Origin of the sequence: Microcoleus sp. D2_18a_D3, assembly GCF_036702455.1 — a bacterium.
Taxonomy (GTDB): Bacteria; Cyanobacteriota; Cyanobacteriia; order Cyanobacteriales; family Microcoleaceae; genus Microcoleus.
This window is the reverse complement of record NZ_JAUBTK010000001.1, coordinates 19,981-134,839: the sequence shown is the minus strand read 5'-3', so window position 1 is coordinate 134,839 and position 114,859 is coordinate 19,981. Positions and strand designations below refer to the sequence as shown.

The window sequence follows — 114,859 nt, the reverse complement described above, 5'->3', positions numbered from 1 at the left end:
GCTAGCTGATTTATAATTTTGTTGACTCATAGTTTTGTATCCTCCCTGTTTGTAGTAAAGACTTTAGTCCGGTAAATCTCAATTGAAAGCCGATTTAATCTTGTAATCGACTGTCATTATATTGCGTATAGTTAGTTTGGTGAGACCATTGGTATTGTGCCTTTACCGCAAGCAGTTTTACCATTGTCATAGGTGGGTTCCGCTGGTTGAATGCTACCGGGAAAATCAGCTTCGCAGAATATGAGTGTTGTAGTTATTTCCTCTTTAGTAGCATTGGGAACAAAGTTTTTTGGCGGAACAATAAAAACACCGCCGACATAACTTTTTAATTCATTTTCCTTTGCTACTGCATAATTAAATGCTGCTTTCTTAGTGGCGCGAATTGAATAATTAAAAACTTTTGTCTCTGTTTTAATGCCAATTCCCAAAGCCTTAACAGAACTGGAAAAAGCATTTTTTTCGGCAAAATAGGCTTGCTGACCTCGGCTCATTGATCTAACATACTGTATCCCTTCCATTTTCTTATATTTACATCCCTTGCAACCACCCAGAAATGATGGCATAGCGATCGCACCAATTGCTCCAATGCCCATTAAAAGCAATAAGCATCCGCAACCATTAGGTGAAAGGCTAGCTGATTTAGAATCTTGTTGACTCATAGTTTTGTATCCTCCCTCTTTGTAGTAAAGAGTTTACTCCGGTAAATCTCAATTGAAGGCCGATTTAATATTGGTAATCGACTGTCATTATCTTGCGTATAGTTAGATTATCTGGTCACTTGTCTTGTGCCTTGCCCACAATCAATTTTACCCTTTTCATATGTGGGTTCCGCTGGTTTAATTGTACCGGGAGAATCAGCTTGGCACAATATGGATATTGTTGTTATTCCATCTTTAGCAGCATTTGGCTCAACTTCTTTAACAGGAACTAGAAAGACACCCCCGACATAACTCTTAAGTTGTGGTTGCTTGGAGACTCCATAATTAAAAGCAGTTTGCTTTGTGACGCGAACTGAATACTTGTAATTTGTTGTCTCCGTTTTTATCCCAAGTCTCAAAGCATTAACGGAACGCGAAAAAACACTTTTTTCGGCAAAATCTGCTTGCTGAGCTTTGTTCATTGAGCTAACATACTGTTTTGCTTCCGACTGCTTGCTTCTATTGGTATGATTTAGATAAAATGGCAGAGCTATCCCATTCATTACTCCAATACCGGCTATAAGTAATAAGCATCCGCAACCGCGACAAGCTGCATTGCTCAAACTTGATTCTTGATTGTTAGTCATGGTGTTGTCTCCTTAAATGGTATATACAATGCGAATTAAAGTCGGCGATGCAGAGCCTCTGGATCTGCGTTACCAGGAAGAGCCTGGTAACGAGGAAAACGATGGAATACTAATCTCTAAGCTCGCAGCTTTTGTACTTCTTTCCGGTCAATGGAGGTGGGCTGAATCACTTTACTGCCGATCGCAAAATCGCGCAATTCCACTCTCGTAAACTTCACACCCCAAGGATCTGTCGTTGTATCCAACTCTTCCACTAAAGCATTATTAATCTCATGTCGAGCCGTGTAGAGTTCCTCAACAGATAATTTAGCAAGGTGAGTCCGAATTGAAAGAATCAGCATATTTAACATCGCTTCCTTGAGATTCTGCACTTTGTAGGAAGCTTTTTCTAAGTCAATGATTCGCCAGTACACAATAAAATCAACGGTGATGGCCACCCGATCGCGCGTTGTGCATTGTTGCGGTGGCAGGTTTAAAATTTGCTCGCGCAGAGTTTGCTTATAAGCCACTGTTTCGACGAAGGGAATCAAAAAAGTCAAACCAGGTTCGAGTTTCTTGCGATCGTACTTTCCGAAAATTTCCACTAACGCCTCATCTCCTTGACGGACGATTTTTACGCTGCTGGCTAAGGATACTCCGGTGATTGCAAACAACACCATCAAAAAATACTGATACATAGTGAATCTCCTGGTAAATAGTTGACAGTTGACAGTTGACAGTTGACAGTTGACAGTTGACAGTTGACAGTTGACAGTTGACAGTTGACAGTTGATAGTGATTTCTTAGTCCGCGAAGGCGGACTTTGTTTGTGTAGAAGCGATTTCAATCGCCGAGTCATAAAAGAGCTAACTGAGATTTAGCTGTTGATGTGAATTAATCTGTCAGGTACAACAACCAGCGTGTTTCCTTCGCGGCGCAAAACATAAACTTTTTGTCTGGGTGCGATCGCCCCTTGGGAATCTTCATTACGGGCTTTCCACGAAGCCCCTTCATAAATCACCATTCCGGTTTCTCCGGGAAAAATTTCGGAGATTGTTGTCGCTTCTGTGGCTTCGGGAATCACAAACTTTTTGCGAACAATAAAAATCGGTCTAATCCAGATGCTCAGCGCGAGGGCTATCCCCATCCAGTAGAAGATTTGCCAGTCAAAATCTTCATACATTATGTTCGCCCAACTAAACTGAAATGCTACAGATCCTCTCCACAAAATAAAGGATTCAATTAAAGCCGAAGCTCCCATCATTAGCACGTAAAACCTGTATTTTTGGGGCTGAGTTTTGATGATTAATAGCTCGATCGCACTCAGCACAACTCCCAGCAGCAGCCAGAATAGGGGCGGGGTGAAGGCGAAACCTGGTTGATTAGTGGCTGAGGCCAGCGACCAAATTAGGATAGAATACACAATGCTTTTACCTCGTTGCGATGGGATTCAACCTTGTTATTTCTAATCTAATCAGGTGGCTATTTGAGTTGGCGACTGAGTTATTTGAAAAATCATCGACTTTTCATCGACTTTTCATCGACTTAAGGGGCGGTTCCCATTTATCAAGAAATTGGGTTTAAAACCCCGTCCTTCTAGGACGGCTTTAATTTTAAAAATTAATTCGCAAATCACCGAAAATTTCCAGCAACCGTGGTATACTGCAATAGTCAAGGTCAAACTCCTTTGCCATCGTGAAACGGGACATGAGACACACTTTTAGGCACAAACCGGGGGACAAAGAGCGGCGAAAACTCTTTAAACAGCTAGAGGCTAAAAAACTAAACCTCAAACCAGTAAAACAAACTATTTCAGTATTGTTAAGTAGGGTAGGGCATACCCGAACTCTAGGTCACTATCCTAGTACGCTTTTGGAGATAGACCCTCTGGGGTGGCTGCGAATCAGGCTCGTTAATTGGTAGAATTCTACGGTTAAAAGGTTTGAGTATTGCCGAAAGGACGTAACACTTAATGGTCAGTCGCTGAATTAAGAATCCCCTCGCCTTTAGGCAGGGGAGTGTCAAGATGGTTTCAGTGTTTTGATTGTGATAAGCAATGCCACGATCGCTAAGGGTGCGCGAAGAGTGCATTCGCGCAGTTAAATCCTGTCTCCTGAGAAATGGCTTTCCCAGTCAGAAAATTCTGGCTGAGGATTTAGGGATGGCGCAATCTACTGTCAGCCATTTTCTGAATGGCAAACCTGTGGATTATGCCAATTTCATCGAAATTTGTCGCGGATTGGGGCAGGAATGGCGCGATATAGCCGATTTTGACGCGAATTCAGATCCAGAGGAGGTAGTGCTGGTGAGGGCCAAAGTGGCGATCGTCTTCGAGGACTCCGCCAAGACTCGATCGACCTCAAACACCACCCTTTCTCAGCAGTTACACCAAGCTTTGAGTGCGGGAGGGCACGAAGTCTTTTTTATTAACAACAGCAGCGACTCAGCCTCATATTTAAAGCGTTGCGATTATTTGCTGTTGCTGATTTCCCAAGAATCGGCCGCGAGCGAAATGATATTGGAACAAGTGCAGCTAGCAAAAGAATTGCACAATTCAACTGCTCATAAACCCGCAATTTTACCGATTTTACTTGAATTAAATACACCGCTTTCTTTTGATTTACTGAGCTATTTAGCAGGAATTCAGCCCTGGCTGTGGCGCGGTGTTGGCGACTCATTTAAGTTATTATCACAAATTTTAACCATTATCAAAGAAGGTCGCACATCGTTAACTGCCGACCATGAATTAGCTGTAGAATGGAACGCAATTACTAGCACCAAACAGTCAATAATTCAACCCCTGCCAGCAGCGCCGCCAGAATTGCCGGGAGGACAAGTTGAAATAGCTTCTCGTTTTTATATCGATCGCCCTCCGATCGAATCCCGCTGTTACGAGACGATCGCCCAGCCGGGAGCCCTCATCCGCATAAAAGCACCCAGACAAATGGGCAAAACTTCCTTGATGGCGAGGATTTTGCATCATGCAGAACAGCAAGGTTCTCGCACGGTAGCGCTGAGTTTTCAGCTAGCCAATAGGAAAATATTCGCTAATTCAGATACATTTTTGCAGTGGTTTTGTGCTAGCATCGGTCAAGAGTTAGGAATGCTGGAGCAGTTGCCCAAGTGTTGGGAATTGGCCGATTTGATTGGCAGCAATCAGTGCTGCAAGGCTTATTTTGAACAGTATTTGCTGTCTGAATCCTCAAAACCTCTGACGTTAGGCTTGGATGAGAGCGATCGCCTGTTTGAATCGCCGGAAATTGCCGACGACTTTTTTGGGTTATTGCGCGCTTTACACGAAGAAGCAAAACGGCGAGATATTTGGAAAAAATTGCGTTTGATTGTGGTGCATTCTACGGAAGTATATATCCCGCTGGATGTGAATAAATCGCCGTTTAATGTCGGGTTGCCCATTGATTTGCCTGAGTTTAATTCGCAGCAAGTGCAAGACTTAGCAGCGCGACACGGAATCAATTGGAGTGAGACAGAAGTTGCAGAAATGATGGCGCTAGTGGGAGGAAATCCCTATTTAGTGCGACTAGGAATGTATCATATTTCGCGTCAAGATGTGACTTTAGATCGGTTAGTGAAAGAATCTGCAACTGAAGCGGGAATTTACAGCGATCATTTGCGGCGACATTTATGGAATTTAGAGAAATATTCGGAATTAATGGAGGCGATGAGAGAGGTTGTGAGTGTTTCCCAGCCAGTTAGATTGAGGTCAGAATTGGGGTTTAAGTTAAATAGTATGGGGTTGGTGAAATTGGATGGAAATCATTGCATTCCGAGATGTCGGTTGTATCAGGAGTATTTTGGCGATCGGCTTGACTGCAAATAATCCCTATTTACCCGATCGCCAAATCCACACTAACTACAAATTCGGGAAAAGCCAGCGGCGAAACTTCGTCGCCACGCCAAAACCTCAGCATTAAACTGTAACCGTTAACCGTTGGCTGGCGGTAAACTTCCAAGCAGTTTTCCTGTAAATTTACTATCCAGACTTCCTGAATTTGCGATCGGGCGTAAATAGGAAGTTTCACGTCTCTGTCATAATCTATTGAAGTGTCAGCTACTTCTATTAACAGTAAAACTTCCGATGGTAGGGGATGGGCGGTTGAATAGTAATCGGCGCGAGGTTGCAGCAATACTAAATCGGGTTGCGGTTCCGTTCGCTGGCTGACTTGAATGGGGTTTTGTACAGTCACAATCGCCCTTTCTTCTGGAAGCCGGCACAAGAGTCGGGTAATGCGGTTAACACAACCTGCGTGACGAGTTCCAATTGCGGCCATTTGCACAAGTTCTCCTTCTATCAATTCTACGCGATCGCCCTCTGAAAGAATCCCAGCTTTACCCATCAGATGGTATTCTTCTACGGTGAAAAGTCTTTTGAGCAACTGCACTGCCATAACTTACCCTTCCTCTAATTATTTCTTCGATTATAGTCACACGCCCTATTAAATGCCAGTGATGTCTAAAGTCGATGAGAAGTCGATGAAAAGTCAGTCGAGTTCTCAAATAGCCTGGTGATTTAATAGAGATAGAGTAGAAGCAAGGCACAATATGCGAGGTTTGCATACCCCGCCGCACTCAGTGATATATTCAGTTTAACCTCAATGAGGCATTTACCTGAAACCTGAATATTGTCGCGCCTCTCCTCCAATCATTACTCGCTGGACAACTAATCGGCTAACACATTTGAAGAACAACCATGCAGCTTAAGACAAACCCTCAACTCGATGCACTCGATAAAAAAGCGGAATCTTCAGAAAAAAACATTCTCCCTGACAAAAAAAGTAAATCTTGGGTAGGAATCTTACTGAGGATCACTTTTATTTACTTTCCTCTGGGCAGCATAATAGTTGGTGCGATCGCCCTCCCTTCTTTTGTCGGTTGTGGTGGCAAGGCGAAGCAATCTGAAGGTAAACAATATGTTAGCTCAATGAACAAAGGTCAACAAGCAATATACGCCGAGGAGGGCGCATTTTCCAATTCCGTTAATGCCCTAGGCCTCGGCATTAAAACTCAGACAACCAACTATAACTATTCAACCATATCTACCAAAAATTCTGCGTTTAGTTATGCTGTAGCCCGCAGCAATAATCTTCGTAGCTATGTCGGGGCTGTATTTTTAGTACCTGTTTCCAAAGCAGCTAACAAAGAGAAGACTACTGTATCCATTCTGTGTGGAGCAAATTCTCCTGGAAATACCCAACCGCCTGCTCCTATCCTTCAGAATGGTAATCCTGTCTGCGCTGCTGGTACAGAATCATTGACGAAGTAAAAATCGACATTAATCAGAATCTCATGTTACCTGAAATTGTCAAAGGCTTCATCATCTTAGCTTGCATCTTCATTCCCCTCGAAAGAATCTTTTCCTTGCACAAGCAAAAGATATTTCGTTTCGGATGGGAAACCGATGCCACATATTTTTTTATCGGTCACTTTATTGGTAGATTAGGCGCTATTGTTGTGACCGTAATTTTGTCGCTAATGACTAATTTACTCAACCAGGAATTGCAAAGCAAAGTAGCCTCTCAACCTGTCGGGTTGCAGTTGGCAGAAGCAGTTATCGTTTCAGATATGGCATATTATATCGCTCACAGACTACTGCATGAAGTACCCTGGCTTTGGCAATTTCATGCAGTCCATCACAGCATTGAACACATGGATTGGTTAGCAGCAGTGCGGGTGCATCCCTGCGAGCAACTCTTTACTCAGATTTGCAAAATTATGCCTCTTTACTGGTTGGGATTTACCAAGGAGAGTTTGGTGGCTTATGCTCTTTATTCGGCGGCGATCGCTTTCTTAATTCATTCTAATATTAAATTAAAATTTGGCATCCTAAAATGGTTCATAGCCACCCCACAATTTCATCACTGGCATCACAGTAAAATTCCCGGAGTAAAAAACAAAAACTTTGCTGTTCAGTTGCCACTGTTAGATTTGCTATTTGGCACTATCTATATGCCAGCAAAAAAAATGCCTCATCAATATGGAATCTCTGATTCTCTACCTGCTGGATATGTCGGACAAATTTTCTATCCATTTTCAAGGATGATGAAAAATGCTAGATGAAAATGCAAAACCAGGTATTAATCGCTATTCTCGCTTTTTGCTGGCAATTATGGGTTTTGGCTTGACGAGTGTTGCTTCTGTGGGTGCAGTTGCCCTATTTCATCACATGGATATCCTAACTTTTATCGCCAGTTTAAATACGAAACAAGTAACTGTTGCCGAATTGCAGCAGGGTGAGTTGAAATCAGTGATGTTGATTGATGTACGATCGCCCGAAGAATACGCGGAAGATCGCATCGGTGAAAGTCCCCTTGTTCCCATAACTGATATTGAGATGGGGTTCGGTGTCAAGCAGATTCAATCCCTTGTAAAAGCTAGGGTTAAATCCGCTCGACCTCAGCCAGTAATTGTACTTTATTGTGCCAGAGGAGGGCGATCGGTTAAAGCATACAAACAGTTGGAAAAAGTCGCTCGGTATTCCCAAGAATCGGGAGGAAATGAGACTAATAAGATTAAGGATACTAGCCTGAATGTTGTTGTCCTTTCAGGCGGTATCAAAGCGTGGCGGCAAGCAGTGCCGGCTGCAAAAGATGCCCAGATATTAGCCCCAATTACTTTGCACAGCTTCATAAAGTCTCCCTCAGTCACCATGCTTTCGGAATGAATCTGGGCAGTTGTGAGCAAATTGATTTCTGTCAAATCTCTATCAATAGAAAGGTGTATCGTGCTGACAGATTAGCTATCTTCAAGAAAAGTAGCCATTATCCTCAGCAATCTGCAACGGTTGGCTGTTTTGGCAGGCAGCACAATAATTAGAGTTAGCATAACTTGATTCCATGCAAAACACGATAGACATACTTTCTTCTTCCGACTCGCGGACTGTTTCCAAAAAGCAATCCGTACTCCCCAATTATGAAGCAGCCGATCGGCAATTTGTCAATTTGCTAGAAGTCGAGGATTTAGACAAGACGGTGGCGGCAAAACCGTTACTTGTCAGCGATTTTGAAAGCGCGATCGCCTATGCAATTCAAGCAGCTTACCAACAGGAACCGGGCGATGAGGCCGCTCACCGCTTCTTGCAGCGCGTACTTTACCGCATCAACCGCCTCAACTTGTTTTGGTACGACGATTTGCGCCGCTACAATAACGAACGATCGCACTATTTGCGTTCCGTGCGCGATCGCATTGAAGAACCTTGGCAGCAGTGGGAAATCGCCCAAATCGACGTTGCAGCGCTGCAAAAATTGCCGGATGTCAAGCAAGCGCTGCGCGATCGCGCGGCCGCCGATGTCGATCCTCCTTTGAACGAGAGCGATCGCTATTTGCGCGAACACATGACTGAAGAGGGATACAAACACCTGCTGGCGATCGCCTCCTTCGACGGTTTAGTGGAAGCCAGCCGTGTTTCTCGCATCATCGGCGGTGCCGGCAACGAAATTCAGTGCACCCTGACGCGAGTGCTGATCGAAGAATACGGCGGTGGTCGCCTCCCCCGCAAGCATTCGACCTTTTTTGCTCAAATGCTGGCTGAATTCGGGATGAGTACGGAACCCGAAGCGTACTTCGATTTAGTGCCTTGGCAAGTGCTCGCAAGCATTAATCACAACTTTCTGCTGACGGAACGCAAGCGCCATTTTCTGCGCTACAACGGTGGACTCACTTATTTTGAGGTGGCGGGGCCCGTGGCTTACCGCAATTATCTAGCCGCCGCCCAGCGTCTGGGCCTCTCGCAAGCTGCGATGGGTTATTGGGAACTGCACATCAAAGAAGATGAGCGTCACGGCCGCTGGATGTTGGATGAAGTGGCGATCCCGCTGGTTGATAGATACCCGCAGGAGGCTTGGGAACTGGTGTTGGGCTACGATCAGGAGAAGTCGATCGGCGATCGGGCTGGCGCTGCTGTGGTGCGATCGATCCAAGCCACAGAACACAATTAACAGCTATATCGTAGGGTGGGTCAGAGACTGATGCACCCTAGATCTTGCACCGTTCTCAATAAGCTTTTGAGGAACAGGCAAGATGCCTGTTCCACAAAGAGTTTATTTCTTGTGGAACAGGCATCTTGCCTGTTGCTGACAATGGTGCAACATCTCAGAGGCACGCTACCAGCGCTGTATTTTAAAATGCTGTCATTAACTGAATTAGCTCGATCGACAAATCTCTTTGCGACTTTTGGTGCTTCTTAAACAAAACTCCAGCCAACAGATAGATGTTTTCCGAATAAAAAGCCATTCCCTGTTCTCTGAGAGTGGCGATCGCGCTTTTCACCTTGGGTTCCGAGCTATAATAGCCAAAATTTAAAGGTGCAATTTCAAAATTCGCAACCGAGTAGCCTCGATCCAAGGCATAATCGATCAAACCCACAGGATTAGAATAGCTAGAAACCATCAGCAAAACTTCGTCGCTGCCCAAAGACAAAAGTTTCTTAGCAATTGTCGAACCATCACTCCCGCCGTGCAACAGCGGCTGGTAAATCTTATCATCCACCGCCGGCAAGTAAGGCGGATTTGAGATGACACAATCCGCCGACTCGTATAAAGGCGAATCAAAAAAAGAGCAATTGTTGACTGTGTATCGTTCGCTCAGTTCATATTGCTTAATTTGAGACTGAGCAATTTTCCAAGCTACATTATTTAGCTCAAATCCCTGTATTGTCCCATCAAAATCACTTCTCAGCAAAGACTTAATAACAGGACTTCCCTCTCCTGAACCAAACTCTACGATAAGTCGAGAATTGTCACTAGCATTTAACACTAAACTTTCCAAGCAGTGCGCGTAAAAATCCGATTCTTCCGGGCAGTGGAATACCTGTTTCAGAGGATGGGATGAAGTGAGCATAAATTCTGTAACAAAGTTGACTATTTTTAAAGTATCGAATAAGTAATATTCCAGCCATCTGTCCCAAGAGCTATTTTATCAACTTGTACAATCTATCTATTCCTGTTTTACCTGGTGCGAGCGAATAACTATTACTGCCGACAGATTATCCAATTAACTAGATTAATCCGATTGACAGATTGCAATTAGAGCGATTGCTGGTGAGATAGTACCTAAGCAAATAATTGTAAATCTTAATAGTATCAGATATGACCTTTTTTAATTATTCAGTTCCCCCTCTGCGCCGGAAACAGCTTAACATCGAGCTTCAGGATTTAGAAGGGCTTTGGCAGGTTCAGTTTCCCCTTGGCAAAGATCGATTTTATTCACAATTTTATACTTGTCTCGATCGAACTTGCTTGCTGTGGAGCTTGCTGTTAATAGCCATGTTCGGCACAGCACAATTTTTTTCTGTGAGTTGGATGCTGCAAGCAGGTTTGTGGTCAGCGCTTAGCCTCGTAGGTACAGCAGCAATGGTAAGCATGACATACTCTTGGGTCAAAATAGAACGCCTGATTTGGGTGCTTTACGGTTGGGTAATACTAATGTTATTAGGATTGGTGCTGACCGATTTAGCAATTTTTCTCACTTGGGGAAAAGTGTTGGCGAATCTCTGTCCCCTGTGGTTGGGAATGAGCGGAATTGGGTATTTGGGGACTGGATTTGCTGTGCGATCGCGCGCGCTTTTAGCGGCAAGTTTATTTCACCTGTTGGGAATATTAATTTTACCTTACACGGGGGGTTGGCTTTTCCTATTTACGGGAGCCATAATGGTATTTAGCTTGCTCGTTTTAGCCGAATTGCAATGGGATATGCGCCAGCCTCTTAACAGCCTGGATTAACTTCTGTACCACCGCGATTCCAACAGCTATCAACGTCAAGCATTAACCACAAGTGATGAGTAGATTGCTAATGACTGATGCTCTCATGCCCGCTAGAATAACGTCACTGTAATTGGTGGGTAGTGAGGATGCTTCGTTCTCATCAAAAGTTGAGGAATGAAGCCCTCACTACACAGCGAATAGGGGTTATGTTAGCGGACACGATATTACTAATGGCTGATAACTAATTGCCACCAGACTGTACTGATTTGCGGGTTTGGTTAGTATCGTCGCCCTTGTGATGCCACGTGCCACCTTCTTGAACATATTCAGATTTTACACTGTTCCAAGCAACGCTAGTAGCACCATCTGCGCTCATTCCATCTTCGCTAGCGCTCTTAAAAGCAGCCTGAAAAATTTGTTTAGCTCCTTGGGGGAGTTCTTGTGCTTCCGCAGGTAATGTGTCAAATTGTTGTTCTGGCATAATGACCTCTAATTATTAAACATAAATGTAATCTTATATACGAGAAGCAACTACTTTCCTCTCTCTAAAAGCAAGTTTTAAACCGCATTTTTCTCACTCTGAGGACAGATGTAATATTAAATTTATTCTGCTCCGAGAAGGCAATGGGCTTGCGGTTGCTGGTTGGGCAGGATTTGGGTAATTTCCTTGCTCAAACATCGATTAATCTGATTTCCGCTTTTTAACTTGCGAACTTAGAAAAAGCAATTAACATTAGATAGCGAATTCTGGCAATAATTCGATACAGCATACTTGATGTCTGCTTGTGGAAGTGTTAGAGAACAAGCGCTCTATGGCATAGTTTTCGCTTGACTATATCAGAGTTTAGCCGATCGCACTCACAAGCAATCCTCACGAGTGCGCCGCCGCTGGTTAATTTAATCTCGCGCGGGTTCGACTCGGATAGCCCTCAGTTCGCCTTCCTGTTTGAGGCAACTCAAATCCCAGTCAAAAGCCTTGCTGGTAGGGGGTTGCAGGTGTTCTGGCGACTCCGATCGGTCGATCGGGCGTTTTGAGAGAATTTAGTTTCCTGAGAAAGTTTGATCTGTATGCTACCAGGGGCCAAATTGCCAGCAGCAAGTTAAGGAAAAATAGCGCTCAAAAAATTTTTAAACTAACTCATCTGGCGGAGTGCTAAGCCAAAATGGACGGTGAAAAAATCAATAATTTCTGGCTCAAAGCACCTGCATCCGGGGAAAATTCATAGGAAGAAGCGGCCGCTTGTCTGAGAAACCCGGTTGATTCGTATATGTCTCGTTACTCAACCCAAAATTTTTCATATCAACCCGCTTTTTATCCCCCGTACACAAATTTTGATTGAGCTAGTCGGCCGCTCAATCAAATTTCATCCACCACCTGAAATAAAAAGCCATTTTGTCAAATATTCCTAAAGATGAATGGCGAACTAGAAGCATACGTAATAGCTTATAAACTGTTAACGCGGCGGTGTAATTACTCAGGGAAAAATCATCGAGGGAACGGGACTAAATTTGCTCCCTTACCTTCATTATTCCGCAGCGAAGATTAGAAAATTTGCACGTTACGCTGTCAATTTGACCCTCCGGTGTTGGCATCACAAGCGATCGCAGCACTCTATGCAAAAGCAAGCATTACCATGAAATCTTCTAAATTGTTGAAAGTTGTTTTAGCAAGCGCTTGTACTTTAGGTTTAGCAACGGTTTCCTTAGCAGTGCCTGCTTCAGCCCAGTCGGGCGGTGCTGGCGGTAGCGCCGGCGGCGGTGCTGGCGGTAGCGCCGGCACAGGCACAAGCGGTACAAGCGGTACAAGCGGTACCGGTACAAGCGGTACAACGGGTACAAGCGGTACGACAGGCACAAGCGGTACAACGGGTACAAGCGGTACGACAGGCACAAGCGGTACAACGGGTACGACTGGCACGGATACAACGGGTACAAGCGGTACGAGTGGCACCGGTACAAGCGGTACAACGGGTACGAGTGGCACCGGTACAAGCGGTACAACGGGTACGACTGGCACGGATACAAGCGGTACAACGGGTACAAGCGGCACGGGTACAACGGGTACAACGGGTACAACCGGTACGAGTGGCACCGGTACAACGGGTACAACGGGTACAACGGGTACGACTGGCACGGATACAACCGGTACAAGCGGTACGAGTGGCACGGGTACAAGCGGTACAAGCGGTACCGATACAACCGGTACAAGCGGTACAACGGGTACGACTGGCACGGGTACAAGCGGTACAACCGATACCACTGGCACCGGCACAAGCGGTACAAGCGGTACAAGCGGTACGAGTGGCACCGGTACAACGGGTACAAGCGGTACAACTGGTACGACTGGTACAACTGGTACAACCGATACGACTGGCACGGGTACAACTGGTACGACTGGCACGGGTACAACTGGTACGACTGGTACAACTGGTACAACCGATACGACAGGCACCGGCACAACTGGTACAACTGGTACGACAGGCACCGGCACAACTGGTACAACCGGTACAACCGATACCACATCGACGCCGGCTGATACTAATTCTGGAGTTTTGAGTGCTCGGCGCGATAGCCCCAACAATTTCGGGTGGCTGGGTGCCTTGGGCGCCTTTGGTTTGATCAACTTGTTTCGGAAAGGCAGTACACCATCCCATCGGTAGTTTCGGGCGATTCCCTACGGGATAGTTTCGCACGCGCGGACTTTTGAAAACAACTTAGAGGCTTAGAAATTCATGACTTCACTCAATCGCAAAAATTTGTTCAAAAAATTGGTAACAGTTGCCGGAATTGCCGGCGTTAGTTCCTTGATAGCTGTGCCGGGATTCGCAGAATTAAACCGCCAGACTAACGGCTTCAACCAGTCGGGCGATCGGGTTTTTGAGCTTGCTGATAGCGACTTAAAGGATCCTAATTCTCCGGGACCTTCTGTTACAGATCCTAACAACAACAATCCTGGCGATTCTCCCAACACTCCAAATACCCCCGCCAACAACACTCCCGGCGGTTCTCCCAACACTCCAAATACCCCCACCAACAACACTCCCGGCCGTTCTCCAAATAGCCCCATCAACAACACTCCCAGCCGTTCTCCCAACACTCCAACAGGTGGCGAAACTTCGCCTAATTCTCTCAGCAGCCAAGACAGAAACTTTGTCATGCAAGCAGGTCAACTTGGTATGCTGGAAGTGCAGCTCGGCAGATTGGCAGTGCAGCGCGGTTCTAGTGCTAGTGTGAAACAATACGGGCAAGAAATGGTTGAGGAACACACCCAGGCTAATCAAGAACTGATGCAGGTAGCAATGCAAAAAGGCGTAAAACTGCCAACCGAAATGAGCAGCCAGAACAAAGCTTTGATGGATCGACTTTCGGGACTCTCTGGTACAAGTTTTGACAGGGCTTACAAGCAGGCTATGATCGACAGCCACAATCAGGCTATTGCTTTGTTTCAGGCTCAATCTCAACAGGGACAAGATCCCGAATTGAAGGCTTGGGCCACCCAGAAGTTGCCGAACCTTCAGGCGCACTTGCAAATGGTTAACCAAATGTTGGCAGATACCAGCCAGCCCAAATAGGAGGTAGAGGAGGTAGAGTGCGATCGCCTAAAACTCGATCGGACTCTACCTCTTGTGCTCGGAGAGGGAACACTAATAAATTCTTTTAAACCCTATAATTTTTGAGAACAATGGAAGATTTTCTCCGCAGTTTGTTGGGCAGCAATATTACAGCGACGTGGCTGTTATTAATCGTAGGGTTTTGCTGGATTGCTTACATACCCGGTCGCCTGAACCATTAAAAATTATCCATTAAAACTTCAAAATTAATTAGGTAGGCGCAAATAAACCTTACCGCTGAACAGACTAAGTTATAGCGTGCCTCAGATCCTCAGATTTTCTACGATATTTCATGCCATATCTCCGGGGCACCTTACAACTTAGTCTAAATTAATAATTTTTTAACAGACAGGCGTTCGATCGCCCGATCGCGGAAACAAGCAAGTGCGATCGGGCGATTTATTCAAACAACACCAAATTAATTAGTCCTCAGTGTCCACAAAAACACTCACAGCCGCCACAGCGATTAGCATTTCATCATTTTTATCATTCAGAGAGGCGATCGCCCTTCCTGGGACAATCATGCCTCCTTGCTCCACAATCAGAGTTTTGCTGCCAAAAGGCAGCACCGCCAACACCTCCTGTTCCCGCACTTGTTCCGGGTAAGGAACAGCCACCTTAACCTCAACAATCATCTGATTCGGGTCAGTCAAACCCGCCACTTCCCAGACGCCTAGGAGAGCATTATGGGCGATCGCATTTCGTACAGCCCTTGCACAGGCTACAGTCGGTTCCTGCCCGTGCTGGTCTATACCCATCCCCATTTCAATGATGAAACATTTACGTGCCATAGTTGCCCCTTGGTTGATTTTTATTTTTAGTCGATCGCAGCTTTTCCCAAAACAATTATCAACCAAAATGACCGCACTTTATATTATTTTATCGCTTCCTCGAATAACACAATAATCATCTCATTTAATCAAAAAAAGGTAACTTTTTACCAGCTCCAAACTGATATCAAATCAGTCCTTGTAAATCTAAAATCTAAAATCTAAAATCTAAAATGGTATAACTTATGGTAATATAACCAAATTCAGCTTTCCTCGCGGACTGCAAAACTCATCGCCAGCTTGAATCATGGATAGTTTTCTACCAATTGCCTACTTTCAAAACCAATTTCTCCCATTTACCGACGCCAAAATTTCCATAGCCACCCACGCACTGCACTATGGAACCGGAGTCTTAGGCGGGTTGCGGGGAATTCCCGACCCCCAAAATGCCGATCGAATATTGCTATTTAGATTAGACCGCCACTGTCAAAGATTAAGTCAAAGTGCCAGCTTCCTCCACTGCGATTTACCAGCCAGCAAAATCCAACAAATAATTATTGATTTTGTCCAGAAAAACCAACCAACAAAATCATTTTATATCCGCCCTTTTATCTACACATCCAGTTTAGGAATTGCCCCGCGACTGCACAACGTAGAAACCGACTTTTTTGTCTACGGATTAGAACTATCAGACTATTTGCCAAAAGAAGGAGTCAACTGTAGAATTAGCTCTTGGTACCGTCAAGAAGACCGCAGTTTGCCCTTAAGAGGTAAAATTAGCGGTGCTTACATCACCTCAGCTTTAGCCAAAACAGAAGCAGTAGAATCCGGCTTCGACGAAGCTATTATGATGAATACTCAGGGAAAAGTCAGCGAAGCTTCAGGAATGAACATATTTGTCGCCAGAAACGGTAAATTAGTTACTCCAGGTTTCGAGCAAGATATTCTCGAAGGAATTACCAGAGACAGCGTTATAACTATCGCTAGAGACTTAGGAATTGAAATCACAGAAAGACCAGTTGATAAATCAGAACTGTTGATTGCAGACGAGATTTTCCTCTGCGGAACCGCAGCCAAAATTACGCCAATTAAGCGAGTAGAAAACTATCACTTGCCCAAAAACCGACCCATCACCGAAAAGATTTTGGACAAACTAACCGGGATTATCGAAAATCGCGACAGCAAGTATCAAGACTGGGTATTTCCGATTAATCTTAATTAACCGAAAATACCTTTGCTCCTAGAAGCTAGTTCACTCGTTACCAGGCAGAGCCTAAGAACCAGTTGTTGTGGAGCAGGCATCTTGCCTGCTTCCTGCTAGGAACTACCCGCACAAAACAGCCGCGTGATGCCGAATGTGATCCTCCATAAAACTAGCTATAAAATAATAGCTATGATCGTAACCTTCCTGCATCCTTAAAGTTAACGGTTGTCCCGCTTTTGCACAAGCCTCCGCGAACACTTCCGGCAACAACTGCCCGTCAGCCAAATACGAATCAGCCGTGCCGCAGTCAATCAGAATCGGACGGTTGTATTGCGCCTCAAGCACCAATTCGCTAGCATCCCAAGCCCTCCCAATCTGTTGGTCGCTGCCGAGGTAGTTTGCAAAAGCTTTTTGTCCCCAAGGGCAGCGCATTGGCGCGGAAATAGGCGCAAAAGCGGAAACTGAAAGATAGCGAGATCCATTTTTCAAAGCGCAAATTAACGCCCCGTGTCCGCCCATCGAATGACCGAAAATTCCCTGTTTTTCGGGTATAGCTGGAAAATTTTCGGCGATTAAATTCGGCAATTCATCAACCACATAACTGTACATCCGATAGTGAGAATTCCAAGGTGCGGCTGTCGCATCAACATAAAAACCCGCACCACTTCCTAAATCCCAATCGTCATCTTCGCCGGGGATGCCCGTATTGCGCGGGCTAGTGTCGGGCGCAACCAACATTAACCCGTATTTTGCCGCAAATTGCTGCGCCCCCGCTTTTGCCATAAAGTTCTCTTCTGTGCAGGTTAAACCTGATAGAAAATACAAAACTGGTACGGCTTGAGATAAAGTTTGTGGTGGCTGGTAAACAGCGAATTTCATCTCGCTGTTGCAAGCAGAGGATTGATGGCTATAAAAGCCGAGTTTGCCACCGAAACTTTTCTGTTGTTTGTGCAGTTTTAGGGATTCTGATATCATGTTAATTCTATTTCATTTTTGAATTAGATTTTTTTTTACCGCAGAGGGCGCAGAGGAAGAGAGAAGAGAGAAGAGAGAAATATTTTTGTTCAAAATGTCAAAACTGTGCGAATTACTTCGCCTTTGTGCATCAAATCAAAGGCTTCATTGATTTTGTCGATCGGCATTACCTGAGTTACCAGACTGTCAATATCAATTTTACCGTCCATGTACCAATCAACAATCTTAGGAACATCAGTTCGGCCTTTTGCGCCGCCAAAAGCCGTGCCTTTCCAAACCCTGCCAGTTACTAGCTGAAACGGGCGGGTGCTAATTTCTTGACCGGCTCCCGCTACCCCGACAATTACGCTCACGCCCCAACCTTTGTGGCAGCATTCTAAAGCTTGGCGCATCACATTAATGTTGCCGATACATTCAAAACTGTAATCAGCTCCACCTTTGGTTAAATCTACTAAATAAGGCACTAAATCGCCTTCGACTTCGCGGGGATTGACAAAGTGAGTCATGCCGAATTTTTCCGCCATCTCTCGTTTGTCGGGATTCAAGTCTACGCCGACAATCATGTTAGCTCCCACCATGCGAGCTGCTTGAATTACATTCAAACCCACGCCGCCCAAACCAAAAACTACCACATTAGAACCAGGCTCTACTTTCGCAGTATTTATGACAGCGCCGATGCCAGTTGTTACGCCGCAGCCGATTAAACAAACTTTATCAAAAGGAGCATCTTCGCGAATTTTTGCAACTGCAATTTCCGGCAATACTGTATAATTAGCGAAGGTAGAAGTTCCCATGTAATGGTACAGTTTCTGCCCGTCTATGGAAAACCTGCTCGTGCCGTCGGGCATTACTCCCTGGCCTTGAGTCACGCGAATTGCTTGACAGAGATTGGTTTTGCGGCTCAAACAATATTCGCAGTTGCGGCATTCGGGAATGTAGAGAGGAATTACCCGATCGCCCACTTTGACACTCGTTACTCCCGGCCCAACTTCTGCTACAATCCCGGCTCCCTCGTGGCCTAAGATAGCCGGAAACAAGCCTTCAGGATCGGCACCGGAAAGAGTGTAAGCGTCAGTGTGACAAACACCCGTGGCTTTAATTTCCACCAGCACCTCTCCAGCCCGCGGCCCATCCAGATCCACCGTTTCAATGCTCAAAGGTTGGCCTGCACTGCGAGCAACTGCTGCTTTTACTTTCATGCTTTCTCCTGCGATCGATTTGTCAATTCACCAGTCAATATGTATTGTATTACTTAATGTCAAAATTCAGCAAATAAATGACAAAATTAATTGTAATAACCGGAGTCAGTCGCGGTCTAGGTCTTGCCATGACCGAAAAGTTTATGGAATTGGGACATACAGTTTTGGGATGCGCCCGTTCTTCGGAAGCGGTGGAAAAACTCAACCAAAAATATAGTGCGCCGCACCATTTTACTTGTTTGGATGTCACCAACGACGAGCAAGTAAAAGCTTGGGCAACAGAAATACTCGCCAAAAATGAGCCGCCAGATTTGCTAATTAATAATGCAGGTGTAGCTAATCATCTCGCGCCTCTTTGGAATGTCAGCAACGAAGAATTTTCCCAGGTAATTGATGTTAATATCAAAGGTACGGCTAATGTAATTCGTCATTTTGTCCCGGCAATGATTGCTCGAAAAAGCGGCATAATTGTCAACTTTAGTTCTGGTTGGGGAAGGTCAACTTCGCCGGAAGTTGCGCCCTATTGCGCTTCCAAGTGGGCAATAGAAGGACTTACGCGATCGCTCGCTCAAGAATTGCCCGCAGGTATGGCAGCAGTTCCTTTGAATCCGGGGATAATTCACACAGATATGCTGGACATTTGTTTCGGAGAAGATGCGGCAAATTACCCGTCTGTCAAAGCATGGGTGCAAAAAGCAGTTCCTTTTTTACTAAAATTGAAACCTTCAGATAACGGAATGCCGCTGACTGTTCCTGGATAATACAGCAACCCTTACAGCATTTGCGAACCTCTCTCCTTTCTTCTCCTCTGCGCCCTCTGCGCTCTCTGCGGTTCATAAAAAAATATCAAAAATGAAATAAAATTGCTATATTCCCAAATCACAACTCTTTCCCCAAATAGCAACCGTGAACTTGCCGCTAACCTCCCCCTCGCAAACCGAAACCCGCAAAGCAGACCACCTGCGGATTTGCCTCGAAGAAGACGTACAATTTCGCGAAACTACCAGCGGCCTCGAACGCTACCGTTTTGAACACTGCTGTTTGCCAGAACTCGATCGCACCGAAATCGATTTAACCTCCACATTCCTCGGCAAAAAACTAGCCGTTCCCCTGCTAATTTCCTCGATGACGGGCGGCACAGAATTAGCCCAGACAATCAATTATCGCCTCGCCGATGTCGCTCAAGAATACAAACTAGCAATGGGAGTCGGTTCCCAGCGAATCGTCGTAGAAAATCCTCAACTCGCTCCTACATTTGCCGTCCGTCGCCGCGCTCCAGATATTCTGCTATTTGCCAATATCGGAGCGGTTCAATTAAACTATAATTACGGTTTGGAAGAATGCAAAAAAATTGTTGATATTCTCGAAGCAGACGCACTAATTTTGCACCTCAATCCGCTGCAAGAGTGCGTTCAAACCGAAGGCGATACTAACTTTAAAGGACTGCTAGATAAAATTGCCAAATTGTGCGATAAATTACCAGTACCAGTTATTGCTAAAGAAGTCGGCAACGGTATTTCAGGAAAGATGGCAAAGAAATTGCTCGCCGCTGGGGTAGGTGCGATCGACATTGCCGGGGCCGGAGGCACTTCTTGGGCGAAAATAGAAGGAGAGCGAGCTAAAGATGGCAAGCAGCGCAGGTTGGGCGCAACCTTTGCCGACTGGGGAATACCAACAGCCGAGTGCATTGTCAGCACCCGCGCCGTAGCGCCGGATGTTCCCCTGATTGCCTCTGGAGGCTTGCAAAACGGGTTGGATGCAGCCAAGGCGATCGCCCTTGGCGCCGATATTGCGGGACTGGCGCGGCCGTTTCTACAAGCTGCAGCGGAATCGGAATCAGCCGCAGCCCTCCTAGCTGAGGTGTTAATTGCAGAAATCGCTACCGTGATGTTCTGTACGGGCTGCGCTAACTTGGATGAGTTAAAACATTCTGGGGTTTTGGAAAGGTTAAGATAAAAGTGAGTCAGCAGTCAAAAGTCATTAGTCAGCAGTTATTAGTCAGCAGTCATTAGTCAGCAGTCATTAGTCAGCAGTCATTAGTCAGCAGTCATTAGCTAATAACTAACGACAGCGGATAATTGCTACATCCTACTTGCAGGAATGACCAATAAAATCGTTTCCGGTGGCATCGGAATAATATTTTTCCGAGTGCAGTGCGAGCGGGACACTTGCACACTCGGTATCATTCCGTTCTAACCGGATGTGATATAACTAATGACTAATGACTAATGACTAATGACTAATGACTAATGACTACTGACTACTGACTACTGACTAATAACTAATTACCAATTATCTAATGAAAGATTTCCTAAAATATACCTGTGCAAGTTTACTGGGAACCTTCCTAGGACTGCTGCTGCTGGGCAGCATCGGATTGGGAGGACTGGTACTGCTAATTGCTATGGCGGCATCATCGTCTAAAGATTCAGGCCCGCAAGTTAAAGATAAGTCTGTATTGGTATTAGACCTTTCTTTAAATATCACCGACAGCAAACCGAGCCGTAGCACTGGTGCGGCGATTGAAGAAGTGCTTTCGGAAGATTCCGGCGATACAGTGACGCTGCGGACTGTTTTAGACACGATCGAATATGCGAAAAAAGACCCGAAAATCGTTGGCATTTATCTCGAAGGCAGCTCGGATTCCAGCAGCAGCGGCTTTGCCAATCTCAAAGAAGTTCGATCGGCCTTGCAGCGTTTCCGAGATGCCAAAAAACCCATTTTTGCTTACCAGATGGACTGGAACGAGCGAGATTATTACCTCGGTTCCGTTGCTAATACAATAGCAGTCAATCCTTACGGCGCTTTGGAACTCAACGGTTTTAGCAGTCAGGCAATGTTTTTCACCGGCGCTTTGGAGAAATACGGCGTGGGAGTGCAAGTAACTCGCGTCGGCAAATACAAGTCAGCCGTTGAGCCGTTTTTGCTCACAAAAATGAGTCCCGAAAATCGCCAGCAAACTCAAAAGTTGCTCGGAGATATCTGGGGAGAATACCTGCAAACAGTCGCCCCGAGCCGTAAAGTGACCGTTGGGCAACTGCAAGCGCTTGCAGATAAGGGCGGAACTTTGATGGCTGACGAAGCTCTAAAAAGCAAGTTAGTTGATAAAGTTGTATACTTTGACGAAATATCGACTGAACTTAAAAAACTCACAGGAACCGATGGCGAAAACAAATCTTTCAAGCAAATTAGCTTGAAAAACTACGCCAAAGTTGCTGAGGATAAAAACTCAACTCGCGCTAACAAGAAAAACCAAATTGCTATACTTTACGCCGAGGGAGAGATTGTAGACGGCGAAGGGGGCCCGACGGAAGTAGGAGGCGATCGCATCGCTAAAGAAATGCGGAAAATCCGAGAAGATGACGACGTAAAAGCAGTGGTTTTGCGCGTCAACAGTCCCGGAGGTAGCGCGACGGCGGCCGAAGTCATTGGACGCGAAGTTATGCTGACGGGAAAAAAGAAACCAGTTATCGTTTCGATGGGCAATTTAGCAGCATCCGGCGGCTATTGGATTTCGATGGGTTCCAACCGCATTTTTGCCGAACCCAATACGATTACCGGTTCGATCGGCGTTTTTGGAATGCTGTTTAACGCCGAAAAGTTGGCTGCTAACAACGGCCTAACTTGGGACGTGGTGAAAACCGCCCGCTTTGCGGATACTAACACGGTTTCCCGTCCGAAAAATCCTCAAGAATTGGCGAATATTCAGAGGGTAGTCGATCGCATTTACGATCGATTTATTACTAAAGTCGCCACCTCCCGCAAACTGCCGAAAAACAAGGTACAAGAAATTGCTCAAGGCAGGGTGTGGTCTGGTACGGCCGCGAAACAGTTGGGTTTAGTCGATGAAATTGGCGGGCTTGAAGATGCTGTCAGAGAGGCGGCGAAGCAAGCTAAACTCGGCGACGATTGGAAGTTAGAAGAATATCCCAAACGCCGCACTTTGGAGGAGCGAATTTTGGAAAGAATTTCAGGCGTTCACGTTTTGAAACCAGCCGCCAAACTCGACCCGCTAACGGCCGAATTTAAGAAATTGCAAGATGAATTGGCTGTGATCAAGTCGATGAACGACCCGCAGGGGATTTACGTTCGCTTGCCTTTCAATTTGCGGATTGATTAATTAATATCAAGTCCGGGATTTTTACCCCTTTATTCTTCAGTCCCCTTCTGTTCGGACGAAAGTTTTGCTCTTGAAGCGTTGCCAGCGCTGAGTCTGATAGGGGTTTTTAACGCGGATTTGGTGGTAAAAGTAGGCTGAGGCACCCTACTAACAACTGAAAAACCCGGTTTCTAGAAGAAACCGGGTTTATGAATACCCTAAAAGTCGATCGACTGGGAATTGGCAATATTTATTATGCTGCACGCTGAGTTAACAATCCCCAGACGAAAAGTAGAACGAGCGCACCTATGACTGCAAAAGCTATGCTGGGAATACTCAATGCTCCGACAGAAGCTCCGCCGCTCCCCCCCAAAAACATGTTACCTAGATAACCTCCCACTAGGGCGCCCAAAATTCCTAAACCTGTTGTTGCCAGAAAACCGCCACCTTGAGTTCCCGGATAAATGGCTTTGGCGATCGCACCGGCAATCAGTCCTAAAACGATCCAAGCAATAATATTGCCCATGTCTCTTTCTCCTGAATACTTAAACTTTTCTCGTCCCTTGTCTTATGTTCTTAGAATAACAACCGCTATCGAGCCTTTACCTCTACCGTAGGGAGGAACCGAAAGTGGTAGGATTTCTCATCAATCGTCCCAGTTTGAGGCTTTTTAATATCTCAAAAGAGTTAACCCACTTTTTCTACGGAATAAAGGTACTTATGCTCAAACCAAAAGGGAAATATGAGAATTTTTTCTGGGACTGTTTGTGTTTTACTGGTAAAAAAATTACAATAATTTTGTGAAACGAGGAAAGTTTGCGCCCGATGGATCTGACTCTGTGCATGATTGTGAAGAATGAAGAGGCAACACTGTCGCGGACTTTGGACAGCGTTAAGGGTATTGTTGACGAAATGGTGGTGGTGGATACGGGATCGGGCGATCGCACCCGTGAAATTGCCAGAGAATCCGGGGCGAGGGTTTATGACTTTGAATGGTGCGACGACTTCGCAGTGGCGCGCAATGAGTGTCTGAAGCACGCCCAAGGCGACTGGATTTTGGTATTAGATGCCGATGAGGTTTTGGTACCGGAGATTGTACCTCAAATTAAGCAGGCAATTGCGAGCGATGGGCTGCTGCTAATCAATCTCATCCGCCAAGAAATCGGTGCCTCTCAATCTCCCTATTCCCTAGTGTCGCGCTTGTTTCGCAATCGCCTCGATATCCGCTTTTCTCGCCCTTACCACGCAATGGTAGACGACAGCGTGGCTGAGATTTTGCAGAGGGAACCACAATGGAAAATAGCTTCTCTCCCCGATGTGGCGATTTGGCACTCTGGTTATCAAAAAGATGCGATCGCAGCAAAAGGTAAATTCCAAAAAGCTCAAGCAGCAATGGAACGCTATCTCGCTTATTATCCCAACGATGCTTATGCTTGTAGCAAATTAGGCGCTTTGTATGTAGAAACCGGGCAAATTGGGCGGGGAATTAATTTATTAACCAAAGGCTTGACTGCGGAGGCCATTAATGATTCTATTCTTTACGAACTCAACTATCATTTGGGAATTGCATATCGCCAGCAGCAGCAGTTTGCTAAAGCAAAAGAACACTATCAAGCGGCAATTAATACAGATGTGTTCCCGCCGCTCAAGTTGGGCGCTTACAATAATTTGGGCAATTTGCTCAAAGATGAAGGAGATTTGAAATCTGCTGAAAAAGCTTACAAAGCAGCTTTAAAAATTGACCCTAATTTTGGAGTAGGTCACTACAATTTGGGACTGACGCTGAAGGCAGCCGGAAATTTAGCAGATGCGATCGCCTATTACCGACAAGCGATTAAAATCGATCCAGAACACGCCGAAGCTCATCAAAACTTGGCAGTAGCCTTGCTCAAAATTGGCAAAATGCCAGAAAGTTTAGCAGAATTCAAAAGAGCGATCGCCCTTCACGAACAGCGCCGGCCATTTGAAGCAGAACGCCTGCGTCGGGGACTGCAAGAAATGGGTTTACTTTAAACTTGTTACCAAATAATTTGTAGGGGCAATCCCCCCGTGGTTGCCCCTCGAACCGGACGGGGTAAGCACGGGGGCATTACCCCTACAAACTGTAAAAATTACCAGCAAAATCAAGCAATTATCTCTACTTTGCCGCTATCCAAATCGTAGCGGCCCCCAACAACTTTAAGCTTGCCCGCTTTGACTGCTTCATCTAAAATAGGCGACGCTAATTTTAACTTATTTACATTCATTTTCACATTAGCTCTGACTGCGTTATCCCAGGCATCGCCTTTTTGACCTTTGGTCGAATCAACTGCCGGTTTAATCGCCGCCACCAAAGTGCTAATGTGACCAGGCACAGCTTTGCCATCTAAAGCTGCTTTGACAGCACCGCAGCGTTCGTGACCCAGAATTACTAATAGTGGCACGCCTAATTCTAAGGCGGCATATTCTATATTACCGAGAACCACATCGTCTAGAAAATTGCCAGCTACTCGGATATCAAATAAATCCCCCAATCCTTGGTCGAAAATAATTTCGGGAGTAACGCGCGAGTCAGAACAAGCCAGGATGGTTGCAAACGGATGTTGACTCTTTGCTACTTCTATAACTCGCGATCGAGCTTGGTCGGGAAATGTCCGTTTTTGCTGAAGGTAGCGTTGATTACCCGCCATCAATTTCTTAAGAGCACTGTTAGGAGTAATGTCAGTAGGAGTAATGTCAGAGATTGCCTCTGCCTTTGCTGCTTCGGCTTGTAAAAACGCTGGTGCAATGCTGGCCGCCAGCATCCCTGCACCAGCCCTCAGCATTAAATTCCGTCGCGAAATCATACCTGTTCTTTCGCTTTTAGTCATTGCTTGCAACTCGGTTCAATTGTTTGTATTTGTTAGCATAATATATACCACAAGCTCAGTCAGACTTCTTTGATTTTTCTTTACAAGCTGCTCCGGCATAATGTAAACTTCAAAAAAGTGGCCTATTCTTATTTCATTTCTATTTTATTTAGTAAAGTCAACGGCAGTCATCCTTCTGCGGACAGGGATGCTAGAATGTATCTAAAACGACTATTTTTTATCAATGGCTCGAAATGTCCTACGTCGCCAGCATTCATATCTATCCGGTCAAGTCCCTTGACGGCATAGCAGTCAGTCAAGCAACTATTCTAGCCAGCGGAGCTCTAGAAGGCGATCGCTCTTTTGCAATCTGCGATGCAGCAGGAGAATTGGTTAGCACTAAGCACAACAGCGGAGTCCGTTTTCTACGGTTATCCTTTGACATCAAAAAGAGAATTGCCGGCCTGAAAATTCAAGGCACCGAACAAGAAATATTTTTTCATGTAGATAGAGAACGCTTGGCAATAGAATCTTGGTTGAGCAACTACTTCGGTTTCCCTGTCAAGTTAATTGAAAACTTGCTGACAGGTTTTCCCGACAATACCGCTGCACCAGGGCCAAGCATTATCAGTACCGAAACAATTGCCGAAGTTGCATCTTGGTTTCCGAGAGTTTGCGTTAACGAGATGCGCCATCGCTTGCGAGCTAATATTGAAATAGGAGATGTCCCGGCTTTTTGGGAAGATCAACTTTTACCACAAGCCGATGAAATTGTTAGGTTGAAAATAGGGACTGTAATATTTGAAACTATTAATCCCGGTCAGCCATGTATCCTATCTACGCGAAATTATGCGACGCAAGCAAGCGATCTAAATTTTAAAAATATACTAACAGCCAAGCAGAAGGAAATCATGCCTGACTTGGTAAAAAAAGGGCATTTAAATCACTTTAGTCGGCTGATAGTTAACACGCGACTCGCACCTCAAGCACCAGAAAAAACATTACACATAGGAGACGAAGTTCACATTCTCCGCGTCAGCAACTCTCTATTGAATACCCTTTCTGATTAGTTGTATGGTACGAATCGGATCAAGCCGGCGGCAACTCCAAAGTAAGTTGACCTAAAACACCAGTTCTAAAATCGTTTAACATCTGCCGCGCCGTTCGTTCGACATCTCCTTTATACCTGTCTTTTGCTACCTCGTGCAGATAATCTTCACCATTACTAGAGGCTGCATCTAATTTATACCTGGATTTGAAACCAGATAGTGATATCAACGTGTCATCAGTGGCCTCCAGCCCTTGGAGCAAATCTACCATCGCTGCTGCTACTACCTGATTGTCGTAAGCTGCTTCGCCAATATCTTCGCAAATAGCTAATTTTATGGCATTTTCTTGATTGTTAATTCGGGTTGGGATCACTCCGGGGGCGTCTAATAATTCAATTTCGTCAGAAATGCGAATCCATCGGAGCGATTTAGTTACTCCAGCTCGGCGGGCACTGTCCACCACTCTCCGCCCTAACAGCCGATTAATTAAAGCAGATTTTCCGACATTGGGAAACCCCATCACCACAGCACGGACTGGACGGGGCAGCATACCTCGATCGAACCTTCTTTTATTTAGCTGCACTCCAGCATTCTGCACCGCATCCGCCACAGCGTCTACTCCGTGACCGTGTTCGGCATTAGTAAAATACGCAGTTTCCCCCTGGGCCTCAAACCATGTTTCCCACGCCTCGCGCGATCGAGGCGTAATCATATCCATGCGGTTGATGACCAATACTCGCGGCTTGCCGCCCACCCAACTCGGCATTTGGGGGTGATAAGTAGCCAATGGAATGCGGGCATCTCGGACTTCGAGCACCACATCTACCCGCTTTAGCTGTTCTTTTAATGCCCGTTCAGCTTTGGCAATGTGACCGGGATACCAGTGAATTTTCATTAGTTAGTTGACTGTTGACTGTTGACTGTTGACTGTTGACTGTTGACTATTGACTATTGACTATTGTTATTGGTTAGTTGTTATGGGTTAGTTGTTATGGGTTAGTGGTCAGTTGTTAGTTGTTAGTGGTCAGTTGTCAGTTGTCAGTTGTTAATAGTCAGTGATTTAATGACAACGGTCAACTGCCAACGGTCAACGGTCAACAGTCAACTGTCAACTGTCAACTGCCAACCGTCAACTGCCAACAGTCAACTGTCAACTGACAACTGACTAAGGCACAATCAAAACTGCACAAGGAGACAGATTGATCACCCGATTGGTAACGCTGTCAGACGCCCCATCATCGGTTAAACCCATCCCCCGACAGCCCATCACAATCAAATCGGCCCCAATTTCGTCAGCCACATCGCAAATCGTGAAAGCAGGTTTGCCTTCCCGTTCGATGATTTCAGCTTCAATTCCCTGCTGGGAAAACATCGATTGGGCCTCAGAAAGAAGTTTGGCGACTGCTTCGGGGGAAGTCATCACCTCTCGCGCGGGGGCGTCGGCCTCCTCGGCTGGGGGCTCGACTACCGACAGAATAACTAAGCGAGAACCGTAGGTTTTTACGATATTGACCACCTTTTCGGCAGCTTCGCGGGCTTCTCGGCTTTGATCGACAGGAAATAAGACTGTCTTGAACATACTGCACATCTCCGGGACACGGACTCCGATAAAATGTTTAGGTTAAGCCAATCAGTGCCGTTTGTTCCATCTTCCGTTTTTTGTACGGGCGCGGTTGAATGCGTCCGAGGCCGGGGTGCAAGTTACCAGTGCCGCCATTTCAACGGAATTCGACAAAAACACACATATTAGGAGGTTAATCCTGTGACAAAAAAAACTGTAGCAAATTTATCGGCATCGGACTTATCGGGCAAACGGGTATTGGTGCGGGCGGACTTTAACGTGCCGCTCGACAACGGCAATATCACCGATGATACTCGCATCCGGGCGGCTCTGCCGACAATTCAAGATTTAGCGTCCAAGGGCGCTAAGGTGATTTTGTGCAGCCACTTCGGCCGTCCCAAGGGTGTGACGGAGAAGTTGCGCTTGACGCCGGTTGCTGTGCGCCTGTCGGAATTGTTGGGTAAAGAAGTCAAAAAGACTGACGACTGCATCGGTGATGAAGTCGCTGCTACAGTCGCCGCGATGCAAGATGGCGATGTGCTGTTGTTGGAAAATGTCCGCTTCTACCCAGAGGAGGAGGCAAACGACCCGGAATTTGCTAAGAAGTTAGCTTCTGTGGCCGATTTGTATGTCAATGATGCTTTTGGTACGGCTCACCGGGCTCACGCTTCTACTGAAGGCGTTACTAAGTATCTGAGTCCTTCTGTGGCTGGGTTTTTGATGGAGAAGGAACTGCAATATCTCGGCAGTGCGATCGACAATCCTCAGCGTCCTTTAGCTGCTATAATCGGCGGTTCAAAGGTTTCCAGCAAGATTGGAGTCATTGAAAAACTGCTCGAAAAGTGCGACAAACTGCTGTTGGGCGGTGGCATGGTTTTCACCTTCTACAAAGCTCGCGGCTTGAACGTTGGCAAGTCTTTGGTGGAAGAGGACAAGCTGGAATTGGCTAAGTCTTTGGAAGCTAAGGCGAAGGAACGGGGAGTTACTTTTCTGTTACCTACTGATGTGGTAGTTGCTGATAAGTTTGATGCGGCGGCTAACACTCAAACTGTTTCTGTAGAAAGCATCCCCGACGGTTGGATGGGTTTGGATATCGGCCCGGATTCAGTAAAAACTTTCCAAGATGCTTTGGCCGATTGCAAAACTGTCATCTGGAACGGGCCGATGGGCGTGTTTGAGATGGAGAAGTTTGCTGTAGGAACTGAAGGTATCGCTCATTCTTTGGCTGGACTTACTAAAACTGGTACTACCACAATTATCGGTGGTGGTGACTCGGTGGCGGCTGTGGAACAGTTGAATTTAGGTGAACAAATGAGCCACATTTCCACTGGTGGCGGTGCTAGTTTGGAGTTGCTAGAAGGTAAGGAATTGCCTGGTGTTGCTGCTTTAGATGAAGCTTAATTAAGTTAAGTAGGGCGGGCTTTGCCCGCCTTGCTGGAAGCAGGTCTAAATCCTTGGCTGCGAATCATTTTTTTGAATATTTACCGCAGAGGGCGCAGAGAACGCAGAGCAAGAGGAAAGAGAGAGGGATATGGGTTTAAAGTCTATAGTTTGCTAGTATAATTTGTTTGAAGTAGCAGTGAGGTTTGTTTGTGAAACTTAAACTCTTGGCAACTGTAACGGCAAGTTTAGCTTTGTTTGGGCTGGCAGCTCCCGTTAAGGCTCAAAATCCAGATCATGTTAGGCAATTGCTGGAAAGTAATGAGTGCGAGGGCTGTGACTTGAGAAATGCTGATTTGTTTAAGGCTAGCTTGTACAGAGCTAATTTAAGAGGAGCGGATTTAAGCGGAGCAAATCTCTATGAAGCTAATTTGCTAGAAGCGGATTTAAGTGATGCTAATTTGGCAAATGCTAACTTAGTTAATGCCGAGATGTATGGTGCTGAATTGAATGGTGCTAATCTGCGAAATGCGGATTTGTCTAATGCTTTTTTGGGGCGAGCGAATCTGACGAGTGCGGATTTGCGCGGTGCTAAACTTTTTAATGCGAATCTGGGCGAAGCTTATCTGTTGCAAGCTAATTTGTCTAATGCAGATTTGAGACGTTCGCTGCTGTTTAGAGTTAATTTGAATCGTGCGAATTTAAGCGGAGCGGATATGTCTTTCGCGGATGTGCGCGATACTAATTTGCAGAATGCTATTTTGTCAAATACTAGGCTTCCTGGGGCTCAATTGGCGGGGACAAATATTGATGCGGCGAATAACGTGCGGCAGGCTGATTTGGAACGTGCCAACTTGCGAGGTACGAATTTGGGGCCGGGGGTTTGCGTGATAACGAATTTTCCTTATTGTGTTTTGAATGTGGAAGAAAAATTTTAGACTCTAGTTCCCAGATTCATCTGTGGAGTAAATCTAAAATCTAAAATCTAAAATCTAAAATCCCCTGGCTGGCGCACCCTAGGTTGAACTCGGAGCTAAGTTTGAGGTGGTTTGTATCCTCTTTCTAGGGCAAATCTCACAAGCTGGGCCCGATTTTCTAACTGTAATTTGCTGAAAATGCTGCCTAAATGAGCTTGCACAGTCCGGGGGCTAATAAACAGTCGATCGCTAATTTGTTTGTTAGTATAACCCTGGATAACCTCCCAAAAAACTCTTTCCTCGGCTGGTGTTAAAGGCAAAGGTGCAGGTGCTGGCAATACTGGCACAAATTGTGGTTCCACCGCCCTACCGCTAGAAGTTTGAAGCAGTCGGACAATCTCGGCGTGAATGCGGTGAGAGCGCTCTAACTGCGCCTTTACCTTAGCTAAGATTTCTTCAGACTGAAAAGGTTTTACCAGATAATCGTCACCGCCGATCGCATGACCTTCAACTTTTGACTCCAACTCGCCTTGACCCGATAAAAATATAAAGGGGACTAACTGTCCCAAACGGGTAGTTCGCAAACGGCGACAAAACTCAAACCCGTCCATTTCCGGCATCATGACATCTGAAATTACCAAATCTGGGGGGGCATTTTCAAAAATCGAGAGCGCCTCAACCCCTGAATTAGCGCATTCCACCCGATATCCTTGACTTTCCAAGTACATTGCTAAGACTGTTTGACAGTCTGCTTCGTCGTCAACCACTAATATTCTTTCCATGACAGGCTTGCACCAATTCCAGTTGGACAGTTCTTGAAACTGCCAGTCCCAAAGTAGGAACTTAATTGAGTTTACCTCCTGCCACTTGATAAAGGTTCGCAATTTCAAGACGGCACACTTTCTCAAATATTCCTATTAGGGGCGCCTAGCGCATAAAAGGGGAAGCAGTAGAGCAATAGGGGGAACAATACTTTCTTTGATTCGCCTATCATCAAAAGCTACAACTTTTTAGGAGGTAGCGTCAACTTTTATGCAGAAAATAGAACGTAAAAGAAAGAATTTTTTTCTATTATACAGAAATATTGGTGACACTTACACTATTCCTAGACGCGACATTGAAAGGTTTTTAGATTTTTCTGGTTCGGACACAGGTACAAAAGGAACAACGCGACTAGGTGCTGCTGGGGGCGGCGCGAACAAACTCGGGTCGGCAACCAACATACTTTCAATTATCGCTGCTGGTTCGGGGCGACTGAACAGATACCCCTGTATGATATCGCACTGATGTTGTTTCAAAAATTCTAGTTCTGCTTCTGTTTCCACTCCCTCAGCAATTACGGTCATATTCAAACTGTGACCCAGTAAAATTACTGCTGTAGTAATAGCAGCATTTTGAGTATCTTCGTTGGCATTACGGACGAAAATTCGATCGATCTTTAAACTGTCAAAAGCAAATTGCTTGAGATATCCTAAAGTAGCGTAACCGGTGCCGAAGTCGTCAATCGCAATCCGAATTCCTAGAGCTTTAAGTTGGTTTAAAGTAGCGCCTGCTACTGTCGCATTTTCCACCAAAGCGCTTTCGGTCATTTCTAATTCTAAATTCGCAGGCTCTAAACCTGTAGTTTCCAATATTTGGACGATTCGCGCCTTGAGTTCCGGGTCGGACAACTGCCGGGCCGACAAGTTTACTGATATTGTAAAGGGCGAAAACCCCGCCGCCAGCCAACTAGCGGCTTGAGCGCAAGCTGAAAGCAGTACCCACTCGCCAATCTGAATAATTAAACCTGTTTCTTCTGCTAAGGGAATAAATTCGCAGGGAGAAATTATACCTCGATCGGGATTTTGCCAGCGCACTAAAGCTTCCGCGCCGATAACTTGGCCGGTAGCAATATTCACCTGCGGCTGATAGTATACCTGAAACTCACCTTGTTCCAAAGCGTGGCGCAGCAAAGCTTCGAGAGCAAACTTTTCAGGAGAGAGGGTTGTAACCTTGGTGGAGTCGTTAACTAAATCTTTGAGTCTGGCTTCTGCTTGGTGAAGCGCGACTGTCAGCGGTTGAGTAATAGTTTGCCGCTTCAAGACGCGAGAAGCAATGGCTCCCAGCAATTCAGCCTTGGTAAACGGCTTTGTCAGGTAATCGTCGGCCCCCAATTCCATCCCCCGACGAAAATCGGTTTTGTCACTTTGAGCCGTGAGGAAAATAAATGGAATTGTTGCAGCTAGCGAGTTTTGCCGCAGCGTCCGCAACACGTCATAACCGTCGAGTTCCGGCATCTGCACGTCGCACAAAATTAAATCCGGTATCTCCGAAAGTGCCATCTGCACCCCAGCTCGACCGTTTTCGGCCGCAATGACCCGGTAGCTGTGAGATTCCAGGAGTTGCAGAAGAGTTTCCCGGATTAATTCGTCGTCCTCAATTACCAAAATTTTGAGCATGATACTTAGATAACAGATGCCACTTTATATCTGAACCTGACTAACTCTAGCATACTCAAACTAGCAAATTAATAATTCAGCTAATTAGCCAATAAACCATTAGCCAAATGGCGGAATACTTCCCCTCGGTTCTTAAGTCACAATCAAAGAACTGCCCAAATTGGGAAGATTTCGATCTCTTTCAAGAGCAGAAGACTGCTGCGCCCGACTCGTTTGATAAACTTTTATTACAAAATACCCAATATTTCTCATAAAAAAAAATAGCCAAGAGTTTCAATGCGCCGAGTGCGGAAATTACTCAGGCTATCACTTATATAATGTCCGGTTAATTGTTCATAATTAGTCCGTGTTTGTACTGACAACTAGAGTTTTCGCTCAATGGATGAATCAGGACGCTGCGTTCTGATTCATCCAAAAAAGGATACTTGCTTTCAGACAACAGTCGTGGAGAAAGAAAAATTTGAGATTAAGGTTCAACCTGCCAGATTCATCTGTGAAGTAAATCTAACATCTAAAATCGACTAACGGAGAACTTAATTATGGTTCTCTAACCCGAAATCCTATTATCCACGGCCTTAATTCACAGGCTTAGTGGAATTCGCGCAAAATTTTTCATCTACAATTGCAGAAGTGATACGGACATGGTGCATGGATGATGACGGAATTATCTGGTCTTGCGGAACTACCACGGTCTTTTTACAAACCAGCTCGCTACTGCCTACAGAGGCAAAGTTCCAAGCATAAAATTCGGGAGTGCTGACTGTCGCATTGGCCGGATGTAAACCTAGTGCAGTCACTAATACTAATCCAAAAGTCACTAAAGCTACGATCGCGAATCTCAGCATATTCTTTGTTTGAACAGGATAACTTACCCGATCGGTATTACCTTATTATTGCCTGGGTGGATAGAGAGCGTCAATCGATTTTAGATTTTAGATTTTAGATTTTAGATTTTAGAGGCGACCCCACGGATAAATTCGGGGGTTCCTTTATCGGATACAGGTTTTTTATTTCTGGACGGATGAATGCGGGGGCTTGTATCCTGGATGCTTGATTGTCAATAGCAGTTATTCTGCCGTCACATTCAACTGGTAAGCGATCGGCTCAGATGCCTGAGAAACTACCACAAATTCATAATAACCAGCATCATCAAGCAATCCAGACCAACTCAGCCCCTCTGCATCTTCCAGCAAAGCTCGCGCGCCTTTTGTCCGCCCTGGAGAATAAATTGACAGCAGAGTTGATTTGCGCGGGGCTTGCAAATTCACGCGCAAAGTTTGATTTTGAGCGAACCTGGCAATGTAAGCTTTCCCTTCTCCGGGTTTGAGATTGCCTGTGAGGCGTTTGCTGTTCGATAGGCGGTCAAATTCAACGCTTTCGACAGTTGCTCCAGCTTGTAAGGCTTCGAGTTCGTCGGCGGTAATTGCTTGCCAAATTTGTCCGATCGGCAAACCAATGATATTGCGATCGCGCGGCTGTTGTGGAAACCAATAAAAAAACCTAGCATCAGCCAAATCGTACAAAGCCCGACTGCTCAAATTCAGCTTGTTAACCTCAGTTTTCCAGCGATCGATATCAGTGGTGTCGTAAGTGCCCAACCGCGCTCTAGCGTCGCTGCTGAGATTTTCCAGCTTGTCGAGCAACTCGTCGCCGATTTTCTGCCACCTTTCGCGCCATTGGCGATCGTCATCGCCTTCTTTTAACAATCGTCCCCCCAATTCCGGGTACTTGGCATAGAAAGTCTCGTCCACAAGGTTGACGTAACCGTTATAAAATCGATCGTCAATTTTGAGCTTTACAAAGCGATCTTGCAAAGCATCTTCTTGCTGCTGCTTCGGGCTTGAAGGCTGGGGAACTTTCTGCACTTTTGATTGCAGATTTAACAAAGAATTGCCCGCAAACCAGCCAACTCCCCCCATACTTGAGAGCACCGCCACCACGAACAAAACCATTTTCCAAGCAGGCATCTTTTGCTGATGGCCAATAGCAGCAACTCGCACCGGAGTTCCCGGCAGTTTTGGCGTGGGGGCGGGTACGGGTATAGGCGAGAGATCCGGCGGCTGCGTGGGCGCAAAATACCCTGGCTGCGGGGCTGGCGGCAAAGGCTGTAAAGGCGGATTGCCGGAGAGAGCGAGCATTACCTCGCGAGCCGAGGAGTAACGCTGGCTCGGCTGTTGAGCAAGCATTTTATCCAGCACCAGGGACAAATTCGGAGACAGAGAACATTCCGCCCGCCAGTTCCAATTCAGCGTCTGGCTGTCGAGCAACTGATGGGGTTCCTTCCCCGTCAGCAACACCAAAACCGTGGCCGCCAGAGCGTACAAATCGCTGTGGGGAGAGACGATGCCCATCTGCATCTGTTCGACGGGGGCGTAGCCGAGCTTGCCGATGCGAGTCGCGGGGGCGAGAGTGCCGTTAGCCTCAGCGAAAAGAGACTCTACGGTGGCGGCGACTTGTTTTACTCCGCCAAAGTCGATCAGCACCGGCATCCCGTCAGAACTCCGCAGAATCAGGTTGTCCGGGGAGATGTCGCGGTGAATCACTCCCAAAGAGTGAATGTATTCGAGCAGGGGCAAAATCTGCAGCAGCAATTGATTGATTTCTGCTTCTATGAACCGCAAACCCTGACGCTTGCGGGCGTCGAGCAGAAAGCGGTAGGTTTGGCCGGGCACGTAGTCTTGGACGAGAAATAGGTAGCCTCGATCGCTGATACTGACGCGGAAAAGTTCGCGGAAGCGCGGGATTTGATTGTGTTGCAGCTTGTAGAGCACTCCCGCTTCCCGCTCGAACAGTTCCTCGGATTTTTGTAAAGCGTAACTTCCGTGTACTTGGGGCGCAAATTCTTTTAAAACGCAGGGTTCGTTAAATCGGTGGGCATCTTCAGCGAGGTAGGTGCGCCCGAAGCCTCCGTGTCCCAATTCGCGGACGATGCGGTAGTGGTTGTTGAGAGTTATGCCGGGGTAGATGGGATTGTTCATGGGAACTTGCTGCGTCGGATTTTCACGCTTGACTGAGACTGGGAGTTTTGGGCGATCGCTGAATTAATCTTGCCATAGTGTGTCAGTGTTTATTAGTCGATCGCCAGCTTGGCTATCCCGTGTGGTTATTGTGAAAACAGCGGTTTCGTGCTATGGAAGTTTATCTACTGCGCCATATTTTCGATCGACCTCAACTAGACAGCAGGAGTCCCGCGCTCTACCGCAGGGCGTGAGCGTCGGGAGGAATGCGCGTGAGTGAAGAGATCCACCCCTGACCAAAACCGACAATCTTTAGATGTTGTACGGGAAGGGGTGGTCGAAGAACAAACAGATTCCCGATCCTGCCCCTTGTTTTTACTATCTTCACGAAATACAATAATACCAAAGTTCGTGAAAATAATGTCCCAAGTAATCACCGCCAAGCTAAAACTAAAACTGACTGCCGAGCAAAAAGCTTTGGTGTCTCAGACTGCTTTAGCCTACCGAGATGCCTTGAATTACACTTCACAAGTTGCTTTTGATGCAGGCAAAACCAGCAATGGTGCTAAGTTACAGAAAGCGGTCTACAACGAATTGCGGGTTCGATTTGGGCTGGGAGCGCAAATGGCTTGCAATGTACCCAGACAAGTGTCTGGAACCTATAAGACTCTGTGGACTAAGGTAAAACAATCTAACGATGCTATTGCTAAAGGCTACACTAAGAGACGGTATAAAGGGCTAGACAAAGCCCCCAAATATATATCTCGAACTTGTACCCTAAATTATCAACGTGACTACTCTTTTAAAGCCGAGAGGCAAGTGAGTATCATCACTCTCCAAGGTCGAATAGTGGTCTCGTATGATGGTTACAATAAGCATTTAGATTTAATTGCTAATGGTGCAAGGATTGGAGCGGCTAAAATTGTCTATCAGCGTTCCTCCAAAATCTACTATCTGATGGTAAGTATCGAAGTAGAAACGCCTAAGATTGACCCACTGAAAATAACTAGAGTCTCTGGTGTTGACGTGGGTATGCGCTACTTAGCGGTGGAAATAGACTTGCAAAATAAGGCTAAATTCTACTCAGGGAAGAATGCTAGACATAAAGCTAACCGCTACCATAAAGCACGGATGACTCTTCAGCGTAAAGACACTCGTTCAGGGAAGCGAAGACTAATCGCTTTGTCTGGGAAAGAAAGACGGTTTATCGCTGATGTAAACCACCGGATCAGTAAGGATATTGCCAAACCTAACACCCTAATTGGACTAGAAAACCTCACCGGAATACGGGACAGGACTAGGACGAAATCGGGCAAGAAGGCAAGCAAAAAGAGGCGTAGAGCTAATCGAAATAAAGCTAAATGGTCTTATGCCGAATTGCACGGGTATATCGACTACAAAGCCAATCTAAATGGTTCGTTAGCAACTAAAGTTCCGGCTCATTACACATCGAAAAGTTGTCCTAAATGTGGACATACTTCGGATGCTAATAGACCAAACAAAGGACTATTGTTTCGATGCGAATGTTGTAGTCATGAGTTACACGCTGATTTGGTTGGTGCGCGAAATATTGCAATGAGAGCGTTGCTTGTCCGGCAAGACTGGATGAGCACGGGGAGCTTGTCAGCATCCCCTGATGTATCGAGCGGTGAAACCAAAGCCCAAATCCTGCAAAGGTTTTCGGAATTGCGGTGGAGTTCAGATACAAGCCCCCATCATAGCGGTACTCCGCTTGATGCTGGGTAGTTGACATTTTTAGTGTCCAGCCCGATGTGCTATCCGGTCGCGTCGCGCTACTAATTGACTCGCTTAGCGATCGGGGTGCAAAATACCCATTTTAAGGAGCAAATCATGCAGCCAGAACAGCGTCAGCGAGCAATTGGGGCGTTTGAAGAGTTTTTGAGGGCGCCGCTTGAGGAACGATTGCAACACCAGCAGAATCGAGTTGCCGAATCCGGGGCGATCGCGCTTTTTCAAAAAGTCGCGGCCACAGTACCAGCTTACCAGACTTTCCTAGCTGGACTCAGCATCAATCCCGCCTCAATTCAAACCTTTGAAGACTTCCAAAAGTTGCCCCTAATTACCAAAGAGAATTATTTACGCTGTCACCCGCTACCTCAGTTGTGCTACGAGGGGAAATTAGAAAGTTGCGATTTCATTGCTGTTTCATCTGGTTCGACAGGAAACCCGACATTTTGGCCGCGTTTTATCAGCGACGAGTTGCAAATTGCCGCTCGTTTTGAACAAATATTTCACGACAGTTTTTACGCCGACAATCGCTCAACTTTAGCTGTCATTTGCTTTGCGTTGGGAACTTGGGTAGGCGGAATGTACACGGCCAATTGCTGCCGCTATCTAGCGAGTAAGGGTTATCCCGTTACAGTTGTGACGCCTGGGAATAATAAGACTGAAATATTTCGAGTTGTGCAGGAACTTGGGGAGCATTTTGAGCAAGTAGTTTTGTTGGGATATCCGCCATTTATCAAGGATGTGATTGATAGCGGAATTGCTGGGGGTGTGGAGTGGCAAAAATACCGAATTAAGATGGTGTTTGCGGGAGAAGTGTTTAGCGAAGAATGGCGGAGTTTGGTGAGCGATCGCACTAATTCTGACAATCTATATTACAACTCTGCGAGCCTTTACGGTACTGCGGATGCCGGCGTTTTGGGCAACGAGACACCGCTGAGTATTTGCATCCGTCGCTTTTTAGCAAACAATCCCGAAGCAGCACGCAATTTATTCGGGGAATCGCGGTTGCCAACGCTGGTGCAGTACGATCCGAAAAGTCGCTTTTTTGAAGCGAATAATGACGGCACGCTATTATTTTCTGGCGACAATGGCATCCCGCTAATACGGTATCACATCTCCGATAACGGCGGTTTAATTTGTTACGAAGCAATGCTCAATTTTTTGGCAGAATGGGGATTTAACCCTGTGGCACGTTTGCAGCAAGAAGCAGGTATGAAAGTTTCTGATTTCCCCAGAGGCATTCGCTGCTTGCCATTTGTCTATGTATTTGGGCGATCGCACTTTACCGTTTCCTACTTCGGTGCCAACATTTACCCGGAAAATGTCACCGTAGGTTTAGAAGTTCCCACCATTCGGGAATGGGTGACTGGAAAATTTGTGCTGCAAGTCAAGGAAAATGCGGATCAAAATCGGTTTTTATCGGTGGTTGTGGAATTAGCAGCGGGGGTGGAGGGCGACGAGGAGATGCAGCAGGCGATCGCATCTTCTATTCTCGCGCAATTGCGGCGGCTAAACAGCGAATTTGCTAATTACGTTCCGCCAGAATATCAGTTACCTGTGGTGACATTAACTGCGATGGGCGATGCCGAGTATTTTCCGATAGGGGTGAAGCACCGATACAGGCGGCAGTAAACCGTGTTTTTGTGAGTAGGGGCTGGACTAAACCGTATCGGGATCAATATTTAATTCTCGCAGTTTCGCGGCCAAGCGATCGGCTCGTTGAGCTTCTTGTCCGGCTCGTTGAGCCTCTTCGTCGGCTCGTTGAGTCTCCGTTTCTGCAACCTCTTCAGGAGTAGGGACAAGCTCTCCTTCTGCTGTAAAAAAACGCAATTTTCCGCCACAAATTCCGAGACTCAAATCGAGCTGCTGACTCCGCAGATGCCCGGATTCATTCGGTGCGATTGGTTCATATTCCCCGTCAAGTAAATGAAACCCAGCTAATTCTAAAGTTTCGGGGTCAAACCAAAAGTAATCATGAGTACGAAAAGTATCTTGATAGAGTTGTTTTTTAAAGTTTTTGTCTATATCCGCTGTTTTGGGAGACAGGATTTCAACGATAATATTGGGGTACTTTCCCTCTTCATCCCAAACTACCCAACTTTTCCGAGTTTTTCGTTCTGTTCCGAGTACCACAAAAAAGTCTGGGCCTCGGAAGTCTTTCGATTTGAGTTGCTTGGGACTGTAATAAATGGTGAGGTTTCCAGCAGCATAGAAATCATTTCTATCTCGCCACAGCCATTCTAGACAGTTTAGGAGTAGGATTATTTGTCGGAGATGCAGTTCTGTTTCCACGGGAGGTTCGTCACTGTATAAATCGCCTGAAGGAAAGATAACATTTTCTGGTATCTCTTGTTCTGGTATTTCTTGGGTAGTAGCTAATTCTGCGGTTGCGGACATGGCTGCTTGGTGAGGAGTAAGAGGTTGTGTGTCTATTTTAGCAAGCTTTTCATATCTCTGCCCAGGACTATTCGGCTCTCCTGAGTTTGTGGTGATAAACAAACCGCATATCCTTACTCCAAGGGCATCACAGAATCGCGAAAAGTTGTGTCTTATAGCGTATCCACCATAAACCCAGGAGAGCCGACTATTCTGAAAGCCCGATCGCGCTTTTTGCCGAAACACGCGATCGAGCACCCAATAATTAGTTTTTAACTATTAGCAATTAGCGTTTTATTGACCGTCAGTTTGTCTGAGAGCCTCCAGAATTTCCGGTCGCTTCATGCGCGCGTAACCCCGCACTTTCCTGTCTTTGCCGATCGCCTTCAACCGCCTCAGCGAAAGACTTTCGTAGTCTTCTTCTGGGGACGGGGACGGAAACGGCAACTCCAACTGCAACTGCGGTAACTGAGGTTTCGGCTGTGCTTTCGACTGCTTCTTCGGCTGCGTTTTTGACTGCTTCTTCGGCTGTGCCTCTGGCTGTCTCTCTGAGTTAGTCGCTGCGGCTCCCAGTTGGCGTCGGAGCGTTTCAATTTGATTTTTCAGGTCATTTTCTACGTCTTCAATGGCGTCGGCAACAAACTGATTAATTGTTTGGACTGTGCGTTCTAATTTGATTGACAGTAGTTTTTCCAGTTCATCCAACTGTCTCAAAGCACCTTCAAGATTTACCTCAGAAATAACAGCCGATGTGGGCGGACGGTTGCTGCTCGATTGTTCTATTTTTTTAGCCATTTTATCTACCTTTTCATTAAATGCTTTTTCCACTTGTTCGAGCAAATGCTTAATCTGTTCTATTTGGTTACGCTCAAAGTTCTGCTCACTTATAGCTTTTACGTGTTTTTTTAGCAGGTCTTCATTTTTTTTTACAGATTGTTCTATTTGTTTTGTTAGACTATCTACCTTTTTTTGAAATGATAGCTCAAATTGTTGCAGTAGAGTCTCAATTTGTGCTGTTTTAGGAGTCGGTTGCGGAGCTAAATATTCCATTTCTGCTTGAGCAACAGCTACCTCCTCGTCGGTCATTTCAAATACCCACGCCCACATTTGCTCGGTGCCAAGTTCTTTAGCAACAATACACCAATCTGAGCCGCAGACCACTTCATATTCTTCTTCGTTGCTGTAAGCTTCGGTAGGGCGTACAATTAAAGGAATTAAGTTGCTGCCTTGCTCGATCAGACTTCTCCTGAGAGCTTCGCGGCGTTCGCGAGGAATTTCGCCCCGATGAGGCTCTGGTATGGCAATTTGGGAAGTGTAAATCTGAGTGTGACTAATTGGCTTAATCCGCAAATATTCAACTATTTGGTTTTGATCGGACGATCGATCCATCTTGTTACAAGTCCCCTTTTGTCATGAAAATCTGATGTGTAGGTATTTATGTATGTTTGCACTTTACAGCCGGCGTTTTAAGGGATGCAGGACTAACCCAAGAACTCAAATTGTAAGGTGCGAGACAAACACCTTACCCAGACCGTGGTAACTTAAAGGGTTTCTTGGGCTGAGTCTTCCAAGTCTGCGATCGAACTCAGTTATCTGGAGGAGATATGGCGTTGCTGCTGTACCTGTGCGAGGGGCTGTGCAGTGACAGCCCGGGCGATGGCGTCCCGCCCCGCAAGCTACGGCAAAAGTTACTGCAATTCCTAAAAAAGCGACTGTGATGAGTTTAACTGCCTGCGGGACACCAAGCATACACTGCTTTACTCATCTTTACTTTTTTTGGCTTAGAGACTCACTAGACCAAAGTTGCTAGTGGCGGCAGTAGTTGCGAGTTATGAGTGTTTTTGCCACTTGTCAATTATTTTAATCATTGTTTTGTCGGTTAACCCATCAATACGTTTGACCGCACTTGTAAATGACACAAACGGCTGCACCTCTCGTTCTTTGATTATTCTTTTGATTACTGGAGACTTCAAGCCCGCATCTTGAAAATTCGCCAACATTTTAAATTCATCTAGGGTATTGAGTGCTTCCAACGCCGACATTGATTCGGAAGCTACGTTTTCAAATTGTGGTATCCTCTCTACCACCACTGGTTTTTCGGGTGGCAACTCAGATTTCAACTCATTAATTCTGTTTTCTAACCCAGCTTCAACTAACAGAGGTACTTGTTGTAAGATTCGGTTTTCAAGTTCTTGTATACTCTGGGCGAAAACTTTTTGTTCACGGGCGTACTCGGCTTTTAAGTCATTAATTTGACGGGCAAACTCAGCTTCAATATTTGTTAGTCGCTGTTCTAAACTAGATGACTCTTGGGGACTTTCATTTTCACCTAAATTAGGGACTTCGACCAAAGAAACCGGGTTTTTTATTGAATCTGCAGGCTGCGACGAAGTATTTTCGTACAAAACCCCGGTTTCTGGGTTCTCAACTAAATTCTCAGTTTTGGCGGATTTCCTCAACGCTTGAACTTGCTCTAAAAGCAGTCCTTCATTTTCTGGTTCAAGAATAAATGCTCCGATTGTCTCGCCTTTCATAGGGTTGATTTCCCTGGCTCTCACCGCCGCGTAGTATTCAAAGTCTCCGTCTACTATCTCGTAGGAATCCATACCGTTGCGGCGGAGAATTATGGGGTTAATCAATCCTCCTAATTCTAAAATCAGTTGCGCCAGTTTCTCCAAATCGCGCTCGGCAAAATTGGAACGGGGAACTGTGGATGTAATCTTTTTAACTAGAACCAACGACACCAATAATTTTTTCATTATTTACCACCTATCTTTTCCAAGACTTCCATTGCTAATACTTCAAATTCTTGAGATGCGGTAGAATCTGGATTAAAGTCTAGCACGGAAATCGGATCGGCAATTTCCATATCTCCCACCATCTGAGTGTGTTCTGCACACTTAGCCAAATCATCTCTTTCGTAAATGGCGCTTTCCATGATTTCCAGTCCGTAGCGTTTGGGAATTGCATCCCTCCGCTTGGGCAAACTGTACTGTATAAATTTACTGTTAGTTGATATTTTACAAGGAAGTACGCCTAAAATTTCGAGAGGATTTATGCCCATTAGTTTCTTGAATCCATTGATTTTTCCGATAAAATCTTTGACATGAATTAATCCTTGATTGGCAAAAGGTTTTAAGTCAGAAGGAATAATTAAATAATCAGCAGCAATCAAAGCAACTCTAGCATATAAATTCAAAGATGGCGGCGTATCAATCAGTACAATATCGTAGTTTTCTTGTACTTCTGCTAGTTTTTGAATCAGAATTATTTTACTGTAATCCAGTGAGTTTAGTTCATTTTCATATTGCATTAAATCAATATGAGAAGGAATCACATCTATTGCTGGAGTGCAAAAATTAGACGTTCTCGCGACTTGTGATATTGAGTAAAAATCTGCTGACCGCAAAACGTGAAGAATATTGTTGTTTTTCAAATCATCTTGTTCTTCATCCTCAAATTTTACTAAACCTGTCGCAAATGTTGTATTAGCCTGACTGTCTAAGTCTATCACCAAGACTCTCTTACCTTTCTTGCTCAACGCAGCAGCTAAATTGACTACAGTTGTAGTTTTGCCAACGCCACCTTTGTTATGGTAAACTGCAATAATTTTCATACTATTTTGGATTTTTGGGGGAACGGTTACATCGGATTTAACTTGAGGCTTAACTGAATAATTTTCAGGTATTTGTTCCGGTTCTGAGATTTGACTTGGCTCAGGTTCTGCGGTGGCGGGATTTTTGGGCTGTACTGGGACTTCGCTAATTAACTCAGGACTAACCAAATTAATTTTACTATCTTCCAGTTCGAGATTATCGGGATTTTTTATAAATTTTAAACTATCTCTGCCAATTAAAGCGATAATTTCATCAATTCTATTTTCAATGTCTTTTCCAGCACACTTAAAGACTAGCTGAATATCATCGGCGACTCTTTGATAAATTCTAATTTCTTTACCGTTAGTTATGAGGCCGTAGCGGATGCTCAAACTTGTTAAATAGCGATGGAGTTTTCGCAGGTGGCGGTCTAAATTTTCCTTCGGATGTTTAGCCTCCATAACTACACTCATCGGCGAGTCTGCATCGACAACTATTGGGATAACTTGGGTTGCAAATGAGAGGAAGTCTAGACGAATATTCCCAAATGCGATTTCTTGGTGCCAAGTGTCGGGCGTATAACCTAACTTTGGTAGCAGATAGCTGACAATGAGTTTGCTTTCTACTTCGCTTTCGTTGCGGCAGTTATTGGGATTGAAAGTCATTCGATTTTAGATTTTAGATTTTAGATGGGGAATGACTGATTTAATAATGGTACGGATTGTGATATTGACAGTAGGGGGCGCATTCCGCCCCTTACAAAGGCTATGGATTGTAATATCGAAAAACCCGGTTGTGTTTGACAAACCGGGTTTTTTGGGGATTAATCACGCTTCAAAACTACTTTGTTTGAGCGTTAAATTCCTGCAATGTCTGATAGCCGCCAGCCGGATCGTATAGGTGACAGTTGTCGGCAATCCGCTTCATTAAAGACCAAGAAAATTCTGTTTCGTACAGATGATCTTGCCAATTTTCCTTTAAGCTGCTGTGGGCGAGGCGCAAATTGTACCAGGGAATAGCAGTTGAAAGGTGGTGGGGAACGTGGACGTTAATGTCGTGGCACAGAAACTCTACCCAGCGGGGATAATCGCAGTGAACAGTTCCCGATAGTTGCGCTTGGGCTTCGTTCCATTCTTCGGGTTCTTTAAATGAAATGTCTGGTGCTGTGTGGTGGACGATCGTAAAAGTGCTCATCCAGAAATGGTAAACCAGCCAGGGCATCAACCAAAATTTGACAAATCCCCAAATGCCTGTGGTTGCAATTAAAATCGGAAATCCGATCGCAGCACCGATTAAAACTACAAAAACTGAAAACCGCACTTGTTCTTGTTTCTGTTGTCCTTTGAACCGCCACCACATAAAGTGCACTTTTGCCCAGTGGGCGATCGAGCCGATCCACCACATCCGACCGAAAATTAAACTATAAGCTATTTGTAAAGCCTTGGGAGCAGCAGCGTAGTCTTCTGCTGTCATCGGTTGCCAAGCATTATCTTCGCCAATTTTATTGGTGTGCTTGTGGTGATAATTGTGTCCGTGCCGCCATGCGTGAAACGGATAAATTAACGGCAGAAATGCGATATGTCCGACTAAATCGTTTACCCAGCGGCGGTTAGCAAATGACCGATGACCGCAGTCGTGACCGATCACAAAAAAACCGGTTAATCCGGTTCCTGTGAAAATCCACATTAGGGGTAGTAGAAACCAAGGAGAGACTGCTATGCCCCAGTAACCGACAGCAACTAAAAGAACGTTGACGATTACTTTTGTCCAAGCTTTGCGGGGGTTTTTGGCGAATACTTCCCGCGGCAGGGTTTTGAGAATATCTTTCAGGCGCAGGTTGGAAGTGTCACTTGCGGATGTCAAATTTAGTGGTTTTTCGATCGATGCTGTCATAAACTGATTTCGATTCTCCGTATGCCATGAGGATGGCTTAACAAATTAGCGCAATAAAAAAGCGCCGTAAAATATCAGCTCGTTGCCAGCAAGCAGCAGACGAGTTGAGCTGTAGGCAAGCGCGTTTTAGCAAAAGCTAGCGATCGCTATCCGCAGTTAGGAATTTCTAGCACTTTTGGCAAAAAACACTGCGGGTAGCAAAACATTCGTTTTTATAACACAGGGCCAGGACAATTAGCATTAGCGACTGTTGTCTGCTAATTGCTGTTCCTGCCAGAAATGGGGTCGATCTCCCGCAAGCCAGCGATCGAGCGCTGTTTGAGGCTTTGCACTTCCAGCAGCAAGGATTCGATTTCCGCTTGCAAGTGCAGGAACTTAACTTGCTGATCGGCTTGGTAGGGGCACTTCACTGAATTTACTTTGCGGGCAAAACTGGTCGATAGCGTAGAAGAACTAGCCATGTCGGGATTGCTCGCGGTAACTTGAGGCCGGGAAAGAGTCGATGAATTATTTGACATTAGTAATTGGGTAGACATATCTACACATTCACACCATTAAGTTACTTTAACCTGAACCGATCGTATTAAACATCAAATTAACCGATCGAGCTAAAATTAGTGTAAATTCTTCGGCCATTGCCTAAAACCATTGACACCGTGACCCTGATTCTACCTGCTACTGACTCTGCTGCTAACTCTGCTGCCCGCGCCGCCGAGCCGAAACGCTACGGCTGGCCCGGCTTGATCGAAGCTTATCGCCCCTACCTGCCGGTGACGGAAACCACGCCGGTAGTGACCCTCCAAGAAGGCAATACTCCCCTGATTCCAGCACCTGCGATCGCCTCTCTCATTGGTCGAGACGTGCGCGTCCTGGTGAAATACGACGGACTCAACCCCACTGGTAGTTTCAAAGACCGGGGGATGACAATGGCGATTTCCAAGGCAAAGGAAGCTGGTGCCAAAGCAGTAATTTGCGCCAGTACCGGTAATACTTCGGCCGCCGCCGCCGCCTACGCCCGACGCGGGGGGATGCGAGCTTTCGTGTTGATTCCCGAGGGTTACGTGGCTTTGGGCAAGCTGGCGCAAGCTTTGCTTTACGGTGCGGAAGTCATTTCGATTGGCGGAAATTTCGATCGAGCCTTAGAAATTGTCCGCGAAATGGCTGTTAACTACCCCGTGACTTTGGTAAATTCGGTGAATCCTTACCGCTTGGAAGGTCAGAAAACCGGGGCTTTTGAAGTGGTGGACGCTTTAGGCGACGCCCCAGACTGGCTGTGCATTCCCGTCGGAAATGCGGGAAATATCACAGCATACTGGATGGGTTTTTGTCAATACCACCAAGCCAAAAAATGTTCGCGCTTGCCGCAGATGATGGGATTTCAAGCCGCCGGGGCTGCACCGTTGGTGACGGGAGAACCGGTGGCGCACCCGGACACCTTGGCGACGGCAATTCGGATTGGAAATCCGGCTAGCTGGAAACAGGCGATCGCAGCTTCCGAAGCCAGCCGCGGCAGTTTTGCCGCAGTCACCGACGCCGAAATTCTCGACGCTTACCGTTTGTTGGCATCGCAGGAAGGGATTTTCTGCGAACCGGCGAGTGCAGCTTCTGTGGCCGGTTTGCTGAAGGTGAAAGACCAAGTTCCGACTGGGGCGACGGTAGTTTGCGTGTTGACTGGTAACGGTTTGAAAGACCCGGATACGGCAATTAATCACAGCAACAATCTGTTTAAAAGCGGCATTGCTCCGACTTTGGATGCAGTAGCTGGAGCGATGGGATTTTAAAAGAAGGAAGAGGGAACAGGGAAGAAGGAAGATAGAGACAGGCAAGATGCCTGTTCCACTCTTAGTTAAAATCTCTTGTGGGGTGGGCATCTTGCCCGCCCCTAAGCCCATAGAAACACGCAAGATGCCTGTTCCACTCTCAGTTAAGATCCATTGTGGGGTGGGCATCTTGCCCGCCCCTAATCGTATCCATAAACCCCTGTGAGATCGCTTTTTTCTCGATCGACTCAGCGAGACAATTTTGTCATTATATTATGACTAGCCCTACTGCAACCCTGTTAATTGCCTGTCCCGATCGCAAAGGGCTTGTCGCCTTACTTGCCAATTTTATCGCCTCCCACAACGGCAATATCATCCACGCGGATCACCATACAGATTTTACCGCCGGATTATTTCTGAGCAGGCTAGAATGGCAATTAGATGATTTTGACTTAACCACCGAACAAATAACACCTGCTTTTACTGAAATTGCCAAGGACTTACAAGCCAATTGGCAATTGCATTTCTCTCATAAAATTCGACGCATCGCAATCTGGGTAAGCCGTCAAGATCACTGTTTATTAGACTTGATTTGGCGACAGCGAGCGCAAGAAATCCGAGGTGAAATTCCGCTGATAATCAGCAACCATGAAAATTTAAAGCCCATTGCCGCACAATACGGTATCGAGTTTGAGTATATTCCCCTTACTAAAGATAATAAAGCTATTCAAGAAGCACAACAGTTAGAACTTCTTAAAAAATATAAGATTGATTTAGTAGTTTTGGCTAAATATATGCAAATTTTGAGTCAAGACTTTATCAGGAAATTTCCCAATGTGATTAATATTCACCATTCATTTTTACCCGCGTTTGTGGGTGCAAATCCCTACGAAAGGGCTTATGAAAGAGGGGTAAAAATTATCGGTGCAACAGCCCACTATGTTACACCAGATTTAGATGCGGGCCCGATTATCGAACAAGATGTTGTGCGCGTGAGTCACCGCGATGAAGTGTCTGATTTGGTTCGCAAAGGTAAAGATTTAGAAAGAGTTGTGTTAGCAAGGGCGGTGCGATATCATTTACAAAATCGTGTTTTAGTGTACGGCAATCGGACTGTGGTTTTTGCTTGAAAATTAGGCATCATATCAATTCGGGTTTGTTAGTGCTTTGAGCAATCGGCGAGTGATATCAATTCCGGTTGCAGTCGCTACGTACAGCGAATCCCAAAGTTTTCTCAACTTGATATTTTTCATGGCTTGTGATGGGGTTAAGATTTTCCGTTGCCGTCTTGTTGCGATCGCCCTTGGGTAAATTTTCGCAAAGAGCGGCCCATACGACGAGGTTTCGGAACTTTACTTTTACCAGCGGGCCATCCTTCGCGCTGCTGGGAGCGATCGCCATCGGTTTCTTCGGTTTGGTCGTGAAACAAAATTTGTCGCGTGGGATAAGGCAAATCGATGCCGTTTTCCACAAGCTTTTTTTTAATAGCACAAATTACCTTGTCGCGCGATCGCATATCGTCAATGCGGCGCGGCGGAGCAATCCACCACCGAACGCGGATTTTGACGGTACTTTCTGCTAGCTCAAGCACCAGCACATCGGGTGCAGGATCTTTCAACACCTCCTTTACGCTGTACAATGCTTCCAGCATTAACTGCTTGGCACAATCAATATCGTCGCCGTAACCAATACTAAAATCGTATTCCGTGCGGCGTTTATCGAAAGCGGTATTCACTGTCACCGAATTCGTAAACAATTCGGCATTGGGAATGACAATCCGCCGACCATCATAGGTTAGGATTGTTGTAGCGCGGGTCTCAATATTTTCTACCGTTCCCTCAAAGTTTTTAAACACAATCTGGTCATCGATTCGGAACGGTTCAGTCAACAGAATTAGAATACCGGCTAAGAAGTTTTGCAAGATATCGCGAAAGGCAAAACCAATCGCCACCCCGCTAATTCCCAGCAGTTGCACCAAATCGCCAGCTTTCAATGTGGGAATTACAATCGAAAGAGAAATAAATAGACCAACTAGAACGATCGCACTCTGGGCTAACCGTCCTAACACCAGCCCCAAATTTCGAGCTTGGTGGTGGTGGCGGGTAACTCGCCTGACCACTCTCTTAATTTGCCTACCCACAAAGTAAAAAATTGCAAAGACAATTAACGCCAGCACAATATTAGGCAGCATGATCATAAAGCCGTCGATCATGCTCTGAATCTTTTTCCAGACTATTGATATCTCTGCCTTCATCAAGTTTCCTCGCGCATCAGTCGTTGTCGATAGTAGTAAAATTTAGCTCGATTAAGTTCTATCTAAAGACTGTAGGTGAGTACGACGCGAGGAAGATTTTTTGGCAGTCCTCAAAATTTTGAATGCGGATTATATCAATTCCGGTTGCACTCCTTATGATGTTGACTGTTGACTGTTGACTGTTGACTGTGACTCGAACAACTGAAAATTGCGCCGAGATACCGGGCGACTTGTAAAAATAATTCAGGAATTGCCATCTAATTTATCACCTGACGATGCAGCCGGAAACGATATTATAGGTTGGGATATAGTACAGTTACATCGATTAGTAGATTATCCGTAGATGGGGAATAATAAAGAAGCTGATAAATTAATGCCGCTTAATTTCAGGAAAAGCAAAAACAACGCATCGCTGACTAAATCCCACCTGCTAAGGGGACTCGCCATGCCGAAAATTCCTGAATTTTTAACTTCTAATTCCCAAAGGGCGGTAAATCGAGTAACTGATTTTTAGAAGGTGGAAGTTGGGCGGGATTTTTGCCTGGGGCAGAAGTTTGACGTATTTCCAGAGCAGTTTCGCCAGGATTTGCAGTGCGAGTAGGTACTATTTCTAAAGAATATACTGTCTCCGTTTTTGCAGGGGCAGGATTTTGGGCTTTCGTGAGCAAGTCAACGGCATCTCCGAGGGCGCTAGTTAAATTTTTGCTAGTTTCGGCGTGACGGGCTTCTTCTTGTTTGAGGGCTTGAGTGAGTTGTTTAACTTGTTCGATCGCCCGATCGCGCTCTTCGAGAACTTCTGCTAACTTAGCTTTAAGTTCGCCTACTGTTTGCAGTTGTTCCACTTCCTGCTGGCGAGCAACTCCAGCATCAGATCCTTCGGGCACAAGGGGAGAAAAATTTTGTAATTGCTCTATTTGTGCTTCCAGAGAAGCGATGGTTTGCTGAGTTAATTTGGCATCATTCCGCCGCTGTTCGGCTTCGGTATTGTAAAGTTGGCGCCACTGAGCCGCACTTTCACCGGCCTCATCGCGATCGCGCGAAACTTCTGTTAACTGCTGTTGCAGCCGCTTGATTTCATCTAACCACTGTCTGACATCCTGAGCCATAATATTGATTTTAGATTTTAGATTTTAGATTTTAGATTGGGGAATTGGGAATTGGCAATTGCGAGTTGATAATGGCTTAATTAATTAACGACTTGTGTACCTCATCTTTCGCCCCGTTGCCTGTGCGCTATGAACATTTTTTACTGGTTGCGCTACCTGATTTTAGCTTTGTTTAAGGCATTTTTGAGGCTGCTTCGAGCTCTCAAACGGAAATTTTGGGGTTTTTGGCTGTTTTGTCGGTGTTTGACTTGGGGCACGCTCAAGGAAGTCGGGGCGAAGGCGGGAGAGCAGCGTTTGCCGGGGCTATCTGCGGAAATGGCCTACAATTCTATGCTGGCGCTGTTTCCGGGGCTGTTGGCTATCTTATCTGCGATCGCTCTGTTTGAACCTTTGCAGTCAACACTTTATCAAATCGCCCGTCTTTTGGGCGAAGTTATACCCGATGACGTGCGGAAGTTGATTGGTGGCTTAATCAAAGAAATTCTGCTAACTCGCAGTAAAGGGCTGTTTTCGGTGAGCTTTCTTGGGGCGATTTGGGCATTTTCTGGAGTAATGAGCGCGGCGATGGCTGCACTCGATCGCATCCATGAAATCCCTAGCGATCGAGCTAGACCATTTTGGAAAGCAAAACTTATTTCTCTGGCGCTGAGTGTCGGCACAATTATACTATTGATTCTGGCATCGGGAGTAGTATTTGTCAGCGACTTAATTGTACAAGCTATTGCCCGCCAGAGTTGCCTGATCGAGTCCGTCGCCAATTGCGATTTAAAAGATGTTCAAAATTGCTTGATCCTCGCCGGCAATTGCCCTTTGGAGTCGCAACTGTTAGGTGTTTGGCGGCTGTGGCGGTGGCCGATTTCTTTGGGAATTATATCACTGGCTTTTGCTTTTGTTTACCGCTACGGGCCTAGCCGCCGCCTACCAGATATTCCTATTTTTTCGGGAGCTGTTTTTGCTGCTATTTTGTGGGCGCTATTTTCAGCTTTATTTCGGTTTTATGTTTTGCATTTGGGCAATTACACGTGGACTTACGGCACAATCGGAAGTTTTATTGTGTTGCTGCTGTGGCTGGATATTTCTTCTTTGGTGATGCTGATCGGCGCTCAGTTGAATGTGACAGTGGGAAAGGCTATGAAACAATCAAAATTAAAATAATTTGTTAATTTTGAATTGTTAATTGCTATTTGCCGGATGCTGGCTTACCTACGGAGTAAAGTGCTGAGTATGCCCGCAACAAAAGACAGAAAAATTAGTATCCAAATGACACCGCCGGGAATGAATGTCAAGAGGCCAACACCTCTGAGAATCCAAACTAGGAGGGTGAGGCCCAGGATAGTCAAAAAGATGCGGGTAGATAGTCGCATTTGAAATCTAGGAGAATTAGTCATGTTGAATGTTAAAGTTTTGTCTGGATCAATGATAGCTGTTTTATTGGCGATCGGCAGTTACCTGACTTTAATTTCGGTTCCGGGTTCCGCTGTTGCGCCTGGGGGTGCAAATAAGCTGGGGGAAGCGGCAAAAACTGCTCAAAAAACACCTGCTGCAAGTTTAACAATTTCCGATCGCACAATTGGAGCGGCGAAGGTGGGGATGACTTTTGGACAATTGAAAAAGGCTCTGGGTTCGACGGCGCAGTTTAAGGTAGAGTCTCCTTTTATGGTAGACTTTGATTCTGTGGCAGTTAGTCGATCGGGAAAAGTGCAATATCGGATTATCTACGCTGCTGGTACAAAGCTCAAAGATACCGATGTTATTGAACTTTTGATGACTGACAATCCTAATTATAAAACAGTTCAGGGCGTCGGGCCAGGAATGACTCTGAAACAAGCTGAGGCAATTTACGGCCAAGCTACTTTATCTTATAACGTCGATAATGAAATGAGAGAAGGGGTTGTATTTGCCAAGCAACCCACTAGAAACATTATGTTTGTTCCCAAGGCTGAAGGGAAACAATTTGCGGGAGTTTATGGCGCTGGGGAAGGGGGATTTTATCAGACTAATAAGTATCAAACCAATGCTGTAATTCGCTCTGTCATGGTGCGGAATTGAATTAGCAGTAGTTACGCAGGCACGCTACATATAGCGTGCCTGCGTAACTGCCGTAGTAGCGGTTTAAACCGCCGATCGAGAGGTAACAAACCCGAATTTGCTGTAAATCCCCAGAGATAAATACAACTGACCGAAGTGGATTTTGTCATCACCTTTACCTCTAAATATCGCGCGTAAAAACCGAGAATAAACTAAAAAAAAACATCACTTTTGTTTAATCACCACCAAAGTAATATCATCAAAAACCTTCTGAGCACCAATATACTGCCGCACATCATCAATCACAGCTTCCCGAATTTCTTGGACCGAGCGCTGACGATTTTCAACCACCACTTGCCACAACCTTTCTAATCCGTACAGCGCATTATTAATATCTAAAGCTTCAGGAATTCCATCAGTATAAAGCACCACCACATCTCCGGGGTTTAACAGCACTTCTTCTTGAGCAATAAAGTCGCCAATCTCTTCTACTAAGCCAATGGGAAAGCCTAAATCCATCGTGTCTATGCACTCCAATTTTCCATCAGCGCGCACCACAATCATTTCCTCATGTTGTCCGCTTAATTTCAGGACACCTCCGGCATAGTCTAATATAGCTAGAGACATATTTCTAGAGGAGTCCATGCGCTGGAGATTGTCATAAAGAGTCTGGTTGAGGACATCCAAAAACTTCACTGGATCTGTTTCTTTCATTTTCTGAAGCGTCCTGACAGCCGTTTGTGCCATAATCATCAACACGCCGCTTTCTAAACCGTGTCCCGTGACATCGCCAATGCTAATCTTGACTTGACCATCCTGTTGCAATACCTCGTAGTAATCGCCGCCAACTTCATCGGCTGGTTCCATAAATCCAGCTATTTCTAAGCCTTCAATTGCCTCTAATTCTGACTGTTTTGGCAACACCATTTGTTGCAGTTGTTTGACAATATCGAGTTCCGCACTCATTCGCAGATTGTCTTTTTTGAGGAGTTCATTGAGAGTGCTAATTTCTTGATTAGCTTGACCTAGTTGAGCTGTGCGTTCTTGAACTTTATCTTCTAAAGTGCGATAGAGCAGCGCATTTTCAATAGAAATCGCAGCTTGAGAAGAGAGGACTTTAAGAATTTCTAGGCGATCGCGTGTAAAAGCTCCCGTAGTCAGATTATTTTCTAGATACAGAATGCCGAGCAATTTGCCTTGATTGATAATAGGAGCACATAAAACCGACTTAGGCTGATTTTTCACAACATAAGGTTCGCTAATAAATACACCTTCTTTCGTAGCCTCTGATAGCACTATATCTTCCAGAGTTCTTGCGACATATTTAAACATCCCCACTGGCATATCCTCCCCGGCTTCAACAGCAATAGATTGCAAAACTTCCACCTTGGGTGGGTCGAATTGACCAGTTGCTTCAATAGTTAACTTGCCATTATTTGATAAAATCAGTAGACCTGTTTGTGCGCCTCCATTCTCCAGCAAAATATTCATTAATTTGGCTAATAATTGGTCAAGGACAATTGCACCAGCAAGGACTTGGGAAGCTTTGATAACTGTGAACAAGTCTATATTGGAACTTCCTCCAGTTGTTGAAGAAGCTATGCCAATAGCAGTAGTCTGCAAATCAGTTTGTTTCTGGGCAGATACCTTGGGTAGCAACTGCGGATATTTCTCCTCCAAATCCTCTACTTTACGCTTAGCCCCCCAAAGTTGGTAGCCATAATGCGCTTTTTTCATATAAAGTTGGGCAATTTCCTCTTTGCCTTTACCTAGCCAGAACTTAGCTGCCAGTTCATTGCCTAAAGCTTCATTCTGAATATACTCATTTTCATGGGCTGAAGCAATGGCGCGATCGTACAATTCCCATATTAATTCTATTTCTTTACCAGTAATGCGAGCAATTTCCGCTTCTACCAATAGATATTTGTGCAGGAAGTTTTCAGGACAGTTATCTGCCCAATTTTTCATCTTCTGTTGATTGACTTTTAAAATTTCCTCATATTCCTGCTGTTGCGAGTTGGTAGCAGTTGGGTAAAGAGCCGTTAAAATTAAAGAATAGTACATATAATGGTCGGCTTGACTGGGTATACCTGTAATAAAAACGAGAATTTCATCGCTTTTTTTGGCGGTTGTCAGAGCATTTTTATAATCTCCATATAGGAAGAAAATTTGTGTTTTAAATAGGTTATACGGCACTATTCCCGTCATAAAATTTTTTTCTTCCCACATTTGGAGGCACTGATATTCATCAAAATTCTCATCGCTAAAAGAAAATTTGTCCAGGGTTAATCCCTGTAAATTTAAGATAAAATACTGATATAATTGCTGACTCCCAACCAAAGCAGAATTTTTGATTTGCTTGTTAAACTCAAGATATTTGTTAGACTCATCAAGAATACTGTCAAAGTTTTCCCCAGCTATAATTCTTTGAATAACCAAATGGTAAGAAGTATAAGCCGCCCAAATATCTCCAATTTCTGCACCTATTTGGTAGCCCTTTCTAAGAATAGGAATACCTTTTTTAAGATGGCTTCGCCAGGGATTAATATGAGCACCGAACATCTCGATAACTTTGCAAGATAAACTAGCATTATTAAACTGCTCGGCCAGCTTCATGCCTAATTGACCAAATTCATAACCAACCTTATAATCAACTAATCTTGGATCTCCCATAAGTCCCCAGTAAGCATATCCATGAGCCGAGTGCTCGGAGTTGCCGTGTGCAATAGAAAGATTGACCATTTTGAGTGAGCCCAAAGCACACAAGTCTTGGTTAGTAAAATAAGTAGGTCCACTAAGATTTTCTAAAAGCTTCATACAGGCTATTATTTCTGAGTTAATCATCTTGGGTGCATCAATTAGCTCGGCTATCTTGATTCTTTCGAGACTAGCTCTGTATAACTGTAACTCTAATTCCAATTCTGACCAAATTTCTGCTTTATTAGCGATCGGCAAACTGACTCCCAAAGTTTTTAAGGTGTCCGAAGCTATTTGTATAGCTTCTAAATATTTGCCTTTATTATCATAAAAAATTACGCGCATATTCTGAATTTCTGCTCGTTCTAAATTAGAGTGAGCCTGAGTTAATATCAAATCAAATAACTCTTCTGCCTTTTCAAAGTTACCGCATAAATATTCACATTCAGACCGTTGTCGATATAAACTAAAGGTCAAATCATAATGCTCTTGCCAAGCATCTCCCGGCAACATCTCTATTCCCGTAGTAAAATATTGCTCTAAAGCAGTGGCATAAGCCGTTGAAGCTTTGGCTTTTCTCCCCGCTTCCAAGTTCAATCGTGCTAATTCCACCCGTTCCGATTCATCAGTTATCAATTCCCAAGCTAAGTTTAAATGATCGACTATTTCAAATGTTTTTTCCGGTAGTTGCTCAGCAGATACATTCGCTAGCAACAGCCGCCCAATTAGAAGATGAACCGCTTTTTTCTGATTGTCATCAATCAGAGCATAAGCCGCTTGTTGTACCCGGTCATGCAGAAATTTATAATCTTGAATTAATAGGTTTTCATCTAACTCTGATGTGGGCAAGATGAATCCGGTCTGAACTGCCACAACTAAGTCAGAAAAAATTACCTCTTTCGGTTTTTCACTAACGATCGCAAGAGTGTTTAAGTAAAAAGAAGCACCTATACAAGATGCTAAACGTAAAACCTGCTGTGTGAGCGCCGGCAGTTTCTTTAACTTGCCTATCATCAATTCTACAACATTATCGGTAATATTTTGTGCCTCAATTTGGTCAATATTCCACTGCCAACTATGCTCCGGGAAATCAAAAATTATCAGGTTTTCCGCGTACAGGGTTTGGAGAAACTGATTGACAAAGAATGGATTACCACCTGTTTTCCTCATCACCAATTCTGCCAAGGGTTTTACCGCATCAGTGTCGCTATATAAGGTATCGGCAATCAGTTGGCTAATATTTTCTAGTTCTAAAGGTGCTAAGGTAATATAATTGATAGTGGCTCCATCTTTGAGCAATCCATCCAGCGTCATCATCAAGGGGTGCGTTGGGCTAACTTCATTATCCCGATAGGCTCCAATTAAAAACAGATATTGCATATCTGCATCGGTCATCATCAGTTCAATTAACTTGAGTGTCGCGGAGTCGGCCCACTGTAAATCATCGAGAAATATGACTAAGGGATGCTCTTTTGTGCAAAAGGCTCGGATGAAGTTACTGAAGACAATATTAAACCGATTTTGCGAATCGCTTGCCCCTAATTCTGGCACTGGTGGCTGTTCGCCGACAATCAGTTCTACTTCGGGAATTACATCAATAATCACTTGACCATTGACACCAAAAGAACCTCTAAGTTTTTCTCGCCATTGTTCAAGCTGTATTTCACTTTCAGTTAATAGTTGCCGCACTAATCCCTTAAAGGCGCTAACTACAGCGGAGTAAGGAATACTCTTTTGAAATTGGTCAAATTTGCCTGCGGTGAAATAGCCGCGCCGTCGGGTATTGGGTTTGTGAATTTCGGCTATTAGAGATGATTTGCCAATACCAGAATAACCCGCCACCAACATCATTTCTATTTGGGATTGGGAATTGTCCGCTACTCGCTCAAATGCTTTTAGTAGTGCTTCTACTTCGGCTTCGCGTCCGTAGAGTTTTTGGGGAATTTGAAACAGGGCGGAAATGTCTTGATCCCCTAAAGAGAAATCAGATATATTTCCTGTGGTTTGTAACTGATGCAAACATTCTGCTAAATCATTTTTGATTCCGAAACCACTTTGGTATCGCTCCTCAGCGGTTTTTGCCATGAGTTTCATTACAATATCTGACAGGGCCTGGGGAATTTCTGGATTAATTTGATGAGGAGAAATTGGCACTTTAGCAATATGACAATGCACTAACTCCAGGGCATCATTTGTTTCAAAAGGAAGTTGTCGTGTCAGCAACTCATAAAAAGTGGCACCGAGAGAGTAAAAGTCGGTGCGGTAATCTAGAGAACGATTCATTCTTCCTGTTTGTTCAGGTGAAATATAAGCTAAAGTACCTTCTAAGACGTTAGGATTTTTTACGGTAGGATTTTCGCTGGTGAATTGACTAGAAATACCAAAGTCTATAATTTTGAGTTGCCCGGTTTCTGGGTTGAAAATAATATTCGTGGGGTTAATATCTTTATGGACAATATTTTCGGCATGAATACTGCCTAAAATATCAGCCGTTTTAATAGCAATGCTAAGAAATTCCAGTATGGGGAATGCCGGGGTGCCTGCTTCCCTACGCTCATTCATCAACTGTTTTAAAGATGACGCGCCCAAATCCTCAAGGATAATGACTAAAGTCCGCTGATAGGGTTTTAATCCATAAGCCTTAATCACCCCATCGAGATTCAAATTGCGAGTAATTTCATACTCTTGTTTATAGCGGGTTAGTTCCGAAGGTGTAGGATAGTCTTCTTTGAGGAATTTGAGGATAACGGGTTGGTTATCGAGTTGTCGCAAAGCCCGATAAACCGTGGAGTTGATACTGTCGTAAATTTGAGTGAGAATCTGGTAGCCGTCAATGTTAATCATTTTTGATTTCTTTTGAGTAATGTGTAAGGGGAGTATTTCCAAACTGCTAAGATGGAAATACTCCCAAACTCTTGCCTTAAAAAGTTTAATGGGGAACTATCGCAGGCAAGATACTGCCCTATATCTGAATACTTTTCCCCTGCGGCATCGATTTTACTCTATCTTCTTTGCCTAATCTCCCTCCGCGATCGCGAAGTTAAGCGATTGATGTTTAGGCCAAGCATCATTCTCGCCAATAATTTGCTGGCGATGATATTCCTGGCTGCACTGCTGTTGCAGAATTGCCCTGGCCTTGCATTCCTGCCATCGTAGTCGCTTCGATACACCCAGAATTGAAACTATTATCGATCCAATCGCCTGTTAGGTAGAGGTTATTGAACCCGCGAGGGCGATTATCCCACCTGGAGCCATCGGCGCGAAGACGAAACTGGTAACTTTGGGGAACCGACAATACATAACGCTCTGATGGAGTAATGTTAATACGGCAATACTGAGAGTAAAAGCGTTGTTCTCCTTGCTCATCTTGGTGTTTGACCCCAAAGCAGTAAATACAATGTAACCTTTTTGGGGGCAGCCCGCTCAGGAGTGCGATCGACCTATTTACGCCATCCTACCAGTTGGCGATCGGCAATAAACCTAGTTTATTGGTAATTATTCTTACCGTTGACGGTGAACTTGCGGCAGTGTTGGTGCCGATTCGAGATGCTGATATGGAAACAGTCAGCCTCAACTTGAATCCTAATTTTATCGCTATGTTACAAGAATCGAGGGCAAGACTGAAAACAGAAGGTGGAATTTCGATCGAGCAACTCAAACAAGAATTGTCAGAATTGCTATGACCAGAATTAGGAGCGATCGCACTTACTAAAAAAAGAGCGATCGCCCGCTTTAACTCACAGAAGCTACCGAAAAGATTGAAGTTTATCCCACGCTGCTGAGGGAATTAGAAGAGCGATCGCGCAATGCCTCCAAACGATTACTTTCCCCCTTTAAATCGAACACAACCTCAAACTTAACGTGGGGTATAGTTTGACGCAAAAACTGAAAATGCCCGTCTGCGTCAGAACGACTGCGGAAGCGGGCAACAATTATCCATTGCTCAGAGGGTAACAAACGGGCGATCGCCCAACAACACAAGCGTTCTTTGTACGTCATAATAGAATCCGTCTCCAGTGAATTGTTGGAGCCAGAGCCAGCCCGGAACCTTCCACAGTAAGGGGCTGGCTTTTGACTGTTTACAGGTCGCATTATAACACACAATGACGTACAATGATTTAAAATAACTTAAAATGAAATATTTTTATCGGTCTTAACTCAAAACAGCGTAAGATGGACTGTATTGAGATTTTTTGTAGTGCAACGAATGGCTTCACGGGGAAGAGTTACCGCATACCTACCAGAGGAAATTCAAAAAGCTCTGGAAGAATGGGCAGAAGAAGAAAGCAGATCCGTTAGCAGTTTGACAACTTACCTGCTGACGAAATCAGTTAGAGAGCGCCAAGAGCAGAAAAAGGACGAATCGCGGAGCGATCGCCCGAGTTGAATGTCGGCGATACTGAAAGGTGTTGGAGTGTAAGATTGAAGACAATTGAAGTAAAACCATGCCAGCCCATGCCTTCACGAATGCGAGTCACAGTTACACTTCCAGAAGACGTTCATCAAGCCTTGTCCGAATGGGCCGAAGAGGAAGATAGAACGCTCGCAAACCTGCTTTCCCATGTGGCAGCTAAAGCAGTCAGAGAACGCCAAGAACAGAAAAAAGATAAATCAGAAAGCGATCGCCCTTAAGCGATGACCACAGCCTATATCTTTAACAACCGAGGAGACAACACTGCCAGAAGACTACACAGAAGCAGAACTTTTCAGCAATCCTGAAGGCATTGCCCGAACGCGAGCGAGATCCTTACAGCAAGCTCTATCACCACCCGCGCAATCTAGAGTAACAATGGGTGCTGGGGTTGTTGAAGACGCCCAAAAAAACCGCAGAGTAGTTATAGGAACCAGCGAACCCAATGGTTACTTGCGACCGGGAGTAAAGTCTGCACTCCTATTCGGAGAAACCGTTATTCCAGGTTTGGGCCATGCGGAAGCTAACATAGTTGCTTGGGCCGTTAAAAATGATTGTAAAGTAATTGCAGTAGCAGCAGGGCGTCCTATGTGTGAAAACTGCGTCCAAACGATAGAAGGCGCTGGCGGCTTAGTCGCAAGTCCCAAAAAATATAATCCAAGGAGTTAATTACACAATGACAGAAAATCGCTTAGAATTTATTGATGCTGAACAATCGGAAATGCTGAAACAAGCAACTATTTCCGAGCAGCGAAATGCAGCAAAAGCCGCTTGTAAATTCGCAATTGAACGCACTCGATTAAGTCACCCAATTCTTGACGAAGGATTAGAAGCGCTAGAAAAAGGTCAATGCGGTGATGTTTCACTTCAAAACAAACTTAAATCCTTGGTCGATCGACTCGATGAGATTCAGTGGGACTTGCAAGAAAAAATGGGAGAAGGCAATATAGAAGTATCAGATTATTTAGCTGCATTTCACACAGCGCGCGCAGTTAATTCACTCTATTTTGCCCTTGATGCAGATCCTTTTGTAGCAGCATCCGAAGCTATTTATGAAGCTCATGCAGCTACAGATGAGTTAGTTACTTTGAAACAAAAGATTTTAGAAGTTTTTAAAGCACCTACCGTGATTTAGAGAAAAAAAGGCCGCGCGATCGCAGCTATCCCGTAGGGAATCACCCCTCAAAAAAATAAGGTGGGCCGCAGCCCACCCTACTCAAATTATTTAGCAGTCACCAACTGTGCCGGCAGCCGCTTAAACGCCAACCTTTCATTCTCGATATCCACAAAAATGGTATCGCCGTCAGCAAAATCTCCCCGCAAAATACCCTTCGCCATTTGCGTTTCCAACTCGCGTTGAATTCCCCGCTTCAATGGCCGCGCACCGTAAACCGGATCGTAACCAATTTCTGCTAAGAAATCGATCGCAGATTCCGACAATTTCAGAGACATTTTGCGATCGGCTAACCGTTTTTCCAAGCGCTTAACTTGCAACAGCACAATCTGCCGCAGTTCCGTCTTACTCAAACCGTGGAAGATAATCATCTCATCAATCCGGTTCAAGAATTCCGGGCGGAAAGTTCCCCGCATCGCTTCCATCACCCGACTCCGCATTTGTTCGTTATCTCCCGCCACATCTAAGATGTATTGAGAGCCGACATTCGATGTCATAATAATCACAGAATTCTTAAAGTCTACTGTGTGACCTTGAGCATCGGTAACGCGGCCGTCATCCAGAATTTGCAGCATGATGTTGAAGACATCCGGGTGCGCTTTCTCGATTTCATCGAATAGAATCACCGAGTAAGGACGGCGGCGCACAGCCTCAGTTAATTGTCCGCCTTCGTCGTAGCCAACGTATCCCGGAGGCGCACCAATTAACCGCGAAACTGCGTGTTTCTCCATGTATTCCGACATATCAATTCGCACGATCGCTTCTTCCGTGTCGAACAAATAAGACGCTAATGCTTTGGCTAATTCGGTTTTGCCAACACCCGTGGGGCCGAGGAAGATAAAACTCGCAACCGGACGATTTGGATCTGCTAAACCTGCGCGCGATCGCTGAATTGCATCTGCAACCGCCGTCACCGCTTCATCCTGTCCAATTACCCGCTTGTGCAGTTCATCTTCCAAGTGCAGAAGTTTTTGCATTTCCGATTCAACCAACTTGCTGATCGGAATTCCCGTCCACTTGGAAATAATCTCGGCAATGTCACCTTCTGTAACTTCTTCCCGCAGCAAAGTTTTACCTGTGGTTTGAGTTGCTGAAAGTTGAGCTTCTGCTTCTTGCAGTTGTTTTTGCAATTCGGTTAACTTGCTATATTTCAACTCAGCAGCGCGGTTCAGGTCATATTTTAATTCAGCTTGTTGAATTTCAATATTCACCTTATCAATCTGTTCTTTAATCTTTTGAATGCTGCCGATGACACCTTTTTCCGATTGCCACTGGGCGTTCAAAGCGCTTTGCTGTTCCTTGAGGTTGGCTAAGTCTTTTTCCAGTCTTTCCAAGCGTTCGATCGAAGCAGCGTTACTTTCTTTTTGCAGCGACAGTCTCTCCATTTCTAGCTGCAAAATCCTGCGATCGATTTCGTCTAGTTCTTCCGGCTTGGAGGTAATCTCCATTTTGAGTTTAGCGGCTGCTTCGTCAACTAAGTCAATGGCTTTGTCGGGAAGGAAGCGATCGCTAATATATCGAGTAGACAAAGTAGCCGCCGCCACTAGGGCGCTGTCAGAAATTTTAACGCCGTGGTGAACTTCGTAGCGTTCTTTCAAGCCCCGCAAAATCGAGACAGTATCTTCAACTGTCGGTTGGTCAACATAAACTTGTTGAAAACGGCGTTCTAGTGCCGCATCTTTTTCGAGGTACTTGCGGTATTCGTCGAGAGTTGTAGCGCCGATACAGCGCAATTCTCCCCTCGCTAACATGGGTTTAAGCAAGTTGCCGGCATCCATCGATCCTTGAGTTGCACCGGCACCGACAACGGTGTGAATTTCATCGATAAATAAGATGACTTTGCCGTTGCTGTCCATCACTTCTTTGAGCACCGCTTTCAAGCGTTCTTCAAATTCTCCCCGGAATTTTGCGCCGGCAATTAACGCGCCCATATCTAGGCTAATTAATTGTCGGTCTTTGAGAGATTGGGGCACGTCTCCGGTGATAATTCGCTGGGCGAGTCCTTCGGCGATCGCAGTTTTGCCGACTCCCGGTTCCCCAATCAATACCGGATTATTTTTGGTGCGACGGCTCAAAATTTGAATCGTGCGGCGGATTTCGTCATCCCGTCCGATTACCGGATCGAGTTTGCCTTGACGCGCTGCTTCTGTCAAATCTCTGCCGTATTTTTCCAGCGCTTCGTATTTGCCTTCTGGATTTTGATCGGTCACTTTGTTCTTCCCCCGGACTTGGGTAATGATATCTTTGAGCTTGGCTTCATCTAGTTTAAATTCTTGTAGTAAATTTTTGCCGAAACGATCGTCCTTAACGTAACCTAGTATCAAATGCTCGACCGAAATAAATTCATCGCCGTACTCTTTGCGATAAGTTTCGGCGCGATCGAGCAAAGTGTCGAGAGAACGACCTAGATAAACGTTGCCACCGCTTCCAGTAATTTTGGGCTGGCGACTGATAAACTCATCAGTGCGATCGCGCAATTTTGCTACAGAAACTCCCGCTTTGTTAAATAAGCTGCTAGCAAGTCCCGATTCTTGTTCCAGCAAAGCTTTCATCAAATGTTCGCTTTCTAGCTGCTGCTGCTGACCTGCTTTGACGATTTCGGGGGTGCGGGCGAGGGCTTCCCAGGCTTTTTCGGTAAATTGGTTTGGATTATTTGGTTGCATAAATTTTAATTCCCTGCATTAAAAATGATGATTGCTGTAGAGGCAATTGCTCGATCGCCCGTACAATTGTCATTGTAGGGAGTTGCGGAGAGGGGGCGGATCGGTGTTCCCCTATCTTGAGATAGGTATTTCCGTCCTGTGTAGCAGTCTCTCGCAAGGAAAAGCAAACTTTCGCACCTAAAAGTTGGACTCTTGGATAAGACTGATACCAATTTAATGTGAAGTTGCACATATCTCGATCCCCCTAAATCCCCCTTAATAAGGGGGACGAAAGAGAAGAATCTTGTCCCCCCCTTATTAAGGGGGGCTAGGGGGGATCGGATTCTATGCAACCTCATAAAAAATTGGTATGAGATGTTGCACCATTGTCAATAAGCTTTTTATGAACAGGCTTTCCGGCCTGTTCCCCAAGAAGAAAATTCACTCTTTGTGGAACAGGCATCTTGCCTGTTCTTGAGAAGAGTGCAAGATGTGAGATAAGACCAACTCTCACATTGAAAATGCTTTCTAGTGCCACTTACAAAAACGGCACATTCTTAAACAGTCTCCTGCTGCGGAAAATGGAGAAACACTCATGTAAATAGGAGAGAGGACTTGAGAACCGTCACAGTCCTATAGCGAAACCCGAAGCGTTATTGTTTTACTCATCAATAACAGCCGCTATAACTCTCACACCTGGAAAATATAGCTATGAAAATTGTACCTTTAATTTCGTTAGGTATTATAGCAAGTGCCGCGTTCGCACTAGCCCCTGAAGCTTTGGCAAGTACCTGGCGTGCCGCACACCGGATGTCTGGTTTTTCCGCCGACAGCAATTACTACTTGTATCTAGAAAGTTCCAGAGATACTGGAGCGGGAATTCCCAAAGCAGAATTGCAAATTGTCCAAGTTGCTGCAAATTCCTGCATCAGAAATGGGTGTATCGAAACTAAATATGGCGAACCCGACTCCAATAAAAGCACTAAAATGGCAGAAGATGACTTGCTTAAAAAAAGTTGGAATAGCAGGGAAACTTTGAAGTTAACTCCTCCTCAAGCTGGAACTAAACTGAACATTATTTCTCGTACTCCCGGAGCCAATGGAAGCGAGACAGTCGCCGTCAAAGTCAATACAGCAAAGCCTTTACAAATTCGCCTGGAACAGCGGCAAAAAACTACTCCTCCTGGCAAAGAAAGCGCGGCAATGCGTCTTGTAATTAATCATAACGGTCGGCAGCGTGTCCTCGGATCGCTGAACAATTTTGAAGATTGGGTGTTCTCTTATTCAATCCGAGAAGTTCGTTTGTCTCCGAACGGGCGCAATGTCGTTGTCCTGGTGGACAAGACAGAACGCACTTTTGAAGGAGTCTTGAAAACTACTGTTGTACAAGGCTTTGTTCTTTAGACTTGCTATATTCCCAGGTTTTGACCTGGGAATTATCAAAACTTACGCAGAACCCCTATCTGTAAGCTACACGCAGTGCACCTACAGATAGAGTCTGTGCGTCAGTCGCGATCGGGTTGTTAATTATTCTTTATTTTGATAATTGATATCAAATCCGCGTTTCCTCGTCGGGCGTAAAGTCGAATCAAGCTGCCAACAAATAATTCGCGCAATTTTCATTTTTTTGACTCACAGTCAACAGTCAACAATATTTCAAAAACTGTTCGATTACACGCTCCAACGATGGTAAAAGGGGCGGCGGAGGTTTGGACAAGACAGATTGGCGGGGTTGTTGCCGATCGCAGAAACTGTTTCTCGATCGGCAACAACCATTTTTGGGCTTCTCAGAAAAATTGAATTTTGCTCAGTTCGCTGTTGCTTTATTGTGAAGCAAGCGGTAAAAATAGGTTGCAAAACTGCAATAACTGTGCCTATTAATGCCAAGAATTGTTTGCCAATTTTAATCATGTTCCCTGAGTAAAAGTGATTTCACAAATGACCACTTTACTATCTCTAGACCGAGATGAAATCTTCAGAACCGATGAGATTGGGAGCAACACCTATCAAAGAAGCTAAAACTTCACCGCTGCTGGCTACTGTAATTAATGTGCCGTCAGTTCCCGGCGAAATTGATAGCTGTCCGAAGGTCAAGCCATTGATTAATTGCACGGTATCTTGAGAGTTGGCGAAATCAGAGATTGTATCAACTCCCAATCCCGCACCTAAAACAAATACATCGTTTCCCAAACCGCCGACTAGAATATCGTTTCCCAAACCGCCGTTGAGGGTGTCAAAACCTTTGCCGCCATTCAGGATATCGCTGCCGTCCCCCCCGACAAGGATATCGTTGCCTCGCAAACCGGTAAGTACGTCGTTCCCTTCCACACCGTTGATGATATCGTTGCCGCTGGTGCCAGTCAGGTTGTCGTTGCCGTCCGTGCCGTTGATGTTGTTATTAGGAGGGTTATTGCCTGGAGTGTTGCCGATGTCAGAAACAAAGACATCGGAGATATTGTTAGTATCTCCCGGTACGAGGTTAGTGGCATCAGATGAAAACGCTACTCTCTGCCCATCTGCAGAGATGGAGGGGCTGAAGGACCCGTTATTCCCCTGATTGCCTGCTGAGTCAACAGATACACGGGTGGTGGTATTCGTCAACAAGTCCCGCACGAAGATGTCGAACCGCTTGTTAGTATCCCCCGACACGAGGTTGGAAGCCTCTGAATGAAATGCCACAAACCGCCCGTCGGCTGAGATGGAGGGGCTGAAGGAGTAATTGTTCCCCTGATTGCCTGCTGAGTCAACAGAGACACGGGTGGTGGTATTGGCTAGCGTGTCGCGCACAAAGATGTCCACGTTATTACCAGTGTCCCCCGGCACAAGGTCTGCGGTCGAAGAGTAAAATGCCACCAACCGCCCGTCGGCTGAGATGGAGGGGTCAAAGGAGCCGATGGGCTCGAAGGAGTTGTAGAACCCCTTCGTTTGATTGCCTGCTGAGTCAACTGAGACGCGAGTGGTGGTATTCGTCAACAAGTCCCGCACGAAGATGTCGCTGTTATTGTTAGTGTCCCCCGGTACGAGGTTTGTGGCCTCAGACTCAAATGCCACAAACCGCCCGTTGGCTGAGATGGAGGGATGGCCGGAATACTTGTTCCCCTGATTACCTGCTGAGTCAACTGAGACGCGAGTGGTGGTATTCGTCAACAAGTCCCGCACGAAGATGTCGCTCCTATCGTTAGTGTCCCCAAGTACGAGGTTTGGGGCCGCAGAGTAAAATGCCACAAACCGCCCGTCGGCTGAGATGGATGGATTATTGCCGGAATACTTGTTCCCCTGATTGCCTGCTGAGTCAACTGAGACGCGGGTGGTGGTATCTGTCAACGAGTCCCGCACGAAGATGTCGTTGGTATTGTTAGTGTCCCCCGGTACGAGGTTTGTGGCCTCAGATGAAAATGCCACAAACCGCCCGTTGGCTGAGATAGAGGGAGCGGTGGAAATGTTGTTCCCCTGATTGCCTACTGAGTCAACTGAGACACGGGTAGTGGTATTGGCTAGCGTGTCGCGCACAAAGACATCACCGCTAGCGTTAGTGTCCCCCGGCACGAGGTTGGATGCTCGAGATCCAAACGCCACAAACCGCCCGTCGGACGAAATGGAAGGATAGGAGGATAGCAATCGGCCTTCATTGCCCTGATTGCCTGTTGAGTCAACTGAGACGCGAGTAATATTCATAAGCCCTGATATTTCAATAGTCTGGATGTTTTTATTTCGTAGTCTGAAACCCTCGATTTTCCGTTGGTAGCTCGATCGCCTTGGAGCCTTGAAACCCTTACTCTACGGCTGGTAATCAAAAACTGTCCGAAGTATTAATATTTAAGAGTAGAACTTTGGAGATGGGTTTTGCGATCGCACGGCAAATGGGGCTATTTACAATTTATGCCCTAACCGCCTTGGCGGTTGCTATAACTACAAACATTATAGTTAAATCAGTAAAACGTATACTGGGTAAGGGTTAGGCAAGAAAACTACCCTTCAACCAAATACTGATATCTACCTTTTTATGAATGTTTCAATCTCTATAGGGTTGCAGGGTGAGACTAAGCGGGAAAACTCAAACTCTAGACCGAGATAAAATCTTCAGAACCGATGAGATTGGGAGCAACACCTATCAAAGAAGCTAAAACTTCACCGCTGCTGGCTACTGTAATTAATGTGCCGTCAGTTCCCGGCGAAATTGATAGCTGTCCGAAGGTCAAGCCATTGATTAATTGCACGGTATCTTGAGACTTGACGAAATTAACGATCGTATCAACTCCCAATCCGGCACCTAAAACAAAGACATCATTGCCCGCGCCGCCGACTAGAATATCATTTCCCAAACCGCCGTTGAGAGCGTCAAAACCTTTGCCGCCATTCAGGATATCGCTGCCGTCGCCCCCGACAAGGATATCGTTGCCGCGCAAACCGGTGAGTACGTCATTCCCTTCCACACCGTTGATGATATCGTTGCCGCTGGTGCCAAACAGGATGTCGTTGCCGTCCGTGCCATTGATGTTGTTATCAGGAGGGTTATTGCCTGAAGTGGTGCCGGTGTCAGAAACAAAGACATCGAAGGTATTGTTAGTATCCCCCGGCACGAGGTTGGAGGCAGCAGAATCAAACGCTACTCTGTGCCCATCTGCAGAGATGGAGGGGTCATAGGACTCATTGTTTCCCTGATTGCCTGCGGCATCTACTGACACGCGGGTGGTGGTATTGGTGAGCGTATCGCGCACGAAGATGTCGCCGTAATTGTTAGTGTCCCCCGGCACGAGGTTGGAGGCAAAAGAACGAAACGCTACAAACCGCCCGTTGGCCGAGATGGACAGGCCGTAGAAAGAGCTATCGTTTGCCTGATTGCCTGCTGAATCTACAGAGACGCGGGTGGTGGTATTGGTGAGCGTGTCCCGCACGAAGATGTCAGGGGTACTGTTAGTATCCCCCGGCACGAGGTTGGAGGCGCTAGATTCAAACGCCACAAACCTCCCGTCGGCTGAGATGGAGGGATCATCGGAGCCACTGTTTCCCTGATTGCCTGCTGAATCTACAGAGACGCGGGTGGTGGTATTGGTGAGCGTGTCCCGCACGAAGATGTCTGTCTTTTCGTTGGTATCCCCCGGCACGAGGTTGGAGGAATATGATTGAAACGCGACAAACCGCCCGTCGGCTGAGATTGAGGGGCTTAAAGACCCGCTGGTTGAGATGGGGTCTACGGAGGTATCGTTCCCCTGATTGCCTGCTGAGTCTACAGAGACGCGGGTGGTGGTATTGGTAAGCGTGTCCCGCACGAAGATGTCGTAGGTTTCGTTAGTATCCCCCGGCACGAAGTCGGCGGAAGCTGAATAAAACGCCACAAACCTCCCGTCGGCTGAGATGGAGGGGAAGCCGGAACCCTTGTACAGCTCATTGTCCGCCTGATTGCCTGCTGAGTCTACAGAGACGCGGGTGGTCGTATTGGTAAGCGTGTCCCGCACGAAGATGTCGTAGGTTTCGTTAGTATCCCCCGGCACGAGGTTGGTGGCATCTGAATGAAACGCCACAAACCTCCCGTCGGTTGAGATGGAGGGGCTGAAGGAGTCATTGTTCGCCTGATTGCCTGCTGAGTCAACTGAGACGCGGGTGATGGTATTGGTGAGCGTGTCCCGCAGGAAGATGTCGCGGTAATTGTTAGTATCCCCCGGCACGAGGTTGGTGGCATAAGAATAAAACGCCACAAACCGCCCGTCGGGCGAAATGGAAGGAGAGGTGAAGGAGAATGGGCCTTGATTGCCCTGATTGCCTGCTGAGTCTACAGAGACGCGAGTAATATTCATAAGCCCTGATATTTCAATAGTCTGGATGTTTTATTTCGTAGTCTGAAACCCTCGATTTTTAGTTGGTAGCTCGATCGCCTTGGAGCCTTGAAACCCTTACTCTACGGCTGGTAATCAAAAACTGTCCGAAGTATTGATATTTAAGACTACAACTGTAGAGATGGGTTTTGCGATCGCACGGCAATTGTAGCTATTTATACTTTATGCCCTACTCGCTTTGGAGGTTGTTATATTTTTCTTAAAATTTAAATTTGTGTTGCTCATAGAATATTCCCAAGACCCTTACGCAGTAACAGTGTGAGGCTGAGGACGCAAAAACATTGTTTGATGTACTTTGTCGCCAGCCTCCCAAGCTATTTTCTAAACAAATTAATGAAGCGTAAAACAGCTATAGTTGAGAGTGCTTTTAGGTTTTGTTCTATTTGTCCGGCGATTCTAGTCGGTGTTGTTTTAACCCCTGCATTCTAAAGTGATCACCTTAAAGTGCGGGGTAAGACTAGGCGGTAAATCTCAAACTCTAGGCCGAGATAAAATCTTCAGCACCAATGAGAGTAGGAGCAACACCTATCAAAGAAGCTAAAACTTCACCGCTGCTGGCTACTGTAATTAATGTGCCGTCAGTTCCCGGCGAAATTGATAGCTGTCCGAAGGTCAAGCCATTGATTAATTGCACGGTATCTTGAGACTTGACGAAATTAACGATCGTATCAACTCCCAATCCGACACCTAAAACAAAAACATCGTTGCCCCCACCGCCGACTAGAATATCGTTTCCTAAACCGCCGTTGAGGGTGTCAAAACCTTTGCCACCATTCAGGACATCGCTGCCGTCGCCCCCGACAAGCATATCGTTGCCTCGTAAACCCATAAGTACGTCATTCCCTTCCACACCGTTGATGATGTCGTTGCCGCTGGTACCAAACAGGATGTCGTTGTCGGGACTGCCGTTGATGTTGTTATTAGGAGGGTTATTGCCTGGAGTGCTACCGGTGTCAGAAACAAAGACATCGAGGCGGCTATTGAAAGTAAAGTTAGTATCCCCCGGTACGAGGTTACTGGCCTCAGATGAAAACGCTACTCTCTGCCCATCTGCAGAGATGGAGGACTCGAAGGACCCGTTGTTCCCCTGATTGCCTGCTGAGTCAACAGAGACGCGGGTGGTGGTATTCGTCAACAAGTCCCGCACGAAGATGTCGGCGTTATTGTTAGTATCCCCCGGCACGAGGTTGGAGGCACTAGAACCAAACGCCACAAACCGCCCGTCGGCTGAGATGGAGATGTCGAAGGAGTAATTGTTCGCCTGATTGCCTGCTGAGTCAACTGAGACACGGGTGGTGGTATTGGCTAGCGTGTCGCGCACGAAGATGTCGGCGTTATTGTTAGTGTCCCCCGGCACGAGGTTTGTGGCAAAAGACCAAAATGCCACAAACCGCCCGTCGGCTGAGATAGAGGGTTCATAGGACCCGCTGGGTGAGATAGAGGGGTCGTAGAATTCCCTGTTCGCTTGATTGCCTGCTGAGTCAACAGAGATGCGGGTGGTGGTATTCGTCAACAAGTCCCGCACGAAGATGTCGCTGCTATTGTTAGTGTCCCCCGGTACGAGGTTTGTGGCATCAGACCCAAAGGCCACAAACCGCCCGTTGGGTGAGATGGAGGGATTGCCGGAATACTTGTTCCCCTGATTGCCTGCTGAGTCAACTGAGACGTGGGTGGTGGTATTCATCAACAAGTCTCGCACGAAGATGTGGCCGCTATTGTTAGTGTCCCCCGGCACGAGGTTTGTGGCACCAGACTCAAACGCCACAAACCGCCCGTCGCCTGAGATGGAGGCATAGCCGGAACGGCTGTTCCCCTGATTACCTGCTGAGTCAACTGAGACGTGGGTGGTAGTATTCGTCAATAAGTCCCGCACGAAGATGTCGTTTGTATTGTTAGTGTCCCCCGGTACGAGGTTTGTGGCACCAGACTCAAACGCCACAAACCGCCCGTCGGCTGAGACGGAGGGGCTGAAGGAGTAATTGTTCGCCTGATTGCCTGCTGAGTCAACTGAGACACTGGTCGTGGTATTGGCTAGCGTGTCGTGCACAAAGACATCACTACTAGCGTTAGTGTCCCCCGGCACGAGGTTGGATGCTGGAGATCCAAACGCCACAAACCGCCCGTCGGACGAAATGGAAGGATTGGAGAATACCGATGGGCCTTGATTGGCCTGATTGCCTGCTGAGTCAACTGAGACGCGAGTAATATTCATAAACCCTGATATTTCAATAGTCCGAACTGTTTTTATTTCGTAGTCTGAAACCTTCGATTTTCCGTTGGTAGCTCGATCGCCTTGGAGCCTTGAAACCCTTCTCCTACGGTTAGTAATCAACAACTGTCCGAAGTATTGATATTTAAGAGTACAACTGTAGAGATGGGTTTTGCGATCGCACGGCAATTGGGGCTATTTACACTTTATGCCCTAACAGCCTTGGCGGTTGCTATATCAATATATTTTAAAATTTCCCTCTTCCTTCCTCCCTCTTTCTTTTTCGTTGAATATCTGCCTCCTGACTATGGACGAATGCTCGAATAATTAATCCGTATATCCGTGTCAAAATCCATATCTTGCCTCACCGAAAGCATCCAGGATACAATCCCTCGGATTCATCCGTGGAGAAATAAAAAACCTGTATCCCATAAACTAGCCTCCGAATTTATCCGTCGGGTCAATGCTTCAATTCTTTAATCTAAAATCTAAAATCTAAAATCTAAAATCTAAAATCTAAAATCGATTGACTTCATGCCTGCATCACCACCCGTTCCGGGAGACTGACAATAAAAGTTGAACCCTTACCGTCTTCGCTTTCAACGCTAATTTCGCCGCCGAGAATTTGACACAAACGCTGGCTAATTGTCAATCCCAAACCTGTGCCTCCATACTTGCGGGTAGTCGAAGCATCAGCTTGGGTAAAAGGTTTAAATATCTGCTCTAATTGCTCGTTTGTCATGCCGATGCCGGTGTCGCTGACTCGAAACATTACAACTTGAGAAGTGTAGCTTGAACCCGATTGAATATCATTATTTTTATTTTGTTTCGCCGGTCTAGATTTTTCAATTTTAATTCTTTCCACGCCGATAGTAATGACGCCTTTTTCGGTAAACTTGGCAGCATTGCTGAGCAAATTGAGGAGAATTTGCCGCACTTTCGGTTGATCGGCGTACATTGTGCCGAGTTCGCCTTTGGTTTTCAGTGCTAAAGAATTGCCTTTTTTTTCTACTAGCGGTTGAGCAGTAGTCATCACTTCTTCAATCATCGTTGCCACGTCGAAGTTTTCCAAATAAAGGGTGACGTGACCTGCTTCTATTTTGGAAATGTCGAGGATGTCGCTAATCATATCCAGCAGGTGTTTGCCTGCGGTTTGAATTTTTTCTAAGTCCGGGAGAAAGTCTTCTGAACCGGAATCTTGAGCATCTTCTTGCAGCATTTCGCTGTAGTTAATGATGGCGTTGAGGGGGGTGCGTAGTTCGTGGCTCATGTTGGCGAGAAATGCACTTTTCGAGCGGTTGGCCGCTTCGGCTGCTACTTTTGCTTCGTGCAATTCTTCTGTGTATTCGGCTACTCTTTGGATGAGTTCGTTGAGGGAAATTGCTAGCCTTCCCACTTCGTCGGAAGTAGTGACGGGTACTTGCAGGTCAAAGTTAGATTCTTCTGTCACTCGCTGAGCGATGAGGGTGGTGGCTTCTAAGGAGCGAGCGATCGCCCCGCTGGTGTATGCTGCTAGAATTGCTGCGATCGCACCTGATATCAAGAGAGAGCAAACGAGAATGAGAGTTCCGAGTTTTTCGGCATTTTCGTAGGTTCTCAATGCCTCGTCTGCTTTCTCGCGAAAGTTGACGGCCAGTTGGGCTGAATCCTCGGAAAACTGTTTGAGTTTCAAAGCAGTTTCGCCAGCCACAAAATTGTTCAAGTTCCGCCCCAAAGCCTGCTGCTGTTGCGGATTCAAAGCAGATAATTTGGCAGCAGCCAACAATTTTTGTACTTGTTGAAAGTATGATTCTACGGTTTTGCCGTTGGCTTGAGCGAACTGTTGAAGCTGTTGGTAGTCTTTGGCAACCTCGGCATTCTTCGTCGGCGGTAGGGTTTGCAGTTGTTCGAGGATGCCGCTCATCTGAGCAACGCGAGTCAGGAATTCCGATCGTTGGCGATCGAAAATTTGCGGTTGGGCAGTCAGACTGGCGAGCTCTTGCTGCTGAATTCTGACTTCCTGCACCGTGTTGTTGAGGTTTGTCAGGATTTCCGCTTTATCTCGGTCGAGCGCTAGTTTTTCTCTAACTTGCTGTTTGTGATAGGATTCTACTCCCCGTCCCGCCACAGCACCCAAAACGGCAATACTAATGACCAAGGCGTATCCGCAGCCGATTTTCTGCCTGATACCTAAGCGGCCCAACAGACTTTTCAACCCTATTTGAGGACGGTTCTGCAGTTGATTTTTCAAAGCTAAGGTTAAAGACATGGGCAATGTACTCGTCACCTTTGAGAGGCACCATCTATATTCTAATTGATGCCTGCCCGAGGGTAAATAAAGTTCTGGCTTCAAGCCAGCTTTCGGCAGTTATTGGGCCTTTGCAGGGTTCCCCAGCTCGATCGGCTTGAGAGTTGGGAGGAGTTATGCGTAACAAATTATAGCAGAAGGAATAACGCTCTTCGGCTGCCTTCGGCTCTTTTCCCTTCGGCAATGCGATCGGGCAAGTCACGGTTCCTGAGCTAAGTCGAAGGGCTGGGCAAGCCACTCAGAGTAAAAAAAAGCAAGAAGGAAGAACCAGTCAATCGATTTTAGATTTTAGATTTTAGATTTTAGATTTTAGATTGAAGCCTTGACCCCACGGATGAATCCGGGGGCTTGTATCCTGGATGCTTTCGGTCAATCGATTTTAGATTTTAGATTTTAGATTTTAGAGGCGACCCCACGGATAAATGCGGGGGCTCTTCTGATTTTCGATTTTCGATTTTGGATTGATTCCACGGATAAATCACGTGGCGGGTACCACCTTTGAAATTGGTGGTCAAAGGCATGGTTTCAGATAATTCAAGTCATTAAGAACCTACTCACCGTCGGGCGTGGTTGCGATATAAGTCGCGAGTTATAAGTTGCAAGTTATGAGTTAGATTTCTGATTGAAAACTCTACTCTACTCGCAACCCACAACTCGATCGCTGTTCCCCTACTGGCAAAGTCGAAATTGTGCTATATCAGCAGGAATTCTTGAAGCATTAGGTACGCTAGCACTTGCTGGAACGAAGATTCCCAGGCCGTAACTGCAACCCTCCGCCGTCGTGCATTCCCCAGGCTTAGCACTGATTTGATATTCGCCTTGGGATGGGGGAGTAAAAGAGATTGACGCCAGTTCGCCTGTTTTTTGACTCACAGCGATTTCCTGACCGCTGGCATCCTTGAGAGATAAGTTTAAATCCTGGCAATTTCCGTCGCAAGTGGCAACAAAAACATACTCCACATTAGGATGCAGCGTTGCTCTAAAAGGAGATGAAACTTGCTTGCGAACTTGGCCCAGCAACGGCACAAATACTAATTTTTGACCGTTGCCTTTCCGCTGGTCAACTTCTGTTTTCAAGCGACAAACAACCGTTTTTTGGTCGTTGGTCAGTTCTTGAGCAATAGCATTTCCTACGATTGCAGTACCGAGGAGCAGAGCCATGCCGGAAATAACCAGATGTTTGAAATTCATTGATGTCCCTTAAGGTTAATTTTTTGCTAATTGATTGGATTTGCACAAAGAATCTATCGGTAGGGTACGTCTCGGCGCGCCTTACTGCGACAGGTAGTGTCTAATTTAGCAGGCCTGATGCAGCACTGTCTATTTACAAAGGCAATTGATTAATTGTCCCTATATACAATCGAGATTCTGCTAGTAGACTACCAATTGCCATCTCTGACTCCATCGGGATCGACTTTGAGCTTTTTAATTTGTGCTTGAGGAATGTCAACAGATGTATCGTCTTGCTGCGGTGCAAATCCCTGATTTTCGTCCATCTCTTTCACAGACTTGACTTGAGAAAGGATACTTGAGGGTGCGACAGATCCTTTTTGTTCGTCGTAAAGGTCGAACCAAGGAAGACCGTATTGATTGTAACTTTTGGCAGTAATGGGCGTGTTTGGCGGTTCTTTACCAGTGATTTCCCGATACATCATGCTATTAACAATGTGGACGTAAACTCTGGCGAAATTTGTCTCGTCCCAGGTGTTGATACCGTAACTATCGGGATAAATTTCTTGTTTCATTTTACCACCTGCTGCTAATCCCATTTCCGCACTACCAAATGTGGCACAAGCCATAGGTGCAAAATCACTAAAGCCTCTACCTCTCAGTAATTTTGAGGGCGGCGGTTCTTCTGGAAATAACCCTGGTTTCGGATCGAATACAATGATTTGAATGCCGCCAAATTCTTCTTTACCAGTTACTTGTCCTTCGACAGTGTAACCCATACCGAGAGGCATAGCAACAAATTGGCGGATGTAACCTTCACCAGCATTGATACCATCTAACCAGGGTTGATCGGGACAAATGACATAATCTTGGTCATCAGCTTGCAGTTTTTGCTGCCAAGGTTTGCCTGAAACGGCATTGATTTTACCAACAGCAATTTTAACAGCATTGGGCCGCCAATCAACGCCTCTAAAATAAATCCACAAAGCTTCCCGTTGATACATGGGAATAAACACGCCCCCGTGTTCTTTCCAAGTTTCAGGTACTGTAGAAATGTAGTCATCAACTTTGCAGACTGGAAACTTGCCTAATCCCGGCGGTAAGGGATAGGTTTTACCGTCGTCGGGTATCCGCAAAGTGCGTTCAAAATTCAGGGAGAAGTGTTTACCGAAACAGATAGCGTTGTTTTTTACGGTGATTTCTAACATGGGGATTCTTAGATAAAGAACAATTACCAGAAAATCAAAATTTCGCTCATTTGCCGTTCTGTCTAAATTTCCACGCGGGAACAAACTTAGAATCTCCCCAAACGCCGCGGCGATTTTTCTTAGCTTCGGCTTCCGCTTGTTCCAGAATACTTGCACTCGGACAATTTTTCAAGTAAGGACGGTAAACCATTGCTAATCCTTCGCGGGTCAAAACTTCTTGGGCAAATGTACCGTTTGGCAAGCGAACTTCGCTAACTTTGCGACCGTAGCGGTCACTATCGGTGACGGTCAAAACAACGCGACCGCCCCCTTGTTTGACTAGCTGCTGCATTCTTTGGTGGGCTAGGTTTCCCCACTTAAATTGATTTTTTTTTGCTGCTGCTTTGCTATTTTTTTCAGCATTTGTGTGCGCGACTTCCGGTGCATCTACACAGGCAAAACGCACTTTTATATCTTTCCCGGCGGCATCACTGGCGACAAGGGTGTCGCCGTCGCTGACTCGCTTGACAGCATAGTTGTTGGGCGCTAACTTTTGTGGACACCCGAATAGTAGCAATAGCAGAGCAACTGCACTTAAGGTTTTTATTTGTGGGAAAATGGCGATTTTAGTTTGGCTCATCGTTCTGTGTTTTATTTAGTTTCCATCCAATTTTGCCCAGCGTGGATGTCAACTATCAGCGGTACGCTAAGTGGCAGAGCATTTTCCATCGCCGTTCTAATTTTCGGCTGCAATTCTTCCCATTCATCGGGAGGTACTTCAAAGATTAATTCGTCGTGAACTTGCAGCAGCAGCCGCGCCTGATAGTTTTGCAAAATTTTGTGTACTTCAATCATGGCAAGTTTAATGATATCAGCACTAGAGCCTTGAATCGGAGCGTTGGCTGCGGCCCGCAAAGATTGGGCGTCATCTCTGCTGACAGATTTAAGTCTATCGGAGTGAATGTCTTGGGGATTGCGGCCTTTTAAGTCCAGGAGGCTTTCGCTCTCGAATTTTAAATAGCGGCGGCGGCCTAGAATTGTGGTGACGTATCCGAGGGCGATCGCCTCTTTTTTTACTTTCTCCAAATATTCAAAAACTTTACTATAGCGAGCGTTAAATTTAGCAATAAACTCCTTGCCATCTTTGGAAGTCTTGCCCATCGATCGCCCAAACTTGATCGCCCCCATACCATAAACTACTCCAAAATTAATCGTTTTGCCAAACCTGCGCTCGTCGGGAGTTATTTCTTCCTTTTCAAACAAAAGTTGAGCCGTCACGGTATGCACATCTCGATTATTTTGATAAGCTTCAATTAACACAGGTTCTTGACTCAAATGAGCTAAAATTCGCAGTTCTATTTGAGAATAGTCAGCCGACACCATCAGCCAACCTGACTCCGGTAAAAAAGCTTTGCGAATTTGCCGCGAAAACTCGGTGCGGATGGGAATATTTTGTAAATTTGGATTGGAAGAAGAAAGCCTTCCCGTGCCCGTTGCAGTTTGGTTGAAATCTGTATGCACTCGCCCGGTATCCGCACGCACTAACTGCGGCAAAGCATCGACATAAGTTGATTTCAACTTGGATAATGTTCGGTGTTCTAATAAATCGTCTACAATCGGGTGGTCTCCTTGCAATTTATCCAAAACAGCCGCGTCTGTAGAGTATCCCGTCTTAGTTTTGCGAGACTTTTTCTCAAATTCATCCGGGATTTTTTCTAACAATATTTCGCTGAGTTGTTTCGGGGAACCTAAATTAAACTTTCTCCCGGCTGCTTGATAAGTTTTTTCTTCTATTTCTTTTAAGCTCTTTTCTAGCTGTTGCGATAGTTCTTGCAGATATGCTGAATCAATGCGAATTCCGCAATATTCCATTTCTGCTAAAACTGGTTCTAGGGGCTGTTCTACTTCCAGCAACAACCCATCCAAAGTTTTTCCGGGAAAGCTAGATTTATCAGCTTCTTTCAATTCTGCTCTAAGTTTATTTACTAACCCAAATGTGGTGTGAACATCCATGCCGCAGTAGTCGGCTACCGCCGGAATACTGATGTCAGCAATTGTTTTGTTTTTGGGTACTAATTCATTGTAACTTTTGGCGACAATGCCTAAGTATTTCCTTGACAATTCGCTGAGGCTGTGGCTGGTTTCGGGATTGAGTACGTAACTGGCTAGCATGGTATCGAAGACGACTCCTGCTAGTTTAATTCCTTGACAACGCAGGATCGATCGATCAAACTTAGCATTTTGCAGCGCTTTAGGATAATTCTCGCTTTCCAAAATCGGACGCAAAGCATTTAAAACTGTGGCTTTGTCCAAGTTTGTGCCGGTTTTGTGTCCCGTGGGAATGTAAGCGACATCCTCTTCATCGGTTCCCCAACAGCAGCCAATTCCGACTAATTCGGCGTCTCGCGGTTCGATGGCGGTGGTTTCGGTATCCCACGCAACGGGTGAGGCTTTGTCGGTGCAGGTTTGCAGCAGTTCGACTAATTCGTTTAACTGTTCGGTTGTTTGAATTATTCGGGGTTTAATGGGTAATTTGTTTTCCTGCTGGGCGGCTAGGGTGTCTGCCAAACTGTAAAATGTGTCATCTTCATCTTCTGAAATTTCAGAAGTTTGAGGTGACTTATCTATTGTGGGGTGGGCATCTTGCCCGCCCTTTGCAACAGGCAAGATGCCTGTTGCACAGTCGGCAACAGCCAAGATGCCTGTTCCACTCTCCATTGAATTGATTGTGGGGTGGGCATCTTGCCTGCCCTTTTCTAATGGCTGTTCAGGGCCACCAAAACGCTTTTGAATTTGTTTAACTTTGCTTAAAAATGTTTTAAATTCCAACTTTTCCAGCATCGGAATCAAGGCGGATTCGTCAAAACCTATAAGCTGGCAATCTTCTAAGTTGATTTCTAATGGCACGTCTTGGACAATTGTCGCCATGCGTTGAGAATGGTAAGCAGCTTCTTTGCCTTCTTCTAGCTTTTTCTTAGTTGCGCCTTTAATCTCATCGATGGCTGCATAAATTCCATCCAGGGAATTGTAAGCTTCCAGCAATTGCAGGGCGGTTTTGTCGCCGATGCCTTTAACTCCGGGGATGTTGTCGGATTTGTCGCCGCACAAAGCTTTGTAATCTACTACTTGTTCTGGCAAAATACCGAGTTTTTCTTTGACTGCTTCCGGGCCGTATTCTTGGGATTTGCCTTTGCCCGATCGCCTGAGCTCATCGGTACTCAAATATAATACGCTGATTTGTTTGTCGGTTTCTACTAATTGAAACAAATCGCGATCGCCCGTGAGGATTTTGACCTGATAACCCGCCGCGCTGGCTTTGTTTGCCAAAGTTCCCAAAACATCGTCTGCCTCGTAGCCCGGAGCAGTTATTGCAGGTAAATTCAAATAGGTGAGGAGTTCTTGCAGGTTTTTGATATCCGGCTTAAAATCTTCCGGTGTTTCGGCACGACCCGCTTTGTAGGTGTCGTCTGCTTCGTGGCGAAATGTGGGTGTGGCGAGGTCAAAGGCGATCGCCATGTACTGGGGGTCGTGGGCTGCCATTACTTCCAGCAGCGACTTGAGAAAGCCAAAACAGACGCTGGTGGGAATGCCTGTCGTAGTTCGCAAGCCTCCGTCTCGACTTTTGGCAAAGGCGAAGTAGGAGCGAAAGGCCAGGGAGTGACCGTCAACTAAGATGAAGATGGGAGCTTGATTTTCCGACACAGACACAGTTACCGATCGCACGAAAGGATTTTCTCATTGTACTCAGTTGTCAGTCGGCATTGATCGACCGGAAGGATGGCCCGCAGACTTGAGGACGCTTGACACTCGATCGGATCTCGGCTTACCGAGAAAATGGGTTTAAAGCCCTGCCCTTCTAGGGGGGCTTTTTTCTTATAAATCGTGTTGTCCCTTTGTAACAGTATGGTACAATACTGAGACCAGGAGGTACTACAAGTGTTTTCTCTAACCTACGAGTTTAAGCTCAAACCTACCGTCAGCCAAGTTTCACTGTTTGAAGACTGGCTAGAACAGTGTCGGCGGGTGTATAACTACGCACTTGCTGAACGGAAGGCTTGGTATAAGTCTCGTAGTTGCCTGGTTAATGCTTGTTCCCTACATTCCGAGTACATTATTCCTGCTGATGCTAAGCGTCCTACTTATGCTTCTCAGTGCAAAAGTTTAACAGCAGCAAAAGAAAAAATCCCCGCTTTGAGGGTAGTTCAATCGCAAGTTCTACAACAAACACTTAAACGGTTAGAACAAGCTTTTGTTTCAATGTGGGAGAGAAACTTTGGCTTTCCTCGGTACAAGAAGCCTGGTCGCTGTAAATCTTTTGTTTTTCCACAACTGGGGAAATCGCCTTTGAAAAACGGCATGATTAACCTACCTAAAATAGGTTGGGTTAAGTTCCGACAATCAAGGGAGATACCTGGTGATGCCTTGGTGAAACAAGCTCGAATTGTTAAACGAGCTAGCGGTTGGTACGTGATGCTTAGTTTGCAATGGGGTGTATCTGTACCTCAAGCAACACCATCAGGAGAAGCAGTAGGAATCGACGTAGGATTAATCAGTTTTCTCGCTACATCATCTGGACTAACACTACCAAGACCGAGGTTTTTTGTAGACCTTCAACGCAAGCTTAAATTGCTGCAACAAAGAGTCAACAGAAAGAAACTTGGGTCAAATAATTGGCGTAAAGCTCAAACGAAAGTGGCAAAACTCCATGAACATATAAGCAACACCCGCAAGAACTTTCATTGGCGTACTGCTCACTTGCTTTGCAATCAGGCAGGAATGATATTTGTTGAAGACTTAAATTGCAAAGCTCTAGCTGCGGGAATGTTAGCCAAGCACTGCCTAGATGCGGCTTGGGGACAATTCTTCAACATCCTGAAACAGTGTTGTTTTAAGCGTGGAGTCTTTTTCCTGGAAGTTGACTCTAGAAAAACCAGTCAAATTTGCCCTAACTGTGGAGTTGAGACAGGTAAAAAAGATTTGTCAGAACGTATCCACAAATGTAATAGCTGCGGGTATACAACTGATAGAGATGTTGCCGCAGCCCAAGTAGTTCTACGACGAGGACTTGCAGCGGTAGGACATACCGTCAAGATGCTTCCCGGAGGGCAAGGTCGTTGGACTCCCTACGAGTTAAGAATCTCCGCGCTTATAGGGCGGAGAGTGTCAATGTGCAGCTTGGCTGAGAATAGTACAAGATGTTAAGTACGATTCCCTACGGGATAGCTTCGCTTCACGCGAATTTACCAACACCTGCCCGAAGCCTATGGCTGACATTAATCGATGCTACGAAATCCTCGAAATTGAGCCGGGAAGTTCCCTAGAAGAAATTAAGCGCGCTTACAGGGATTTAGCGTTTGTGTGGCATCCCGATCGGTTTGCCCACAACGATCGCCTGCAACAAAAAGCTCAACAAAGATTAACAGAAATTAATGAAGCTTACCAGCAGTTGCTGTCGTTTCTGAGTCAGCCTGAATCATCGAGGTCGATCGAACAACAGTTTCACCAGCCACCGCCGCCTGCGCCGGAAAAGCCGCTGAGAAGGCGTTCTGCAAAATCAGCCGCCAAGCCTGGTTCCCAGCGCCGTCAAACCCGCCCAAAAGCCGCCTCCAAAAAATTTCTAACTCAAAAAAACTCTTCAAGCAAGAAACGATTTACCACTCACAATAGCCCAGCGTGGCGGGGCACAAAGCAACCAGGGCGAATCGTTGCGAGGAAAGCAGGGCCATCTCAAAACTATCGAAAGCTTACTTCGAGAAGGAAAACAGAATTTTCAACTCAATACTCAAAACCACGAATCCCGCCGAGGGAAGTGCGGCCATCTCAACACTATTCAAGCTTCCCCTGGTGGCCGCTGGCAATCGCTGTGGCGAGTTACGCTTTGACCGGTTGGATTTTGACGGAATCAGCGGCCCCGCTGTGGATGTGGGCTTTAATCTGCGGTGCAGATTGGCTGTGGGCCGCGATTTTGCTGGCGGAGGGTTCGGCCACGCCTAGAGTGTGGCTGGCGGCGTTAGTTTTAGCTGGGGCGGTAGGGGGGTCGATCGCTGGTTTTCAGGCGGGAGGAAGGGTCACAGGGGCTGCTTGGGCAGCAGTTGGGGCTGGTTTGGGGGCGATCGCCAGTTCCGAGGCCCAGTATCGGGCTGTGGCCGCTGTTTTGGCTGTAGGGGGAGTGGTGGCAGTGGTGGGATTGATGGCGGGAACGGTTTCTGGGAATTGGGTTAAGGCGTTGGTGACGGCCGTGTGTTGGGCGCTTGTCGGCTTGATGTGCGGGCTGGCGACGGAACTAGGCGTCAATTCTGGCGGCCCCGTCGGGCTCCGAGGTGCGATCGGGCTGGGGATTGGGGCGTGGGCGGGGGTTTTTGCTGGGGCGGGTTCGGGGGATCTCGTCCAAGCTTTGGCTATCGCCGGGTCTAAGAGTGTTTATGGGGCTTGGGCTGCGATCGGCATTATTGCTGGAGTTGTGGCCCGGATGGTAGCTGCAGAAAGGTTGATCCACAACGGCAGCGCGCTTTATACGTTTATCCTGTTGGTGGCTACTTCCGGTTTTGGGCTGTGGCTGGGAAGTTGGTTGGGCGATCGTATCTTTTGAATGAGTCATTAGTCATCAGTCATTAGTCATTAGTCATTAGTCATTAGTCATTAGTCATTAGTCATTAGTCATCAGTCATCAGTCATCAGTCAACAGTCAACAGTCAACAGTCAACAGTCAACTATTTCGGAGGATTGCAACCGGAATTCATGTAAATTCCAGCACTTATCGCTTTTCAGCAGCGCTTCAAACTCAGCCCTTGGCAAAGCTGGGCTGAAAAGATGGCCTTGAATTTCGTCGCATTCGTACTCGCACAAAAAATCAAGTTCTTGCTCATTTTCTACCCCCTCAGCCACCACCGTCATGTTCATGCAGTGTGCCATTTGAATAATCGCTATTGTGATCGCTGCATTTTGGCGATCGTCTGCAATGTTGCGAATAAAACTCTGGTCTATTTTAATCGCATCAAACGGAAAGCGTTTTGGATAACTCAAAGAAGAATATCCCATTCCAAAATCATCAATTGCTATCCTAATCCCCTGCTCTTTCCACACCGTAAAAGCTTTAGCTGCTGCAATTTCGTCTTGCAAAACAAGACTTTCCGTCAGTTCTAATTCCAAACACTTGGGATCGATAGCGGTTTCTGTTAATATCTCCCTGACTCTTTCGGTGAAATTTTTGCGCTCGAATTGACGGGCTGACACGTTAACTGCCACTCGCAGAGGCGGTAAACCTGCTCTTTGCCATGTTTTAGTTTGCCTGCAAGCAGTCTCTAATACCCATTCACCCAACGGTGCAATCAAGCCCATTTCTTCAGCCATTGGAATAAATTCCCCCGGAGAAACTCGCCCCCGTTCTGGATGATTCCAGCGCACCAAAGCTTCAGCACCAATAATTTTACCTGTTTTAATTTCTATTTGCGGCTGATAGTAGATTTCAAACTCTGAGCTTTTTAAAGCATGGCGCAAGGAACTTTCTTGAAGAAGTGTATTGATAAAAAAATTATCATTTTTTGCATTATAAAAATGATAATTATTCCCGCCTTTTTGCTGAGATTGATACATTGCTATATAAGCATTTTTCAGCATTTCATCTCCGTCGATGCCGTCCCTGGGATACAAGCAGATCCCCATACTAGCAGTGACATAGACTTCGCAACCTTTGACAATCATACCTTGGGATACAATATCTAAAATGTTTTGAGCAATCTTAGCCACATCCTGTTTTTCTGCAACTGGTTTGAGAATCAGCGCGAATTCTGCCGCTTCCAAACGAGCAACAATATTAATGTTTTCAATGCAGTTAGTTAGCCGCTGGGCGATGCTGCAAAGCACCGAGTCGCCGATATCGTGTCCCCAGGTACTGTTAATGCGGTTGATTTTATCTAAGCTAAGCGTGACAACTGGAACGACTCCTGACAATTCTTTTTGACCATCTAATACTCGACTTAACTTTTCTCGCAAAAATGAACGATTCGGCAGGTTGGTCAAGCTGTCATACTGATGTCGGTAGAGTGCCAGTTGAATAGTTGTGTGCAAGTTTTTTTCTTCAAATGGCTTGACAATATAGCCGAATGGTTTTGTACTATTGACTCGTCGCAAAGTAGTTTCATCGGCATAAGCTGTCAGATAAACTACCGGAATTTGAAAGCGCAAGCGAATTTCGTCGGCTGCTGTAATACCGTCGATTTCTCCTTGCAGGTTAACATCCATTAAAACTAAATCCGGGCGCAAATTGGCTGCCGATTCAATCGCTTCTTCTCCCGAATACACCATCCCAGTTATTCTATATCCTAGAGATATCAAACTGTCGGAAATGTCTTCCGCAATGATGCTCTCGTCTTCAACTATCAGAATTTTTTTCTGGGACACTAATTTTTCTCCTCAGAGTGCAAGTTGGGTTGAGAAAAGGTTATTCTAAAAGTCGTGCCAGCAGTTTCTAACAGTTCTATTCCCCCCCGGATTTGCTTGACTAAAGACCCGACAAGTCGCAAGCCCAACGTTCGGGCTTTGCGATAATCTAAGTCTTGAGGGAAACCAATTCCGCTGTCGCTCACAGTTAGCACGCAAACTCTGTTATTATCTAAAGTGAAATCTATGTTAATTTTACCTTTAACTTGTCCTTTAAAGGCATATTTGAGGGCATTGGTCACAAGCTCGTTGATAATTAACCCGCAAGGAACTGCCGTATCAATATTGAGAGAACACGGCGCAATATTTGTTTGCAACTTGACGCCTTCTGCATGATTTTCATAAGCTTGGAATAAATTGTGGGCGAGATTTTGGATGTATTCAGCAAAGTCAATGTTTGACAAGTCTTTGGATTGATACAATTGTTCGTGAACCAGGGCCATTGATCTGACTCGGTTTTGACTTTCTTTTAACATTTCACTAACGTGGCTGTCTTGGATGTAGCGTGACTGAAGTTTGAGCAAACTGGAAATAACTTGGAGGTTGTTTTTGACGCGGTGGTGAATTTCTTTGAGGAGAACTTCTTTTTCTGCGAGGGATGCTTTGATGCCATCTTCGTCGCGCTTGCGATCTGTAATATCCCGCACTACTCCTTGAATTACTTTTCGTCCGTTAATTTCCATTGCATTTAACAGCACTTCAGCGGGAAATTCTGAACCGTCGAGTCGTTTTTGTACCCAGTCAAAGCGACAGCTACCTGTTTGCATTGCTGTCGATATTCTCTGTATTGCTAGACTGGATGAGTCTTGTCCGCTAGGCTGAAATTGTGGGGAAAAGTCGCTCAGTTTCTTGCCGTAAAATTCTTTGGTGTTGCTACAGCCAAATATTTTTAAGGTAGCGGGGTTGCAGTCAAAAAATTCCTTTTCGTCAAGCAACATTACTGCGTCGCTGGTGGCTTCATAAAGGCTACGAAATTTGTGTTCTGATTCTTGCAGCGAGCAGATCAATTGGTTTTTGAGAGCTTCTGCACGCTTGCGGTCGGTAATATCTATTCCTACAGAAACTGCTGCGGTTCCCTGATGATATTTCTGAGCTACTATCAAATAGTTGCGGACGAAACCGTTAATTTCTATTTCTATTTCTTGGCAGGTTTGCTGAGATGAACTGTTAAAAAAAATTCGGATCAGTTCTCCGAAAGTCGAGCCTTTGTCGAGAAAGTTGATTTCTTGACCGACAAAGCTTTCAGGAGACAGGTTGAATGAGGTTGCTAAGTGCTGGTTGACTCCAATATACCGCAAATCTGAATTGATCCAAGAAATCAGTCCGGGTACGGCATCCAAGACGGCGCGAAGTTGGTCTGTAGCTTCTTGGAGTGCTTCTTGCGATCGCTTGTGATCGCTAATATCTGTCGCCGTTCCGCACAAGCCTAAAATAGCGCCGTTTTCAGCTTGGTTGACGATGCTGTTGACGCGCAGGTGGACGGGAGTACCGTCTTTACGAATGTGTACTGTTTCGTAAGGAGAATTAGCGCTTTGTGGCTGAAGTTTGGTTCTCGCTAAAAGTTGGGCAAATATTTCTCTTGGTCTATTTTCTTGATCGGGAACTAAAAAATCGGTGAAGCGGCGTCCGATCATTTCTGGCGGTTCGTAACCATAGATGCGTTTGGCGGCGGAATTGACAAAAGTCAAGAGGCCTTCAATATCGATCGACCAAATCAATTCTTGGGAGGTTTCTATGAGGTTGCGGTACTTTTTTTCGCTTTCGGCAAGTGCTGCATTGAAGACTGCCGTTTGCTGCTGCAGTCTGTCTTCTAATTCTTGATTTGCCGTTTCCAGAGTGGCAATGGACTGCTCGCGCTCGGTAATTTCAGTAGAAACACCGACTGCCCCGACAACTTCGCCGTTTCCATCTCGCAGCGCTGTCGATCGAATTTCGTGAATAAAATGCCTCTCTCGGACGTTCCAAGTGCGATCGTTTCCTGCTAGTACCTCAGCAATATTTTCTAAGATATCTGGCTGGCTGCTGTAAACTTCACAAATCGACAGCCCGACAGTTGCACCGGGTTTGAGTCCCAAATTTTCTAATCCTTTCCCTGTGGCAAGGGTTAACTTGCCGTCTCTGTCTGTTGCCCACAGGAAAACGGGGGCACAACTGACGGCGGCCTGAAGGGTTTCGTTGGCTTGTTTGAGCCGATCGATTTCTGCGTGAAGCAGATCCTGGGTGGTGTTTAATTCTACCCTTAGTCGATCGGCTTTTTGCTGCCAACTGGCAGCAGTAGCGCACATTTCTGCGAGATTGCGGGAACGACAGATGGATTGGTTGCAGTGTGACATGGTTGCTCTAGGGCGCACTGTATATTTAACCTCAGCCTATCTTTTAAGCATAAACTTTTTAAGTCAAATATTACAATTAGCAGGAATACTCCTCCGACCAAGATGCGATATATTAAAGCTACTTTAAAGGATTCAGAAATTGCGGCTCGCTCAGGCTTTCCGGCGACAGTTCACAAATTGATAATAAGCTGAATAATGCCTGCCAGTCGGTATTTTTACGGTAACTATTTGTAGTAGTGCAAAAAGAAGTTCCGCAATCCTCGGCTTGCACAAGAACTGGGATTGTAAATTTATTATATTTGTTTGCGTAGATTCACGCACCGAGGAAGAGGGAATCGGGAAAATAGAAATATAGGCAGCGCCTGAATGGTTAGGAGGTACTTAATTTGTGAAAATCATGAGGTCGATTCCCTCTTCTTTCTGCCTTCTGCCCTATGCCCTATGCCCTATGCCCTATGCCCTATGCCCTATGCCCTATGCCCTATTTCTTCCATCCGTTACATCCGTTACATAATCCGTTGCCGAACTTTCTTCAATTAACTCCCCAAATTTTGACAGTTTTGTCTAAGCTGCCGCTGATAATAGTTTCACCATCGCTGCTAAAAGTAAGACAAGTAACAGAGTTTTGATGTCCGCTGAGAGTGTAAAAATTTTCGCCCGTACTGGCATTCCAAAATTTGATATTACCATCCGCACTAGCACTGACAACAGTGCGTCCGTCGGGACTAAAGGCGATCGCATTTATCGAGTTAAAATGCCCTGCCAAAGTGATTGAACTATCTGGATTCGATAGCTGCCGCAGTTGAATATTTCTGTCCCAGCCGCCAGTAGCCAAAGTCTGCCCGTCTGGACCCAAAGCCAGACAATTAGCATAACCCTTAATTGTTTGGGAGCATTCTCGGCTGCGGAGGTTCCACAGTTTAATTGTACCGTCAGAACTGCTGCTAGCGAGAGTTTGTGCGAGCGGGCTGAAAGCAAGACTAACAATTCCTGCTTTATGAGCTCCCCAAGTTAAAAGACTGCCAAAAGTACAGATTAACTTTCCCGTCTCTAAATTCCAAATTTTGATAGTAGTATCTGCCGAACCGCTGGCGATAACTTGACTGTCGGGACTGACGACAATTGCGCTAATTTCCGCTTCATGTCCGAGGGAAGTATGCCGCAATTCTCCTTCCTGCCAAATTTCGATCGCACGGTGTTTTGGAGTATTTCTGCTCCTCACAAAAACTTCGCTTTCTTGGCAAAGGACAAAGGTTTCTTGAGCGCGGGGATACTTCTCAACAGTATAGAGTATTTCTCCTGTCTCTACATCGCAAATTCTAATTATTTTGCCGTGCAAACTCGCCGTGCGATCACCTCCGGGACTAATCGCAACATTTGTCCCAGTTTTGACCGTGCGGATGCAGTCAAAAAGCTTGTAAGGCACGAAGTCTTTTAAAGCTTGGCGGACTAGAGGTTCTGTCCTCGATCGCAAAATTAAATAAGCAACTCGCTGCACTTCTGGTGCGGGGTCAAGCAGCGCCTCAATTGCTAAATTTAAACCAGCGCCTCCGTATTTAGGAGCGTCTTTAACAGCGGCAATCCGAGCCTCGATACTAGGACTGTTGAAGCGCTGCTTGACTCCGGCGATGCCTCCCAAAACAGCGCCGGCGATCGGGATTTGACTTTGGCCGCCGAGGACGGCATCATATTCTCTGGGTTGGTTAGAATTGTCGGGCATCATACGATTTTAGGTTTTAGATTTTAGATTTTAGATTGAATAATTGGAGGATTGAGAAAAGCGAACTCACGGATCAATCGGGGGAATTGTTATCGGATACTCTGTTGTTTTTTTCTGAAGATATGAATCCGGGGGCTTGTACCCTGGCTGCTTTCGGTGACGCTCAAACCTCGTTCGTTTAAGAGCGCAACTTCTAACTTATTGACTGTTGCAGTTTATAGTATTATAATCAAATTAGCGTTTCACAGAAAAATCCGAAAGTGATATGTCACACTTCACAACGATCAAGGTTCAGATCAAGAACGGCGAACTGCTACATCAAGTGTTGGAAGAGTTGGGTTATCAAGTAGAGTGCAATGTGCAGGTGCGGGGTTATCGGGGCGACAAAACTAATGCCGAGTACGTGATTCGGCAATCCAATGGTTACGATTTGGGTTTTCGTCGCAGCGGAGAGGATTACGAATTGGTGGCGGATTTTTGGGGCGCTCGAATTAAGCAGCAGGATTTTGTCAATTCAATTAGTCAGAAATACGCGCGCAAAAGTTTGATGGCGGCGGTGCAGTCAGAGGGTTTTAATGTTGAAGAAGAGGAAACTTTGGCAGATGGAACGGTGAGAGTTGTAGTTGGTCGATGGGTTTAAGACTCGCATTTGATTAACTTGTAAGCTATTTGGCATTTAAATTGAAGATGGATCGCGGGCTGTGGAAGCCCGCGCCAGAAAAGTTTAAGTAAACAGTAGCTTAAAAATTAAATGGGCGACAGCTTATTGACATATCAACAGGAGTAATCATGTGGCGATCGTACTAATTATCCTGGCGCTTGTAGTTGTCATTGTTGGCGCGATCGCCCTTGGAGCATACCGCTGGCATCTCGGTACCAAGGAACTGCGAGCCAATCTGGAAGCGGCGCGATCGCCGATTAAACCTCTGACATTTGATGCGCGGGAAATCGCCGATTTACCCCAGCCAGTGCAGCGCTACTTTCGTGCGGTGCTGAAGGATGGACAACCGCTAATTGCAACAGCGCGGGTTTCCCACGAAGGCACGTTTAACATGAGCGAAACCGCAGAAAAATGGAGTGCTTTCAACTCAACTCAACTGGTAATTACTCAACGCCCTGGCTTTGATTGGGACGGGCGAATTGCCATGATCCCCGGTATCAATGCGTTTGTTCATGATGCCTACATTTCTGGCGAAGGCATCCTCCATGCGGCGCTGCTGGGCCTGGTGACTCTGGCGGATATCAGCAGCACTCCAGAAGCTGCACAAGGGGAACTGATGCGCTTTTTCGCGGAGGCTGCTTGGTATCCGACGAGACTGCTGCCGAGTCAGGGTGTTCGCTGGGAGGCGATCGACAATTCTTGGGCCAGAGCAACGCTACAGGATGGCGACACCGCTGTTTCCCTGGATTTCCGCTTTGATGAAGCAGGGCTAATCGCCAGTATCCGCGCCGAGGCCCGCGCCCGTACAGTTAAGGGGGGACTGGTGTTTGCGCCCTGGATTGGCCGTTTCTGGGACTACGAATTACGAGACGGTATGCGGATTCCGCTCTCCGGTGAGGTGGCGTGGCAACTGCCTGATGGCTCGCTATTGCCCTACTGGCGCGGCCGCATCACGAATATTGCCTATGAGTTTGCACGATGATTCTAGTTTGTGTTGTAGGGTGAGTCTGAGATTTTCTCCCCTATTTCATGGGAACAATCTGATAATTAGAGTACACAGGTAAACGGCTATTAGCAAAAAAAGTTAATTACCCATGAACATTTCAGAACTCAAGACAGCAGTAAGGGAACTTCCCGAAAATGAACTCGCAGAGTTTCTCGAATGGCTTGATGAGTTCCAAGCAGCTCTCGCCGATCGCCAGTGGATCGATGGTGTACGAGTTAAGATAGATGCTGCTGTTGCCATGTCCGAACATACTCCACCGATTGACGGCGAAACGTTTATTGCAGGGATTTGCGATCGTTTCCCAAAATAGCTTGTAGGCTGGGTTATTAATTTCATCGCAAGATGGAGGCAATTTTATTCTTCTTCTTCATCGACCAAATCAGATTCATTCGCCGCCTTATTGTCACTATTTGACTCTTCAACTGTGCTGGTATTTTGATGGATATTTTCCAATAAACCCGCCTGTTTTAACAAGTGTCTGAGTAATCGAACTTTTAAAGATTTATTACCGTGAATTGGCACAGAGATTCGGATTTAGCTTCCCGCTTTCCCGTAGATGTGGTGACTGCCTTGAACTCTTAATAATATCCAGTCATTACGTTCTAGCAGCTTGGCTAGCTCTTTGCCAGACATGGAGTTCATATCGCAATCTCCATAATTTTGTCTCGCTCATTTGTCTCGATGGATTCAATATCTACACGCTTGGCAACCTTCGATTGCTTCATAGAGGTTTTGCAGCAGTTCCTCGAAGGTTTCTCCCTCTGTTGCACAGCCCGGAATCGCAGGAACTTCTGCCCAGTATCCGCCTTCTTCTGCTTCGTGAATGATAACTTGGATTTTCAATTGATTCTCCTAATTTATTCTCAAAACTTACCTCTTCATTACTGTAGCAGACTTTACTCCTCCAAGTCCACCTGTTTAACCTGCTCTAAAGGTATATCTAGCGCTTCTGCAATTTGCTCGTCGCTCAAACCAAAGTGCCGTAATTTATCTATTGTTTCAATCTTAGTTTGATTTTTGCTTTTCTGCTGCAAGTCGGGATTTTTCGGCTGACTTTGATCTGCGCTAGGAGTGGGTTCTTCGGAACCCATGTTTACACAGCCGATTATATTATTATTACTATTAAAGCTTCGAGCGCCCAAAGAAATATTTAAATTACTTTGCCGTTCTACGACGGATTTAAGATTTTTTTTATCTACTTCTTCATCAAAGATATCAGATAACATTTGCAAAAGCTCGTAACCGACATCCTTAGCATGACCCGCTGAACAACCACAATTTTCTGCAATGTCATCATACTTTTGACGCTTCAGCGTTCCTTCGATAATTCCGCGCTGCAAGTCATTTAAACGTTTGCGTGTCTTGGCGTAGACAGCGTCATCTATAAATTGAAGTATTTCTTGGAGGCGCATCATCCGGGATGTGGGAGGACATTAGTTATTCTAGCCGACTTTATCCGTATTATTCCGTATTTTTCCGATCTTCAAACTTTACAGAATCTTTACAAAAGTTCCGTATTATTCCGTCTTTTTCCGCTTTTTAATTTTTAATGATTGATTTAAAGTGATATTATACTGTGATAATAAACATTTCACTATGAGTAAAAACAAAATATTATTAGCAATATGCACTATTACATTATTATTAACTATTGCTGCGAAAGTTTTTGCTCAACCATCTAATCACACACTTATTCCCGAAAATGTTAAACCAAGTTATGGTGCTTTTATAACACAGCAATCACTCACGTTATCGCCTACTCCCTTAGAGAAAATGTTAACACTCAATGAGACCAGCACGGTACAACAGGCTAAAAAAGAAACTGATTGGATTGCAATAATAGTTTCTATACTTAGCTTGGCTATATCTTCGGTTGTTGGTTATACCTCTAGTCTTAGACTAGCAAATATTAAGTTATGTTTTGGCAGAAATATCATACTTTTTCCCGTTCCAAAAACTCATGTTACAACCAGTAATGTGACTATGGCAGGAGTAGGATTCAACCTACCTATCACTTTCTATAATTGGAGTCCACAAGGCGGAACAATTCAACGTATTCGCTTAGCTGTTGCCAAGGAAAATGATGATGATTTTTATGACATGGCATGGACTACTTTTGTGAAAATTGGTACTGATGGATTTGAACCAGATAATTTAGCTCAACCGATTGCTGTAAAAGGGCTTTCTTCCGTGAATAAAGTAATTCGATTTGATTGGATTACTGAACTAGGAGGTAGGCAATTTGAGGTAAAACCTGGCAATTACGAATTGAGAATTTATGGATGGACAAAAAACACACAAAAACATAGCTTAAAATACACAACTTCTTTTACAATAAAAGATGAAAATTGTCTAAATTTTAGAGACAGTGTGGCTACAAATCTCAGCCGATCGATTTGGATACCATTGAACGAAAACGAAAAGCCAAATCGGTTCTTATCTAGAAACGACCTTGATAGATTTTACACTTAATAATTTATTTCTTTGTGATTAAGGAGTCGTTTAAACCATGTCTCAAAATGATAAATCAATTAAGATCAGCGGTGGAACTGTTTACAGTGCTGGTAACAGTGCAAGCGTTTACGGCGCTGTGAACATTGGAAGCGCGGCTAATAATCAATTTACCCGGCAACAGACGAACCAAGGCATTTATTATTTATATGAGGAAAAGGAAATTCTTTTAGAAGCAGCAGCAGAAATTAAACAACTGCTCGAACACTTAGAAAAAATGAATCCCACGGCTACTGAGGCTGAAAAGATTGAGTACGTTAATGATGAAACTACCCGTAGTTTCAAGCGTCGCGTGGTGGGTGCGTTGCAGGCTGGGGGTGAAGCTGCGATCGAAGAGTTTTTAGACAATCCCTATGTCAATGTCGGGAAAGCGATCGTTAAAGGTTGGATAAAACCAGAATAGATTGTGGTGTGCGAAGAGCGATCGCCCTAACCAGAAAACCCAAGTGCGATCGCCCGCAACTACCAAATCGTTTCAACGTGAGGATAGCTCAGAATCTTCTCATCGCAAGTAACCAATGGAATATCATACCGCCGCGCGATCGCATCTTAGTTGCGATCGGCTGGATCTTTGTGAAACTCCCCTGGAAGTTGTGTACTGCCAATTGCATCCAACGGATTCAGGGGCTCGATAACTGTACCTGAATGAGTTCTCGCTTGCGCGTACCACTGTTCGATCGGCAAAGGCAAAGTCAGCTTACCCAAACTCGATTTCACAGCAATTTCCCAAACTGAAATTGCAGAAACCAGTAAACCGCTTTGGTTTTCCTCAGCCTCGATCGCACGATTTGCCCCCACAGACAAATTACTTGGATCGTGCAGCAGCCAAAGCCAAATATGGGTATCCAGTAAAATCATGTACCCAGCGCATCCCATAAATCTGACATCGGCTCATCAAAATCCTCGGCAATTACCAACGGCATCCCGCGCAGAGGATAATGCTTTTGCGCTGTCAATCCAGCACTCGAAATCTCAGCTAAATCGATCGCCAAAAAAGCCTCCGAGTTCGACAAGCGCCTCTGACGCAAAAAACTCAATAGCACCTCAAGTACATCATCTGATGTTTGCTCAATCTCGCGGATTAGTTCTTCGCGGACAGTCATAATCTGGCATTCTCCCTGCTAGACTTCTTTACCCATTGTATCGAGATGCGATCGTTTTGGGTGATCGCCCTTAGAAACAAAACTAAGTGCGATCGCGCCTATTTTTGCCAAGCTCCCCTGGAAGTTGCAATTACTACGCTAAACTGCTACCGTTAACATAGACGCATCGTAGGAAAACAACTGATGACACTAACAGAATTACTCCCTACAATTAGACAACTGTCTGCGATCGAGAAACGAGAGTTAATCCGCATTCTAATGGCGGAAGAGGATATCAGTGATGAACAGGTGTGGAAGGATCAATTTGAAGCGACAACAGACGCTCAGTGGGATAGTCTAGCTGAGATAGTACGTCAGGAAATCGCTGCTGGCGAGATTACACCTTTGGCTGACATTTTTCCATCAGAGTCATGAAATCAAGTGTTACTAACGCATTTCGCAAGAAACTTGACCAGCTTCCTGCATCTGTTCAAGAGCAAGCTGCCAAAGCATACGCGCTTTGGAGTTCAGATCCTTACCACAACAGTCTTCAATTTAAACGAGTCAGTCAGCGTCAACTTATTTATTCAGTTCGCATAGGACTAAATTACCGAGCTCTTGGCTTACTAGAAAACGATCGCATCTATTGGTTTTGGATTGGCGCACATACAGAGTATGACGAGTTGCTTCAACGGTTGTAGGTTCGCAATCGACATCCAACAATTAATACGCTCTTCGTCTGCAAATATCCTACGCATCAAGACTGTTTATCCTGCCCAATCGCCTCTCGCTCCGCTTCTAAACCCGACAATAAATCAGTCAAACCTACATTTTCATTTTCCATAATCGTTGCCATCCGATCGATTAGTTGGGGAGCTTGAGGTTGTTTGGGAGCAAGTACAATTAGATTACCTATTTGGAGTAGCACCAGCATATCTCCCTGATTAACATTGAGAGAATCTTGTAATAACTGGGGAATGGTAATTTCCCCTCCCTGTCCTAGAAGAATCGGGAATTGTTTAATTTATACATCCGTTTCTTGTGAAGTTATTGTCACGACTTTAACCTCAGCCTTTAGTGTTAAGTTTCTAAGATTCCTGATTATAGCAAGTTTTAGGCGGTGTAGGTTTTTAGCGATCGCCCTAACCAGAAAACCCAAGTGCGATCGCCCGCAACTACCAAATCGTTTCAACGTCAGGAATATAATACGGCCACGCGATCGCAACTAAGATGCGATCGCGCGGCAATTGCTCGATCGCCTGGATGATGCAACTATCAGTCAAACAACCGGACTCACTATTGAGGATGTGCGGAATTTGCGATCTGCTCGAAATTAGAGCCAAGTTATCCACCTGCTTTCAGCCACCCAAAAACCTGCTCCACTGTCAAATCTAATGTTAAAAAACTTGGCACGGGCAACCGATCTTGTCCCGTTAACTCAACTGGTTCTCGTCCGGGAATAAATGCTAAAATAAACCGTTCCTCTGGATCGATTAACCATCCGAGCTGAGTCCCGTATTTCAAACAGTGTAAAATATTACTAATCACCTTAGTTGCTTTCTGGTCTGGGGAGAAAATTTCTACTTTCCAGTCGGGATGAATTTCAAAGGAATTCGGAACTTCGCCATCCGCTTCAAAAGTGATTCTATCCCAAGCAAATACTGTAGCATCAGGTACAATAGAACGCCCGCCAAAAGTACAGCGCAATTCGGGAAAAGCAAGAGCAATTCGTTCTGTTTCCGCAACTAGATTAACAGCGTTGCAAAACTTGAGTTGCAAACGAGAATGTTTGCCTTGAGGCATGATCTTTTGGTGAATGCGTCCGTTAATAAATTCACTCGCAGGTTGAGTTTCTGGTAGTTTGAGGAAAGCTTCGAGAGTGAGAGAAATGGGAAGTGCTGCTGTCATCGCTTTGAATTCGGTGTCATTGCCACTCTGCCATAATTTTATCATTAACTCTATTCTGTGTTTGTAGATCGATCGACCTCACCCTCACCCTCATCTTCCAAAATCTCACCCAAATAGCGCTGCACAAACTCCCGCGCTGCATCTATATCGAGCAACTTTAATGCCACAACCATCTTCACAAGCGTGTTGACCGTTGGATCTATCAACTCATTAAACCAACGATAGACAACGGAACGACGCACGCCCATTGCGATCGCCAATTTGTTTTGGCTAATGCCATAGGTGTCCAGCACTTCTCTCAAAACTCGACCAGTTTTTCCCATGCACCTCATGATGCCAAGGGAAGCCCCAACTGTCAATCACTACATATGTGTAGTGATTGCGATCTGATTGTACTAACTACACAATATGTAGTGATTAGTTGATTTTGAAGATGAGGACTTCCCAATGGCTAAAGACTTTCTAACCGAACCGCCCAACGACACCCAACAAGACGCAGATCCCACGGACGATCGAGAAAACCGGGAACCCGTGCGTATCATGGTTGTTGGCTCCCGCCAAGGCATAACCGCCGTAGTAAATTGGCTGGTGCGACTAGGTTTTGCCCAAATGGCAGACTGGAGCGACTTGCAGCGTGCACCGAATACGGGCCAGTGGATGCGCGTGCTGACAAAATGGTTGCAGAAGAATTGAGGCAACTGACGAGTAGGGCGATCGCATTTCATAAACCTGATGTTTGGGAATCGTGCGATCGCCCGTCAAGTTCGTAGGCCGGGGCCGGGGCGTAGCCATCGCCCTATTGATACAATCGAGATAGCGATCGCCATTCCCGATTCCCACCATGACATTCATCAACCCCAAAACCGATTACGCCTTCAAAAAAATATTTGGTTCCTCAGAAAGCAAAGACATTCTGATCAGCTTTCTCAACGCCATAATTTACGAGGGCAATCCTACCATTGAAGACTTAGAAATTATCGACCCCAACCTCCCGCCCAAAGTCGAAGGTTTAAAAGACTCCTCTTTAGATGTCAAAGCCCAACTAGCCGACGGTACTTTAGTCATCATTGAAATGCAGGTATTAAACGTCGAATCTTTCGGACAAAGAATCTTGTACAACGCCGCCAAAACCTACGCATCTCAATTGCAAAAGGGACAAGGATATCGAATGCTCAGACCAGTAATTGCCTTAACAATAACTGATTTCGAGATGTTTAAAAACAGCAACAACTTAATTTCGCGATTTGTCTACAAAGAAGAGATTTCTAACTTACCCTATCCCGATAACGATCTAAAGTTAGTATTTGTAGAATTACCAAAATTTACCAAAACAGTAGACCGACTAGAAACTCTAGCAGATAAATGGCTCTATTTCATGAAATACGCGGTAACGATAACGGAAATCCCGCCAGTAATGGATAGCGTACCCGAAATCCATCAAGCTTTTGACATCGCAGATCGAGTGAATTTAAGCCCGGAGGAAATAGCAAATATCGAACGGCAAGAAATGTTTATTTACGACCAGCAAGGAGCGATAATTAAAGCTGTTAAAGATGCTGTTCAAGAAAGCAGACAAGAAAGCAGACAAGAAGGCCGACAAGAAGGCCGACAAGAAGAAAAGCTGACGATCGCACGGCAGTTACTCGATCGCCTAGATGACGCAACAATCGCTCAAATAACCGGACTTAGCGTTGAGTACGTGCAGAATTTGCGATCGGAATGAGATTTATTTCAAAAAGGGATCTCGCACCCGTCAAGTTCGTAGGCCGGGGCCGGGGCGTAGCCATCGCCCTATTGATACAATCGAAATAGCAGTCGTGATTCCCGATTCCCACCATGACATTCATCAACCCCAAAACCGATTACGCCTTCAAAAGAATATTTGGCTCCTCAGAAAGCAAAGACATTCTCATCAGCTTTCTCAACGCCATGATTTACGATGGCAATCCTACCATTGAAGACTTAGAAATTATCGACCCTAACTTACCGCCCAAATTCGAAGGCTTGAAAGATACTTATTTAGATGTCAAAGCCAAACTAATTGATGGTAGGCTAGTCATTATTGAAATGCAGGTATTAAACGTAGAGTCTTTCGGCAAGAGAGTTTTGTACAACGCAGCCAAAACTTACGCCTTTCAATTGCAAAAAGGAGAAGGCTACCGAATGCTCAAACCAGTGATAGCATTAACACTGACTGATTTCGAGATGTTTGCAAATAGCGCTCGACTAATTTCGAGATTTGTCTACAAAGAAGTAACGAGCAATCTCCCATATACCGATAATAACATCGAGTTGGTATTTGTAGAACTTCCTAAATTCACCAAAGAAGTAGACCAGCTAGAAACCCTTGCGGATAAATGGATATATTTCATGAAATATGCGAGGACGATAACGGATGTCCCGGCAGTAATGGATAGCGTTCCAGAGATTCATCAAGCCTTTGACATCGCCAATCAAGTGAATTTAACCCTTGATGAATTGGCAGATATCGAACGCAGAGAAATGTTTATTTACGACCAACAAGGAGCTATAATCCAAGCCGTTCAAGCAGAAAAGCTGGCGATCGCACGGCAATTGCTCGATCGCCTAGATGACGCAACTATCAGTCAAACAACCGGACTCAGTATTGAGGATGTGCGGAATTTGCGATCGCAGGTTTGATGCGTCGAAAACCAGACATGACATTGTTCGCGTCCATTTTCTTAGTCTGCGAAGGCAGACTTCGTTTGTGTAGAAGCGGTTTCAACCGCCGAGTCATAAAACTACCTCAAAAACAACTTATAAGCCGGATTCTGACTCTCATCCCCATACTGATAGCCCAGCGTATCCAAAAAAGCCTGCCATTCCTGCATCTCATCGGGCGGTACTTGAATTCCCACCACAATTCGCCCGTAATCAGCGCCATTATTTCGATAGTGAAAAACGCTGATATTCCAGTTAGGGCTCATCGAACCGACAAACTTCATCAACGCACCCGGACGTTCGGGAAATTCAAAGCGATAAAACAATTCATGATTCGCCAGCATCGAACGCCCGCCCACCATATGCCGCACGTGCAACTTCGTTAATTCATCATCAGTTAAATCCAAAGTCTTGAAGCCACAATCTTCAAAACTTGCCGCTATCTTCACCGCATCGGCACGGTTTTGAATTTGTACGCCGATAAAAATATGTGCCTCTTTCTCATCCGCAATTCGATAGCTAAATTCAGTTAAATTGCGTTTTCCCAGACATTCGCAAAACCTGCGGAGACTTCCCGGTTGTTCGGGAATTGTGACTGCAAAAATGGCTTCGCGGCGTTCGCCAAACTCGGCTCTTTCTGCTACAAAACGCAGGCGATCGAAATTCATGTTTGCGCCGCAAGCAACAGCAATTAATGTTTCTCCTGCGATTTGTTCGCGTTCCACGTAAGCTTTCGCACCTGCGATCGCCAAAGCGCCAGCAGGTTCTAAGATCGATCGCGTATCTTCAAAAACATCCTTAATCGCCGCGCAAACATCATCCGTATCCACCAAAATAATCTCATCCACATACTCCTGACACAACCGAAAAGTTTCCTCCCCCACTTCCCGCACAGCAACGCCATCAGCAAATAAACCCACCTGCGACAAACGCACCCGTTTACCAGCTTTCAGCGATTGATTCATGGCATCGGAATCCACCGGTTCGACGCCAATAATCTTAATTTCCGGCCGCAACCGCTTGACATAGGCCGCAATTCCCGAAATCAATCCACCGCCACCAATTGCCACAAAAATCGCGTGAATTGGTTTTTGATGTTGCCGCAGAATTTCCATGCCGATCGTACCCTGTCCAGCAATCACGTAGGGGTCATCAAAAGGGTGAATAAAAGTCATACCTTTTTGGGCCTCTAATTGACGCGCAAAAGCGTAAGCATCATCGTAAGCATCCCCATGCAAGACTACCTCTCCACCACGGGCTATCACCGCATTTACCTTCACCTGCGGCGTCGTTACGGGCATGACGATAATCGCGCGAGTTCCCAGGTGGCGGGCGGCGAGGGCGACTCCTTGGGCGTGGTTGCCGGCGGAAGCTGCAATGACACCTTGTGCTAGCAAATCCGGCGACAGTTGCGCCATTTTGTTGTACGCACCCCGCAGTTTGAAGGAAAACACCGACTGCATATCCTCTCGCTTCAGCAAAAGTTTATTGTTGAGCCGTGCTGATAGATTCGGGGCGCATTCTAGGGCTGTTTCTTGAGCAACATCGTAGACGCGGGCGGTGAGGATTTGTACCAAGTAATCGCAAAGCATGGGGTTAGCAGGTTGGTTGATGCCGGATGGTGGGATAATTGTACGGCACTTGTGTTAGTATTTTGCGGGGAATTGGCGCTCCTCTTCGAGGGCTTTCCTTCGGATCGCTTCGCTAACGCTAACGGGCGATTCCCTGCGGGATAGCTTCGCTTCACGCAATTTTTCAATAATAACTTTTCGCTTTGGGAACGTAAGGAGCCTGAAGACTATGAATAATAATTCGTTTTTGCCGTTTACCCCTGTTATAAAATCCGGTTTGTGAGCGTATTAGTCCGTCATCCTTAATTTAGTATGTAAAATCATGAACGTACAAATTACAGATTTGCGTGCGGTTGACGAGCAAAAAATTCAACAGGTAGCTAAATTAATAGTTGAAGGTTTTAAAGAGCATTGGCCCGGTGCTTGGCCCGATCTAAATTCTGCTTTGCAAGAAGTGCAAGAATCTTTGGCAGCCGATCGCATCAGTCGAATTGCTGTCGGCGACAGCAATCAAGTTTTGGGATGGATTGGCGGGATTAAACAGTATGACGGTAATGTTTGGGAACTGCACCCGCTGGTAGTGAGAACAGAATTTCGCGGACAAGGAATTGGTCGATCGCTCGTAGCTGATTTAGCAGCAGAAGCTAAAAACCGGGGAGGGATCGTGCTGTGGGTGGGTACCGACGATGAAGACAATCAAACAACTCTTTCAGGCATCAATCTTTATCCTAACGTTTGGGAACACGTCGCCAAAATTAGAAATTTGCGCGGTCATCCCTACGAATTTTATCAAAAAATGGGTTTTGCGATCGTGGGAGTGATGCCCGACGCCAACGGAATTGGCAAGCCAGATATTTTCCTGGCAAAGCGGTTGTAAAGTTTAAGGTAGGTTCTAAATTTACTGACCGAGGGCTTGCGAATCCAACACTTAGCAAAATTAGTTGTTGAAAGTTTCCCAGAAAATCGGTCTAGTCTGGACGTGCGAACCCGGTTCGAGGGTCGCTAATAAACAAACCCAGAACTAACGAATCCATCACCGTATCCCAGACAGGAGTCAAACGTTCAGCATCGTCAACCCAGTAATCAAAAGTAATCAAACACTGAACATTAGAACCCAATCCAATACAGATTCGCGAATAAGCTTCCCGCTGCTCTGGAGGGTCGATAAACTTAAATTCAGTCCAAACAACGCGGGCAGTTTGCCGCTTCAATTGGATAATTTCCCCAAAAGCGATCGGATTTCTGGTATCATCTTCAACCACCTTCTGTAATAGCGGCACCAGCGGAAAATCTGCCCAGTTACCAGGTGGTAGCAAATTAAACGAAACCTCCAAACGACAATCATCATCCGGCGGCTTTTTATCCGTAAACCGGAACGAATTAGTATCCGGTTCAAAATGCCAATCTTCCGGGACATCAAAGCGGACTGCACCTCTTCCTGCTACAAAAATTCGAGTTCCAGGCTTTGACTTCCAATTGTGGTCTTCTTTGAGCTCTAGGGTTTCCTTGAGCCATTCTTGCTTTTTGCGCTTAGACATAAACAGAACACCAAATTGCTGCTAATGTGTAGTTTTAGACCTTGCAAACACATTTTAACTGTATTTTGCTCGCCGTTTGCTCAAATATAACAATCCTTACAAAAATTATGAATTCCTCTCTTCTCTATTCCTCGGTGTTCTCTGCGCCTCTGCGGTAAAAAAGAATTCCTTTCACAATTGGCTAACTTTTATTTTTCACTCTTGGGAATCACATACCTAATTCCCCCTTTATTCCCAGCCGCATCGCCCTTGTAACGGGGGATAACATGAATAGCCGCGTGACTGCGACTTTGACCAGCCTGTTTATTAATATTGATTCCCACATTAAAACCGTCAGGATGAAACTCTTTACTTAACATTTCTTGCACCTTATTAGCCATAAACCAGCAAGCCGATTGCTCTCGAAAAGGCAGTTCAAAATAATTAGCCACGTGACGCTTGGGGATGATTAAAACATGACCTTTGCTGGCGGGATAACCGTCAAACATCGCATAAGCTGTTGCTGATTCAGTTAGCAAAGTTAGGTTTTTATACGGATTGCAGAATATGCAGTTATTAGTAGAATTTCTTTGATGGTTGTAATGGACGTATGTGTAAATTTCGCAAGACTCATCTAGGTGAAGTGGCTTAAAGGGAAGTTTGACAATGCACTGATATGTAGGTTTTTTGTGCACGTAATGTTCTCGAAAGCCTTCTTTTTTGATATCCCTTCTCACCGCAAAATACGCATTCCCTCCCGGTTTCAACAGGTGCGACACTTCCATCAGGACATTAGCTTGCTCTTCAGGAAACAAAACATTCAAAACATAAAAGCAAATGATTGTGTCGAATTTATCTTCTGGTAATTCCGGGAAATAATAAGGGTCATAACCCGTAATATCGAAGCCTTTTTGCTGCAACAATCTAACATCGCTGCCCAAGCCGCACCCAAAATCTAAGACTTTGCCTTGCAGCAAGTTTTTATCCAATAAAAATCTTGCCGGAAATGACAGATAAATTCTTTCCATTGCCGTCAAGTGGCTGAATTTATTTTGTTGCTTTTTCATGGCGGCATAAATTTGATTTCAATCGTTGTTTTTAGTTTTTGCGTAAAGGTTTTGTTAAAATTCCGAGAATTTTGTCAACTTCGTTAATATAATAATCATTCAAGTCAATAAAAGCTGTTTGATTTACCAATTTGAGAAACTTCCAAGCATTTCCCGTGGTAACACCTCCGTAAATCGCCTCAATTTCATCATTTTGCTGTTGATTGAATCGCTGGGCTCCCAACATTTCAGCAATACACTGTCCTAATCCGTTTTTAATGTTTTCATTTTTGGCTTCTACTAAGGTGACAACTGGTGTTCGGATTTCGTACAAATCGCTGGATGCGGTGAGGATATAATCGCAGTACCCGTTAAGTCCACTTTCTGGATCTGCATTAAATTCCGTGCCGGAAAAAAAGCCGATTTGGAAGTTTAAAATGCGCCGTACTTCTAATAATACAGGAGCAATAATTAACTCGAATCGAGCTTTTTCAGTATTGATAGCATTGGCGAGAGGGATATATTCTGCTAGGGTTGTTTTGAGATAGTCGCTAGGTGCAATTGATTCTACATCTGCAAACAAAACTGTTTTTTCATGAACAGTGAGGTTAAATGCTGCACGCACTTTGGTGATGGTAGTAAATTCACTATATGACATTTTTAAATTCCTTAAATTAAATAAAAATTAGCGATGATACTTGAGATTTTACCATTATTGCAGTTTGGCGATCGCCCCTTTTTCCACCAACACCTTACCAGTCACCAAATCCCGCACCGTCGCCAACAAAACCCGCCTCTCATCCACCTCAAAACTCACCGAAACCCTGTCAATTCCCAATACCCCAGGCGGATTCAAATGCGCTACGCAAACCTGCTGGTGATGGCTTTCCAGAGACCGAAAATCCGTTTTTTTGTTGAGCAAGCTGCTCGTCATTTGCCCTTTTTCGTTAAAAATAACCTCCGCTTGCAATACCTCCGCAACTTCCCCAATATCTAACCGAATTTCCCTTTGCCCTTCAATTGCCACTTGCAACGTCAACTCTTCGGAACTTTGACAGGGATACTTCATTTCCTTGCTAAATATCGGCGAATAAGCATAAGCTTTAGCATAAGGTTCCCAGAGGCGAATTGCATAGCTGTGGCGCAAATAATCGTCAACACTCGCTAATTGTGTCAACGCTAAAGCACCGTGCGCCACCGCTTCAAACGGCTTGTCTCTTTGGACTTTTTGCCGCCCAAAATACGAAACCACTAAATTAGATACAGCCGGAATTAGACAAGTTCCTCCTACCAGCAAAACCTGTTCGATATCTGCTTTACCGATACCTTTTCCCTGTGCAATAATCAGCACTTCATCTAAACTTTCCCGCAACTGTTCTAACAACTGCCTAGATTCCAGAATTTCCTCAAGCTTGTCTCGGTTTAGCTGCAAGTCGTAAGACATAAAATTTTCATCGTCAAACCAGCTTTCCTTCGCCTCATTAACTTGAGAAAGTTTAATTTTTAATTTTTCCGCTATTTCTAATAAGTTTTGCCAGCCAACTGGGCCGACTTCGGCGCGCGAGGAACCAATTTGCCGCAAATAATCTTCGACAATCCAGATGTCAATATCTTCGCCGCCTACATAAGCATCGGATTTTGCCAACACTTCGGCACGCACCCCCCCCAGCCCCCCCTTGGTAAGGGGGGGAGCGAGATTTGTCCCCCCTGAAGCTTGGGGGGCTAAGGGGGGGGTTACAGCAGTACGGACTAAACTTAAATCTAAAGTTCCGCCGCCAAAATCAACTACTAAAACTAGAGATCCGGGGCGTTGTACTGCATATCCCAGGGCGGCGGCTGTGGATTCATCTATTACCTGAACTTCCGCAACTCCCAAACTTTCTCCTAAGTCGCGAAACCAATCTAGATATCGCTCAAATGCTCCGACTGGTACTGTAAAAATTACTTTGTCTGGCTGTATATTTTGTAAATATAATTGTTTCCAAATAGTCTTAATAAACTGTTCTGCTACTGATTCTGACGTGTAGGTTTCGCCATCAAGATTGCAGGGTGGTGGCTGAAAGTCGGCAGCTAAATTGCGTTTAAAAGCTTTGAAAAAGCGGTCTGGCTGGGATTGCCCCAAACGCTGCGATCGCACTTTTTCTCCCAGCACCAACTCTCCGGCATTTTTCACAAAGACTAAAGTCGGCACTACAGATATTTCTCGAATATCTCCGCTCAAATTCTTCGTTTTAAAAATGCGGGACATCTCGCCCAATCGCAAAGTTTCTGGTGTTTTCGTATCCGGGTTAAGAATGCAGACAACCGTATTGCTGGTGCCGAAGTCAATGGCAACTGTAGTCATGTTGATTTATAATTTAAAATTTAATTTTTCATTCCCGCTGGAAGGGTACGACTAACTTTAGCAGGAGTAAGAATTCGCTCTCCCTCTCGATAGCCGACAAACCGAATATAAACTAATTCTCCTTCGGTTATATCCTCAACATCCGGCTGGTGCAACTGCGGATTGTAAGGAGTTTGTTCCCACGCAGAACCGATTGTTTGAAAATCCCAGCTTGATAACAGGTTTTCTAAGGGAGTAAACAAAGCTGAGAGATTTTTGGCTGGCATATCCGGCTTGGCTTCTGCCATTTTGCGGGCGGCGGGATAGTTAGTTAACAAAGTTTGCAACTGTTCAAAGGTAGCGCGGCGAAAATCGGCAGTTAGTTGAGCTTTTTGCTGCTGCAATTCTGATCGCAGCCGGAAACACTGCTGCCTCAATTCTTCAATTTCGCTGGGATTAGTTGTGATTGTAGCCGATATTGGCAGCGCGCTCAAAGTGCGATCGAACTCTTGAAAATTCAAATTCAGCACTGTTGCCAGCCGCCTCAGTTGGTTTACCGTGAGTTTTCCCACGTCTCCCTGCCGCACTAAACGCACCCCGTAGCGACTTAAGCCTGCTTTTTCGCCTAAATCTTGCCAATCGAGAATGTCTAGCTGATTCATGCGTTCCCGCAGAATTTTATCGTACTTAAACTCGATCGCATCTCCCGCCTCAGATGCAGCATAAAGGTAGACTAAAATGAGAAAAATGCCCCCGACAGCCAGGGCGAAACTGAAGGCAGGCACTGTTGTTACATCAACTGTTGCACCGAGGAACTCAAACATCTTTAACTCTTCTAAACTTGTTTTAAAGTCTGCGTTTGTTCAACGACCAAATTTTCTTCGCCTTGGTAGTATTCTGGCAGCAAGTCTTGAGATTCTACTTCTCCGAGGGCTTTTTCAATTCCGGCGGTGGTGTCGGTGCAACTAGAACCGGTGGCGTTGAGGACGGTTTCGGTAATTTTGCCGTCTTTGCCGATTCGGTATTCTATTTGGCGGTATTCTGCCATAATTCTGCCTCTTGGTTTAATGCTTAAGTGTTGACTTCGGAGTGTTGAGTTATATTATAGATTCTATTTACCAATTATTCTAATGAATTTTTGTAGCGACAATGCAACCGGGGTTTCGCCGGAGATTATGGCGGCGATTGCAGCGGCTAATTGCGGTGCTGTGATGTCTTACGGAGATGATGAATATACACAGCGTTTGCAAGTTAAATTTTCGGATTTGTTCGAGACATCGGTGACTGTTTTTCCGGTAGCAACTGGTTCTGCTGCTAATGCTCTTGCCCTTGCGGTTGTTACTCCTCCTTACGGCGCTGTTTACTGTCACGCGGAATCTCATATTAATCTAGATGAATGCGGAGCGCCGGAGTTTTTTACAGGGGGTGCAAAGTTAGTTACAGTAACAGGAAATCATGGTAAAATAGAGGCAGAGACTTTAGGAAAAATACTCGATCGCGCTGGTGCAGGTGTCGTCCACCACGTACAGCCCGCAGCCGTCAGCATCACTCAAGCAACGGAAGCCGGCACAGTCTACAATCCAGCAGAAATTTCCCACATTTCGGAAGTAGTTCGCGCTCACAATTTGCACCTGCACATGGATGGAGCTCGCTTTGCCAATGCTGTTGTCAGTTTGGGCTGTTCTCCGGCTGATGTCACTTGGCGCGCCGGTGTGGATATTCTATCGTTTGGAGCGACAAAAAACGGCGCGATGGCTGCAGAAGCTGTGGTTTTTTTTAATCGAGAATTAGCAAAGACTTTCCCTTTTTACCGCAAGCGCAGCGGGCATCTATTCTCGAAAATGCGGTTTTTGTCGGCGCAGTTGGAAGCGTATGTAACGGATGATTTGTGGCTGAAGAATGCGGCTCATGCAAATAATATGGCTGCTAAATTAGCCCAAGGTTTGGCGGAAGTTGAGGGAGCGAAGTTTTGCGATCGGGTTGAAGCAAACGAGATTTTTATTCAACTTCCCGAATCTGTAATTACATCGGTTTTAGCTGAGGGTTTTCTGTTTTATCGGTGGGATGAATGTACTGTTAGACTGGTAACGGCTTTTAATACTCTGGAAGCAGATGTTATTGCTTTGGTGGACGCTGTTAAACGCCATCAGTGATTATTTCCTAAGGGCGAGTTTTACGAATAATATCTGACGAGAACCAACAATCTAAATAAACCCGCCCCCCACACAACCCGCATCAAAATTACAATTGGATCGAATGCGGAAAATGTACATTGCGGTTTTTCGTTTGATGGGGAAGGGTTTGAGAGATTGTTGGTTATTTAGAATTATTGTTTGTAAAATTCGTACCTACAATTTAATAGATTGAGGAACAGGTTCGGCAACTGCGGCTAGTTCTGGTTCAGCTTCTTCGAGGTGTGCTTCTAAAAGCGCCAGATTTCTCATGTTTGATTTATAAAAAGCATCGAAGATATCTCCTACTAAAGGTACTGAACCAACGACGGCTTCTAGACCGATATTGTAAATCATTTTCCCTAGAGTTTTTTGGGGAATGTTGAATCGAGTTGCTAAATAAATTAGGTAGGCGGAAAACGCGGTATCTACGATATCCCCAGCACCCGGAACTAAACCGATAATGGGGTCTAAACCAATGCGAAATTTAGTGCCGGGGATGCCAATGGCGGTATCCATCAGGCGGCTGAGTTTGCGGATGCGGTTGAGGGTGGCGAGACGCTCTATGTTGTTCATATTATTATTCTTGAACTAGGTTGAAAATTTGCAATCTGTCGGAAGACGGAAAAAACATCTAGAAACCGCTCATTTTCCATCTTCGCTAATATGCTGAATTCCCCATTCGTGCATGGCATTAATAATCGGTTTGAGACTTTCGCCCAAAGGCGTTAGCGAATATTCAACTTTTGGCGGCACTTGCAGGTAAATTTCCCGATGCACGATCGCGTCTGACTCCATTTCCCGCAGTTGCTGCGTCAGCATCTTCTGAGTAATGCCGTTGACAGCTCGTTGCAGCTCGTTAAAGCGCTTCACTCCTTGAAACAACTCCCGCAGAATCAAGACTTTCCAGCGCCCGCCAATCACCTCTAGAGTGCGTTCTACAGGGCAATTTGCTCGATCGACCTTTGCTTCTTGGACTTGCATAGTATCTTTTTGGTAAGTACCGCACTTTTAAGTGCGTACTATCCATAATAGCTTGACTCGGCTTAAAATAAAAACATCAAAGAAATACCCGATAAATTTCACTGAGGATTGAGAAAATGATTACCGTCAGAAAAAGTGAAGCAAGAGGACACGCTAATCACGGTTGGCTCGATAGTTACCACACATTTTCTTTTGCCGGCTATTACGATCCAAATTATATGAATTTTCGCTCTTTGCGCGTAATTAATGAGGATGTCGTGAGCCCCGGCAAAGGTTTCGGAACTCACGGGCACAGCGACATGGAAATCATTACTTATGTATTAGAAGGAGCATTAGAACACAAGGACAGTTTGGGTACTGGGGCAGTGATTAAACCCGGTGAAGTACAGCGGATGAGTGCAGGTACGGGGATCAAGCACAGCGAGTTCAATAACTCGCAAACAGACCCGGTTCATTTGCTGCAAATCTGGCTGTTACCCGATACACAGGGTTTGCCTCCGAGTTACGAGCAGCGGGAGTTTCCCCTAGCAGAAAGGCACGGAAAACTGCGTTTAGTGGCGGCACGAGATGCGAGAGATGGTGCTGTGAAAGTGCATCAAGATGTGGATTTATATGCCGCTGTTTTGGATAAAGACTCGCGGGTTTCTCATGCTTTGCAGCCGAATCGCCATGCTTGGTTGCAAGTTGCTCGCGGCTCGGTTTTGGTCAACGGTTTGCCTTTGGAAAATGGCGACGCTGCGGCGGTTAGCGGTGAGTCAGAGGTGGTGATTGAAGCTACCGCAGATGCTGAATTTTTGCTGTTTGATTTAGCATAGAATTGAATGCGGAATCCCCGATTTATTGGAGAAGTCGGGGATTAGAAATTACTCGGCGGTTGAAACCGCTACTACAAAAACGAAGTCCGCCTTCGCGGACTAAGAAATTAATCAGCCATCCAAGATTTTGTCCCAAAAATACCTGCTAGAAGTTCGGGAAGGCCAAAATCAACATCTAAGCTTTCCCAGTGCACGCTGCTGCCAGAAGGCGGTAGCCAAACATCAGCAAGTTGTTCTGGTGAAGCAGCTTCTAAGCCTTGTGCAAGGCTTGGCGGAAAAGAAAAAATAGCGCCGTTTTTCAGTTTGATAACTATTAAATCTTCCGACTGGTTATACTGCACGGATTCGGCGCGGGGTTCTGTAGCCTCAGCGTTTTTCCATACTTCTTTGGCTTTTGCTATTTGATCTCGGAGATTTTCCTCAGTTAAATCTTTGTCCCATTTTCTAAATACCATGTATTTCTTGCCATCGGTTTTGTTAAGTTTGGATACTTGATTATTGCGGCATAGGATTGTCTTAAGCGGACTGTGAAGGACATGATACTTAATAATGGGTTACTACTTAGGAAATAAGTAAATAGGAGGAAGAAAGTAACTTTTATTTGCGCTACTTTTGCTAAGGGTAAGTCTTTAGGATAAATTTTTATGCAACAAAACCCGATCGCCAGAAAGCATCTTGTTTGGAGCCTCCTCACTGGTTTAGCAGTCGGCGCGATCGCAGGCATACCCCTCGGCTGGATGGCTAATGGGTATTATTCCGATCACCGTTTGGCTCAAATTCGGATTTGCCGAGACAAGAATAGAGATCAACCAGTGGCTATTGTTGAGGCTAGGTGCGGTGTCAGATTCTAAATTTTTCTGCTAGCCAGAGGGCTGTGTCAAATATTGTGAGGCTTGTGCGAATGTCGAAAGTTCGATCGCGCAGGCATTTTCGCGTTGTAAATATGCCACAAACCGGATAACTTTTCCGTCAGTTGATATGTGGGTATGTTAAATTGACACAAAAATGAATTACAGCAGAACAATTCCGGCTATTTTGAGTGCTACGATCGCCCTGAGTTCGATCGCCCTCATTCCACTGACATCACCTCAAATTGCCGTCGCATTAACCGCCGACAAAGTTAAAACCGTTGCCCAACAAATTACTGTTCGCATCCAGGGGCCAAAAGGCGGTTCAGGAGTAATTTTAGAGAAGCAGGGCAGCACATACTATATTCTCACAAACTGGCACGTTGTCGATAAAGCCGGCGATTACGAGGTAGTAACTCCCGACGGCAAAGCTCACTCTGTATCATACAGCCTCGTGCGGCGAATGCCCGGTGCCGATTTGGCGATCGTACCTTTCAGCAGCACTCAAAGCTACCCCCTGGCTCAATTAGCCAATTCCCCAGCAACTAAGGGAAACAAGGCTTATGTCGCCGGCTGGCCGATATCCGGCGGTTCTCTGAGACAGCCGATTTTCATCGCTACCGAAGGTCAGCTTACCGGCCGCCAAACTCCTTGGAACGGTTATACTTTGGTATACAATAACTTAGTGAGAGCGGGCATGAGCGGCGGGCCGGTACTCGATGACGCGGGGCGAGTTGTCGCAATTAACGGCATTGTCAGGTTAGAGGAAAACTCGGATAAAATCGTGGCTGCAGGAATAGAAATCAATACTTTCATGAAATGGCGATCGACTATTTCACTGCCAGTAGTTCCCCAATCCCCTACTGCCGGAAACCCAAAAACTCCGGCGAATAATGCGCCCCGCACGCCCGCAAGTGCGATCGCCTTTGCCGCCACAAATACCCTCAAAGGGCCTTCAGAAGTTGTCAGTTCCCTTGCCCTAGCTTCAGCTTATTTTACTACAGGAAATAGCAACGGCACCATCTCAGTTTGGAATTTTCCCAGCGGGCAATTAAAAACTACCCTGCAAGGACACGCGGAAGCAGTAAACGCATTGGCCGCGAGTGCGGATGGCAAGGTGTTAGCTAGCGGCAGCGACGACAAAACTGTGAAAATTTGGAATTTAGAAACTGGCGCGGTTGTACGCACTTTGAGCGGGCATTCCAATGCTGTTTCGAGCGTTGCCGTTAGTGCCGACGGTCAATTTGTAGCCAGTGGCAGTTGGGACAAAACGATTAAGATTTGGAACCAGAAAACAGGAGAGTTGCTGCGGACTTTGACCGGGCATTCTGGGTTGGTGAATGCTGTTGCAATTAGTCCCGACAACAAAACTTTAGCTAGCGGCAGCAAAGACGGTTCAATTAGGTTGTGGAATTTAGCTACAGGTCAAGCTATTCGCACGATTAGTGGCAAAAACTTGTCTGTTTTGTCGCTAGCTTTTACTCCCGACGGCAAAAGTTTAGCGGCGGGAAACAGCAATGGCACTGTTGGGTTGTGGAATGCCGGAAACGGGCAGTTAATTCGGCGTTTAAGCGGGCATACTGACGGAGTTTGGTCGGTGGCATTCAGTCGGGATGGCACTACGCTGGTTACTGGCAGTTGGGATAAGAGTGTGAGACTTTGGGATGTGCGATCGGGCGAATTGAGAGGTAATTTGATCGGTCATGCTGGCTATGTTAGCGCTGTGGCGATTAGTGCAGATGGGAGGACTATTGTTAGTGCGGGTTGGTTGGGGGAAATTAAGATTTGGAAAAGGAGTTGAGATTTTTTTATTTAACCGCAGAGGGCGCAGAGGGCGCAGAGGAGGAGAAGAGAGAACAGGGTTTGCATTTAATTGAGTGGTGTTATACGATCGAGCTATTTGGGATAAAAAAATGAGTGGACTAAAGACTAAATTGCCTACAGACACCTGGGTAGTAGCAACCTGGGAAGAGTTCATAGCGATGGCAGATGACCCTGCTTACAGTAAAGCCAAATGCTACTATCGCAACGGACAAATGAGGATTGAAACTATGTCAGTAGGGCCAGATCATTCACGAGATAATGCGATCGCACTTTTCGCAATTAACCTATTTTGTACTATCAAAGGTATTTCTCTTAACGGATTGGATAACTGTAGCTACCGGAAAACTGGAGTGCGAGAGTGTCAACCGGATGTATCATACTATATTGGAGAAAGAGCGCAATTAGCACCGAGGGGAAGTTCGATCGCAAGTCTTGACGTTACCCCACCGCCAGATTTGGTCATAGAAGTTGCTGACTCAACTTTGGCTGATGATATCGGTGAAAAACGGTTGCTTTACGAAGAGTTAAAAGTTGCTGAATATTGGGTAGTAGACGTGCAGAAATCTCAAATTATTGCTTTTGCGATTATTGCTGATAATGGCAGTCGGCGGCTTGTTCAATCGGAAGTTTTGCCGGGATTAACTATTGCTTTGTTGGAAGAGGCTTTGCAACGGAGTCGCACTGAAGATCAAGCACAGGTAGGGGCTTGGTTGTTGGCTCAATTTCAGCAGCAGTAATCCAAATAAAAAGCGATCGCCCTCTCTGCAAAAAAGCGCGATTGTCCAACCTACTTTATCTTAACTCCCGAAGCTACACTACTAAATCTTCGATCGAGAATTTCAATAAGTCGCACAGGGCTTTCATCTGTGCTGGGTATAGCTTGGGGACGTGTCTGTCGGTTTCCCAGTTGATGACCGTTGACTGCACAACTTTACACACTATTGCAACTTCTATGCGAGTTAAATTTAAACTTTCGCGTCGTATTCTTAGTTTTTTTACCAGCGTCATTATCTATGCCTCATTCAGTTGACTATATGTATTCAGTTGACTGTATTGAGTCAACTGAATATATACAGTCAATTGACTATATTGAGTTGATTATTTTAGACATTTTTTATAAAAAACTATTGACTATAATTCAATTTTTTGGTATAAATAATGGTTATAAATAACCTAATTTCTCTAGCCTTCTATGGAATTAGGAAATTTGTGTGCAAAGCCTGAAACAAGTCAAAAGCCAGTCCGCGCCCTCGACAAGCATTGAACTGGCTTTGGCTCCAATACTAAATGGAGACAAGGTTAATTATGCCTTATAAAGACCGCCTCAACAAGTGGTTGGTTGTTCGCGTGCTTCCCAATATGCAGCGAATCACTGTAGCCCATTTCTTCAGGCATTCCGATGCTGACGGCTATCTGCGGATAATCCGGCAGTTAATCCCCAATGCTCAATTTGTCATTGTTTTTAATGCCGATATCAACCTAGAAACAGCCCCGCGTCTGTAGCGAAGGCAGCTAGTTGAGGGTTTGGTTACGCACGGACTCTACTGGTAGGGTGCGTCAGGTGGTAGCGATTCGATGTACATCGGCTAATCATTTCCGCGCGCCGCACCCTACTACCTAGCATTTTGTTTCAAAGTCCGATCGACCCTTATGATAGATTTGGTTCTTGCCAGACTACACTGGAAGACAAAATCAAATTAAAAATTTCGCCATAAATTCGATCGACCCGCCGATCGGGCGGGACTCTCAACTTGGTGGAACAGGCGTCCCGCCTGTGGTTGGCAAAGTAAATCTAAAATCTAAAATCTAAAATCGCGTGACTTCTGACAAATGATTGAAGTAGAACACTTAAGCAAAACTTACGGTTCGACCGCAGCGATCGCGGACGTGTCTTTTTCGGTCGAATCAGGAGAAATTCTGGGGTTTTTGGGACCAAACGGCGCTGGGAAAACCACAACCATGCGGATTTTGTCGGGATACTTGCCAGCATCCAGCGGTACGGCCCGCATCGCCGGCCTCGACGTTCACGAAAACTCAATGGGAGTCAGACAGCGCATCGGCTATCTGCCGGAAAACCCGCCACTGTATCCTGAAATGACTGTGGAAGGGTTTCTGTTTTTTGTGGCCAGGATTAAGCAAGTACCTGCGGGCGATCGCGCGCGACGAGTTACCTCCGCGATCGAACGCTGCGGCCTGGTTGATAAACGGAAAGTTTTAATCCGCAAGCTTTCTAAAGGATTTCGGCAGCGCGTCGGTATCGCGCAGGCGATCGTCCACGACCCCCCGGTAATTATCTTAGACGAACCAACCGTGGGCCTCGACCCCCGACAAATCATCGAAGTCCGCAATTTAATCAAAAGTCTTGGCGGCCAACACACAATTATCCTTTCCACGCACATTCTGCCGGAAGTCAGCATGACTTGTAACCGCGTTACCATCATCAATCGCGGTAAAATCGTCGCTGCGGGTAGTCCCGAAAATTTGATGGAAGAGTTGGCCGCCGGAGAGGGCTACGAACTCGAAGTTGAAGGCGAGGCTGATTTGGTAAACAGTCTGCTGTTGCCTTCTTTGGAAAATTTGCCGGGAGTTCGATCGGTCGAATTGATTCCAAGCAATCAATTTTTAGTGGGTCGCTACCGCCTGCGGGCATTGTGCGAATCCGACATAGAACCCGGACGAGAAATTGCTACAGCTATCGTCGCCTCTGGATTTGGACTGTGCGAAATGCGTCGCTCTCGCGCTACTCTGGAAGATGTGTTTTTAAGGCTGACAGCGGCTGAAAAGAAACCGGAAGAAAATCTGGTTCATAGCGAACCGGAGGTGGATCGAAATCTGCAAGAAGCGGCAACAACTCAAGACTCGATCGCGGATTCTCATCAATCCGAATCGCAACCGATAGTCGAAAATCTGCCCGTTGTTTCAGAAACAGTAGAGTCGATCGAGCATCCTCAACCAGAACCGATAGTCGAAAATCTGCCCGTTGTTTCAGAAACAGTAGAATCGATCGAGCATCCTCAACCAGAACCGATAGTCGAAAATCTGCCCGTTGTTTCAGAAACAGTAGAATCGATCGAGCA

At 45.6% G+C, this 114,859-nt stretch carries 110 protein-coding genes and 2 pseudogenes (1 of these 112 cut by a window edge); 49 read left to right on the top strand and 63 right to left on the bottom strand.

Features of this window, described 5'->3' with window-relative positions:
• The 5 genes from QUB06_RS00670 to QUB06_RS00650 all read right to left on the bottom strand — a co-directional run.
• Positions 1-30 carry the start of a type IV pilin-like G/H family protein gene (locus tag QUB06_RS00670; RefSeq protein WP_333433794.1) on the bottom strand. Its footprint begins 501 nt before the window's first position, so the window shows 30 of its 531 coding nt (coding positions 1-30); its start codon is at positions 28-30; its stop codon lies off the left edge, out of view.
• Positions 31-131: 101 nt separating this feature from the next.
• Positions 132-659, bottom strand: a complete 528-nt coding sequence (locus QUB06_RS00665) for a type IV pilin-like G/H family protein (protein WP_333433793.1) — start codon at positions 657-659, stop codon at positions 132-134.
• A gap of 107 nt (positions 660-766) precedes the next feature.
• Complete coding sequence (locus QUB06_RS00660; protein WP_333433792.1) at positions 767-1,285, bottom strand: type IV pilin-like G/H family protein; 519 nt, start codon at positions 1,283-1,285, stop codon at positions 767-769.
• A 116-nt stretch (positions 1,286-1,401) separates the two neighbouring features.
• Positions 1,402-1,962, bottom strand: a complete 561-nt coding sequence (locus tag QUB06_RS00655) for an SPFH domain-containing protein (protein WP_333433791.1) — start codon at positions 1,960-1,962, stop codon at positions 1,402-1,404.
• Positions 1,963-2,141: 179 nt separating this feature from the next.
• Complete coding sequence (locus QUB06_RS00650) at positions 2,142-2,687, bottom strand: NfeD family protein (RefSeq protein WP_333433790.1); 546 nt, start codon at positions 2,685-2,687, stop codon at positions 2,142-2,144.
• Positions 2,688-3,320: 633 nt separating this feature from the next.
• Here QUB06_RS00650 and QUB06_RS00645 point away from each other — a divergent pair.
• On the top strand, positions 3,321-5,102 hold the full coding sequence (locus tag QUB06_RS00645) for an AAA-like domain-containing protein (protein WP_333433789.1): 1,782 nt from the start codon (positions 3,321-3,323) through the stop codon (positions 5,100-5,102).
• 7 nt (positions 5,103-5,109) lie between these two features.
• Here QUB06_RS00645 and QUB06_RS00640 read toward each other — a convergent pair whose 3' ends face one another.
• The gene (locus QUB06_RS00640; RefSeq protein WP_333433788.1) at positions 5,110-5,670 is read right to left on the bottom strand and encodes a Uma2 family endonuclease; all 561 of its coding nucleotides are present in this window, start codon (positions 5,668-5,670) and stop codon (positions 5,110-5,112) included.
• Between the two features lie 302 nt (positions 5,671-5,972).
• Between QUB06_RS00640 and QUB06_RS00635 the strand changes: the two genes are divergently transcribed.
• The 4 genes from QUB06_RS00635 to QUB06_RS00620 all read left to right on the top strand — a co-directional run bounded on the left by QUB06_RS00635 (position 5,973) and on the right by QUB06_RS00620 (position 9,216).
• Positions 5,973-6,545: a type IV pilin-like G/H family protein gene (locus QUB06_RS00635; protein ID WP_333433787.1), complete on the top strand. Its 573-nt coding sequence runs from the start codon at positions 5,973-5,975 to the stop codon at positions 6,543-6,545.
• A gap of 23 nt (positions 6,546-6,568) precedes the next feature.
• Positions 6,569-7,339 carry a sterol desaturase family protein gene (locus QUB06_RS00630; protein ID WP_333433786.1) on the top strand — a complete coding sequence of 257 codons (771 nt, stop codon included), beginning with the start codon at positions 6,569-6,571 and terminating at the stop codon, positions 7,337-7,339.
• Entirely contained in the window at positions 7,329-7,943 is a 615-nt protein-coding gene (locus QUB06_RS00625) for a rhodanese-like domain-containing protein (protein WP_333433785.1), read from the top strand. The genes QUB06_RS00630 and QUB06_RS00625 overlap by 11 nt, the downstream gene beginning before the upstream one ends.
• Positions 7,944-8,115: 172 nt before the next feature.
• Complete coding sequence (locus tag QUB06_RS00620; RefSeq protein ID WP_333433784.1) at positions 8,116-9,216, top strand: iron-containing redox enzyme family protein; 1,101 nt, start codon at positions 8,116-8,118, stop codon at positions 9,214-9,216.
• A gap of 181 nt (positions 9,217-9,397) precedes the next feature.
• Here the strand turns inward: QUB06_RS00620 and QUB06_RS00615 are convergent, their stop codons facing one another.
• Entirely contained in the window at positions 9,398-10,117 is a 720-nt protein-coding gene (locus QUB06_RS00615) for an SAM-dependent methyltransferase (protein ID WP_333433783.1), read from the bottom strand.
• A gap of 248 nt (positions 10,118-10,365) precedes the next feature.
• Between QUB06_RS00615 and QUB06_RS00610 the strand changes: the two genes are divergently transcribed.
• Positions 10,366-10,998, top strand: coding sequence for a hypothetical protein (locus QUB06_RS00610; protein WP_333433782.1), 633 nt, complete (start codon positions 10,366-10,368; stop codon positions 10,996-10,998).
• 223 nt (positions 10,999-11,221) lie between these two features.
• Here QUB06_RS00610 and QUB06_RS00605 read toward each other — a convergent pair whose 3' ends face one another.
• Positions 11,222-11,461 (bottom strand): ChaB family protein, encoded by a 240-nt coding sequence (locus QUB06_RS00605; protein ID WP_333433781.1) that lies wholly within the window; start codon positions 11,459-11,461, stop codon positions 11,222-11,224.
• 1,153 nt (positions 11,462-12,614) lie between these two features.
• On the opposite strand from QUB06_RS00605, the gene QUB06_RS00600 reads away from it, so the two are divergent.
• Both QUB06_RS00600 and QUB06_RS00595 read left to right on the top strand, forming a co-directional pair.
• Entirely contained in the window at positions 12,615-13,640 is a 1,026-nt protein-coding gene (locus QUB06_RS00600; protein WP_333433780.1) for a hypothetical protein, read from the top strand.
• Positions 13,641-13,712: 72 nt separating this feature from the next.
• Entirely contained in the window at positions 13,713-14,552 is an 840-nt protein-coding gene (locus QUB06_RS00595; protein ID WP_333433779.1) for a DUF4142 domain-containing protein, read from the top strand.
• A gap of 461 nt (positions 14,553-15,013) precedes the next feature.
• On the opposite strand, the gene QUB06_RS00590 is transcribed toward QUB06_RS00595, so the two are convergent.
• A complete protein-coding gene (locus tag QUB06_RS00590) occupies positions 15,014-15,382 on the bottom strand; it encodes a Lin0512 family protein (protein WP_333168719.1) in 369 nt (122 codons plus the stop codon).
• 286 nt (positions 15,383-15,668) lie between these two features.
• Here QUB06_RS00590 and QUB06_RS00585 point away from each other — a divergent pair, with 286 nt between their 5' ends.
• A complete protein-coding gene (locus tag QUB06_RS00585) occupies positions 15,669-16,583 on the top strand; it encodes a branched-chain amino acid transaminase (protein WP_333433778.1) in 915 nt (304 codons plus the stop codon).
• 102 nt (positions 16,584-16,685) lie between these two features.
• On the opposite strand, the gene fghA is transcribed toward QUB06_RS00585, so the two are convergent.
• On the bottom strand, positions 16,686-17,540 hold the full coding sequence (gene fghA, locus QUB06_RS00580) for an S-formylglutathione hydrolase (protein ID WP_333433777.1): 855 nt from the start codon (positions 17,538-17,540) through the stop codon (positions 16,686-16,688).
• Between the two features lie 89 nt (positions 17,541-17,629).
• Positions 17,630-18,739 carry an S-(hydroxymethyl)glutathione dehydrogenase/class III alcohol dehydrogenase gene (locus tag QUB06_RS00575; protein WP_333373093.1) on the bottom strand — a complete coding sequence of 370 codons (1,110 nt, stop codon included), beginning with the start codon at positions 18,737-18,739 and terminating at the stop codon, positions 17,630-17,632.
• 77 nt (positions 18,740-18,816) lie between these two features.
• On the opposite strand from QUB06_RS00575, the gene QUB06_RS00570 reads away from it, so the two are divergent.
• The 3 genes from QUB06_RS00570 to sppA all read left to right on the top strand — a co-directional run bounded on the left by QUB06_RS00570 (position 18,817) and on the right by sppA (position 22,859).
• Positions 18,817-19,500, top strand: a complete 684-nt coding sequence (locus QUB06_RS00570) for an SDR family NAD(P)-dependent oxidoreductase (RefSeq protein WP_333433776.1) — start codon at positions 18,817-18,819, stop codon at positions 19,498-19,500.
• Positions 19,501-19,645: 145 nt separating this feature from the next.
• Positions 19,646-20,695 (top strand): type 2 isopentenyl-diphosphate Delta-isomerase, encoded by a 1,050-nt coding sequence (gene fni, locus QUB06_RS00565; RefSeq protein WP_333433775.1) that lies wholly within the window; start codon positions 19,646-19,648, stop codon positions 20,693-20,695.
• 343 nt (positions 20,696-21,038) lie between these two features.
• The gene (gene sppA, locus QUB06_RS00560; RefSeq protein WP_333433774.1) at positions 21,039-22,859 is read left to right on the top strand and encodes a signal peptide peptidase SppA; all 1,821 of its coding nucleotides are present in this window, start codon (positions 21,039-21,041) and stop codon (positions 22,857-22,859) included.
• 232 nt (positions 22,860-23,091) lie between these two features.
• Here sppA and QUB06_RS00555 read toward each other — a convergent pair whose 3' ends face one another.
• Complete coding sequence (locus tag QUB06_RS00555; RefSeq protein ID WP_333319804.1) at positions 23,092-23,364, bottom strand: GlsB/YeaQ/YmgE family stress response membrane protein; 273 nt, start codon at positions 23,362-23,364, stop codon at positions 23,092-23,094.
• A 299-nt stretch (positions 23,365-23,663) separates the two neighbouring features.
• On the opposite strand from QUB06_RS00555, the gene QUB06_RS00550 reads away from it, so the two are divergent.
• Positions 23,664-24,851 carry a tetratricopeptide repeat protein gene (locus tag QUB06_RS00550; protein ID WP_333433773.1) on the top strand — a complete coding sequence of 396 codons (1,188 nt, stop codon included), beginning with the start codon at positions 23,664-23,666 and terminating at the stop codon, positions 24,849-24,851.
• A gap of 110 nt (positions 24,852-24,961) precedes the next feature.
• Here QUB06_RS00550 and QUB06_RS00545 read toward each other — a convergent pair whose 3' ends face one another.
• The gene (locus QUB06_RS00545) at positions 24,962-25,687 is read right to left on the bottom strand and encodes a carbonic anhydrase (protein ID WP_333433772.1); all 726 of its coding nucleotides are present in this window, start codon (positions 25,685-25,687) and stop codon (positions 24,962-24,964) included.
• A gap of 233 nt (positions 25,688-25,920) precedes the next feature.
• On the opposite strand from QUB06_RS00545, the gene QUB06_RS00540 reads away from it, so the two are divergent.
• Positions 25,921-26,736, top strand: coding sequence for an MOSC N-terminal beta barrel domain-containing protein (locus tag QUB06_RS00540; RefSeq protein WP_333433771.1), 816 nt, complete (start codon positions 25,921-25,923; stop codon positions 26,734-26,736).
• A gap of 19 nt (positions 26,737-26,755) precedes the next feature.
• On the opposite strand, the gene ylqF is transcribed toward QUB06_RS00540, so the two are convergent.
• Together ylqF and QUB06_RS00530 are read right to left on the bottom strand one after the other, a co-directional pair.
• Positions 26,756-27,610: a ribosome biogenesis GTPase YlqF gene (ylqF, locus tag QUB06_RS00535; RefSeq protein WP_333433770.1), complete on the bottom strand. Its 855-nt coding sequence runs from the start codon at positions 27,608-27,610 to the stop codon at positions 26,756-26,758.
• A gap of 270 nt (positions 27,611-27,880) precedes the next feature.
• Positions 27,881-28,294, bottom strand: a complete 414-nt coding sequence (locus QUB06_RS00530) for a universal stress protein (RefSeq protein ID WP_333128466.1) — start codon at positions 28,292-28,294, stop codon at positions 27,881-27,883.
• Between the two features lie 183 nt (positions 28,295-28,477).
• Between QUB06_RS00530 and QUB06_RS00525 the strand changes: the two genes are divergently transcribed.
• Together QUB06_RS00525 and QUB06_RS00520 are read left to right on the top strand one after the other, a co-directional pair.
• Positions 28,478-29,677 carry a phosphoglycerate kinase gene (locus tag QUB06_RS00525; protein WP_333433769.1) on the top strand — a complete coding sequence of 400 codons (1,200 nt, stop codon included), beginning with the start codon at positions 28,478-28,480 and terminating at the stop codon, positions 29,675-29,677.
• A gap of 191 nt (positions 29,678-29,868) precedes the next feature.
• Entirely contained in the window at positions 29,869-30,594 is a 726-nt protein-coding gene (locus QUB06_RS00520) for a pentapeptide repeat-containing protein (RefSeq protein WP_333433768.1), read from the top strand.
• Positions 30,595-30,689: 95 nt separating this feature from the next.
• Here QUB06_RS00520 and QUB06_RS00515 read toward each other — a convergent pair whose 3' ends face one another.
• The 4 genes from QUB06_RS00515 to QUB06_RS00500 all read right to left on the bottom strand — a co-directional run bounded on the left by QUB06_RS00515 (position 30,690) and on the right by QUB06_RS00500 (position 35,989).
• Positions 30,690-31,355 carry a response regulator gene (locus QUB06_RS00515; protein ID WP_333433919.1) on the bottom strand — a complete coding sequence of 222 codons (666 nt, stop codon included), beginning with the start codon at positions 31,353-31,355 and terminating at the stop codon, positions 30,690-30,692.
• 312 nt (positions 31,356-31,667) lie between these two features.
• A complete protein-coding gene (locus QUB06_RS00510) occupies positions 31,668-33,011 on the bottom strand; it encodes an EAL domain-containing response regulator (RefSeq protein ID WP_333433767.1) in 1,344 nt (447 codons plus the stop codon).
• A 575-nt stretch (positions 33,012-33,586) separates the two neighbouring features.
• A complete protein-coding gene (locus QUB06_RS00505) occupies positions 33,587-33,856 on the bottom strand; it encodes a hypothetical protein (RefSeq protein WP_333433766.1) in 270 nt (89 codons plus the stop codon).
• 222 nt (positions 33,857-34,078) lie between these two features.
• Positions 34,079-35,989 carry a serine/threonine-protein kinase gene (locus tag QUB06_RS00500; RefSeq protein WP_333433765.1) on the bottom strand — a complete coding sequence of 637 codons (1,911 nt, stop codon included), beginning with the start codon at positions 35,987-35,989 and terminating at the stop codon, positions 34,079-34,081.
• 399 nt (positions 35,990-36,388) lie between these two features.
• Here QUB06_RS00500 and QUB06_RS00495 point away from each other — a divergent pair, with 399 nt between their 5' ends.
• Both QUB06_RS00495 and QUB06_RS00490 read left to right on the top strand, forming a co-directional pair.
• Complete coding sequence (locus QUB06_RS00495; protein WP_333433764.1) at positions 36,389-37,714, top strand: transposase; 1,326 nt, start codon at positions 36,389-36,391, stop codon at positions 37,712-37,714.
• Between the two features lie 105 nt (positions 37,715-37,819).
• On the top strand, positions 37,820-39,349 hold the full coding sequence (locus QUB06_RS00490; RefSeq protein ID WP_333433763.1) for a phenylacetate--CoA ligase family protein: 1,530 nt from the start codon (positions 37,820-37,822) through the stop codon (positions 39,347-39,349).
• A 27-nt stretch (positions 39,350-39,376) separates the two neighbouring features.
• Here the strand turns inward: QUB06_RS00490 and QUB06_RS00485 are convergent, their stop codons facing one another.
• The 6 genes from QUB06_RS00485 to QUB06_RS00460 all read right to left on the bottom strand — a co-directional run bounded on the left by QUB06_RS00485 (position 39,377) and on the right by QUB06_RS00460 (position 46,118).
• Positions 39,377-40,114: a Uma2 family endonuclease gene (locus QUB06_RS00485; protein WP_333433762.1), complete on the bottom strand. Its 738-nt coding sequence runs from the start codon at positions 40,112-40,114 to the stop codon at positions 39,377-39,379.
• Between the two features lie 273 nt (positions 40,115-40,387).
• Positions 40,388-41,482: a Rho termination factor (modular protein) gene (locus tag QUB06_RS00480; protein WP_333433761.1), complete on the bottom strand. Its 1,095-nt coding sequence runs from the start codon at positions 41,480-41,482 to the stop codon at positions 40,388-40,390.
• Between the two features lie 440 nt (positions 41,483-41,922).
• Entirely contained in the window at positions 41,923-42,852 is a 930-nt protein-coding gene (locus QUB06_RS00475) for a ParB N-terminal domain-containing protein (RefSeq protein ID WP_333433760.1), read from the bottom strand.
• Positions 42,852-44,354, bottom strand: a complete 1,503-nt coding sequence (locus tag QUB06_RS00470) for an AAA family ATPase (RefSeq protein ID WP_333433759.1) — start codon at positions 44,352-44,354, stop codon at positions 42,852-42,854. Before QUB06_RS00470 ends, QUB06_RS00475 begins: the two co-directional genes overlap by 1 nt.
• A 175-nt stretch (positions 44,355-44,529) precedes the next feature.
• Positions 44,530-45,582: a fatty acid desaturase gene (locus QUB06_RS00465; RefSeq protein ID WP_333064902.1), complete on the bottom strand. Its 1,053-nt coding sequence runs from the start codon at positions 45,580-45,582 to the stop codon at positions 44,530-44,532.
• Positions 45,583-45,839: 257 nt separating this feature from the next.
• Positions 45,840-46,118 carry a hypothetical protein gene (locus QUB06_RS00460; protein ID WP_333433758.1) on the bottom strand — a complete coding sequence of 93 codons (279 nt, stop codon included), beginning with the start codon at positions 46,116-46,118 and terminating at the stop codon, positions 45,840-45,842.
• A 120-nt stretch (positions 46,119-46,238) separates the two neighbouring features.
• Between QUB06_RS00460 and thrC the strand changes: the two genes are divergently transcribed.
• Positions 46,239-47,363: a threonine synthase gene (gene thrC, locus QUB06_RS00455; RefSeq protein WP_333433757.1), complete on the top strand. Its 1,125-nt coding sequence runs from the start codon at positions 46,239-46,241 to the stop codon at positions 47,361-47,363.
• A gap of 254 nt (positions 47,364-47,617) precedes the next feature.
• On the top strand, positions 47,618-48,472 hold the full coding sequence (gene purU / locus QUB06_RS00450) for a formyltetrahydrofolate deformylase (protein WP_333433756.1): 855 nt from the start codon (positions 47,618-47,620) through the stop codon (positions 48,470-48,472).
• Positions 48,473-48,609: 137 nt separating this feature from the next.
• Here purU and QUB06_RS00445 read toward each other — a convergent pair whose 3' ends face one another.
• Both QUB06_RS00445 and QUB06_RS00440 read right to left on the bottom strand, forming a co-directional pair.
• Entirely contained in the window at positions 48,610-49,596 is a 987-nt protein-coding gene (locus tag QUB06_RS00445) for a mechanosensitive ion channel family protein (protein WP_333433755.1), read from the bottom strand.
• 473 nt (positions 49,597-50,069) lie between these two features.
• Positions 50,070-50,702 carry a hypothetical protein gene (locus tag QUB06_RS00440; RefSeq protein WP_333433754.1) on the bottom strand — a complete coding sequence of 211 codons (633 nt, stop codon included), beginning with the start codon at positions 50,700-50,702 and terminating at the stop codon, positions 50,070-50,072.
• A gap of 129 nt (positions 50,703-50,831) precedes the next feature.
• Here QUB06_RS00440 and QUB06_RS00435 point away from each other — a divergent pair, with 129 nt between their 5' ends.
• A complete protein-coding gene (locus QUB06_RS00435) occupies positions 50,832-51,857 on the top strand; it encodes a YihY/virulence factor BrkB family protein (protein WP_333433753.1) in 1,026 nt (341 codons plus the stop codon).
• A gap of 231 nt (positions 51,858-52,088) precedes the next feature.
• A complete protein-coding gene (locus tag QUB06_RS00430; RefSeq protein WP_333433752.1) occupies positions 52,089-52,751 on the top strand; it encodes a hypothetical protein in 663 nt (220 codons plus the stop codon).
• Positions 52,752-52,955: 204 nt separating this feature from the next.
• On the opposite strand, the gene QUB06_RS00425 is transcribed toward QUB06_RS00430, so the two are convergent.
• Complete coding sequence (locus QUB06_RS00425) at positions 52,956-58,271, bottom strand: AAA family ATPase (protein ID WP_333433751.1); 5,316 nt, start codon at positions 58,269-58,271, stop codon at positions 52,956-52,958.
• 644 nt (positions 58,272-58,915) lie between these two features.
• On the opposite strand from QUB06_RS00425, the gene QUB06_RS00420 reads away from it, so the two are divergent.
• Positions 58,916-59,110 carry a hypothetical protein gene (locus QUB06_RS00420; RefSeq protein ID WP_333433750.1) on the top strand — a complete coding sequence of 65 codons (195 nt, stop codon included), beginning with the start codon at positions 58,916-58,918 and terminating at the stop codon, positions 59,108-59,110.
• Positions 59,111-59,192: 82 nt separating this feature from the next.
• Here QUB06_RS00420 and QUB06_RS00415 read toward each other — a convergent pair whose 3' ends face one another.
• Positions 59,193-59,426: a hypothetical protein gene (locus QUB06_RS00415; RefSeq protein ID WP_333433749.1), complete on the bottom strand. Its 234-nt coding sequence runs from the start codon at positions 59,424-59,426 to the stop codon at positions 59,193-59,195.
• A 208-nt stretch (positions 59,427-59,634) separates the two neighbouring features.
• On the opposite strand from QUB06_RS00415, the gene QUB06_RS00410 reads away from it, so the two are divergent.
• The 4 genes from QUB06_RS00410 (at position 59,635) to QUB06_RS00395 (ending at position 60,973) form a co-directional block, all read left to right on the top strand.
• Complete coding sequence (locus tag QUB06_RS00410; protein WP_193973468.1) at positions 59,635-59,814, top strand: ribbon-helix-helix domain-containing protein; 180 nt, start codon at positions 59,635-59,637, stop codon at positions 59,812-59,814.
• Between the two features lie 68 nt (positions 59,815-59,882).
• Complete coding sequence (locus QUB06_RS00405; RefSeq protein WP_071883997.1) at positions 59,883-60,059, top strand: ribbon-helix-helix domain-containing protein; 177 nt, start codon at positions 59,883-59,885, stop codon at positions 60,057-60,059.
• Between the two features lie 157 nt (positions 60,060-60,216).
• Positions 60,217-60,507 carry a hypothetical protein gene (locus QUB06_RS00400; RefSeq protein ID WP_333433748.1) on the top strand — a complete coding sequence of 97 codons (291 nt, stop codon included), beginning with the start codon at positions 60,217-60,219 and terminating at the stop codon, positions 60,505-60,507.
• Positions 60,508-60,514: 7 nt separating this feature from the next.
• Positions 60,515-60,973: a hypothetical protein gene (locus QUB06_RS00395; protein ID WP_333433747.1), complete on the top strand. Its 459-nt coding sequence runs from the start codon at positions 60,515-60,517 to the stop codon at positions 60,971-60,973.
• 86 nt (positions 60,974-61,059) lie between these two features.
• Here QUB06_RS00395 and clpB read toward each other — a convergent pair whose 3' ends face one another.
• Both clpB and QUB06_RS00385 read right to left on the bottom strand, forming a co-directional pair.
• The gene (gene clpB, locus QUB06_RS00390) at positions 61,060-63,675 is read right to left on the bottom strand and encodes an ATP-dependent chaperone ClpB (RefSeq protein ID WP_333433746.1); all 2,616 of its coding nucleotides are present in this window, start codon (positions 63,673-63,675) and stop codon (positions 61,060-61,062) included.
• Entirely contained in the window at positions 63,662-63,907 is a 246-nt protein-coding gene (locus QUB06_RS00385) for a hypothetical protein (protein WP_333433745.1), read from the bottom strand. Before QUB06_RS00385 ends, clpB begins: the two co-directional genes overlap by 14 nt.
• 458 nt (positions 63,908-64,365) lie before the next feature.
• Here QUB06_RS00385 and QUB06_RS00380 point away from each other — a divergent pair, with 458 nt between their 5' ends.
• Positions 64,366-65,058 (top strand): DUF2259 domain-containing protein, encoded by a 693-nt coding sequence (locus tag QUB06_RS00380; protein WP_333433744.1) that lies wholly within the window; start codon positions 64,366-64,368, stop codon positions 65,056-65,058.
• Positions 65,059-65,325: 267 nt separating this feature from the next.
• Here the strand turns inward: QUB06_RS00380 and QUB06_RS00375 are convergent, their stop codons facing one another.
• From QUB06_RS00375 to polA, 9 genes are all read right to left on the bottom strand, one after another.
• Positions 65,326-65,565 carry a hypothetical protein gene (locus QUB06_RS00375; RefSeq protein ID WP_333433743.1) on the bottom strand — a complete coding sequence of 80 codons (240 nt, stop codon included), beginning with the start codon at positions 65,563-65,565 and terminating at the stop codon, positions 65,326-65,328.
• 45 nt (positions 65,566-65,610) lie between these two features.
• Positions 65,611-67,329: a calcium-binding protein gene (locus QUB06_RS00370; RefSeq protein ID WP_333433742.1), complete on the bottom strand. Its 1,719-nt coding sequence runs from the start codon at positions 67,327-67,329 to the stop codon at positions 65,611-65,613.
• A 386-nt stretch (positions 67,330-67,715) separates the two neighbouring features.
• Positions 67,716-69,449, bottom strand: a complete 1,734-nt coding sequence (locus tag QUB06_RS00365) for a calcium-binding protein (RefSeq protein WP_333433741.1) — start codon at positions 69,447-69,449, stop codon at positions 67,716-67,718.
• 517 nt (positions 69,450-69,966) lie between these two features.
• Positions 69,967-71,700 (bottom strand): calcium-binding protein, encoded by a 1,734-nt coding sequence (locus tag QUB06_RS00360; protein ID WP_333433740.1) that lies wholly within the window; start codon positions 71,698-71,700, stop codon positions 69,967-69,969.
• A 529-nt stretch (positions 71,701-72,229) separates the two neighbouring features.
• Complete coding sequence (locus QUB06_RS00355) at positions 72,230-73,945, bottom strand: ATP-binding protein (protein ID WP_333433739.1); 1,716 nt, start codon at positions 73,943-73,945, stop codon at positions 72,230-72,232.
• A gap of 708 nt (positions 73,946-74,653) precedes the next feature.
• Complete coding sequence (locus QUB06_RS00350) at positions 74,654-75,175, bottom strand: hypothetical protein (protein ID WP_333433738.1); 522 nt, start codon at positions 75,173-75,175, stop codon at positions 74,654-74,656.
• A gap of 188 nt (positions 75,176-75,363) precedes the next feature.
• On the bottom strand, positions 75,364-76,362 hold the full coding sequence (locus tag QUB06_RS00345; protein ID WP_333433737.1) for a hypothetical protein: 999 nt from the start codon (positions 76,360-76,362) through the stop codon (positions 75,364-75,366).
• Between the two features lie 46 nt (positions 76,363-76,408).
• A complete protein-coding gene (locus QUB06_RS00340; protein WP_333433736.1) occupies positions 76,409-76,981 on the bottom strand; it encodes a thermonuclease family protein in 573 nt (190 codons plus the stop codon).
• Between the two features lie 11 nt (positions 76,982-76,992).
• Positions 76,993-80,064: a DNA polymerase I gene (polA, locus tag QUB06_RS00335; protein WP_333433735.1), complete on the bottom strand. Its 3,072-nt coding sequence runs from the start codon at positions 80,062-80,064 to the stop codon at positions 76,993-76,995.
• A 213-nt stretch (positions 80,065-80,277) separates the two neighbouring features.
• On the opposite strand from polA, the gene QUB06_RS00330 reads away from it, so the two are divergent.
• A complete protein-coding gene (locus tag QUB06_RS00330) occupies positions 80,278-81,543 on the top strand; it encodes a transposase (protein ID WP_333433734.1) in 1,266 nt (421 codons plus the stop codon).
• A gap of 61 nt (positions 81,544-81,604) precedes the next feature.
• The gene (locus QUB06_RS00325) at positions 81,605-82,930 is read left to right on the top strand and encodes a J domain-containing protein (RefSeq protein ID WP_333433733.1); all 1,326 of its coding nucleotides are present in this window, start codon (positions 81,605-81,607) and stop codon (positions 82,928-82,930) included.
• A 110-nt stretch (positions 82,931-83,040) separates the two neighbouring features.
• Here the strand turns inward: QUB06_RS00325 and QUB06_RS00320 are convergent, their stop codons facing one another.
• The 3 genes from QUB06_RS00320 to QUB06_RS00310 form a co-directional block, all read right to left on the bottom strand.
• Positions 83,041-84,741: an EAL domain-containing protein gene (locus QUB06_RS00320; RefSeq protein WP_333433732.1), complete on the bottom strand. Its 1,701-nt coding sequence runs from the start codon at positions 84,739-84,741 to the stop codon at positions 83,041-83,043.
• A complete protein-coding gene (locus QUB06_RS00315; RefSeq protein WP_333433731.1) occupies positions 84,741-87,113 on the bottom strand; it encodes a PAS domain S-box protein in 2,373 nt (790 codons plus the stop codon). The genes QUB06_RS00320 and QUB06_RS00315 overlap by 1 nt, the downstream gene beginning before the upstream one ends.
• Positions 87,114-87,645: 532 nt before the next feature.
• A complete protein-coding gene (locus tag QUB06_RS00310; protein ID WP_333433730.1) occupies positions 87,646-88,836 on the bottom strand; it encodes a WD40 repeat domain-containing protein in 1,191 nt (396 codons plus the stop codon).
• A 262-nt stretch (positions 88,837-89,098) separates the two neighbouring features.
• On the opposite strand from QUB06_RS00310, the gene QUB06_RS00305 reads away from it, so the two are divergent.
• From QUB06_RS00305 to QUB06_RS00295, 3 genes are all read left to right on the top strand, one after another.
• On the top strand, positions 89,099-89,473 hold the full coding sequence (locus tag QUB06_RS00305; RefSeq protein WP_333433729.1) for a DUF1257 domain-containing protein: 375 nt from the start codon (positions 89,099-89,101) through the stop codon (positions 89,471-89,473).
• A gap of 151 nt (positions 89,474-89,624) precedes the next feature.
• Positions 89,625-90,476, top strand: a complete 852-nt coding sequence (locus QUB06_RS00300; protein ID WP_333433728.1) for a DUF6920 family protein — start codon at positions 89,625-89,627, stop codon at positions 90,474-90,476.
• Positions 90,477-90,588: 112 nt separating this feature from the next.
• Positions 90,589-90,810, top strand: coding sequence for a hypothetical protein (locus tag QUB06_RS00295; RefSeq protein WP_333433727.1), 222 nt, complete (start codon positions 90,589-90,591; stop codon positions 90,808-90,810).
• A 44-nt stretch (positions 90,811-90,854) separates the two neighbouring features.
• Here the strand turns inward: QUB06_RS00295 and QUB06_RS00290 are convergent, their stop codons facing one another.
• Genes QUB06_RS00290 through QUB06_RS00275 form a run of 4 tightly spaced genes read right to left on the bottom strand, consistent with a single transcriptional unit; the run spans position 90,855 to position 91,915 of the window.
• The gene (locus QUB06_RS00290) at positions 90,855-91,022 is read right to left on the bottom strand and encodes a type II toxin-antitoxin system HicA family toxin (protein WP_333433726.1); all 168 of its coding nucleotides are present in this window, start codon (positions 91,020-91,022) and stop codon (positions 90,855-90,857) included.
• A gap of 12 nt (positions 91,023-91,034) precedes the next feature.
• Positions 91,035-91,142 (bottom strand): type II toxin-antitoxin system HicA family toxin, encoded by a 108-nt coding sequence (locus tag QUB06_RS00285; protein WP_333433725.1) that lies wholly within the window; start codon positions 91,140-91,142, stop codon positions 91,035-91,037.
• Between the two features lie 45 nt (positions 91,143-91,187).
• The gene (locus QUB06_RS00280; protein ID WP_445251353.1) at positions 91,188-91,343 is read right to left on the bottom strand and encodes a type II toxin-antitoxin system HicB family antitoxin; all 156 of its coding nucleotides are present in this window, start codon (positions 91,341-91,343) and stop codon (positions 91,188-91,190) included.
• A gap of 53 nt (positions 91,344-91,396) precedes the next feature.
• The gene (locus tag QUB06_RS00275; RefSeq protein ID WP_333433724.1) at positions 91,397-91,915 is read right to left on the bottom strand and encodes a hypothetical protein; all 519 of its coding nucleotides are present in this window, start codon (positions 91,913-91,915) and stop codon (positions 91,397-91,399) included.
• A 181-nt stretch (positions 91,916-92,096) separates the two neighbouring features.
• Here QUB06_RS00275 and QUB06_RS00270 point away from each other — a divergent pair, with 181 nt between their 5' ends.
• Positions 92,097-92,972 carry a hypothetical protein gene (locus tag QUB06_RS00270; protein ID WP_333433723.1) on the top strand — a complete coding sequence of 292 codons (876 nt, stop codon included), beginning with the start codon at positions 92,097-92,099 and terminating at the stop codon, positions 92,970-92,972.
• 37 nt (positions 92,973-93,009) lie between these two features.
• On the top strand, positions 93,010-93,414 hold the full coding sequence (locus QUB06_RS00265; RefSeq protein WP_333433722.1) for a hypothetical protein: 405 nt from the start codon (positions 93,010-93,012) through the stop codon (positions 93,412-93,414).
• Positions 93,415-93,560: 146 nt separating this feature from the next.
• Here the strand turns inward: QUB06_RS00265 and QUB06_RS00260 are convergent, their stop codons facing one another.
• Entirely contained in the window at positions 93,561-93,869 is a 309-nt protein-coding gene (locus QUB06_RS00260; RefSeq protein ID WP_333433721.1) for a type II toxin-antitoxin system VapC family toxin, read from the bottom strand.
• Positions 93,866-94,114 (bottom strand): hypothetical protein, encoded by a 249-nt coding sequence (locus QUB06_RS00255; protein WP_333433720.1) that lies wholly within the window; start codon positions 94,112-94,114, stop codon positions 93,866-93,868. The genes QUB06_RS00260 and QUB06_RS00255 overlap by 4 nt, the downstream gene beginning before the upstream one ends.
• 183 nt (positions 94,115-94,297) lie before the next feature.
• On the opposite strand from QUB06_RS00255, the gene QUB06_RS00250 reads away from it, so the two are divergent.
• Together QUB06_RS00250 and QUB06_RS00245 are read left to right on the top strand one after the other, a co-directional pair.
• The gene (locus QUB06_RS00250; protein ID WP_333433719.1) at positions 94,298-94,528 is read left to right on the top strand and encodes a hypothetical protein; all 231 of its coding nucleotides are present in this window, start codon (positions 94,298-94,300) and stop codon (positions 94,526-94,528) included.
• The gene (locus tag QUB06_RS00245) at positions 94,525-94,794 is read left to right on the top strand and encodes a ParE family toxin-like protein (protein ID WP_333317336.1); all 270 of its coding nucleotides are present in this window, start codon (positions 94,525-94,527) and stop codon (positions 94,792-94,794) included. The genes QUB06_RS00250 and QUB06_RS00245 overlap by 4 nt, the downstream gene beginning before the upstream one ends.
• Before the next feature lie 56 nt (positions 94,795-94,850).
• Here the strand turns inward: QUB06_RS00245 and QUB06_RS00240 are convergent, their stop codons facing one another.
• Entirely contained in the window at positions 94,851-95,027 is a 177-nt protein-coding gene (locus QUB06_RS00240) for a hypothetical protein (RefSeq protein ID WP_333433718.1), read from the bottom strand.
• 298 nt (positions 95,028-95,325) lie between these two features.
• Here QUB06_RS00240 and QUB06_RS34635 point away from each other — a divergent pair.
• Positions 95,326-95,430 (top strand): annotated as a pseudogene (locus QUB06_RS34635) (Rpn family recombination-promoting nuclease/putative transposase); the annotation flags it as partial.
• Between the two features lie 7 nt (positions 95,431-95,437).
• Here QUB06_RS34635 and QUB06_RS00230 read toward each other — a convergent pair.
• Positions 95,438-96,046, bottom strand: a complete 609-nt coding sequence (locus tag QUB06_RS00230; protein ID WP_333433716.1) for a Uma2 family endonuclease — start codon at positions 96,044-96,046, stop codon at positions 95,438-95,440.
• A gap of 5 nt (positions 96,047-96,051) precedes the next feature.
• Complete coding sequence (locus QUB06_RS00225) at positions 96,052-96,324, bottom strand: helix-turn-helix transcriptional regulator (protein WP_333433715.1); 273 nt, start codon at positions 96,322-96,324, stop codon at positions 96,052-96,054.
• Positions 96,325-96,448: 124 nt separating this feature from the next.
• Here QUB06_RS00225 and QUB06_RS00220 point away from each other — a divergent pair, with 124 nt between their 5' ends.
• The 3 genes from QUB06_RS00220 to QUB06_RS00210 all read left to right on the top strand — a co-directional run bounded on the left by QUB06_RS00220 (position 96,449) and on the right by QUB06_RS00210 (position 98,662).
• A complete protein-coding gene (locus tag QUB06_RS00220; protein ID WP_333426644.1) occupies positions 96,449-96,694 on the top strand; it encodes a hypothetical protein in 246 nt (81 codons plus the stop codon).
• Positions 96,695-96,842: 148 nt separating this feature from the next.
• Entirely contained in the window at positions 96,843-97,724 is an 882-nt protein-coding gene (locus QUB06_RS00215) for an Rpn family recombination-promoting nuclease/putative transposase (RefSeq protein ID WP_333142581.1), read from the top strand.
• Between the two features lie 113 nt (positions 97,725-97,837).
• On the top strand, positions 97,838-98,662 hold the full coding sequence (locus QUB06_RS00210; RefSeq protein WP_333433714.1) for an Rpn family recombination-promoting nuclease/putative transposase: 825 nt from the start codon (positions 97,838-97,840) through the stop codon (positions 98,660-98,662).
• Between the two features lie 101 nt (positions 98,663-98,763).
• Here QUB06_RS00210 and ilvA read toward each other — a convergent pair whose 3' ends face one another.
• Positions 98,764-100,296, bottom strand: a complete 1,533-nt coding sequence (gene ilvA / locus QUB06_RS00205; protein WP_333433918.1) for a threonine ammonia-lyase, biosynthetic — start codon at positions 100,294-100,296, stop codon at positions 98,764-98,766.
• 280 nt (positions 100,297-100,576) lie between these two features.
• Here ilvA and QUB06_RS00200 point away from each other — a divergent pair, with 280 nt between their 5' ends.
• Positions 100,577-101,131, top strand: coding sequence for a GNAT family N-acetyltransferase (locus tag QUB06_RS00200; RefSeq protein WP_333433713.1), 555 nt, complete (start codon positions 100,577-100,579; stop codon positions 101,129-101,131).
• 91 nt (positions 101,132-101,222) lie between these two features.
• On the opposite strand, the gene QUB06_RS00195 is transcribed toward QUB06_RS00200, so the two are convergent.
• The 6 genes from QUB06_RS00195 to QUB06_RS00170 form a co-directional block, all read right to left on the bottom strand.
• On the bottom strand, positions 101,223-101,792 hold the full coding sequence (locus QUB06_RS00195; protein WP_333328596.1) for a hypothetical protein: 570 nt from the start codon (positions 101,790-101,792) through the stop codon (positions 101,223-101,225).
• Positions 101,793-101,980: 188 nt separating this feature from the next.
• The gene (locus tag QUB06_RS00190) at positions 101,981-102,838 is read right to left on the bottom strand and encodes a bifunctional class I SAM-dependent methyltransferase/HIT family protein (RefSeq protein ID WP_333433712.1); all 858 of its coding nucleotides are present in this window, start codon (positions 102,836-102,838) and stop codon (positions 101,981-101,983) included.
• Between the two features lie 31 nt (positions 102,839-102,869).
• Complete coding sequence (locus QUB06_RS00185; protein WP_333433711.1) at positions 102,870-103,475, bottom strand: hypothetical protein; 606 nt, start codon at positions 103,473-103,475, stop codon at positions 102,870-102,872.
• A 54-nt stretch (positions 103,476-103,529) separates the two neighbouring features.
• The gene (locus tag QUB06_RS00180) at positions 103,530-105,161 is read right to left on the bottom strand and encodes an Hsp70 family protein (RefSeq protein WP_333433710.1); all 1,632 of its coding nucleotides are present in this window, start codon (positions 105,159-105,161) and stop codon (positions 103,530-103,532) included.
• 20 nt (positions 105,162-105,181) lie between these two features.
• Positions 105,182-105,964 carry an XRE family transcriptional regulator gene (locus tag QUB06_RS00175; protein ID WP_333433709.1) on the bottom strand — a complete coding sequence of 261 codons (783 nt, stop codon included), beginning with the start codon at positions 105,962-105,964 and terminating at the stop codon, positions 105,182-105,184.
• 11 nt (positions 105,965-105,975) lie between these two features.
• The gene (locus QUB06_RS00170; protein WP_333433708.1) at positions 105,976-106,188 is read right to left on the bottom strand and encodes a DUF2997 domain-containing protein; all 213 of its coding nucleotides are present in this window, start codon (positions 106,186-106,188) and stop codon (positions 105,976-105,978) included.
• Between the two features lie 82 nt (positions 106,189-106,270).
• Between QUB06_RS00170 and QUB06_RS00165 the strand changes: the two genes are divergently transcribed.
• Positions 106,271-107,293 carry a low specificity L-threonine aldolase gene (locus QUB06_RS00165; protein ID WP_333433707.1) on the top strand — a complete coding sequence of 341 codons (1,023 nt, stop codon included), beginning with the start codon at positions 106,271-106,273 and terminating at the stop codon, positions 107,291-107,293.
• Positions 107,294-107,488: 195 nt separating this feature from the next.
• Here the strand turns inward: QUB06_RS00165 and QUB06_RS00160 are convergent, their stop codons facing one another.
• Positions 107,489-107,887, bottom strand: coding sequence for a DUF4112 domain-containing protein (locus QUB06_RS00160; protein WP_190737102.1), 399 nt, complete (start codon positions 107,885-107,887; stop codon positions 107,489-107,491).
• A 69-nt stretch (positions 107,888-107,956) separates the two neighbouring features.
• Positions 107,957-108,295 (bottom strand): helix-turn-helix domain-containing protein, encoded by a 339-nt coding sequence (locus QUB06_RS00155; protein WP_333042695.1) that lies wholly within the window; start codon positions 108,293-108,295, stop codon positions 107,957-107,959.
• 116 nt (positions 108,296-108,411) lie between these two features.
• Here QUB06_RS00155 and QUB06_RS00150 point away from each other — a divergent pair, with 116 nt between their 5' ends.
• Positions 108,412-109,110, top strand: a complete 699-nt coding sequence (locus QUB06_RS00150; protein ID WP_333433706.1) for a pirin family protein — start codon at positions 108,412-108,414, stop codon at positions 109,108-109,110.
• Positions 109,111-109,217: 107 nt separating this feature from the next.
• Here QUB06_RS00150 and QUB06_RS00145 read toward each other — a convergent pair whose 3' ends face one another.
• Positions 109,218-109,565: a DUF2442 domain-containing protein gene (locus tag QUB06_RS00145; protein WP_333433705.1), complete on the bottom strand. Its 348-nt coding sequence runs from the start codon at positions 109,563-109,565 to the stop codon at positions 109,218-109,220.
• A 189-nt stretch (positions 109,566-109,754) separates the two neighbouring features.
• Here QUB06_RS00145 and QUB06_RS00140 point away from each other — a divergent pair, with 189 nt between their 5' ends.
• The 3 genes from QUB06_RS00140 to QUB06_RS00130 all read left to right on the top strand — a co-directional run bounded on the left by QUB06_RS00140 (position 109,755) and on the right by QUB06_RS00130 (position 112,519).
• Entirely contained in the window at positions 109,755-109,961 is a 207-nt protein-coding gene (locus QUB06_RS00140; RefSeq protein ID WP_333433704.1) for a hypothetical protein, read from the top strand.
• 154 nt (positions 109,962-110,115) lie between these two features.
• Positions 110,116-111,759, top strand: coding sequence for a trypsin-like peptidase domain-containing protein (locus QUB06_RS00135; protein ID WP_333433703.1), 1,644 nt, complete (start codon positions 110,116-110,118; stop codon positions 111,757-111,759).
• Positions 111,760-111,871: 112 nt separating this feature from the next.
• Positions 111,872-112,519 carry a Uma2 family endonuclease gene (locus QUB06_RS00130; RefSeq protein WP_333433702.1) on the top strand — a complete coding sequence of 216 codons (648 nt, stop codon included), beginning with the start codon at positions 111,872-111,874 and terminating at the stop codon, positions 112,517-112,519.
• A gap of 73 nt (positions 112,520-112,592) precedes the next feature.
• Here QUB06_RS00130 and QUB06_RS00125 read toward each other — a convergent pair whose 3' ends face one another.
• Positions 112,593-112,790 (bottom strand): helix-turn-helix transcriptional regulator, encoded by a 198-nt coding sequence (locus tag QUB06_RS00125; protein ID WP_333433701.1) that lies wholly within the window; start codon positions 112,788-112,790, stop codon positions 112,593-112,595.
• Positions 112,791-113,087: 297 nt separating this feature from the next.
• Here QUB06_RS00125 and QUB06_RS00120 point away from each other — a divergent pair, with 297 nt between their 5' ends.
• Complete coding sequence (locus tag QUB06_RS00120; RefSeq protein ID WP_333433700.1) at positions 113,088-113,285, top strand: hypothetical protein; 198 nt, start codon at positions 113,088-113,090, stop codon at positions 113,283-113,285.
• A 327-nt stretch (positions 113,286-113,612) separates the two neighbouring features.
• Positions 113,613-114,683 (top strand): annotated as a pseudogene (locus QUB06_RS00115) (ABC transporter ATP-binding protein); the annotation flags it as partial.
• Between the last annotated feature and the right edge of the window lie 176 nt (positions 114,684-114,859).

Excerpts from the sequence above, each read along its gene's own strand:
- QUB06_RS00315 (WP_333433731.1), bottom strand. The coding sequence starts at position 87,113 with ATGTCACACTGCAACCAATCCATCTGTCGTTCCCGCAATCTCGCAGAA.
- QUB06_RS00480 (WP_333433761.1), bottom strand. The coding sequence starts at position 41,482 with ATGGATCGATCGTCCGATCAAAACCAAATAGTTGAATATTTGCGGATT.
- QUB06_RS00130 (WP_333433702.1), top strand. The coding sequence starts at position 111,872 with ATGAGTGGACTAAAGACTAAATTGCCTACAGACACCTGGGTAGTAGCA.
- QUB06_RS00185 (WP_333433711.1), bottom strand. The coding sequence starts at position 103,475 with ATGTCATATAGTGAATTTACTACCATCACCAAAGTGCGTGCAGCATTT.
- QUB06_RS00610 (WP_333433782.1), top strand. The coding sequence starts at position 10,366 with ATGACCTTTTTTAATTATTCAGTTCCCCCTCTGCGCCGGAAACAGCTT.
- QUB06_RS00655 (WP_333433791.1), bottom strand. The coding sequence starts at position 1,962 with ATGTATCAGTATTTTTTGATGGTGTTGTTTGCAATCACCGGAGTATCC.
- QUB06_RS00365 (WP_333433741.1), bottom strand. The coding sequence starts at position 69,449 with ATGAATATTACTCGCGTCTCTGTAGACTCAGCAGGCAATCAGGGCAAT.
- QUB06_RS00620 (WP_333433784.1), top strand. The coding sequence starts at position 8,116 with ATGCAAAACACGATAGACATACTTTCTTCTTCCGACTCGCGGACTGTT.
- QUB06_RS00215 (WP_333142581.1), top strand. The coding sequence starts at position 96,843 with ATGACATTCATCAACCCCAAAACCGATTACGCCTTCAAAAAAATATTT.
- QUB06_RS00230 (WP_333433716.1), bottom strand. The coding sequence starts at position 96,046 with ATGATAAAATTATGGCAGAGTGGCAATGACACCGAATTCAAAGCGATG.
- QUB06_RS00475 (WP_333433760.1), bottom strand. The coding sequence starts at position 42,852 with ATGAAAAAATTATTGGTGTCGTTGGTTCTAGTTAAAAAGATTACATCC.
- QUB06_RS00600 (WP_333433780.1), top strand. The coding sequence starts at position 12,615 with ATGAAATCTTCTAAATTGTTGAAAGTTGTTTTAGCAAGCGCTTGTACT.
- QUB06_RS00575 (WP_333373093.1), bottom strand. The coding sequence starts at position 18,739 with ATGAAAGTAAAAGCAGCAGTTGCTCGCAGTGCAGGCCAACCTTTGAGC.
- QUB06_RS00175 (WP_333433709.1), bottom strand. The coding sequence starts at position 105,964 with ATGTTTGAGTTCCTCGGTGCAACAGTTGATGTAACAACAGTGCCTGCC.
- QUB06_RS00530 (WP_333128466.1), bottom strand. The coding sequence starts at position 28,294 with ATGTTCAAGACAGTCTTATTTCCTGTCGATCAAAGCCGAGAAGCCCGC.
- QUB06_RS00460 (WP_333433758.1), bottom strand. The coding sequence starts at position 46,118 with ATGTCTACCCAATTACTAATGTCAAATAATTCATCGACTCTTTCCCGG.
- purU (WP_333433756.1), top strand. The coding sequence starts at position 47,618 with ATGACTAGCCCTACTGCAACCCTGTTAATTGCCTGTCCCGATCGCAAA.
- QUB06_RS00270 (WP_333433723.1), top strand. The coding sequence starts at position 92,097 with ATGAGTAAAAACAAAATATTATTAGCAATATGCACTATTACATTATTA.
- QUB06_RS00295 (WP_333433727.1), top strand. The coding sequence starts at position 90,589 with ATGAACATTTCAGAACTCAAGACAGCAGTAAGGGAACTTCCCGAAAAT.
- QUB06_RS00615 (WP_333433783.1), bottom strand. The coding sequence starts at position 10,117 with ATGCTCACTTCATCCCATCCTCTGAAACAGGTATTCCACTGCCCGGAA.
- QUB06_RS00640 (WP_333433788.1), bottom strand. The coding sequence starts at position 5,670 with ATGGCAGTGCAGTTGCTCAAAAGACTTTTCACCGTAGAAGAATACCAT.
- QUB06_RS00385 (WP_333433745.1), bottom strand. The coding sequence starts at position 63,907 with ATGTGCAACTTCACATTAAATTGGTATCAGTCTTATCCAAGAGTCCAA.
- QUB06_RS00220 (WP_333426644.1), top strand. The coding sequence starts at position 96,449 with ATGGCTAAAGACTTTCTAACCGAACCGCCCAACGACACCCAACAAGAC.
- QUB06_RS00510 (WP_333433767.1), bottom strand. The coding sequence starts at position 33,011 with ATGCTCAAAATTTTGGTAATTGAGGACGACGAATTAATCCGGGAAACT.
- QUB06_RS00425 (WP_333433751.1), bottom strand. The coding sequence starts at position 58,271 with ATGATTAACATTGACGGCTACCAGATTCTCACTCAAATTTACGACAGT.
- QUB06_RS00265 (WP_333433722.1), top strand. The coding sequence starts at position 93,010 with ATGTCTCAAAATGATAAATCAATTAAGATCAGCGGTGGAACTGTTTAC.
- QUB06_RS00550 (WP_333433773.1), top strand. The coding sequence starts at position 23,664 with ATGGATCTGACTCTGTGCATGATTGTGAAGAATGAAGAGGCAACACTG.
- QUB06_RS00635 (WP_333433787.1), top strand. The coding sequence starts at position 5,973 with ATGCAGCTTAAGACAAACCCTCAACTCGATGCACTCGATAAAAAAGCG.
- QUB06_RS00285 (WP_333433725.1), bottom strand. The coding sequence starts at position 91,142 with ATGAACTCCATGTCTGGCAAAGAGCTAGCCAAGCTGCTAGAACGTAAT.
- QUB06_RS00490 (WP_333433763.1), top strand. The coding sequence starts at position 37,820 with ATGCAGCCAGAACAGCGTCAGCGAGCAATTGGGGCGTTTGAAGAGTTT.
- QUB06_RS00140 (WP_333433704.1), top strand. The coding sequence starts at position 109,755 with ATGCAACAAAACCCGATCGCCAGAAAGCATCTTGTTTGGAGCCTCCTC.
- QUB06_RS00240 (WP_333433718.1), bottom strand. The coding sequence starts at position 95,027 with ATGCTGGTGCTACTCCAAATAGGTAATCTAATTGTACTTGCTCCCAAA.
- QUB06_RS00545 (WP_333433772.1), bottom strand. The coding sequence starts at position 25,687 with ATGACTAAAAGCGAAAGAACAGGTATGATTTCGCGACGGAATTTAATG.
- QUB06_RS00345 (WP_333433737.1), bottom strand. The coding sequence starts at position 76,362 with ATGTTAGAAATCACCGTAAAAAACAACGCTATCTGTTTCGGTAAACAC.
- QUB06_RS00505 (WP_333433766.1), bottom strand. The coding sequence starts at position 33,856 with ATGCTGAGATTCGCGATCGTAGCTTTAGTGACTTTTGGATTAGTATTA.
- QUB06_RS00170 (WP_333433708.1), bottom strand. The coding sequence starts at position 106,188 with ATGGCAGAATACCGCCAAATAGAATACCGAATCGGCAAAGACGGCAAA.
- QUB06_RS00645 (WP_333433789.1), top strand. The coding sequence starts at position 3,321 with ATGCCACGATCGCTAAGGGTGCGCGAAGAGTGCATTCGCGCAGTTAAA.
- QUB06_RS00225 (WP_333433715.1), bottom strand. The coding sequence starts at position 96,324 with ATGGGAAAAACTGGTCGAGTTTTGAGAGAAGTGCTGGACACCTATGGC.
- QUB06_RS00465 (WP_333064902.1), bottom strand. The coding sequence starts at position 45,582 with ATGACAGCATCGATCGAAAAACCACTAAATTTGACATCCGCAAGTGAC.
- QUB06_RS00500 (WP_333433765.1), bottom strand. The coding sequence starts at position 35,989 with ATGAACAATCCCATCTACCCCGGCATAACTCTCAACAACCACTACCGC.
- ylqF (WP_333433770.1), bottom strand. The coding sequence starts at position 27,610 with ATGAAAATTCACTGGTATCCCGGTCACATTGCCAAAGCTGAACGGGCA.
- QUB06_RS00370 (WP_333433742.1), bottom strand. The coding sequence starts at position 67,329 with ATGAATATTACTCGCGTCTCAGTTGACTCAACAGGCAATCAGGGCAAT.
- QUB06_RS00585 (WP_333433778.1), top strand. The coding sequence starts at position 15,669 with ATGGATAGTTTTCTACCAATTGCCTACTTTCAAAACCAATTTCTCCCA.
- QUB06_RS00155 (WP_333042695.1), bottom strand. The coding sequence starts at position 108,295 with ATGCAAGTCCAAGAAGCAAAGGTCGATCGAGCAAATTGCCCTGTAGAA.
- QUB06_RS00380 (WP_333433744.1), top strand. The coding sequence starts at position 64,366 with ATGAAAATTGTACCTTTAATTTCGTTAGGTATTATAGCAAGTGCCGCG.
- QUB06_RS00665 (WP_333433793.1), bottom strand. The coding sequence starts at position 659 with ATGAGTCAACAAGATTCTAAATCAGCTAGCCTTTCACCTAATGGTTGC.
- QUB06_RS00430 (WP_333433752.1), top strand. The coding sequence starts at position 52,089 with ATGTTGAATGTTAAAGTTTTGTCTGGATCAATGATAGCTGTTTTATTG.
- QUB06_RS00340 (WP_333433736.1), bottom strand. The coding sequence starts at position 76,981 with ATGAGCCAAACTAAAATCGCCATTTTCCCACAAATAAAAACCTTAAGT.
- QUB06_RS00150 (WP_333433706.1), top strand. The coding sequence starts at position 108,412 with ATGATTACCGTCAGAAAAAGTGAAGCAAGAGGACACGCTAATCACGGT.
- QUB06_RS00630 (WP_333433786.1), top strand. The coding sequence starts at position 6,569 with ATGTTACCTGAAATTGTCAAAGGCTTCATCATCTTAGCTTGCATCTTC.
- QUB06_RS00400 (WP_333433748.1), top strand. The coding sequence starts at position 60,217 with ATGGGTGCTGGGGTTGTTGAAGACGCCCAAAAAAACCGCAGAGTAGTT.
- QUB06_RS00325 (WP_333433733.1), top strand. The coding sequence starts at position 81,605 with ATGGCTGACATTAATCGATGCTACGAAATCCTCGAAATTGAGCCGGGA.
- QUB06_RS00160 (WP_190737102.1), bottom strand. The coding sequence starts at position 107,887 with ATGAACAACATAGAGCGTCTCGCCACCCTCAACCGCATCCGCAAACTC.
- QUB06_RS00540 (WP_333433771.1), top strand. The coding sequence starts at position 25,921 with ATGTCCTACGTCGCCAGCATTCATATCTATCCGGTCAAGTCCCTTGAC.
- QUB06_RS00470 (WP_333433759.1), bottom strand. The coding sequence starts at position 44,354 with ATGACTTTCAATCCCAATAACTGCCGCAACGAAAGCGAAGTAGAAAGC.
- QUB06_RS00590 (WP_333168719.1), bottom strand. The coding sequence starts at position 15,382 with ATGGCACGTAAATGTTTCATCATTGAAATGGGGATGGGTATAGACCAG.
- QUB06_RS00495 (WP_333433764.1), top strand. The coding sequence starts at position 36,389 with ATGTCCCAAGTAATCACCGCCAAGCTAAAACTAAAACTGACTGCCGAG.
- QUB06_RS00515 (WP_333433919.1), bottom strand. The coding sequence starts at position 31,355 with ATGGAAAGAATATTAGTGGTTGACGACGAAGCAGACTGTCAAACAGTC.
- QUB06_RS00195 (WP_333328596.1), bottom strand. The coding sequence starts at position 101,792 with ATGTCTAAGCGCAAAAAGCAAGAATGGCTCAAGGAAACCCTAGAGCTC.
- QUB06_RS00120 (WP_333433700.1), top strand. The coding sequence starts at position 113,088 with ATGCCTTATAAAGACCGCCTCAACAAGTGGTTGGTTGTTCGCGTGCTT.
- QUB06_RS00180 (WP_333433710.1), bottom strand. The coding sequence starts at position 105,161 with ATGACTACAGTTGCCATTGACTTCGGCACCAGCAATACGGTTGTCTGC.
- QUB06_RS00435 (WP_333433753.1), top strand. The coding sequence starts at position 50,832 with ATGAACATTTTTTACTGGTTGCGCTACCTGATTTTAGCTTTGTTTAAG.
- QUB06_RS00165 (WP_333433707.1), top strand. The coding sequence starts at position 106,271 with ATGAATTTTTGTAGCGACAATGCAACCGGGGTTTCGCCGGAGATTATG.
- QUB06_RS00260 (WP_333433721.1), bottom strand. The coding sequence starts at position 93,869 with ATGATTTTACTGGATACCCATATTTGGCTTTGGCTGCTGCACGATCCA.
- QUB06_RS00375 (WP_333433743.1), bottom strand. The coding sequence starts at position 65,565 with ATGATTAAAATTGGCAAACAATTCTTGGCATTAATAGGCACAGTTATT.
- QUB06_RS00485 (WP_333433762.1), bottom strand. The coding sequence starts at position 40,114 with ATGTCCGCAACCGCAGAATTAGCTACTACCCAAGAAATACCAGAACAA.
- QUB06_RS00440 (WP_333433754.1), bottom strand. The coding sequence starts at position 50,702 with ATGGCTCAGGATGTCAGACAGTGGTTAGATGAAATCAAGCGGCTGCAA.
- QUB06_RS00125 (WP_333433701.1), bottom strand. The coding sequence starts at position 112,790 with ATGACGCTGGTAAAAAAACTAAGAATACGACGCGAAAGTTTAAATTTA.
- QUB06_RS00410 (WP_193973468.1), top strand. The coding sequence starts at position 59,635 with ATGGCTTCACGGGGAAGAGTTACCGCATACCTACCAGAGGAAATTCAA.
- QUB06_RS00250 (WP_333433719.1), top strand. The coding sequence starts at position 94,298 with ATGACACTAACAGAATTACTCCCTACAATTAGACAACTGTCTGCGATC.
- QUB06_RS00135 (WP_333433703.1), top strand. The coding sequence starts at position 110,116 with ATGAATTACAGCAGAACAATTCCGGCTATTTTGAGTGCTACGATCGCC.
- QUB06_RS00310 (WP_333433730.1), bottom strand. The coding sequence starts at position 88,836 with ATGATGCCCGACAATTCTAACCAACCCAGAGAATATGATGCCGTCCTC.
- QUB06_RS00415 (WP_333433749.1), bottom strand. The coding sequence starts at position 59,426 with ATGACGTACAAAGAACGCTTGTGTTGTTGGGCGATCGCCCGTTTGTTA.
- QUB06_RS00305 (WP_333433729.1), top strand. The coding sequence starts at position 89,099 with ATGTCACACTTCACAACGATCAAGGTTCAGATCAAGAACGGCGAACTG.
- QUB06_RS00255 (WP_333433720.1), bottom strand. The coding sequence starts at position 94,114 with ATGACTGTCCGCGAAGAACTAATCCGCGAGATTGAGCAAACATCAGAT.
- clpB (WP_333433746.1), bottom strand. The coding sequence starts at position 63,675 with ATGCAACCAAATAATCCAAACCAATTTACCGAAAAAGCCTGGGAAGCC.
- QUB06_RS00405 (WP_071883997.1), top strand. The coding sequence starts at position 59,883 with ATGCCTTCACGAATGCGAGTCACAGTTACACTTCCAGAAGACGTTCAT.
- QUB06_RS00360 (WP_333433740.1), bottom strand. The coding sequence starts at position 71,700 with ATGAATATTACTCGCGTCTCAGTTGACTCAGCAGGCAATCAGGCCAAT.
- QUB06_RS00595 (WP_333433779.1), top strand. The coding sequence starts at position 13,713 with ATGACTTCACTCAATCGCAAAAATTTGTTCAAAAAATTGGTAACAGTT.
- QUB06_RS00190 (WP_333433712.1), bottom strand. The coding sequence starts at position 102,838 with ATGAAAAAGCAACAAAATAAATTCAGCCACTTGACGGCAATGGAAAGA.
- QUB06_RS00605 (WP_333433781.1), bottom strand. The coding sequence starts at position 11,461 with ATGCCAGAACAACAATTTGACACATTACCTGCGGAAGCACAAGAACTC.
- QUB06_RS00660 (WP_333433792.1), bottom strand. The coding sequence starts at position 1,285 with ATGACTAACAATCAAGAATCAAGTTTGAGCAATGCAGCTTGTCGCGGT.
- QUB06_RS00355 (WP_333433739.1), bottom strand. The coding sequence starts at position 73,945 with ATGTCTTTAACCTTAGCTTTGAAAAATCAACTGCAGAACCGTCCTCAA.
- QUB06_RS00275 (WP_333433724.1), bottom strand. The coding sequence starts at position 91,915 with ATGATGCGCCTCCAAGAAATACTTCAATTTATAGATGACGCTGTCTAC.
- QUB06_RS00350 (WP_333433738.1), bottom strand. The coding sequence starts at position 75,175 with ATGAATTTCAAACATCTGGTTATTTCCGGCATGGCTCTGCTCCTCGGT.
- fghA (WP_333433777.1), bottom strand. The coding sequence starts at position 17,540 with ATGATATCAGAATCCCTAAAACTGCACAAACAACAGAAAAGTTTCGGT.
- QUB06_RS00145 (WP_333433705.1), bottom strand. The coding sequence starts at position 109,565 with ATGGTATTTAGAAAATGGGACAAAGATTTAACTGAGGAAAATCTCCGA.
- QUB06_RS00570 (WP_333433776.1), top strand. The coding sequence starts at position 18,817 with ATGACAAAATTAATTGTAATAACCGGAGTCAGTCGCGGTCTAGGTCTT.
- sppA (WP_333433774.1), top strand. The coding sequence starts at position 21,039 with ATGAAAGATTTCCTAAAATATACCTGTGCAAGTTTACTGGGAACCTTC.
- QUB06_RS00395 (WP_333433747.1), top strand. The coding sequence starts at position 60,515 with ATGACAGAAAATCGCTTAGAATTTATTGATGCTGAACAATCGGAAATG.
- QUB06_RS00245 (WP_333317336.1), top strand. The coding sequence starts at position 94,525 with ATGAAATCAAGTGTTACTAACGCATTTCGCAAGAAACTTGACCAGCTT.
- QUB06_RS00210 (WP_333433714.1), top strand. The coding sequence starts at position 97,838 with ATGACATTCATCAACCCCAAAACCGATTACGCCTTCAAAAGAATATTT.
- QUB06_RS00555 (WP_333319804.1), bottom strand. The coding sequence starts at position 23,364 with ATGGGCAATATTATTGCTTGGATCGTTTTAGGACTGATTGCCGGTGCG.
- QUB06_RS00445 (WP_333433755.1), bottom strand. The coding sequence starts at position 49,596 with ATGAAGGCAGAGATATCAATAGTCTGGAAAAAGATTCAGAGCATGATC.
- QUB06_RS00200 (WP_333433713.1), top strand. The coding sequence starts at position 100,577 with ATGAACGTACAAATTACAGATTTGCGTGCGGTTGACGAGCAAAAAATT.
- QUB06_RS00625 (WP_333433785.1), top strand. The coding sequence starts at position 7,329 with ATGCTAGATGAAAATGCAAAACCAGGTATTAATCGCTATTCTCGCTTT.